We start from the raw sequence: 115343 nt of genomic DNA on the forward strand, positions 1-115343 counted from the left end.
AATATTTTGTGGCCCAAAAGCTGGTTTTGGCGTAACAAAGGGTAACAAAAGGAAAAAAACAGCATTCGAAATGCTGTGGCTCCATGTTTTTCGAATCTAGTGTATGCTTCGCTCTTTGTCTGAAGATGAGACACCGTATGTCTGAAACGCAGCAGGCCCCACTGGTTTTGGTGGATGGCTCTTCCTATTTATATCGCGCATTCCATGCTTTGCCGCCGTTGACCAACTCTAAAGGCCAAGACACTGGTGCGGTTAAAGGCGTAATCAATATGTTACGTCGCCTGCAGAAGGATTATGAGGGCAGTGAAGTCGCTGTCATTTTTGATGCGAAGGGCAAAACCTTTCGCGATGACATTTATCCTGAGTACAAAGCCAACCGTCCGCCTATGCCGGATGAATTGCGTACCCAGATTGAGCCTATCCATAACATTATTCGAGCCATGGGCTTGCCGCTGATCGCTATTGGCGGAGTAGAGGCCGATGATGTTATCGGAACCCTAGCGCAGCAGGCCACCGAGGCGGGTATCGATGTGGTGGTATCTACCGGCGATAAGGATATGGCCCAGCTGGTTAATAAGCATGTCACCTTGGTAAACACCATGACCGAGACGGTGATGGATATCGCTGGTGTAGAGACCAAGTTCGGCTTGCCCCCCGAGCTGATTATCGATTATTTGGCTCTTATGGGTGATAAGGTCGATAATATTCCCGGTGTGCCAGGTGTTGGTGAAAAAACGGCTTTGGCCCTATTGCAGGGCCTCGGTAGCCTCGATGATATATACGGTCGCCTAGATGATATTGCAGAGTTAGGTTTTCGTGGCTCCAAAACCATGAAGCAAAAGCTGATCGACAATAAAGAGCAGGCGTTTTTATCTTACGAGCTGGCCACCATTAAACTAGATGTAGAGATGGATTTTGGCCCAGCAGACCTAAAGCAAACAGCCCCGCAAAGCGAAGAGTTACTTAGCTTGTTCCAAGAGATGGAGTTTAAAGGCTGGGTTGCCGAAATAGATGAGGCTGGAGAAGGTGCCGAGTCAGCGACAGTAGCTGCGCCGCAAATATCTGAAGTGGATTATCAAACAGTTTTATGCGAAGAAGAGCTAGCGCCCTGGTTGGAAGCTTTGCAATCCGCTGAGTTATTTGCCTTCGATACCGAGACCGATAGCCTTGATTATATGCAGGCCCAATTGGTTGGTGTGTCTTTTTCGGTTGAGCCGGGCAAAGCCGCTTATGTCCCTTGTGCCCACGACTATCTAGATGCACCCGATCAAATTAATAGGGAGCGCTTACTTACTTTACTGAAGCCTATTTTAGAGGACCCAAGTAAAGCTAAAGTTGGGCAGAACCTTAAGTATGATAAAAGCGTGCTGGCCAACTATGATGTGGATTTGCAGGGCATCGCCTTCGATACCATGTTGGAATCTTACTGTTTAAACAGTACGGCCAACCGCCATGATATGGATACCTTGGCTAAAACTCACTTAGATGTTGATACTGTTCATTTTGAAGACATCGCCGGCAAAGGCGCCAAGCAGCTAACTTTTAATCAAATCGAACTCGATAAAGCTGGCCACTATGCGGCGGAAGATGCGGATATTACCCTGCGTCTTCATCAGGCAATTTGGCCGCAATTAGAGCAAGATGAAGGACCCCGCTCAGTATTTGAAAAGATAGAGCTCCCATTAGTGCCGCTGCTTTCAAAGATCGAGCGTCAGGGTGCCTATTTGGATTGCAACCGTTTAGGCAAGCAGAGCCTAGAGCTGGCGGAACGCATGGAAGCCTTGGAGAAGGAGGCTTTTGAGCTGGCCGGCGAAGAGTTTAATTTAGGCTCGCCGAAGCAGTTGGGTGCCATTCTTTTTGAAAAGCTCGAGTTGCCCATTATCAAAAAGACCCCTAAAGGCGCCCCATCTACAGCGGAAGAGGTGTTGCAAGAGCTGGCTTTAGATTACCCATTACCGAAGCTATTGATGGAATATCGTGGTCTTTCTAAGCTGAAGTCGACTTATACGGATAAGCTGCCTCAAATGGTACAGCCGAAGACTGGGCGAGTGCATACCTCCTATCATCAGGCGGTTACGGCAACTGGGCGTTTATCCTCATCGGATCCCAATTTACAGAACATCCCAATTCGTACCGAAGAAGGGCGTCGAGTTCGCCAAGCTTTTGTTGCACCAGAAGGCTATAAAATTGTTGCGGCGGATTATTCTCAGATCGAGCTTCGTATCATGGCACACTTATCCCAAGATAAGGGCTTATTGAATGCCTTTGCACAGGGCTTGGACGTTCACCGAGCGACTGCAGCTGAGGTATTTGGTTGTGATATCGAGCAAGTGAGTATTGAACAGCGTCGCAGCGCTAAGGCGATTAACTTTGGTTTGATCTACGGCATGTCGGCCTTCGGTTTGGCCAAGCAGCTTCATATTGGTCGAAATGATGCGCAGCAATATATGGATCTGTATTTTGAGCGCTACCCAGGCGTGCAGGATTATATGAACGACACTCGGGCTTTAGCCGCGCAAAAGGGTTATGTAGAAACGCTATTTGGCCGTCGCTTATATTTGCCTGAGATTAATTCACGCAATGGCATGCGCCGACAAGCCGCCGAGCGCACCGCAATTAACGCGCCGATGCAGGGTACTGCTGCCGATATCATAAAGCTGGCAATGATTGCGGTAGATGAATGGCTAGAGGAAAGTGGCCTAGATGCCCGCATGATCATGCAAGTTCACGACGAATTGGTACTAGAAGTGGCTGAATCAGACCTTGATAAGGTTACTGAGGGCTTGGTTGAGGCAATGTCTACGGCGGCCAATCTTGATGTTCCGTTATTGGTTGAGGCTGGTGTCGGAGATAACTGGGATGAGGCTCATTAATTTCTGAAAGCAGGATGGCAGAAAGATTAAAAAAATTTCATCTTTTTTGGAACTTTGCCTGATGAGGCCAGTCATAGATAACAGTTAATGTGACTCTCCTCTCTATTGATTAACTGAATTTCAGTATTAGCTAGAATTTTAAGCAACCCCGGCCGATTGGTACGGGGTTTTTTATTGCCTGAAGTAACTGGAGTTGGCGTTTAGAGCTGCATGAATGCGATGTAACCAATAATCCAGATCATACCCTGCACCTGCTTACTGATATTCGCCGTCCGGGCGAATAGCCTACGGCCAAGCCCAAATTCCTTCCAAAGGAATTAGTCATGGCGCCCGCAGGATACGAGCCACATGGATGTGGTGAATGTCGATATTGCAGGAGCAAATCTCGACCGGTCATCCAGACCATATCCTGTTCCTGCTTGCTGATATTCGCCGTCCGGGCGAATAGCCTACGGCCAAGCCCAAATTCCTTCCAAAGGAATTAGTCATGGCGCCCGCAGGATACGAGCCACATGGATGTGGTGAATGTCGATATTGCAGGAGCAAATCTCGACCGGTCATCCAGACCATAAAAAACCCGGCGCGGTGGCCGGGTTTTGGGTCCTTCAAGCCTAGGGCTTAGAAGTTGTATTTAGCTGTCATACCGTAAGTACGAGGAGGCTGCTGAATAAACGAGCTCAAGCTGTTAGTTTGGAAGGTAGAAGTGAATGATGCATAAACTTCATCATCAGTCAGGTTCTTGCCCCAAATCTCAAGTGCCCAGCCGCCGTCTTGCTCGCCAATACCGATGGTGGCATTAACAACGCTAACATTCTGCTCACTTAGCGGCTCGTTAGAAGACTGACGGAAAAAATCAGAGCGATAGTTACCACTTAAGCTAGCAGTGAACTCTAGACTTTCCGAGATTGGCTGATTATAAGCGATCAACAAAGAGGCGCTAAAATCAGAAGACTGTACTACTCGCTGGCCTGACAAGTCATTGGTGTTCGCAGCTTGGCCAGCCAATGTTTGTGCAATGGTAATTGGGCCGTCTGGGAATTCGTCATAGTTCACGTCTTGCCATACCGCACCGCCACTAATAAACCAGTTGTCGCTAGGCTTGAAGGCGAAGTCGACTTCTAGACCAGTACCTTCGGTTTTGGCAGCATTTCGAACAACAAAGCCGGTGCTAGTAAAGCTCTGGAACTGATAGTCTTCAAGTTCTTGAACAAATACAGCAGCGTTCAAGCTTAAGCGGTTGTCCATCAAGCGAGACTTGAAGCCCACTTCAAAGGTATCAACCAATTCAGGCTGGAAAACCACAACGCTTGGGTCGCTCACTACTTGGCTGTCAGGCGTGGTGCTCGGGCCAGCACGATCTAAGTTTAAACCACCAGATTTGTAGCCGCGCGCGAAGCGGGCATAACCACTCATGTCTTCATTGAACTGGTAGTTCATACTGATGGTGCCAGAGATATTGTCATCATCGTAATTTGCGGTGAAAGGATCATAAGGCACAACCAATTGAACGCCGCGAGCGCCTGCAGCCAATTGCTGAGCGCCGCCAACTAGTGCCTGTGAACGAGGGTCGCCAGCAGAGGCGCCTGCCTGAATACCGGCTAGAGTGGCATTAACGATGGCAGGATCAGTACCGATTGGGAATACACCGTTCTGAACAGCCAGTGCCGCTAGGTAGGTGTTAAACATTTCCTGTGAATCGATGCGAGACCAAGGGTTGTTGAAGTCCGGAATATAGTCAGCTTGCTTCTCTTCATCAGAGTAGCGAAGACCCAAGGTGAAGCTTAAGTCGTCGTTAACATTCCAAGTGGCTTGACCAAAGAATGCAAAGCTTTCTGCAGAATAGTCATTACCACTGCCACCTTTACCGTCGGCACCGAAGTATAGCGAGCCAATTTGGGTTGGTGAGATATTGCCTAGGGCGGCCTGACCGACTTCTGCCAAGGTAAATAGGTTGGCGGCATTGGATGGGTCGGCATCCAGAGAAGTTAGTGCGTTCACATAAGGACGCAAGTCGGTACCGAAAGGAAGCGGTGAGTTGTACTGGATCTCCTGATCAAATACGTAAGCACCCACAGTCCAATCGATGGTGTTTGAGCCAGTAGAGGCCCAGCGAATTTCTAAGCTCTTCTCATCGTTATCAAAGGTTTGAATACGAGTCAGGATGTCAGCTGAGTTGTGGTCAGCATCTAGCGCCTGGAAGTTTTCAAAGTTACGACTAGAAGCGATAACGGTAAGTGCTGTCTCACCCAAGTCCCAGTTCAGCTCAGCGGAAATACCTTGGTCGTCAATCTTGTCGACATATGGCTGGTTAGAAGCGAACTGGTGATCAAATACGTCACGGATTTGGGCGCCTGGCAAGCCATTGTAGTTAATCGGGTTAGCCGGTAGGCGAGAAAATTGAGAGCCATCTACAAAATCAATAGCACCCTGTGCAGGGCCGTATAAAAGTGGGGTGGCCGCACAGCAGTTCTCATCAGAGTGAGATTTATCAACGATTACACGCAATGTCGCATCGTCACTGACATCCCAAAGCAGCTGACCGCGCAAGCTGTAACGATCACGGTTTTGGGCTTCTTCGCCGGTAAATGGATTATCCATATAGCCGTCGCGCTCATGCCAAGAACCAGAAAGGCGACCGGCTAGCTTGTCTTCAATTAAAGAGCCAGTTGCGGAAGCGCGAACCTGCTTGTAGCCATAATTACCTAGGCTAACTTCCATAGTGCCGCCAGCTTCATGTGAAGGCGCAGCAGTACGAACACTTACCACACCAGCTGAAGTGTTACGACCGAAAAGAGTTCCCTGCGGACCTTTAAGAACCTCGATGCCTTCAATATCAACATAATCTGACATGGCGGAGCCAGGACGACCTCGATATACGCCATCGATAAAGATACCTACCGATTGCTCGAAACCGGCGTTGTTACCGGAGGTGCCCATACCACGGATGTAAATAGAGGTATCTGATGCGCCGGTGGAGTTATCGATGCTGATCGAAGGGGCAACCTGGGTTAAATCATTAATATCGCGAACTTTGGCCTGGTCTAACGAGTCGGCACTATAGCTGGATACGGAAACGGGGACTTCAAGTATGGATTGCTCACGTTTTTGAGCATATACAACGACTTCTTCAAGCTCGGTGCTGTTCTGTGCAAAGGTAGAGCTTGCGCCTACTGCCATAGCAATGGCCGTAGCCAACAGGGTTGGTCGGTGGTGTAGTGTCATGGTGACATCCTCTGTTGCAACTTCATTTTTATGTTTATTAGCGAATTTGACTGGTTTTTAACTACCAGTTTCGAGAATCTTTATGTTTTTTGCGTCCTTATTATGAAATTATTTAGACGCTTGTTTGAGATTACCGGATTTGTTAAGAAATGCAAATAAACAGTGGCTATGATGAGTACTTTTTAGGATGAATACTGTGCCGAAATTTTGTACAGCGGAGCGTTTATTCTTCCGCCGGTTGGCCGCTGAGTTCAGTGGAATCGATTGTTAACCACTTGTTTAGGGTACTTTCTAGCTCTTTTATGCCTGTATTTTTTAGGGAAGAGAATAGCTGAGCACTGACTAAATCATCAGCCTGGGCTTCTTTAAGGTGCTTACGAACTTTTAAAAGGGTGTTTTGAGCAGGGCCTTTTTTGAGTTTATCGGCCTTGGTGAGCAGAATGTGTACCGGCATTTCACCCTCAATCGCCCAATTCAACATCATTGTGTCAAACTCTTGCATTGGGTGGCGAACATCCATCAATAGGATTAAGCCCTTTAAGCACTGTCGCTCAGCTAGGTATTCGGATAAATGCTTTTCCCACTCTTTTTTCATGGCCAGCGGCACTTTTGCAAAGCCATAGCCTGGGAGGTCGACTAAACGCTGTTCTTCAGTAAGCGCAAAAAAGTTGATTAACTGGGTGCGACCAGGGGTTTTACTTGTACGAGCAAGCTTGTGATTCTGGCACAAGGTATTAATGGCGCTGGATTTGCCCGCATTTGAGCGGCCGGCGAATGCCACCTCAGCGCCACTGTCACTGGGACATTGGCGAATACTTGGTGCACTTTGTGTAAAAATAGCGTCGCTGTACTTGATCTGGCCCATATCCGGCTGCAAAACCCTTTATAAATAGTGTGTTATCAATGAGTTGTGTATATAATGTCGCGGCTTTGGCCTCGGTGAGGGTGCGCATTGTAGCCTGTCAGCTGCAGGATACCAAGTTGTCGCTCAGTCGCCACATAACAATGGCAAAGCACCATAGCTAGCTGTGCTTGTAGCAACAGCAGTGATAGCTTAGACAAATTACGCACTGAGCGAGCTTGCCGTCTACAATAGGGTCAAGCCATGCCATTGCAGCAGGTTTATAAGTGATAGTCTCGCCTTAGAGGCGATTCATAACCGGATTACGGATTAGCCAATGAAGAATCTATATAAATACGCCTTAGTATCCATCGCAGCCTTATCTACTGCCAATATCACCGTCGCGGCAGGTGATGCCGCCGCGGGCGAAGCCAAGACTGTTATCTGTGCAGCTTGCCACGGTAAAGATGGCAATAGTGCTGCTCCGAACTTCCCTAAATTGGCTAACCTGGGTGAAAAATACCTAGTTAAGCAGATGCAAGACATCAAATCTGGTGCTCGCCCGGTTTTGGAAATGACTGGCATGTTGGATGCTATGAGCGATCAGGATTTGGCGGATATCGCCGCTTATTTTAGCAGCAAGAGCATGCAGCTAAGTGGCTCCAAAGAGATTGAAGTTCAATTGCAGTCCGGCTTACGCTCAGAAGACCCAATTGCTTTGGGTGCTAAGGTTTACCGTGCGGGCAATGCAGAGTCTGGCACTCCAGCTTGTACTGGCTGTCACTCTCCACGCGGTCAGGGTAATGCCCCAGCGGGTTACCCACGCTTAAGTGGTCAGCACGCTGATTACATCGAAAAGCAGCTAAAGGCTTTCCGCAATGGTGATCGCGTAAACGATGGCGATACCAAAATTATGCGTGGTGTTGCTCAGTATATGACTGACGCAGAAATCAAAGCGGTAGCAAACTATATCGCTGGCTTAAACTAAGTTTTCCAGCGTTCTTGAGAAGGCGGCTATAGGCCGCCTTTTTGCTGCCTGTAAGATTTACGGCCTTCAGTTTTTGTTAAGGCCTTGGAACTAGAATCAAATTAGCGGTCTAATGCTATCTATACAGTTATGGAGAAGAAATATGCGTGCCATTCTGGCTTTTGCTGCGATGCTGTTTTCCCTATCGGCTTTTGCTCAATATGAAGTGGGTAAAGACTATATTGAACTGGCGGTTCCTTTAAAAACCGGCAGTGACAAAATTCAGGTGGATGAGTACTTTTCGTACAGTTGCGGCCACTGTTTTAAATTTGAGCCTGTGATTAGCCAGTGGAAGAAGGGCTTGGCTGATGATGTAGAGTTGGTACAAACCCCAGTTGCTTGGCAATTAGTGAATAAAGGTCAGCGTGGCTATGCGCAAGTGGCTTTGGCTAAAGCCTTTTACACGGCTAAGGCTCTTAAGGTACTAGATAAAGTTCATATGCCAATCTTTGATGGTATCTTTGTTGACCAGAAAAATATGTCTGATGAAGATGAGTTGAAAGCTATATTTGAGCAACATGGCGTAGACCCTAAGAAATTTGAAAAAGTATTTAACTCCTTTGGGGTGAATACTCAGGTTCGTGTCGCCCATTCTCGCTCTCGTGGCGCGAAAATTTCTGGTACACCAGAAATTGTGGTTGATGGTCGTTACGTTGTAAGTGCTCGTAAAGCGGGTGGTCAAGCCAATATGCTTAAGATTACCGATTTCCTCGTCAATAAAATTCGCCAGGAAAAGGCTGCTAAGTAAAATCACTTTATAACGGTTGCTGCCATCCGCTTTTGCGCTGGCAGCAATGATTTTAGCCAAGTTTCATATCTACTGCGCTTTTGGGCTCTTAATTCACAGGGTTAAGTAAGCCACCATCAATTTTTTCCTCAGCTCCGTTGCTCAATCTTTCCTGCTATCAGCCGCTATCTATGCCTATAAGGGCGTCTATACTTTTTAATTGGATCAATAGGCCACGGCAAGCAGATGACAAGCAGCGAGCAAGACTGGAAAGAGAAGTATCTAAATTTAATTGACTCCAATGAGCGTCAAAAGAAGCGCTTTGATGAGCAGCAAGATAGCCTGAAAAAAGCTTTGGGGCGATTGAGTGTGGCCGCTACTGGCCTCGATGAAGAGCTCGATAAGCGTTTGGATGATTTACGTCGCCAGTTAAGAAGCTCTCAACCTAAGCCACTTGGGCCATTACTCAGTCGCTTGGATTCCAGTGTGGTGGCTTATGATGCGCGCCGAGATCAGCGAGCTGGCGTCAGCTTGGAGGCTTTAAAAGGCATCAGTGAACAGTTGCAATCGATTTCGAGGGACAAGTCTGCCGATAAAGGCTTGAAGCGATTTCGTCGTGAGCTGAAATCACGAGTAGAGCAACAGCATCAATATTCCGCCATGCTAACGGAGCTTGCGGACTTGCAAAGCTTGGTGATTGAAAGTGTGGCGCTAGGCCCCGGTAGCTTCTGGGATAAGCTTAAAAACAAACGACAAATTGCACCTGTAGAAGAGGGTGCCCAAGAAGACTCCGAAGCTTTGGATCAGCAGCAGCCTGTAGAGTTGTCGAGTGCCGATGAAGATGCGCTTGATGAGCAGGCATTAGTTGTAGAGCATCAACAGGAAGAACTCGAAGGGCAATTTTTAAGCCGTGTAGAAATCGAGGCTGAGTTAGAGGCAAGTATAGAAAGGCCCAGGCATGAGCCTGCTTTTAGCCGCATCTCCAATCACATCACCCGAGTATTAACAGAGCTATTAGATGGCCTGCAGCCAGAGCCTTGCGTAGCGGCCAAAGCTTTACGTGCTCAGAATCGAATCGCTAGGGGGTTAAACTGGTATGAGCTGGTGCCCACTTTAGAAGATATTCGTGACTTAATTATGCAGGCCTTTTTGGCGGCAGAATTAAACTTCGAAAATTACCTATCGCAATTAAATGAAGAGTTGGCCTTGCTAGGAGAATCCTTGGGGGTGGCGCTTGAGACTCAACAACAGCAAGGTGATGCGCAAAATAGTTTGCAAGAAACGCTAAATAATGAAATTGATACCATCGAGAAAACCGTTCAAAGCGCTGAATCTGTTGATGAATTAAAGGGGATGCTCAACGCCAATATAGCTACGCTTCGCGGCGCACTTAGCCAGCATAGTGAAAGTGATCAGGGTGAAGGATTATTAGGGCAGATGCGCAAGCTTTTGGGGCAGGTTAAAGACTTAGAGGATGAGGCTCAGCAGCATGAGCAAGCCTTGCGTGAAGAGCGTGAGAAGGCCCATAGTGATTCTTTAACCGGGCTACCAAATCGCGAAGCTTATTTGCAGCGGGCGGCCGAAGAGATTGAGCGTTGCCGGCGCTATGGGCATGGCCTAGTGTTGGCGGTGTGTGACATCGACCACTTCAAATCCTTCAATGATAACTATGGGCATCAAGTGGGAGATCGAGTTCTTAAGCTGGTGGCAAGATCCATAAATCAGCGCTTACGACAAGTTGATTTTATGGCTCGTTACGGTGGTGAAGAATTTGTCATCTTATTGCCGGAAACCGACGAAGGTGGCGCCTTAAAGTTGTTGAACGAAATACGAGAGATGATAGCGTCGGCACCCTTGCGCTTTCGGGATGAGCCTGTACGACTCACGGTATCTTTTGGGCTCTCGGCATTTTGTGAGGACGATGATCTCGATAGTGTTTTTGCCCGTGCTGATAAAGCCCTCTATCAAGCTAAAAATGACGGTCGCAATAAATGTTGCGTAATAAGTCAAAGCTAAGCTAAACAGCCCCTTAGGTTTTCGGTATGGTGTGCCTATTAACAATAATAAGTACAGCTTGGAAACCCATATGATCAGTTTTAAATCTCGAGTTGCCGTTATTACTGGCGCTGCATCTGGAATCGGACGTGCCCTGAGCATAGCGCTCGCTAAAGAGGGTGCTAGATTGGCGCTGGCCGATATTAATCAGGAGGATCTCGCTGCTGTTGCAGAGGAGGCGCGTAACGCGGGTGCCGAGGCTGTCGAACATTGGTCGTTGGACGTATCAGATGAGCAAGCTTGGCAGGGTTTTGCTGAAGAAGTTGAGCAGCAGCTGGGCATGGCTGATTTGCTTTTTAATAATGCCGGTATTGCCCGTATGGGGCGCTTTGAGCATACCGATTCTGAGGCCTTTCAAAAAGTTGTTGATGTTAATTTTTGGGGGGTTGTATATGGCACAAGAGCCTTCTTGCCTCAAATTAAATTGCGTCAGGGGGTGTTCGTAAACATCTCCAGCCTGTTTGGGCTTATCGGAATGCCGGGCAATACTCACTATTGTGCAAGTAAGTTTGCTGTACGTGGTTTTAATGAATCCATCCGGCAAGAGTTCTCCGATTTTGGTGTGCATGTAACCAGCGTTCACCCCGGTGGTGTACATACAAATATCGCCAATAGTGCAGAGTTTGATGAGGGCGCCGAGGATCGAGAGGCCTTGTTAAAGCGCAGTAATGAAAAGCATCTGGTAATGCCGCCTGCGAAGGCTGCAGAAATTATTCTTAGCGGCGTACGCAAACGTAAACATAGAGTGTTGGTGGGTAACGACGCTAAGCTGCTATCTTTCTTTCAGCGTTTAATGCCCGCTTCATATCCTAAAATTATCGCTCGTTTTCTAAAAGATGATGATTCTCCAAAACTAGACCCTGGTCCGATTCAAGCTCGTCTGCAAGCTCCTTCATGGCGATCTCGCTTCTTTAGCTGGACGATTCGTAAAAACTTCAAAGCAAAGTTTGCTGACACCAGTAAACCGTGGGAGCCAGAACGCATTCGCGCGGCGGTCGAAAAAACCAGCCGCTCTAAAGCTATGCCCAATGTATTGTGTGAGGATGTCGAGTTGCCCGCCAATGAAGCAGGCGCGCGTGTAAAAGGGCAGTGGCAAAAACCTAAGTCCGCTAGCTGCTCCCATACGGTGCTCTACTTGCATGGTGGTGGCTATGTTTTTTGTTCTATCAAAACCCACGCCAATATGACTCGGGCTTGGGCCGAGCAGGCGGGTGCGCAAGTTTTTAGTGTGGACTATCGTTTGGCCCCTGAGCACCCATATCCTGCGGCTTTAGATGATGCCCTTGCCGCTTATCAATACTTATTGGATGAGGGCATCAAGCCAGAATCAATTGTTATCTCAGGTGATTCAGCCGGGGGCGGTTTAAGCGCCGCGCTGTTATTAAAGATAAAAGAGCTAGGCTTAGCCATGCCTGCGGCCGCTTTGCTGTTATCACCTTGGACGGATTTGGCAGGTACAGGGGCAAGTATGCAGGCGAATAGTGATGCCTGTGCTTTTTTCACTGGCGATATGATTCGAAACGGTGCGGCTCATTATGTTGGTGACGAAGATACGCAGAACCCGATGATCTCTCCTTTATATGGCGATTTAAGTGGCCTACCGCCAATCCGTATTTATGTTGGTAGCACAGAGGTGTTGGAAGATGACTCCTTGCGCTTTTTTGCAAAAGCTCAAGATGCGGGTGTTGAGGCAGAGCTGCGTGTTTGGAATGATCAGCCCCATGTTTGGCCAGTGTTTTACCCATTCTTCCCTGAGGCAAAAATAACCGTCGCAGAAATGGCCGAATTCAGTCAGCAGCAGACAAATAGCTAAATATAAGCTGTAAAAGTAGGAGCTACAGACATGGCAAAGATATTTATCACCGGAGCGTCATCAGGCTTAGGTTGGTATATGGCCTTGGAGTTCGCCAAAAGGGGCCATCAATTGGCCCTTTCAGCCCGTCGCCTAGACAAACTGAATGAATTGGCCGAGCTGATAAAGACGCAGTCTGATGTCTCTGTACACTGCTACGCACTGGATGTTTGTGATGAAGCGGCTCAGCAGGCCATTTTACAGCAGGCGAAAAATGATCTCGCTGGGCTAGATATTATTATTGCCAATGCCGGTATAGGTGAAAGCGCACCTATTGGTAAAGGTAGCTTCGATAGCGTGCGTGCCACTATAGAGGTGAATGTGATTGGTGCCTTTGCAACTCTTCACCATGGGGTGGCGCTGTTAAGAGAAAGTGGGGGTGGTCAATTAGTGGCCATTAGCTCAGTTGCAGGTGAGCGCGGCTTACCTGGTGCGGCGGACTACTGTGCTTCAAAGGCAGCCTTAACGAGCTACACCGAAAGTCTGCGATTGGAATGCTGGAGTGAAAATATTGATGTGACTTTGTTAAAACCAGGCTATATCGATACCCCAATTAACCAAGGGGCAGCAAGTCGCCCGTTTTTGGTCGGCCCTGAAGATGGCGCGAAGGCCTTGGTTGGTGCTATCGAAGGCAAGCGTAAGCGCAGCTTTATACCGAGCTGGCCCTGGTTTATTGTCGCTCGCCTATTACGTTGGCTTCCTGGCAGCTTGCTTGCCAAGTAGGTTGCACAATAACTGTACTATCGACACCGTTTAACCCCTGATTTTACCCGCCCGGAAGGCGTTGCTACTGGCAATGAACTTTCCAACAATTCATTACCTAATAGCTATGGTGTGGAAGCCCTCAAAAGCCGAGTTGGGGAGTCACGCCGAGGATGCATTTAGGGTATACTCTCGCCTTTTGACCAATCGCCCTAAAAATGGCCTATCTAGGCCTCAAAATACACCGCTGTGGGTTTAGTGCCCCTAGTGTAGTAAGAAGCGACAATTACCTATGAAAAAACATGTTTCATTGCTGGCGGCGTCCATTATTGCCCTAAGTGGCTGCGCCCATAATGATGATAAGCAAAGCCCGTTTTTGTTTGATCGTATCCTGCAGTCGGATGACCCTTATGTGGCGGAAGAGGCCCCTAAGGTAGAAGTTCAGGATGAAGTGAAGAAAGAAGCCCAGGCAACGATCTATAAGGGTAATGATCGACAGTTAAGAGCGCCAAAAGCACGCAAAGCAATAAAGCTAGATGGTGAAGCTGTCCACATGAACTTTGAAGGGGCGCCACTTGCTGATGTTGTGCATGCTATTTTGGGTGACACCCTCAAGCTGGACTATGTGATTGAACATCCGATCAAAGGGAAGATCACATTAAGAACCCGCAGTCCTATCCCTAGAGATCAATTATTAGAGATTCTTGAGTCTTTATTGCATGCAAATGGGGTCCTAATGGTTCGGGATCCGAATGATCGATATTTTGTTTCTGCTTCAAAGGCATTGCAAACAATGGTGCCTCAATTTGAGAGCCCTAACAGCAGAGGTGCTGGTTTTACAACAACGATTATCCCGCTGCAAAATATCGGTGCAGCAGAAATGGCAGACATACTAAAGCCTGTGGCCGGCGATAAGGCTTTTGTTCGCATCGATGTAGCTCGTAATATCCTTATTATGGCGGGTACTAGGGTTCAAATGTCCGGGTGGCTGGACATTATTAGTTCTTTTGATATTGATACCTTAAAAGGGATGTCTGTTGGAGTCTTCCCGATTGAATACGCGGACCCAACTGAAATACAAGCAGCTCTAGGTCAAATTATCGAAAGCTCAGGTGACGCAGTTAAGAGTCCAGCTCAATTAGTTAAACTGATTCCTTTGGAAAGGTTGGGCAGCTTATTGGTTATTACCCCTAGGGCTGAATTACTAGAAAAAGTTAAAACTTGGATAAAGCGCTTAGATAAGCTCCCAGATAGTGGAGCGGAGCCCCAGCTCTATGTTTATCCGGTGCAAAATGGAACGGCAAGCCATATATCGGAGTTGTTAGGGCAACTGTTTGGTGGGGGAAGTAATGGTTCTTCTAGGTCCGGTGTTGCACCTGGGCAAGGCCGACAGTCGGTAAGCGACTCTACTGGTGATGGATCTAAAGCCAAAAGTGCTCCCATCAAATCTGGAAATAAAAATCGTGGTGGCAGCTCAAGCGTCTCGATTGCCGGCGACGTGAAGGTTGTGGCGGACGAAGACAATAATGCCCTGTTGATTTATGCGACAAGTAACGAATATCGGAAAATTGAAAAGGCGCTACAAAAGCTAGATGTGTCCCCGGCACAAATTATGGTAGAAGCAAGCATTATTGAAGTGACTTTAAATGACTCTTTAGAGTATGGCTTGGAGTGGTCATTTAGTGGCGGTTTAGGAGGCGGTGATGCTGGTTTAGGTGGTTTGGCCAATACTAAAAACGCGCCAGCGGTGAGCCGTCCTGGTTTTTCCTACTCTTTAGTGAATGCTACTGGGGACATAAAAGCTGTATTAAACGCGCTCGCTACAGATTCACTACTAAATGTTATCTCTACCCCTTCTATTATGGTATTGGATAACAATGAAGCATCAATCAAGGTCGGTAGTCAAACTCCAGTACAAACGGGTAGTTCAACAACATCAAATGGAATTGTAACGAGTAATATTGAATTTAAAGATACTGGCGTTGATTTAACAGTAACTCCTTCGGTAAATGCAGGTGGGATGGTCACTATGGATGTAACCCAAAAAGTTACAGATGTGGGGGCGCAAGATGAAGTGTCTGGGCAGCGTAGTTTCCAAACTCGAGAGTTTCAAACTCGTATAGCAATCCGTTCGGGTGAGTCTGTTGTTTTAGGTGGGCTAATTCGCGAAAATAAAACAAACGGCTCCAGTGGTGTACCTGGCTTACATAGTATTCCTGTAGTTGGAGCTTTGTTTGGGAAGAAGTCTAACACCTCAGTTAAAACAGAGTTGCTTGTTATTTTAACTCCACGGGTACTGTTCAACGAACAAGACATGAGGGATATCAGTCGTGAAATGCGTGCACGCATTAGTGACTTAACCCTATTGGAAGGCAACCCTTCGAAATAAAAGGTAAATTGTGAATATTGTAACTAAAACCAGTCTGTTAGCTTGTGCAATAGCCGTAAGTGCTTGTGCGAACATTAAAAATAAAAATTTAACTCCGGAAGAGTCGGTTATGAAACGAGCGGAGGCTCGTTATGAGGCGTTGATGAAAAAAGATCAGGCCGGTCTGGCTAAAGCTTGGGAGTACACTACCCCTAGCTTTAGAGGTTATACAACTGTAGAGCAGTATGCCCCTAAAGTTGCTGGGAGAATGTTTTGGAGCGCTGTTGAGCCGCGAGGTGCCGAATGTGAAGAGGACGTATGCGAAGTAACTTTTAATCTTACTTATAAACCACCACAACTTAATGTACCTATCACTAGGCCTCTAAAAAACAAATGGCTATTTATAGATGGAGAGTGGTGGATCTACCACAAGTAAGAGAGTTTATGATGAAGCGGATTTTAGCAAGTGTGACAATGTGTTTGGTAACTTCACTGAGTGTCGCTCAGGAAGAGGGGGTGTTCGAGGCGCAAGGTCTTCGTGTAAGTGAAGGTGATGTAGATTATTACATTTCAAGCTTTGTGACCCCAAAGCAGGAAAAGGACTGGCAGTTAACTGTTGAGGACGTTAAGCATATAATTGAACTTTTATATGTTAATAAAGCTCTAGCTGCACAAGCCAAAACTATGAATGGCGTTGATAGTAGAAGAGCTAGATGGCTTGGTGACTTTCAGGTGTCAATGGCCCTGAAAGAGGCTTTGCTCAATATTGAAGCTCAAAATGCCCTAGAAAATGTAGACTTTGAAACAACAGCTAAAGACTTATACACAAAGCAGGCAGATCAATTCAAGACTGACATAGAAGTAAGGGCTGCCCATATTCTAATTAGTACAAGAACTCGGTCCGACGCAAAGGCTATGGAAAAGGCCCAGAAACTACTGTCGAGTCTACGTGATGGTGGGGATTTTACGAAGATAGCTCAGGAACACTCAGAAGACCCTTCTGTATCTAGAAATCAAGGCGATTTAGGTTTCTTTGGAAAAGGCAAAATGGTCCCTAATTTTGAGGCGGCGGCATATTCATTGGAACTCGGAATGATAAGTGAGCCAGTAAAAACACCATTCGGTTACCACCTAATCAAGGTATTAGAAAAGCGCGGCGGGGAGCCTAGGCCATTTGAAAAAGTGAAACCCCTGATTGTATCCGAGCTCAGGAAGCAGTTGGTTTCGAAATATAAGCAGGATCGCGTAAACAGCCTAGCTGAGAGTGTTGTGTTGGATGACTCCACTTTGGAGAATCTTGTTACCCAGTTTAATAGCGCATCAAAAAAGAAAAACTAATATGGAGGAGAGCGACAACTCTCAAAAATCGCTAGTTCTGCAAGTTAACCATGTATTCAAAAAATACATAAGTTACCACAAACCAATCTATCGATTATGGAGTTTTTTTTTCAAGCCTAGGCAAGGTTGGCAAACTGAATTTGTAGCACTTAAAAATATTAGCTTTAGCTTAAAAAAGGGTGAAACAGTTGGAATTGTCGGGCGAAATGGCTCTGGGAAATCAACATTGCTGCAAACAATTGTGGGAACCCTTAGCCCTAGCGAAGGTTCCGTTCAGAGTCGTGGACGTATAGCGGCTTTATTAGAATTAGGTGCAGGCTTCAATCCAGAATTTACTGGTAAAGAAAATGTTTTTTTAAACGCTTCGATTTATGGGTTAACCCATGAGCAAATAGAAGAGCGTTATGAAAGAATCTGTGAGTTCGCTGGTATTGGCGAGTTTATTGATCAGCCAGTAAAGACCTATTCATCAGGGATGTATGTCCGATTGGCTTTCGCGGTGATCGTACACGTTGATGCCGACATTCTGATTATTGATGAGGCGCTCGCTGTTGGTGACGCCTTGTTTTCTCAAAAATGCATGCGTTTTCTTGAAGACTTTAAAGAGCGGGGCTCGATTCTTTTTGTGAGTCATGATGCTGGTGCTGTGACTCGCCTTTGTGACAGGGCCATATGGCTAGAAAAAGGTTCGCTTGTAAAAGAGGGAAGTGCAAAAGAAGTTACAGAAAATTATCTCGAACACCTATATGCACAGCAGCAGGATGTGAGTGGAGCTATCTTACAGCGTGAAGATGAGGATTCTGAGCCACTACCAGCTTTTGAAGAAGGGAAAGACTTCCGGGATAAATTTTTAAATAGTTCGAGCCTTCGCAATGACATAAAACTCCAACCTTTTAATATAAAGAGCAACTCTTTTGGTACGGGCTTGATCAAAATAAATGATGTATGTATACGCGACCAGCAGGGAAGTAAGCTGAGTTATGCTGTTGGTGGCAATAAGGTGGTTGTCGATATATGTTTTAAGGCTTCAGAGTCAATTTCAAGCCCTATCATTGGATTTCTTTTAAAGAATCGCCAAGGGCAAGTTCTATTTGGTGATAATAGCTATCTCGCTTTACTAGACCATAATACCGATTTGGAGGGTGGAAATCGGTATAGTGCTAAATTTGGACTCAGTCTGCCTTATCTGCCTGCAGATGAGTATGTGTTGTCAGTAGGAGTGGCATCTGGAACCCAAGATGAACATGTTCAACACTGCTGGTTACATGATGCACTAGTTATTAATGTCCTTAATGACCACTTGGTTCACGGGATATTTGGTGTTCCTATGGGCTTTTGTCAGCTTGAGAGGCTAAAGGGGTGAGATTTGTCCTCGATTAAACCGAATTCGGTAACAATGGGTTGGCTGGATATTTGGCCTCACCGTACCTTGATAATTAATCTAGCAAAACGGGAGGTGCTATCTCGATATCGCGGATCATGGTTGGGGGTCTTGTGGAGCATAATTAATCCTGTGCTTTTGTTGCTTGTATATATGTTCGTTTTTGGCGTCATATTCCAGGCTCGCTGGCCCCAGTCAACGGGTGTAGATGAGAATTTTGCAGCGCTTCTTTTTAGTGGATTAGTAGTGTACATATACTTTTCAGAGCAGCTTACCTCAGCTCCGAGCCTCATTTTGCGACATGAAAACTTTGTTAAGAAAGTTGTTTTTCCGATTAATACCTTAGCTTGGGTATCTGTTCTATCCTCGCTTTTTCACTTTGTCTTATCACTGATGGTGTTGTTTTTATTTGTTGCTATTTGGGGTAATGGGCTCAGTTTAAGCGTTATTGCTTTAATTCCGTTGTACTTTATTTTTACCGTACAACTTGTTGCTATGGTTTGGTTTGTCTCTGCGCTTGGAGTGTTTATCAGGGATGCAGTTTATATTGCATCTTTCCTTTCTACTGCCTTGTTCTTCTTAAGCCCTATCTTTTACCCTATCGAGGCTGTTCCCGCGTCATTTGCAAAAGTTATGCAAATTAATCCTTTAAGCTTCTATATCGAATCTACAAGAGAAATAGTTGTCCTTGGAAATTGGCCAAGCGGCAATGGAATGTTGATCGCTGGGCTTGTGGCAATACTAAGTTATATTGCTGCCGGTGTGTTTTTTGACCGTGTAAAAAGCGGCTTTGCAGATGTAATGTAGGAGTGGGAATGCTTGATTGTAATGACAATATCTTAGTGGTATCGCAATCAAAAAGGTTCTCTGAAAGTGTAGCAGGAGGTAGCGCGCTACACTATATGGATTATCAATTTAGTCATGAAGTGTCCCCAAATGGTTTAAGTGCTTGGGAGTGTGGCGAGCTTATTAAGGTTAGTGCATCTTGCGAGCCTGTCCCAGGTGTTTTCAGGCAGCAAGCATTAAACCGGCTGTTTGCAAAGAGGATTCTACAGATTAAGCCATCTCAGGTATTTATCGTAGGTGTAAATGGGGCTTCTATTGACCTTATACGTGTCGCCGACCTAATGGGCGTAAAAGCTATCGTTTTAATGGATGCGCCACCGCCAGCACTGAGTGATACCGGCGATAGGTCATGGCTAGAAGCTTGCATAAATAAAGCGTCCAGACGATATACGCTGGATGAAGAGTTGAAAGTAGCTTGGGCAGATTTTGAGTGCTCCATTTGGGAGGAGCAAATGCCTATTTTGAGTCAAAACAGTTGTAAGCTCACTTTCGAGTATGGCATCTATGAGTTCTGTTTGCGAGATCACCCCTTGTTAATGGCTATGCAGGAGAGTGATGTTCAGCATTTTCTGTCTTGCGAGCGAGTGCTTGACTTGGGCTGTGGCGCTGGCTTGTTCCTACAGTTGTTGAAAGAGAGGGGAGTCGGTGCTTATGGTGTGGAGCGAAACGAGTCGGTTGCTTATTATGGGCGTGATACTGGGCTCGATATTGTTTGCCAGGATGCTTTAGAACATCTTCGTACTGCAAAAGATGAAGTTGATGGAATCTATTGTTCGCACTTTGTAGAACATTTACCAATAGAGATAGTAGAGAGTTTGATTGAGTTGATAGCTCATCGGTTGAAGCATGGTGGGATCGCTGTTCTTACTTTTCCGGACCCTGAGTCAATTCGATCTCAACTTCTAGGGTTCTGGCGGGATCCTGAACATGTTCGCTTTTATCATCCTGAGCTTATTATCACTATGGCTTCAGTGTATGGTCTAGACTGTGAGTGGAGTAGCTATCAAGACCAGGCTCATAATATTTATCCATTCCCAGAGGAGCCTGAAACCTTACCAGTCGATGGGTTTTTAAACAAACCAAAACTGAGTAAGCGAAGCTTATGGCAGAAAATACTATTCAAAATGGGTGTGGTGAATAGTTATGATTTTGAGAGCATCAGAGCTTTGGAGGATAAGCTGACATACCAGCAAAGTGTTATTGACAATCTTACGAGGAGAACTGAGCAGCTTTGGAAGGTTAATCAAACCTGGTCGTGGAATGACAATGTTACTTTACGGTTCAAAAAGCGATAATCAGCATGCAAAGCAGATTGCATTACCCTGTCGATATAATTATTCCGGTTTATCGTGGTTTGGAAGAGACGATAACCTGCATTGAAGCTGCAAAACTATCGCTAAGTATTAGCGGTGTTAGACTAATTATAGTAGATGACGCTTCACCGGAAGAGAAGATCCGGGCCTACTGCCGAAAACAATCTAGCATCAAAAATATTGAATTAATTAGCAATAGTTACAACCTCGGTTTTGTTGCCAGCGTTAATAAGGCAATGCAATCTTCCGATAGTGACGTGGTTTTGCTAAATAGTGATACTGAAGTTTGTAATGATTGGCTACGTAGAATTCAAGTATCTTCATATAGAAGTAATGACATAGCAACAGCCACGCCACTCTCAAACAACGCGAGTATATGCTCGGTCCCTCTTATCGAAAACCTTTATGTTCATGGGGCGTTTCCGCTCGAAGAAATAGATAAAATTACTGCCAAGGTCAACGAGTCTGTTTTCGTGGACGTTCCAACGGGAGTGGGCTTCTGCATGTATATCAAGCGGACGGCTTTAGATCTAGTTGGCTATTTTGATGAGGAGAGCTTTGGTAAAGGCTATGGTGAGGAAAATGATTTTTGCATGCGGTGTCTTGATCATGGTCTAAGAAACATAATGGTTCAAGACGTATTTGTTCATCACGAAGGTGAAGTTAGTTTTTCTGTGGAGTCGGTTAAAAGAAAAGAAGCTGCCGAACGAAAATTACTGACCTTGCATCCGCATTACGTAGATGAGATAAAAAAATATCTACAAGATGATCAGTCTCTACAATATAAACTTCGCTTATTGTCGGCTTGCCAATTGAGTAGCTTGCGTATTAATCTTAATGCTGAAAAAACCGTCTTGCATATACTTGGCTTAGATGGAGGAGGGAGCTTTCGGTATGTGGATTCATTGGTAAAGGAGCTTCCGGAAGATATAAAGCACTTTGCATTACTAATATCTGATAAGGGCTGTTACCTGCAGGACATTGAAACAAGTGTCAGTCTAGATTTGAATCAGTGTTTTCCACAAAAAAGAATTCCAGAATTATTGATTAAAGAACTGGGATTCAAAAATATTCACCTTCATCGATTAAACGACGAATCGATTGGTCTACTAAATAGAGCAGCACTTGAAGGAGTAAATCTATATATAACTTATCATGATTTAAGCTTTGTAAGTAAAGATGTATTTGATGATGTCGCGAATAAAGACTTTACTTGTATATCAGAACTTAGGGATGATGAGTGGTTGGAACATTCTATTCAATTTGGAAAACTCGCTAAGGCAATATATTTTCCTAGTGAATATTTAAAGTCTGTATATGAAGGTTTGCTTGGAGAAAGTAATGTGGCGTCTATTTTCTGTCCGGACCCCCCTTTGCAGTTGAAAACTCTTAGTTCCCAAGAAGAGGAAGAGATAGCGCAAAATATAGCGTCAGCCTTTTCAAAGGATAACAAAACAATTGCTATAGTTGGGGCGCTTGGAAACCATAAGGGCTTTGAATACTTTGAGCGCTTAAAGGAGCTGGCTGATAAATCGAGCGGAAGCATAAACTGGCTACATGTGGGGTATTCAGAGAAGGTAACCGGAAAAAATGTTGAGCGGAACTACATTGTGACCGGTGCTTATGAGCCTGACTATCTAGCAGCAATCTTGTCAAATTACAAAGTTGATTTGATTTATTTTCCCCCGGGAATCCCAGAGTCCTATTGCTATGCGCTTTCCGATGTCATGAGTACAGACTTGCCGGTAATCTCACATAAGCGAGGAGCATTAGCAGAGCGTGTTAGCGTGAATTATTGCGCAGCTAATCTTTTAGCTAGTGATGAGCCTGTCGCAAGTACATTGGCTTTTCTCGAGAGAGACGGACACTCTAAAAGAGGGCAAGCAGAATGTACTCTTGAGAGAGAAAAAATTGAAGATTATATTGAGGGCTTGCGAATGAATAGCTTAAGTATGGCGGATGATGAGAAATTCTTTATTTTGCAGGAGCAAATGAAGCATTTTAGTGTTGATCAGCTAGCATATCGTCAAGAGCTCAAAAAGCTGTCTGATATTAAAGAATTTTTGCAGTTTCAGTTGAAAAATTCTCATGAGGAAATAGCTACTCTCGCCGAGCAGGTGAAAGAACATAAAGCTTGGCAAGAGAAGCTGGCGAAAGATATTGAAGCTCAAAATGAAGCAATGGATAAATTAAATGCTGAATGTAGTGAGTTACTGGTTAAACAAGAGGCGCTAAATCAGGAATTAACCGGAAAAACGGCTGAGATAGAAGAGCTGAAATATGAACTTCATATGGCCAGTTTTTCTATTAAAAGAATTAGCCATAACTTATATGGTTACTTTGTTAGATATTTTAAAGAGAGATTGAAATTGTGAGTATTGGGGCGCTGGATATATTTCTGGTTGTTTTTCATCCGAAATTAAGTGATTTAGATGAGATTTTTAGTGCGCTTCTGTCTCAAGGGCAGCATAGCTTCGAAGATATCAATATACATATATGGGATAACTCATTAAATCAAGATCATAAACTTGGTTTGGCTCAGCTTAAAAAAGAATTCGAGGGACGGTTTAATAGCTTTAACTTGATCGTTGGCGAGGAAAACTTAGGTTTTGGTCGGGCGAATAATAGCTTGTCCCAAAGGTCGTCGTCTCCATGGATTTTCTTGCTAAACCAGGATGCTATTCCAGAGCCTGGTATGTTGGCTGAGCTGTCTCGTCAAATCGAAGAGTCAGACGAAAAGGTAGCGGCTTGGGAGTGTCGGCAGATTCCATATGAGCATCCAAAGGTTTACAACCCATCAAGCCTAGAAACAGAATGGAATTCTGGAGCTGCTGTTGTTTATCGCCGTGAAGCATATGAAGAAGTTGGTGGCTTTGATGAAAACTTTTTTATGTATGCCGAAGATGTAGATCTTTCATGGCGTTTGCGTGCTTGTGGATACAAATTAAAATATATTCCAAGGGCGGCCGTTTATCACGATACATATTCTGAAGCAGGTGAGGTTAAGCCAATTCAGGTCATCGAAGGTACCCTAAATAACCTCCTAATGCGGGTGAAGTACGGGAGTTGGACAGACATTCGTGCGGGTGTGTTGGGTGTTTTGAATGAGGCACGGCGGCCACAGTCTTTTCCTGGGCGAAGATTACAGATGGCTTTGTTGGTGCCGAGAATGCTAAAACGCATGCCTAGCATGCGACGTGCAAATAAAGCTTTTCGTAAAAATTTTAAACCTAGCTTTGTTCATTGGGATTATTCCTTACACAGGGATGGAGCTTTCTTTGAGTTTCGGCGTCGCAATGCCAGTGAGTTTCAACCTCTTGTAAGTATTATTGTACGAACGCACAGGAGGCCAGAATTTTTGAGGGAAGCTTTGTTGAGCTTGGTCAATCAGACCTATAACAACTTAGAAATCATAGTTATTGAAGATGGAGAGGATACAGCCAGAGAACTTGTCGAAAAGGAATTTTCCGAGACAAATATTAGTTACCATGCGACGGGTGAAAATGTAGGAAGATCAGAGGCCGGTAATATTGGGCTTGCAATGGCAAGTGGTGAATGGCTTGGCTTTTTAGATGATGATGATCAGTTTTTTTGTGATCATGTAGAGGTGATGGTGCAATCTGCCCAGGAATGCCAGGCAAAAGGTATTTATGGCACGGCTTGGGAAGTGGCTACTGATGTAGAGTCACTTACTCCTCTTGCTTATACAGAATTTAATTCTAGAACCGTATACAAACAAGAGTTTTGTCGCCCTCTTATGTGGCATAGAAATTACTTGCCAATACAGTGTGTATTGTTTCACCGTGAAATTTATGAACGCTGGGGTGGTTTTGAAACAGATATGGACCAGCTTGAAGATTGGAATCTATGGACAAGGTATACTTTCGAGCATGATTTTAAACTTGTAGATAAAACAACGTCAAAGTATCGAGTGCCTAATTGTGAAAAGGTATCTGCTGGCCGGCAGGAGAAGTTAGATGCTGCATACCAGCAAGCGCTTGAGAAGCAAAAACAATTAGAGTTAAGGATCAGAATTGCCGAGTTTTTTGAGCTATATCATTCTATGCCAAAAGAGCAGATTGCGGAAAAACTTCCTTTTTCTATCAAGTTGAAGCACGCATTAAAACAAAACGTTAAGCGTTTTATTTAATTAGAGAGTGCCCCTTGGATTTGAACGTAAATAAAGAGCTGCTTTCGATTGTGGTGAGTTACCAGCCAGATCTGGATCAGCTTAAAAACTTACTTGATTCTCTTGCGAAACAAAGCCATGTTTGTTTAGTCGATAATGGCTCCAGACAAGCTGAAGAGATCGCACAGTTAGCCGAAAGTCGTGTACAGTTTTTTTTCCCTCAATCTTCAAATATTGGTTTGGCTGATGCCCTAAACATAGGGATTCAGTGTGCTGAGGTGGAATCTTACCAGGCAGTATTGTTATTCGATCAGGATAGCACGCCAGTTGGTGATTACGCAGCCAATATGGTTGGTGTTTATGATAGCTTGCAGAGCGAAAGTCGTCACCGCTGTGCTGTAATAGGACCTCGGCTACTTGACCCTGAAACGGGTAGTAGAACAGATTTTAAGCTTTTCTCTGGCTTGGTAGCTAAGGCGGATAAGCAGCTAGACGAGTTGGCTGGTGTTTATGAAAGTAGTTTTGTTATAACTTCCGGTAGTTATATTCCCTTAGATATCATTAGGCGAGTTGGCCCAATGAGAAGCTCATACTTTATTGATAATATTGATTTGGAGTGGTGTTTTCGCGCAACTTCTATGGGGCTTTTAGTGCTGGGTAGTGACAATGTAAGCCTAATTCACTCAATCGGCGAAAAGCAGGAAAATACGCTTTTTAAGCGGCTTGGGTTTAAGCATCACAACCCGAAAAGGTTCTATTACACCACAAGAAATAGAATCGACTTGTATCGACAGAAATACTCCCCTACGGGGTGGAAAGTGAGGGATATCGTTCGCTTTGCTTTAAAAACCTCATTGCTTCTATTGCTGAGTAAAGATCGAAAGCAAATTTGGCACTATACTAAACTTGCTTTTTTGGGCAGGCCACTTGAACAATGACTGTTCTATTATAATTGCATGCCCATTAGCTTACGTAGTTTTTTAATTGTAAAGGTCTCTTTCAACTGGAGCTCTTCTACATTATTTAAGCCGGTTTTATCGCCGCCCCCTATACAAAATTCATTGTCGGCATTTTTAGGGGGAATCGAAAAGTTGTTGCATTGGTCGACCCATAAAAAGTGGGATTCGCTATCTAGCTCTCCAATGTGATCCTGAAAGGACTTATGCCCAGCCGACCTGTGAAATTGGAACCTCGCAATTGTTCTTAAGTTTGGTTTCACTTCTAAAAGAACTGGCAGCTTCATATGGTGTTTTGCAAAAGAAATCTGTCTCTGTTCTAAATCTATAGTAGTGTTTCCGATTAACTGAGGAAAGCTCCAAAATTCTAGTAGGTCATCCCTCCATTTGGGTAACTTCTGAAAGATGTGCCCTTCTTTATGTTGGAATTCCGAAAGAAGGCTCTGCCCCAGTCCTATAGATCCTTTTAAGTTCATGTATTCAATCAGTGTGGGAGCGATATCAAGAGCAGAGCCGAGTTTTTCAATTTTGGCGCCATCTTTGCCTGAATCGAAAATCATTAATAGATTGTTTCTTGGTTTTTTCTCAAGAGTGTCCCATGCTAAATTTTTCATGGCTAAGTGATCTGACGCCAAGACTACTATAGTATTATTTGCCGTGTCAGAATCGAGAATAGATTGAATGAAGTTCGATAGTAACTTGTCGCTACAATGAACCGAGTTAAGCATTGGATTTAGCCCATCTTGATAGCGTAAGCCGGAACAGCTTTTGGAAATGTGACCTTTGGGGTGATGGGTGTCTAAGGTAAGTGTAAAAATACCAAAGGGTTGTTTTTTACCCGCTAGTTGCTTATATCGTTTTTTCACCAGTTCTAAAAGTTGGTCGTCATAAAGGCCCCAGGCAGACAGCTTATTACCCGCTTCTCCTCTTGCTTTGAACTCGCTAAGGCCATCAACCGCTTTGAAACCATGGCTTTTAAAAAATTTACCTTTCCCAGCAAACTCTAGCTTTGCCCCACCTAAAAAGTCCAGTCGATAACCATTATCGGCTAACAAATCCCCGAGGCAGACGGCCCCCGGTAGAAACTCTTGCATTCCCGACATGGAGTTTCCGTGAGAAGGTGTAACTAAGGGGATGCCACATTGGCTTGCAGTAATCCCCGCGATTGTCCAACCGGTTCCATATACCTGTTTGATGTTGGTAAATACTGATGCTTTTTTCTGTAAGTTGTTTAATCCTGGGGTTAATCCAGGAAAGAGGGATTCGTCGAAATAATTTTGCTCTAGACTTTCCGCGTAGATATATACAATATTCTTTGCTTGCTTTTGGGTGGTATTTAGTGTCGGTTGTATATAGTAGTTCGTAAAGTCAGAGTCCTTTGCTGGATTGCTTAGGCCTGATAGTCTGTAAATGTCACTCAGGCTAGGATTGCTCAAGATAGCAGCTGTTACGAGTGCAGCGGTTGCCATACTTGCATATCTTGATGATCTTTTAGGGGATACTATAAAGAAAGTATAAGTAATCAATATTATTAAAAAGATAAGGGCAAGTCCCCCCCAAATGATAATATCTTTATACTCACCAAACCCTGCACCACCCAGGCCATACTTCAAGTGGTAGAGTGTAGCTTCGTCAATTCCGTTTCCTGTAAATGAATCTGCCACTAGATAAGTAGCTATTAGTATTAGCCAGCATCCTGCGCCAATAAAATAGAGTACATTTAGCGCTTTTCTTGATTTGAAGCTAAGGCCAAACAATATTGCGGCAATAAATAAGCAGATGGAGCCAATAAGGGAGAAATCGTACATCAAAGAAAATCCATTTCGCATGGCGGGTTGTTATTCATGAGTTTGTCATTGTAATGCAATCTTTATGTGTTACCAAAGCTTGATTTTTATTTTGCCAGGGCCGCCCGATGTCTTATAATTAAGTATCTTCATTTAAGGACGTTCCAATGCGCTGGAATGACATAGGCAATGAGACCTGCTCAGTATCCCGAGCTCTATCTGTGGTTGGGGATCGCTGGAGTCTATTGATTATTCGCAGCGCCTTCCTAAAAGCTCGCCGCTTTTCTGACTTTCAATCTGATATCGGACTTACTAAGCACCGCCTCTCTGACCGTCTTAACAAGCTCGTTGAAGAGGGGGTATTTGAGAAGGTTTTATACCAAGAAAAGCCACCGCGTTACGAATATTTACTGACCGAAAAGGGCTTGGATCTCTATCCCATTATGCTGTCGTTGGTACAGTGGGGGGATCGCTGGATGGCCGGCGACGCCGGCGCGCCCATTGAGTATGAGCATAAAAGCTGTGGCCAGCGTATCAAGCCCGCTTATTTCTGCCCAGACTGCAAAGAGCCAATACGCCCCCAAGATATGCGCCCTGTAGCTGGACCTGCCCTCAAAGGTTTGGATCTAGATGAGCTCCGCCCTGGAGTGCGTGCTCTGGCGAAATCTAAAAAGTAAGTCTTTATAACTCGACAAGCGATTTCGTTTTCAGCTTGATCTAAGTAAAGGGTTGCAAAATGGAACCCTGTGGTTAATGATGTTTGTCATTCAGCGAATTGCATAGGTGAGATGATGACTGAGAAACAAGAGGTCGCTTTAGTTGTTGGGGCAGGTGATGCGATTGGAAGCGCCATAGCCAGACGCTTTGCACAAGAAGGTTATACGGTTGTCGCGGTGCGACGCAATGGCGATAAACTACAATCGCTGGTATCCGAAATCGAAGCTGCTGGCGGTAATGCTCACGGCTGGTCGGTGGATGCTCGTGATGAAGAGGCCATTACCACTTTATTTGCTCGGATTGAATCTGAGGTCGGGCCATTGGCGGTTACCGTGTTTAATGTAGGCGCCAATGTACCCATGAAGATCTTGGAAACCAGTAGCCGTAAGTTTTCTAAAATATGGGAAATGGCTTGTTTTGGTGGCTTCCTAACTGGTCGTGAAGCGGCCAAAACCATGTTGCCCCATGGCAAGGGCACAATTATCTTCACTGGCGCTACGGCCAGTGTGCGCGGCGCGGCAGGCTTTGCCGCGTTTGCCAGTGCTAAGCATGGTTTGCGAGCCCTAGCGCAAAGCATGGCCAGAGAGCTGGCGCCCCAAAATATTCATGTGGCCCATGTTGTTATCGATGCTGCCGTGGATACCCAGTGGATTCGTGAAAACTTCTTAGTTCATAAACAAGATCGCCCAGAGGACGATATTGTGCAGCCAAGTTCGATTGCTGAGGCCTATGTACAGCTGCATCGCCAGCCTAGAGATGCTTGGACGTTTGAAATGGATCTGCGACCCTGGGTCGAAACCTGGTAGTGCTTTAGCAAAGGCTGCCGCTATTCTTACTTGGCGTTTATAGTCTTGGTGAATATTGACAATTTATGGCTGTTTGATTGCTTGTTCTTTTCTATGAGGCTCAGTAAAGTGAGCCCTCGCGTTCTTCTTTCTTGCCCGATTTAAAAAGCACTAAGACTTTAGCAAGTTGAAGCCTTGATCATGTGGCCCTGAAGGCGTGCCCCATAGTAATGTAAACAGTGAATGTAGCCGATGTACAAATTGAATCAATTGCTAGACACATTAGAAGTCGAGCAACTGGATAAATACCTTTTTCGTGGTACTTCCTTACCGCTAGCCTTGCCCCGTGTATACGGTGGTCAGGTATTGGCACAAGCAATCAATGCCGCTGCGCGCACTATCGAAAGTGATCGCCAGCCACATTCAATGCATGCTTATTTTTTGCGTCCAGGTGACGCCAAGCGCCCAATTATTTTTGATGTCGATCCCATTCGCGATGGTGGCAGTTTTAATACCCGCCGAGTAGTGGCGAAGCAAAATGGTGCAGCTATTTTTAACTGTTCTATATCCTTTCAGAAAGTCGAGAAGGGCTTAGAGCACCAAATGGATCTTCCTGCTGGCACGCCTATGCCAGATGAATTGGAAAGTGATCAGCTTCGCACCGAGCGTATTTATGCTGGGCATGCCGATAAAAGTGCTCCCTTTATTTTTCCGCTAAGCATGGTTGATATCCGCTCCACCCAACCCCAGCACCCGATTGATCCAGAGCCTGCTGAACCAGAGCATGGATTTTGGTTTCGCTTCAACGGTAAGCTAGCGGATAACGATAATATTCACCGTACCCTATTAACTTATATTTCTGATTATAAGTTGATGACTACGGGCTTAAGGCCACATCGTGTGCCGGGTTTGATGGAGAAGATTCAGGGTGCGAGCCTGGATCATTCAATGTGGTTTCATAATGCCGTACGTGTCGATGAGTGGATCTACTACCATTTAGACAGCCCTAAAAGTGGCGGTAGTCGAGCATTTAATCGCGGTAGTTTTTACAGTCACGATGGCTTGCTGCTGGCCTCTACAGCTCAAGAGGGTTTGATTCGAGTACGCGACTAATTGAGCGTTTGACAGTTTTCGTCTCTCGCTTGATAAACTTTGCCATGGTGGCGGTTGCTTTAGTGCCCTTATGATGAAGGTCTAGGCCCTAATAAAAAACTAAATAAGGAGCGCCACCATGAGAGTTTTTACCGAAGAGCAGGCCATGTTTCGCGAGGCCTATCGCAAATTTTTAGAGCAAGAAATTAGCCCTCATATGGAGTGCTGGCGCGAGCAGGAGATTGTTGATCGCGAGGCGTTCCTAAAAGCTGGTGAGCAGGGCTTCTTGATGATTTGGCCAGATGAAGAATATGGCGGTATGGGCGATCGCGATTTTCGTTATGAGCAAATCATTATCGAAGAAAATGCACGTGCTGGCACCGGTGAGTGGTTTGCGACGTTGCATAGCCGTTTAGTGGGCCCATATTTAGATCACTTTGGGAATGAAGAGCAGAAGAAGCGCTTTTTACCTCCTTGTGTTCGAGGTGAAAAAATTCTTGCTATCGCGATGACCGAGCCTGACGCGGGCAGCGATCTAGCGGGCATGCGCAGTACCTTAAAGCCCGATGGGGACGACTTTATTCTTAATGGTTCAAAGACCTATATCTCCAACGGTATTAATGCGGATCTCATTATCGTTGCGGCAAAGAACGACCCTGAAAACAATCCACATGCCATGACTTTAGTGGTTGTTGAACGAGGTATGGAAGGCTTCGAGCGTGGCCGTAATCTCGATAAAATGGGTATGAAGGCACAGGATACCGCTGAGCTGTTTTTTAATAATGTGCGCATTCCCAAAGAAAATGTATTGGGTGAAGCTGGGCATGGCTTCTTCTATTTAATGCAAGGCTTGGCAGAAGAGCGCTTGATTGCCGCTGTAGGGTCAACGGCCAATGCTCGTCGTGCATTTGATTTGACGCGTCAGTTTGTAATGGAGCGAAAGGTTTTTGGTAAGCCACTTTCCCATATGCAAAACACTCAATTTACTATGGCCCAAATGGATGCTGAGATCGATATCATGCAGGCCTATGTGGATACTTGCGTGACTCTGCACAATAAAGGTGAGCTAAGTGTCAATATGGCCGCTAAGGCTAAATTACAGGCCTCCGAAATTGAAGGTCGCATGTTGGATCTAGGAGTGCAGCTTCACGGCGGCGCGGGTTATATGAAGGAATACCCTATTTGCAATATGTTCACTGATGCTCGAATCAATCGCATCTTGGCAGGCAGCTCGGAGATCATGAAGCTGATTATTGGCAGGGATGTCTTCTCTGAGAACTATCAGAGCCTTCTAGATTAAGTCTAAACTTCTTAATAATTGCTCATTTTTGTCTAATTAATTGCTTATAAAGTTAGACAAAAATGAGTTTTTGTCTCAATTTCCTTGAGTTAAGCTGGGCTGTGTACAACTATTTCAGTGTAATCACTGAAATGGAGCATAGCTCGTGGCTTTTTTAGCTGAAACCTCGAATCCACATCAAAAAGCTCCGGCGGCCCCGGTTACGGTTTTGCTATGTAATCTTGGCACCCCTGCCGCAGCAACTAGCTCAGCCTTGAGGCCTTATCTGAAACAGTTTCTAAGTGACCCTAGAGTTGTGGAGGTGCCGCGTAGTATTTGGTGGTTTATCTTGAGGCTATTCATATTACCGTTTCGCCCAAGGGCTTCTGCCAAACTATACCAGCAGGTCTGGACCGATGAAGGCTCCCCCCTGCTTGTCACCTCTAGGAAGCAGCAGAAACTTTTACAAGATAGCCTAAATTCGGCATATGGCCGCGGGCAGTATCATGTAGAGTTGGCGATGAATTATGGTGCGCCCTCCTTCGGGCAGGCAATCGCTAAACTGCGTCAGAGTTTTAGCAATAAGCTGATCGTCTTGCCTTTATATCCCCAGTATTGTGGAGCTACTACGGCCTCAGCTTTTGATGCCTTGAGTATAGAGTTGCAGCGTTCACGTTGGGTGCCCAGCTTAAAGTTTGTGAATAGTTACCATGAACACCCGCTTTACATTCAGGCATTAAAGCAATCTGTGCTTCGTCATATCGACAAGCATGGTCGCCCGGATAAGCTTATTCTTTCCTATCATGGGACTCCTAAAGCTTATCTAGACAAGGGCGATCCTTATCACTGTTTTTGTATGAAAACTTCCCGTTTATTAGCCGAGGCCTTAGAGCTTAAAGATTCGGAGTATGAAACCACCTTTCAATCTCGCTTTGGCAAGCAAGAGTGGTTACAGCCGTATACAGATATTCGTCTACAGCAACTGCCTGCCGAGGGCGTTACTAAAATAGCCGTCATATGCCCAGGCTTTTCTGCTGACTGTTTGGAAACGCTAGAGGAAATTCTAGTAGAAAATAAAGCGATATTTTTTTCTTCTGGTGGTGCAGGCTACGAATATATACCCTGCTTAAACGATCAGGCCGGCCATATCGAAATGATGCGCAGCTTGGTTGAAGAGAATGCATTTGTAAATTACAAAATTTCATCGTCAACAAAACTTAATCAAGTAGCCTAGCGTCGGATAATAATACCGAGGCAGTTATTTAGAACAAAGGAGAATATCATGAAAAACAAAATTCAAATTGGTATTAGCGCTTGTTTGCTTGGTCAAGAGGTTCGATACAATGGCGGTCATTGCCAATCAATGTTATGTCTGAAGACATTGAGTGAATTCTTTGACTACAGAAGTTTCTGTCCAGAAGTTGCGGCTGGCTTTTCGGTGCCGCGCCCGACCATGCGCTTAACGGGTGATCCTGAAAAACCAAAGCTTAGTTATAACGATGATCACAGTGTAGATGTTAGTGATAACTTGATTGCAGCAAGCAAAGAAGCGATGCCGGCCATGAAGGATCTGTATGGTTATATTCTGATGAAAAACTCTCCCAGCTGCGGCATGGAGAGAATTAAGGTTTATCAAGATAATGGCCATCCGCACATGAAGAAGCGCAATGGTTTATTTACAGAACAGTTGCGTAAATCTTATCCCAATATGCCAATCGAGGAAGAAGGGCGTCTAAATGATAAGCCTCTCTACGAAAATTTTGTGTTGCGTGTTTTTTGTTATCACGAATGGAGAGAGCAGGTCTATAAGAAAGCTAGTAAGGCTAAAATTATTAAGTTTCATAGTCGACATAAGTTCATTTTGCAGGCCCATAATTATGAAAAAACTGTGGCGCTTGGCCGAATGTTGGCAAGTATCAACACCATGGACATTCTGTTGGTAGCTCAAGAATATGAACAACGTTTTATGGAGATACTGGCGAAGCCGGCAAGTAAGGCTGGGCACTGCAATGTAATGATGCATATACTTGGATTTCTAAAGAAGAAGGTGGATGGTCAGTCGCGCCAAGATTTGATATCGGTTATCAAGCGTTACAGAAAAGGTGAAATTCCATTAATTACACCCATTACACTATTAAGGCACTATACCCCAAGGTTCGGGGGTGACTATATTAACTCGCAAAGCTATTTTGAGCCTTACCCTGGGTCCCTAGGTTTGAGGAACACTCTTTAGGTATTTGATATGCAACTGGTTTGGCTTCGAAATGATTTAAGATTGGATGATAATCCTGCGCTCTACTTTGCATGCCAGCAGGCGATCGAAAGTAAAGACGCTGTTTCAGTTGTGTATATTGCAAGCCCGAAGCAATGGCAGGCTCATAATGAGTCACCCCGTAAGCTAGGTTTAATCCAAGAGACGCTCAAGTGTTTACGCTTGAAACTGGCCGATCTAGGTATATCGTTTGAACTTTTAGAAGTTAATAGTTTTACCGATATACCGGCTGTTTTAAAAGCCTATTGCATAAAGCATGAGGTAAGCGGGCTTCATTTTAATCGAGAGATTCCTCTGAATGAACAGCGCCGCGATAAAGCCGTTCAGCTAGCTGTTTCAAGGCTCGATATTACAGTGGAGTGCTATGCTGACGATAGAATTATCCATAGCAACATACTCAGCAAGCAAGGGGCGGTTTATAAGGTATTTACCCCCTGGTACAAAAACTGGATTCAAAAACTCTTTGATGCCCTGCCCGAGGTGTTACCGCCACCAAAGGCGGTGTCTTCTCCTTTAACTGCAACACAAGAAATATCCCTAAGTGCTGCGCAAGTGTTTCGAGAAGACATATGGTTAAGTAATGAAACTGAAGTGTTGGCTTTGTTGGATCGATTCTGCAGGCGTAAGGCAGAAGGTTATGAAGCCTCTCGGGACTATCCTGCAATGCCCGGCACCAGTGTAATATCACCCTATTTAGCGATTGGCTCGCTCAGTGCAAGGCGCTGTTTCCATCAATTGATTTTATCTTGTGCCGAGCAAGGGTTGCACCTTGGTGAAGCTATTAATCATGTCTGGACCAGAGAGCTTGCTTGGCGTGATTTCTATCGATATTTAATGCTTAATTTTGAGCATCTAAGTCGTGGGGAGAACTTTAAAACTGAACCCCTTGCCAGGGCTTGGCGCGTTGATACCCAGGCGCAAGCTGCCTGGCAAACAGGTAAAACGGGCTTTCCTATTATTGACGCCGCCATGCGTCAGCTGTTGCAGACAGGTTGGATGCATAATCGCCTTAGAATGCTGGTGGCGAGCTTTTTTTGTAAGCTTTTATGTTTAGATTGGCGAGAAGGCGAGAAATTTTTCATGGAGCATCTTCTGGATGGTGACTTTGCCTCCAATAATGGTGGTTGGCAATGGAGTTCGTCCACAGGATGTGATGCATCGCCATGGTTTAGAATTTTCAACCCTACCACGCAATCTGAGAAATTCGACAAAGACGGTGAGTTTATTAAGCGCTTTGTACCGGAATTGTCTGCACTGGATAGCAAATCAATTCATTGTCCGAGTACAGAGCAACGACTGGCGCTTAACTACCCTGAGCCTATCATCGATTATAAATTTGCACGCCAGCAAGCCTTAGACTTTTTTAAAGTCTAAAAACACTGTTTGGAAATATTTGACACTTCTTAAACGTAGTATACGTCGAGTGAGCAGCCATAGACTTATCTTTGACCGTTGGCTAAGAATAATTTTTAATAATGCGATCAAGTCTCTGGTAAAATTTTTCCAGCTCCTTGCGGCCAGCACCACCACTATTGATAGTGTTATGAAACCCTAGGGTGACGTTGACCCCGAAGAAACTAAGAGTTACTTGATAACCGTCTGAGCCTTTATCTAATTCAACTTGATCAAGGCTGTAACCATTGTCTGTCACTCGTCCGTGGGTTTCTATAAGGCCTGCTGCAAGTAGTAGACGCCTTCGATCTGCTGTTTGAGTCATAACTGTATATTCTCAGCTTCGATTACCTGTTGCAGCATTTTTTCCATGGTATGCCTAGCGTGTGCGGTTTGCAGGTAAATTCTATGATGCAAGATCGCATCTTCGGTATCCCTATTTTCGCATTGCTGGCTATAGCTTTCAAAAGCACAAAGCGACTGGATAAGTTCGGCAATATGCTTTGGGCACTCACAATCGATTGCTGTGCTTACATTGCTGAGTTTATTAAGTTGTGATGGATTAAATAAATGAACGGGGGCCATCCCTGAACTATCGATTCCCTCGTCTTGTTCAATTTCTGGGCTGCTAAGTTGGCTAATGGCCTGGTAGAGCTCGGCGCTATTTAGCGGTGCTCTCCATAGTTTAAAGTCAAAGTTTCGCAGCTCTTCGACTAACTCTCTAAGACCATAATGAAATACCACAAAAACCGATTCAACTTTTTGGCTTTGGTAAAGTTCTCTGAGGTTGTGCAAGGTGCTTGCGTTTATGGTTTCAATTTGCAATACCGCAATATCAAAATGCTCGCTTTCAGTGGCCTCTGAAATTTGGGAAAAGCTGCGTAATCGAGCGGCTAAGTCCAGCTGCTTATTGTCATTGAGCTTAGTTATCAGGGCTGATGGAATGGCTTCACCACACAACATGATCTTGAGGCGGCTGGAGTCTACGCTAGGCCGGCTTTCCGATATGAGGGTGCGGGACTCTTCTTGATTACCTAAGCCTGAAAGCTCTTCTTGACTAAGGGTGGCGAGTTCACTGATTTTGTAGCCATCGTCGATCAAAAGTTTGATAGATCTTAGGCGAAATATATCTGCTTCTGAATATCTCCGGCGTCCGGTTTCGCTGCGGCCTACTAAAAGGCTAGGGTGTCGACGTTCCCAAGCCCTCAAGCGATGAGCGCTGATACCAGTTTGTCGAGATACTGTCGCTATTCCAAATTCTGCCAGATTATCCATGGCCATTTCCTATACATGTCTAGAATATACCTATAGGTATATCAAAATATGTAGCGAAAATCCCTTAAAAATCTATACAGTATTTGTTTTGACTAGATAATGTATAGGTATCGTGACAATCTCATAAGCTTTGTCTAAAAGTCGATAAAAGGCTGTAAAAGATTAGGCACTAGGGATTTGAACTCGAGGGGGGCATCCACTGCGATAAGGCAAGTACAGGCTTCATTGCCGATCGTGATCGGCTGATGCTCTATCTCATGATCCAAATCGGCGACGTCACCAGCTCGAAAACAGCCTAGTTCATCCTGGAAGGCGCCCCGCAACACCATAGTGAGTTCGGATCCTCGATGGCTATGCAGGGGGAGGTTGCGGCCAGGGGCGATACGTAACAATTTTAAGCTGCTTCCTGAAGAGTGAAGATCACTGGAATTAAGGGTAATGCTGTGCATGCCCGGTACGATAAGCCGCCAAGGTAACTTTTGATCACGCCCAGATAAAACCACGGCTACTTCGGCTGGGAGTTGATGCTCACTGCTCCCTGAGGGGGCAAGCGGCTGCGGGGCCGGTTCAGAATTTAAGGTCGCAAAGAAGCTATCCCTTAAAGCTTCGCAGTTGCTTGCCTCTATTGGCGGGGAATGTTCGATGAACTCACCGGCAATCGCCTCCGCCTTGAATATCTTTTCGTGGCATTGCGGGCATTGCTGAAGGTGGCAGTCTATCAAGACTACGAAAGGCTGTGAAAGTGCGCCAGCTGCATAGCTCAGCAACGTTGCTTCGTCAGGGTGATGGTTTATAGGGTTCATGATGGATTTAACTCTATACACAGTTTTTGAAAAGCCAAACGTATGCTTGATTTAATCGTGCCTAAGGGAAGCCCACTCGCTTTGGCTATTTCACTGTGGCTTCGGCCAAGGTAGTAGCTTTGATAAATCATCTGGGATTGCTGGTGTGGCAAGTTAGCAATGGCTTTCTTAATGAGGCCATCGTCCAGGCCAAAGTCGTAACTTTTAACATCATCAATCGCCAGTTTCTCAGCGTGCTTTTGCTCTACTTTTTGACGACGCTTGTGGTCTACAAATAGGTTTCTAGCGATTGTAAACAACCAAGTGGAAGCCTTAGCTTTCTCGGGGTTGAAAGCACTGGCTCTACGCCAAGCCTGTAAAAAAGTCTCTTGGCTCAGCTCTTGTGCCAACTCTTTATCGCCGGACAGCTTTATCAACCAAGATCTCAGGCGAGGGGCGAAGTGATCATAGAAAACCATAAATAGCTTCCTGTCGCCGGTTCCAGCGACAGCGACAAGATAGCTGTCCCAGTCATATTGCTCGAAGTCTTCTAACCTTAATTCGCCCATCAGCTTTTCCGTCTTCTTGGTTTATCTACGTTTGAAGAACTGCATTAGATCTACACTGCTAAATAAATAGGGTTTGATCCAGCTGGGCAAGAGCAAGGTATCAATAACTATATTCATGTTTAAGTAATGTCTAACTTGATGCCTAAAAAATTGCAGTTATTGGCGCAGGTATCACGGGCTTGGCTGTTGTCGGGGCAGCATCAAGTTTGCTTGTATGAGAAGGATGATCGATTGGATGGCCACAGTAATACGATTGAAGTAATTGGCCATCAGCCGTAAGAAAAGTCGCTCCCTTGGCGGTGAAGCTATATTGGGAAGAGTTATGTAAAAATACTCGACATCAGTTCCTTGTAGCGCTCCTAATCTATCCGGCAATTGCCATTATCACAGCGGCTTTTTCCCGTTAGCAAAAGTGAGATGTTATTTCTGTATTTCGCAAAAAACCGATAGATAAGGTTGGCAATGGGTTTCACAATAGGCAAGCGGCTGAAAGCGAAAATATGTGTGACGAATTGCTTCTCTGCCACAGTGCGCCAAGCCTCGTAGCCTACATCTAAACCATAAAGATACTGCCCATCGCCAAGCAAACCATGCAGTATTGTTCGAGCCTCTTTTTTATCAATATGCGGATAAGCTTGAGCGAAGTCTTCGGCTTCAATATCAATAAAGGCCAGTTTACCTTCAGTATTCAGCTTTCGTAAGCTGTCCATTTCCTTGACACATAAAGGGCACTGGCCATCGTAGAAAATACTAAGCTGTGGCACTTTTTCCATTGGCTTATCCTATTCTGGCTTTCTCATTGTGATAGCTCTGGCATAATTAGGCCATCTAACGTGAATAAGGCATATTATGAGTTTAGCGATTTCTTACACTGATATCGAAGCGGCTGCCAAGCGCCTGCACAATGTCAGTGAGTTAACACCATTATTACACAGTCGGGCACTTGATGAAGCTTGCGATGGGCAAGTATTCGTCAAGGCAGAGAGCTTGCAACACATTGGTGCTTTTAAGTTTCGCGGGGCTTATAACCGCATCGTTCAATTGAGTGCCCAAGAGCGGGCCGGTGGTGTGGTTGCTTGGTCTTCTGGTAATCATGCGCAAGGTGTTGCAGCTGCGGCCCAATTGCTAGGTGTTAAGGCGACCATTGTGATGCCCGCGGATGCGCCCAGTATCAAGGTGGAAAAAACCCGTTACTATGGCGCTGATATCCAGTTTTACGATCGTTATAGTGAAGATAGAGAGCAGGTTGCAAGGGCATTGTGTGAGCAACTTTCTGCAACTCTCGTTCCGTCCTACGACGATCCACATATTATTGCAGGGCAAGGAACAGTCGGGCTAGAGATCACCCAGCAGCTTGCAGAGCCTGCCGATGTTTTAATTAGCCCTTGCGGAGGTGGTGGCCTATGCTCAGGTAGTGCCATGGCCGCCAAACAACATTGGCCCGAGGCAGAAGTAATCGGTGTTGAGCCAGAGCTATATAACGATACCTATCTTTCTCTAGAAAATGGAAAGCGAGAATCTGTATCGCAATCGAATACGTCGATATGTGATTCACTGATGGCAGCGGCCCCTGGTGAGCTGACCTTTCCAATCAATCAACAATATCTCAACAGGGTAGCTACCGTCACAGATGAAGAGGTAGAGGCCGCGGTGTATTTTGCTTGGAAGAATTTAAAGCTGGTGGTAGAGCCCGGTGGAGCAGTCGCGCTGGCGGCTTTACTGGCTAAGAAGGTAGATATTAGTGGCAAGCGTTGCGCAATAATATTGAGTGGTGGCAACGTCGATCCAGCTTGGTTTGCCAAGCTACTCACCAAGCATGGCGCATAGCTAGGCTTTCTCACTTTGGATACCACGATGTGCTCTGATGAATTAGCAGCAATGGCGGGCTTTATAAAGCAGCACTCGCGCTTAGTTGTATTAACTGGCGCAGGTTTAAGTGCCGCTTCTGGGATTCCAACCTATCGTGATGCCAGTGGTAAATGGCTAAGGCGAGAGCCAATCCAACATCGTCAATTTATTGAGCTTAATAGCGAACGGCAACGTTATTGGGCACGCAGCCTACTTGGCTGGAAGCTAGTATCTGAAGCGCGGCCCAATAAGGCCCATAAAACTTTGGCCCAATGGGAGCAGCAAGGACGTATTGAATTACTCATTAGTCAAAACGTTGATGGCCTGCATCGTATGGCTGGTTCTAATAATGTGCTAGAGCTGCATGGGCGGCTTGATCGAGTGCAATGTCTCAATTGTTATCGTTTCAGTCATCGTTCGGATATTCAACAACAATTGATCGAATTGAACCCAAAGCTGTGGCAGGCAGTTCAAAGAAGCAGTATTGATGCTGGCCCAGATGGTGATGCAAATGTCGACGATTGGGACATGAGCACAGTGAATTGTCCGACTTGCCCATATTGCAAGCAGCAAAGTCTAAAGCCAGATGTTGTGTTCTTTGGTGGTACCGTACCAAAGGGCCGGGTAGATCACTGTAAATCCGCTATTGCTCGAGCAGACGCTCTATTGGTTATTGGTAGTTCATTGCAGGTATTTTCGGGCTATCGCTTTTGTAAACTGGCCCATGAACAAGGCAAAGCGATTGCGGTCATCAATATCGGTGAGACCAGGGCTGACTCGCTGCTCACTGTAAAACTGTCTTTAGCCGCTAGCCCGGCGCTACAGGCTATTACAGCGGCACTGAAGTAGCCTCCTCAATGCGCCTAAAAGCGCTTCCATGTCATATAAAACCTTCTTTGTCAGTAAAGATCACCCAGTAACTGTCGATAGCTTAATTAAACAGAGGTTGATTAGGCATGCTGAGACAAGAGCTGCTGGCGTTTGCGGCAATAGGCATATTGGGTTCCTTGGCCTTGTTTGCATTGTGGTTTTTCGAGTGGCGCTGGTTGGGGCGCTTTGATGAATCATTAGTGCAGTTTGATGGCGAGCGATTACCCGCTATTGCGGCAGGAAGAGTCACTGTGCAGCAGTTCTTGGACCCTAGCTGCCCATGCAATCGCTATGTTCAGCAACATAGCGAAGAGCTGAGTAGCAATTATGGTGCCCAGGGAGTCGCTTTCCAAACCGTAGAGCCTTCTAAAAATGTAGAGGCCACTATCCCCTCAAGCCCAGCAGTAGCGATTTGGACAGCGGATGGAGACCTTGCCTATTTCGGCCCCTATAGCAATGGCGTTATTTGCAATGCCAAAACAAGTTTGATTGAACCTGTACTGCAGAGCCTGCAGTCAGGTGATAACCCGATGATAAGCAATACCGCTGGCGTAGGATGTTTTTGCCCGTGGCCTGATAATGAAGTTAGTGCATAGTCGCTAAAGGAAGTCTTGTTAAATGAATATCCAATCCCATTACCTTAAAGCCGATAAGCTGATGCTGGGCATTTGCTGTGGCCTATTTATCTATGGCCTCGCGCTAGCGGGGCTGCATGATACTTGGGGTATCGCCATCGTGACTGGTGGCTGCTGTCTTGCGCTTATTGCCTTGCTCAATAAGTTGGTACCGGGCAGTCGTTTATTGCGTTGCAGTGTCGCGGCTGTATTTATGATTTTTAGTGCGATGCATATTCAACAAGGGCATGGCTTAATCGAGTTTCACTTTGGCATCTTTGTATTGCTGGCGTTGCTGCTTTACTACCGCGATTGGGCTCCGCCGATAGTAGCTGCGGGCGTTGCTGCCGTGCACCATGTGTCCTTTTATTATTTACAAAGCCAAGGTAAGCCAGTGTATATGTTGAGCCCAGATAATCAGTCTTGGGGCTTAGTATTTTTGCATGCGGGCTATGTGGTATTTGAAACCGCCGTTGTGGTTTGGATGGCTTTGGATGCCAAGAGAGAGTATGCACAAACCGAAGCTGTGAATAACTGTATAAACAAAGTTATGCAGAATAAAGGTGAAATAGATTTGCGAGCCAGAGCAGATCTAGACACTGGTGTTGTAGCTGTGCTTAATGAATTTTTGGATTCTACTGAGCAGTTAGCCGCCCAGGTAAAATCCACGGCATGCGAATTTGCTGATCAAGGTGCAGAGCTAAATCGCAGTAATAAGGAGATCTCAAAAGAGCTGATATCCCAAGGTGAACAAAGCGATGAAATTGCAAATTCAATGCAGCGTTTGAATGGCGGCGCTGAGCAGGTTTCCGAATCCGTAAAGTTGGCAACGGCGCAATTGGATGAGGCGAATCAGGATTCGCTTAGAGGGTCACAAGCCGGTGATGCTTCCTTGCAGGATATTCAACGCCTCAATCATTTGATCGGAGATGCTTCCACCAAAGTAGGTGAAATGGATAGCCATTGCGAGCAAATTTTCTCTTTGTTAGGAACAATCCAAAGTATCTCAGAGCAGACCAATTTATTGGCACTCAACGCAGCTATTGAGGCAGCGAGAGCAGGTGAGCAGGGCCGGGGCTTTGCCGTTGTAGCTGACGAAGTGAGAGTGTTGGCCCAGAGGACTCAAGCGACCACCAATGAAGTGCAAGAAACCTTGGATGCCTTGCAGCAAAGCTCTAAGCAATCTATGAGCGCTATGGAAAATAGCCAGCAAAACGCTGAGCGTTGTGTCAGCAAAACACAAGATACGGTAGAAGTATTACAAAGAGTTCAGGGCAATTTGTCGACGCTATCAGATATCGTTTCTTCCGTCGAAAGCTCTTCGGTTGAGCAACAAAGCCTAGTGGCGGGAATGGTGGACAATGTTGAGAAGATTCAGGCCTTATCCCAAAACAATAAAACCCATGCGACTCATAGCGATCGCTTGAGTAGTGAGATGCTCGCCAATAGCCAGGGCTTAGTTAAAAAAGTAGAGCAGTTTAAAACTAGTTAGTGCTCACTAAACGAGTTTCAATAACAGCATGAGTTAGGGCGCCAAGTGGCGCCCTTTTTTGTTTTGGCTGCCACCTACTATTCAAATTTTTCTCTTAGTTGGGCTTAAAGCATAGCAACAAGGCCTTAGGCGACAAAATAATGTTTATTAGACCAAAGTAGACTAATTATTGTGTTTTATTTGCCGAAGCCCTAGTTGTAAGAGGAATTACTTTTAGCAATACCATGGCTGGTAGATGCATGCAGCAGTACTTGAACTTTAAGCAGTGCCTAGGTTAGAAGTAATTGAGGTTAAAGCAGTGTTCGTACTATTAGAACTTAACCTTCGGATATGCAGGTGCCCCAATGAAAGCTATCTCAATTAAACAAAAAATTCTATTACTTACGGCTGTACCCATAATATTGGTAGTGCTGGCTGTGATGGCCTATGTCAATCTTCGCCTTAATGATCTTGGTGAATTAGAAGTTAAAGACATACGTGAGTCTATGACGCAATTAAAGCGTGAAAACCTAAAAAATTATGTCGCTATGGCGCAAACGGCGGTGGAGCCAATTCTAAAAAACGAAGCGCTTTTTTCTGATTACCAGTTGAAAGAAAAAGTTGCTGAATCCCTGAGATCTATGCGTTTTGGTGAAAAGAAAGACGGCTATATCTTTGTTTATGATTATGAAGGAATCAATATTGCTACCGCACCTAATCGAAGTCTTGAAGGGCAGAACCTAATCAATCTAAAAGATAAAAACGGCGTAAGATTGATTTACGAGCTAATTTCAAAGGCTAAAAGTGGTGGCGGTTATGTGGATTACCTATGGCTAAAGCCATCAATTGAAACAGAAGCTCCGAAGATGAGTTATGCAGAATCAATCCCAAGTTTGCAGTGGATGATAGGGACGGGCTTCTATGTGGATGATATTGATAGGGCTGTCGAAGCTACACGTGCTAATACCCAAGCAGAAATAAAACATACTATGTTACTGATTGCGGCTATTGGCGCCGTACTAGTAGTAATCTCGATTGGATGTGCCTTCTTGTTAACCTCGAGAGTCGTTAAACCATTGGAAGCAACGGCCCAAGCGCTTGAAGATATCAGTCGAGGAGAAGGTGATTTAACCTTGCGTTTGCCTGTCAAGAGCAAGGATGAAGTAGGAAAAATTTCACAAGGCTTCAATAGCTTTGCAGATAAGATGCAAACTTTAATCACTGAGTTGAAACTAAGCATCGACGATTTAGGTGAGTCTATTGCAAAAACTAATCAAGTTGTAGAAGTCACGCAAAACAGTTCTCTGCAACAAAAAGAAGAGACTACCTTAGCTGCAACCGCTGTGCAGCAATTAGCTTTCGCGGCACAAGAAGTCGCGCGTAATGCGGCTGAGGCGGCGGGATCTGCAAAAAATGCCGATCAAGAATCAGAAACAGGAAAGCAAACGGTTATAAACACTGTAGCGGCAATTAATGATCTCTCTAATGAAATCAACAAAGCTTCAGAGGTGACAACTTCTTTGCAGAGCAATGCCGAGAAGATCAGCGATATTGTGGATGTTATTAATGAAATTGCTGATCAAACTAATTTATTGGCTTTGAATGCGGCCATCGAGGCGGCCAGAGCTGGTGAGCAAGGTAGAGGGTTTTCGGTGGTTGCTGATGAAGTTCGCGTGCTCGCAAATAGAACCCAACAAAGCACCAATGAAATTCATGAAATGATCGAAGGCTTGCAGAACGGAACCAAGGAAGCCGTGCAAGTCATGGCGAATAGCTTATCAAAACGTGAGCATACGGTTCAGCAAATCGAACATGTGAACGAATCTTTGCTCACCATTTCAGATTCTGTTGGTGAAATAAGCAGTATGAATAATCAAATTGCGACAGCGGCTGAAGAGCAAACATCAGTGACAGCCGAGATATCGCATAATGTGGAAAAAGTAACGGCAATAGCTGAAGGCTCTGCGCAAGGAGTCGAGCAGCTTTTAGAAGCTTCTCAAGACTTACAAAACATCGAACATAAACTTGCTGGCATAATCGCCCAGTTTAAAGTTTAAGTTGCGGGCAGTTAGGTTGCGGGCGGTTAGATAGTTATCGTTTATCTAACTGCTTTGTTTGCCAGGTTTTAAGGATGCAAGAAAAGCGCTAATAATAATTCCTGCCGCTGTACCCGCAAGCAAGGCTAAGCCCATTTCAAACCAAAAGATGCCGGCAAAAAGCCCGACGAGAGAACCGATTACGATACCCCAAGGAAGATATTTCGACATGATGGCTCCTAAATTAATGGCCGCATTTCTAGATTAAGCCTGTTAGACATTCATGTTAATGGCTTTTCCCACACAGCAAGGAAATAGCCCACATCCAAATGGCTTTGTTCCAGCAGGCTAGCATACTTGCGGTTCCAATGACCACTTTTGAGATCTTCGGCTAATCTTTTCAAGCCCTTATCGGCATTCTTTATCTTGCTAAATGACGACATATTTTGTCTTATCTTGTCATCAAGATAGGCCTCTGGCCTAGCCCAGTAAGCGGCCGTAAAACCGTCTTGGCAGTTTGCTGGTATGGCCAAGGGATATATCTGAATATTGGGGAAATGGGCCTCTAGCTCATCGATCTTTGGAAAGATACTTCGATCTATGTCGTAGAGCTCTGGAAGATAGTCTTGCAGTAGCCAATAGGGTGTTGCATCGGGGTTCCAGCTCAATGCAATAAAGCGCCGCTCGGTAACGCGTTTAATCTCCTCATAGGCTAGAAAGCGGTTTTGCCAATGGTGTATTGAGAGAACCGTAAGACACTGGTCGAAAGAATTATCCCCAAAGGGCAGGGCTTCAGCATAAGCTTGAATAGCGCGGTGGGCGCTTGGGGCACGTTGTTGGATCATTCTCCAGGATGGCTCCAGAGCAATAAGCTCCTCAAAGCTTGGGCACCTCTGACTAATGGCGTTGGTGCTCAGGCCTTCAGACAAGTTCACAGTTTAGGCGCAGACTCGAAGGCATACTGGCCGTACGTCAAGAGGCTGTAACAACAACTGTGAGCTTGTCTGTAGACCCCGCAGGGCGGAGCCTAAAGCATCCATCTACGTCGTAATGCTTTTTGCTAAGGACTAAGGCCATTAGCAGCAAAGCATGCCTAGTATCTGGGCGCTTTAGACCTCCGCTGAGCACTAACGCCATTAGTCAGAGGTGCCCTAGATTCATACGATCCAGTTCCCGCCCCAATATTTAAGGTGCGGCTATTTATGTCCGCATGGCCTTGAATAAAGCCATCAATGGCTGGGTCACTTATGCGACCTTGTCGGTATTGAGAGCCAATTTGATCGTAGATTTCAGTCATGCTTCCCTCGCCTCTAATGTTTTGAGCGCTTGACAGTCCCTGCTAGAGCCCCATATGATTTGTGAGTTCCAAAAAGATACCAATAGCATTGCGGTCAGCCAATTGAACGTGAGCTTAGAGATGAATAATAACAAAAAGAACCTCGCCGCTATGTGTACACCACAATAAGCGCATCCCTGGGGACAGCTGCGGGTTCAGCCTAAAGGTAAGAGAAGATGAGCAAGCCAGAGCAAGTCAACGAGGAATGGCATAGCACTGCCTGTAACCTATGTTTTGTAAACTGCGGCGTACAATTCAAGCTCGGGGGTGAAGACGGGCGACAAATATTGAAAGTCCGTGGCGATAAAGAACACCCAACATCACAGGGTTATATTTGTAATAAAGCTTCTCGGATCGATTATTACCAAAATAGCACAGCACGAATTAACAGCCCTATGCGGCGTAAAGCCGATGGCAGCTACGAGCCCATTGATTGGGATACCGCCATTAGCGAAATCGCGTCGAAGTTAAGCGCCATTAGAGATGAACATGGTGGCGATAAAATAATGTACTACGGCGGTGGCGGCCAGGGGAATCACTTGGGGGGTGCTTACGCCACCAGCCTGCGCAAGGCTCTGGGAATTCGATATAAGAGCAGTGCTATCTCACAGGAAAAGACTGGCCTGTCATGGGTATTTAGCCGCATGATTGGTGGCTTGGTACATCCCGAAGTGCACCATGCTGAAGTGGCGATGTTTGTTGGCAAAAATCCTTTTATGAGTAATGGCTTAGATCGTGCTCGTTTGTTTTTGAGGGAAATAAAGAAAGACCCTAATCGTACGTTGATTGTAGTTGACCCTCGGCGCAGTGAGACAGCAGACCATGCTGATATTCATCTGGCGGTGAGACCAGGTCGTGATGCTTGGTGTTTATCGGCCATTCTGGCGCACATCATACAAAGTAATCTTCTGCCCATGGACTGGCTGGCAAAACACGCCCATGGCTATGAAAAGGTTATCGCACGTTTTAAAACCATCGATGTCGATAGCTATGCTGAGTTTTCTGGTATTAGTCCTGCTCAAATTAAGTCAACAGCTGAGGTTATCGCCAAGGCGCAATCATTTGCTCTGGAAGAAGATATTGGTGTGCAAATGGCACCACACTCGACTTTGGTAACTTATCTCAACTTTCTATTAATGTTGATGAATGGTAATTATGGGCGCCCAGGCACCATCGGCATGTTTACCCAGTTGGCTGAAATGATCGCAGTCGACTATGGCCCAGTGGATGAAAACGGGTATGAGACAGAGCGCCGCACCCTTCCGGTAACTGGGGCTCCGATTGTCAGTGGATTGTTCCCTGCTAACTATCTTACTGAGGAAGTTTTGAATGATGATCCTAAACGCCCGCGAGCACTGATAGTAGAAAGTTCAAATCCAGTGCACTCCCTATCGGATGCCGGCCGAATGAGAAAGGCCTTGCGCCATTTGGATTTTAGTCTGGCTATCGATGTGGTAATGAGCGAAACAGCACTGGAGTGTGACTATGTGCTGCCGGCATCGAGCCAATATGAAAAGTGGGAAGCGACGTTTTTTCCAAGAAACTTCCCAGCCAATATTTTCCATCTTCGTCAGCCGTTAATTGAGCCAATGCCCAATACTTTGGCTGAACCTGAAATGCACGCTCGCCTAATTGAGGCGCTCGAAGTATTCGAAAGTGATGAGCTCGATAGCTTAAAGCTTGCTGCACAAGATGGCTTTACCGCCTACCAAGCTGAGCTGTTTAATCAAATGGGCAGCAATAGGAAGATAGCCTCTTACTTGCCTTATGTTTTATATCGCAGCTTGGGGCCCTCACTGCCTGATGGGCAGGCTTCAACAGCCGCAATTTGGGGGCTGTGCCAGATGTATGTCTTAAAGCACAGTGCTGAAGCTGCACGGGCAGGCTTTAGCGGCCCAAGTGCGGGTACAGATTTGTATCAGGCTTTGGTTGATAGTCCAACGGCCGTAGAAATCGGCATCTCTACCTATGAAGAAAGCTGGTCTAGAATTCCCCATGCCGATAATAAACTGCAAATGTTAATTGGCGAGCTTTTGGATGAAGTGGACGAGCTAGATAAGCTGCAGCCATTACATAAGACTTCCGAGGAGTTCCCTTTTGCCTTAGTTGCCGGAGTTCGCAGAGCTTACACAGCAAACTGCAATATTCGAGATCCAAAGTGGGCGAAAGGCAAGGCTGTTATGGCACTTACTATGCATCCAGATGATGCTGCACAACATGGCTTTGAAGAAGGCATTAGGGTAAAGCTAGAAACCCAAACCGGACAGGCGGAAGTAGAGCTTGCCTTCGATGAGCGCATGCACCTAGGGACTATCTCGGTTCCCAATGGCCAGGGGATGCGCTTTGTAAATGAGAACAATGAGTTGGAAGATACTGGTGTCTATGTCAATGAGCTAACCAGTGTGCTCCATCGCGACAAATTTATTGGCACTCCGCTACATAAGTTTGTACCGGCAAAAGTAAGTATTTGTTAATTTAAAGGCGGTCGGAAAATATTTTAAACCGTTTCGATTTATCTCTCGTCTAAGTTTTCATAAACCAGATGAGGGATAAATCGTGAAGAAAATTCTAGCCATAGCAATAGCTTTTAGTTCTGTCAGTTTGGCCGCCTGTGCCAACACATCCACTAAGTCATCTCCATCATCTTTAAGTGGAATAGATTTTAATTATTCCAATGTGATTCGTATGTCTTACGGCCAAGACTTAGAGAATAAACAGTGGAGCTCAGGCAAAGAGGATTGTAGCGCTCGATTGATAAAAGAGTCCATCTTGTCCAATTACGAAGTTCATCAGTACGACAAGCATAGTTTTATCATTCGCCAAAACAAATGTAGCAATTTTGAAGCACCAATAATGTATTTGATGCTAGGTAAAAATAAAAACCTATTATTGGATACGGGTGCTGATGAGCCTACGAAAGGTCAAGAGTTAGCAGAGCTGGTACAAGAGCTGTTGTCAAAATATGGAAATAGCTCAGAGCTGCTGGTTATTCACTCCCATCATCATAGTGATCATACCGCGGGTGATTCGGCCTTTTCTAAGCTTGCAAATGTTGAACTTGTGGCAGCAAATAAAGATTCCTTTGAGGACTTTTATAGCAAGCAAGAAGTTAAAATCGATTTGGGCGATCGTGAATTGAGTCTACTAAAAACTCCAGGGCACCAAGAAGAAGCGATTACAGTTTATGATAGCCATACCAATTGGCTGCTAACTGGCGACAGTTTCTACCCAGGAATGTTGTATGTAAAAAACTGGACTGACTATAAACAGAGTATCGCTAAGATTTATGAGTTCGCCAAAACTAAACCAGTCTCTTATGTGTTGGGGTCGCATGTTGAAATGGGCCAGCAGGCAGGCCAGGTGTATAAAATTGGCAGCCTCTATCAGCCAGATGAAGCTTCGATGGCCATGAGCCTTGAGGATTTACAAGGCCTACATCAACAACTGCAAGCCAATGAGGAAGGTCAGTTGACGGCTGAAAACTACATTGTTCAGCCGCTAAACGGTGTACAAAAATCTTTGAGTAATCTGGTGCGCTGGGCAAAGAACTAGCGATTGAAAGTTCGCTGCCAGTAAGCCTTAACACTAACTTACTTGTGCCTTGCCAAGCCAGATCTTACAGTGCTCTTTTAAAAATCTGCACTGTAAGATCATTAAAATGTTAAGAAAGCTTCTACAGCCATTAAAATACCTATTTGTTTTCAGCACCATTGCTATCACTACTATTTTTATTGCGGCTTGTAGCTCTTTTGGAAAGCTGCCCGATCTTAATGACGAGGCTGTAGCTGGACCCATCAAGGCCTCCCCTCAATGGGACGGCACACATTTCAAAAATAAACTCGCACAACAACCGGTTGACGGCTGGAAGGCCCTGAAATCGATGTTCTTGAATCAAAATCCAGATGTAGAGCCTAATCCACGCTTGGAAATAGCAGCCACTAATACCGATATATTCTCTAAAGAGCCCGAATCTGGTTTGCGGGTAACTTGGCTTGGTCATTCAATTTTGCTGCTGGAGGTGGATGGCCAAAATGTTCTCATCGATCCTGTATGGTCGGAGCGAGCCTCACCCTTTAGCTTTTTGGGGGCTAAACGTTTCTACCCTTCGCCTTTAGCCTTAGAGGATTTACCAGATATTGATGCCGTTTTGATATCGCATGATCACTACGATCACCTGGATATGGCAACGGTAAAGCAGCTAAAAGAAAAAGGTCTACAGTGGTATGTACCATTGGGAGTAGGTTCTCACCTTCGTTATTGGGGGGTTGCGCCAGAAGATATCCATGAGATGGATTGGTGGGATAATCAGCAAGTAGGTGATTTAAAAATTACCTCCATTCCGAGCCGCCACAGCTCTGGGCGTACGGCATCGCGCAGCAATCATAAGTTAACCTTGTGGTCTGGTTGGGCGATTGCTGGGCCGAAAAGCTCAGTAGTTTATAGTGGTGATACGGCTATGCATGAGGGCTTTCTTGAGGTGGGTAAGCGCCTTGGGCCTTTTGATTTATCGATTGTTGAAATCGGCGCTTACAACCCTTTGTGGCGAGACAATCATTTGGGGCCAGAGCAGGGTTTGATAGCGCATCAAATGCTAAATGCTAAAACCATGCTTCCTGTGCATTGGGCTGGCTTTAATCTATCAAGGCATAGTTGGGTAGAGCCGATAGAGCGTCTGTTGCAGGCGGCCAAGAACAAAGGCCTCTCTCAAGAGATCATCATTCCAATACCTGGGCAACCGTTTGAACCTGCAACACCTATTCAAGAACGCTGGTGGCCCAAGGTGCCTTGGCAAGGTGCAGATAGTTACACAGTCTGGTCGACAAAGGTTGATGAACTGCTGAAACCGTATCGCTAAGGGTGAAAATCACTAATCTAGCAAGGCTAATTGCCATGTAGTCCTTTCCTTGTTAAATTGCTTGTTGCTCTGGCCGCTCGTTTTATAGGGGCCATCGAATCAAGGCAAGGATGAATTTAGGCATGAGCGAGTCGTATAACGTAGTATTTCGCGGCCAGGTAATAGAAGGTTTTACATCTCAGCAGGTACAGCATCGTTTGCAGCAATCAATGAGGCTCAATGATGCTCAGCTTCGAAAGCTATTTTCTGGAAACCCCGTTCCCCTTAAAAAGGGAATAACACTGGAGCAAGCACAGGATCTGCAGCTAAAACTGGCAAAGATTGGTGCGCAAAGCCGGGTTGTCTCCAGTGATAGTAAAGTCCAAACCAGTCCCCCTAAGCCCCAAGTTGAGCCGGCAACTAAGCAAACAGCAGTGCCTGCATTTAGTATGGCTCTCGTGGATAAGGAAGAGCCCAAAGCAGCGATGCAGACCAGCGCAACAGTAGCCGATGCGTTCGAGCACAAGCCGACTGAACGAGTCGAAGAAAAAGAGCTTCACAGTTTCCAAAAGCGAGTCAGTTTTAGTGCTATGAAGCGTAGTCTCAGTGGCATCAGCTATTCATTGATTGGTGCAAGTCTTTTGTTTGTATTTCCTCCCTTTGACGAATCCCTCCTGCGTCGAGGAACCGCTATAGGCTTAGTGATTTTTATACTGGGTGTTTATCGACTAATGACATGGAATCGTGAATGATGGCAGCTTCAATGAAAACTCTATTCGCTATTGCGCTGCTTTCTATAGTAAGTAGCGCAGTTGATGCTCAGATTTATAAATGGAAAGATAAAAATGGTGTAGTGCATTACGGCGATAAGTCGAAAATGGCACAAGCAGATCAACAGTCGGAAGTCATCAATATTAAAGATAAATATGCGGTGCCTGTTGCCGAGCAGTTAACCCCCATTTCATATTCGGGTAAAGCCACAACACGCGGTGTTGTGTTGAGCGATTTCACTCTGGATCTGCCAAAGTCAGAAAGTGAAGACGTGCTTATTGGGCGAGTTGTTTGCGGGGCTCCTGTTGATTTGTATTGGGTAAAAGGTTATGTCCGCTTAGATAAGGACTATGTCGGCCCGAAAATTAACAAGGTCTTTGAATCTCATGGCTACCTTGCCCGTACTGGAGTGCCAGTCCGAGAGGCGGGGGATTTGGATTTGACCGCTAGGATCAAAAAAGTCTTCATTAATACCTGTGTCAAAAGTAAGGCGAGAAAATCTTCAAAAGACAGCACTTATATTAAGATTGAATGGACTTTACGAGATCCACTGCTTGACGAAACGGTTTTGGTTTTTGAAACCAAAGGGTCTCATCATGGAATATCTGAAGTTGCTCGCTCCGAAGGTCGTTCTAAGAGTTTTAATGCCGCACTGAAAATGGCTACCGAAAATATGCTTGCCGACGAGAGCTTCGTAGACGCGATTAGTGAGGCAGTGGATAAAAACAAGGTTGCCAAGCTAGATGCTGAATCGATTGATGTAAAGGTTAACTACAAGAATGAGTTTAAATCTTTTGAAGATGCTGCAAAGTCACTGAAGTATCGCACGGCGATCATTAAAATGTCTTCGGGCCATGGTAGTGGTGTTTATATCGGTGAAGATGGCTATGTGTTAACAAATGCTCATGTTGTGGGTGATGAAAAAGAGTGTAGGGTCATTTCGGGTAAGGATGATTTCAAAGCGAAAGTAATTCAAAAGAATGCCATTCGTGATGTTGCCTTGCTAAAAGTTGAATCACCTTATGTTCCAAATCCAGTGCCTATTAGCAAAAAAGGTGTTGATATAGGGGCTTCTTTGTTTGTCATTGGAACGCCATTGGATATGAAATTTAGTCACACTATTACACGTGGTATTGTGTCGGCTAAGCGTGAAATGCGAGGCATGTCTTATATCCAAACGGATGCAGCGATTAACTTTGGTAATTCAGGTGGCCCTGTATTTAATAAAAATGGTGAGCTTGTCGCCATTAGTGTGTCTGGAGTTATGACCCGTGAAGGTACATCGTTAAATATCAACTACTTGATACCTATCGAAGATGCGCTTGATAAGCTGAATATTAAAGCCAGCCAGATGGATTTTACCAGCCGTGCGAAGCAGCAGGTTAGTGATTTGCAGGCGAAAATAATTGCAGGTGCAGGTCTTGATCCAGTAGAGGCCGATAGCGCCGGGTCTGGCCTCTTGTATTATATTTACGATTGGTTGAATCAGCCTTTAATAGACTAATTAAAAAGCCCCTTTTAAAGGGGCTTTTTTATAAGCGCTCTACATTTGAATGTAGATTAAAAACGTGCACGCTATAGTTTTTTATACTCTATGGCTTTGCAAGATCCATAGCTTCAAATAAAACCTCTTCTTCACCAATATGGTTTGAGAGTAAGAGAATCAGTTTGGCGTTCATCATTTGAACTTCTTCTTCGCTTAAGTCTCGTTGCATATCAATAAGGTGATTGTAGAAGTTGTCGGGTTTTGTAATATTGGATTGAAGTTGTAATCTCATATTCCCTCCCATTAATGCTGGCAGCAAGCTTTTGCGATTGCTGCTTTAATTTTAGCCTCATCAAACTTACGCCATCTGGCGGCAACGTGTTGGTCGGGGCGTATTAGATACACCGCACCCTGATCGCCGTCGTAGCGTTGACTGACTAAACCTTCAGGGTCTTCGAAGTCGGCACCTAGTTTTAGTGTGTCTGCTTTAACTCCGCCTTGTTCTACGCTGTGAGCAGCATCTTCATTGATGATTAGTAGTTTAAATTGGCCACCTAAATGATTCAGTAGCCAGCTACTATGTCCTGAGATGGTAATGGGGGCATCAGCGCAATTCGTTCCAGGTGCCATGCAGTTTGAAAACGAATCTTCGTCTTCGGTATTTAAGCTGGACTGTAAATAGGGGGTTGGAGTTGAAAGTCGACCACTATTGACTAAGGGGCGGGCGAACTCGTGTTTTTCTGCCAGTTGTAAAACTGCATCGCGAAAAACACGGCTGCTCTTACTTTTGGGAGTGATAAAATCCGTCGAGCGAGTAGAGTTCATTAAATTGTCATCGGCAGCAAAGACACGTTCTTCGCTATAGCTATCTAATAATTCAATGGGCGCCTTGCCTTGGAGATTGAGCTTTAGCTTCCAGCCAAGATTATCGATATCTTGTACACCTGTGTTGGCACCACGAGCGCCAAATGGCGAAACTTGGTGGGCAGAGTCACCGGCGAACAATACTCTTCCATAGCGGAATTTGTCCATTCGACGGCAAGCGAACTGATAGACCGAAACCCATTCAAGTTCAAACTCGCAGTCATCGCCCAGCATTTGCTTTAGCAAAGGAATAACATTTTCAGGCTTTTTAGCCTCCTCTGGGTCTGCATCCCAACCTAGTTGAAAATCGATCCGCCAAACATCATCGGATTGTTTGTGCAAAAGTGCTGATTGGTTTTTATGAAAGACAGGATCAAACCAAAACCAACGCTCGGTTGGAAAGTCGTTTTTCATGACCACATCTGCAATCAGAAATCGGTCTTGAAAGAATTGACCAGAGAAGTCTCCGTCTAACATTTTTCGGGTATCGCTGTTGGCCCCATCACAGGCAATTACCCACTGAGCTTCCATATTAAAGACACCGTCTGGGGTCTCGATAACTAAGGTGGCGATATCGTCATTTTGGGAAATGCTTAATAGCTTATGCTTCCAGCGTAAATCGATAAGTTCTTGGCGTTCGCACTCATTGACCATGTACTCTTCAAGATAGTACTGCTGCAGGTTTATCATGGCGGGCATTTTGTGACCTTGCTCTGGCAGCAGGTCAAATTGATAGGCCAGCTTCTCTTTGAAAAAAACCTTGCCGACTTGCCAGCTAATGCCTTTTTCAACCATTGGGCTAGCAACACCTAGGCGATCCCAAATTTCGAGCGGGCGCTTGGCGTAGCAAACGGCACGAGAGCCAATGCTGACGGTATTGTTGTCATCAAGCACCACGGTAGGAATGCCCTGGGCGGCGCACTCCAAAGCGGCAGTAAGACCAATTGGGCCAGCCCCAATAATCACCACAGGGTGTCTTTTAAGCTCACCGGATTGCTGCTCTGCTGATTGCTGGTAGTCGAACTCAGGATAATCATAAGTATTTAGCATCTGTTTACCCTCTTAGTCTTCTGAGAATTCATCGCTGTGCAGCCAAGCGGCTTGCTTTACCGTGGTTTTCTTTTGACTCCACTCTTCAAGCATCTCTGGGGCGATACGGTTTAGTTCTTCGATTTGTCCGGCCTTGTCTGTTCGCACTGTCAGCTCTAGACGGTGCCCATTAGGATCGAAAAAGTAGATCGACTTAATGATTTCGTGGTTTGTCGGGCCGACAACTTCAAGACCCTTGCCTTCTAGTTCGGCTTTGGCTGCAAGTAGTTCTTCTTCGCTTTCGAGCTCAAAGGCAATGTGTTGCACCCAGTCAGGGGTGTTAGGGTCGCGGCCCATTGGAGGGGAGTTTGGGATCTCAAAGAAAGCCAAGATATTGCCATTGCCGGCATCCATAAACAGATGCATATAGGGATCGGGCTCCTTGGTAGAGGGCACCCTGTCCTCTGAGATTGCTAAGATAAAGTCCATATTGAGAACGCCACGGTAAAACTCCACGGTCTCCTTGGCATCTTTACAGCGATAAGCGACATGGTGGATTTGCTTAATATTGATCATGGTTATTCCTGTCAATCGTCTTATTTGAAACCAATAGTATTCTCAAATGAAACTAATGTGAAGGGGTTTTTGAATGGTTTTGGCTGTTTATCGTACTGCTTGGCCAGCCGAGAAGGCAGTGGAAGGGCTTTGATAGGGGTTTTATGTAGATTTCTGTGCGTTAATTCATTTCAAATGAGAATTTATTTTGTTGAGTGTTATTTCGGTAAGCGGTTTAAGTTCTTATTGGTCTTAAAGGGTCTTGGTACGGCTTGGATAGCTCAAGCTAAGTACACTAATATTTTGAGTACAAGATTCGTAAAAGTAGAAAGAGGAAACAACTAGATAGATGTAAAAACTTCAGTGGAGAGCTGCTATGGGTATACGAGTTGCGATAAACGGTTTTGGGCGTATAGGCCGAAATATATTTAGAGCTATTTTCACCTCAGAGGATTACGGCGAAATTGAATTGGTGGCCATAAATGACTTGGCACCTCCAGAGACCAATCTGCACCTTGCTCGATTTGATTCAGTCCACGGGCGATTCCCGGCTAGCATCGAAATTCAGGGTAAAAACTTGCTAGTTGAAAAGCAGTTGGTTCAACTTTGCTCGGAGGCTGATCCCGAAAAACTCCCCTGGGCTGATTTATCCATTGATATAGTCTTAGAGTGCACCGGCTTATTTACCAGTCGGGAAAAGTCCGCAGCACATATTCAAGCGGGGGCCAAAAAAGTGATCATCTCTGCACCGGCTAAAAATGTTGATGCCACGGTAGTGTATGGGGTGAATCATCATTGCCTAGATGCTGCTTGTGAAATTATTTCGAACGCCTCTTGCACCACAAATTGTCTTGCCCCGCTGGCGATGGTTTTGAATCAATCCCTAGGCATAGAACGCGGTATCATGACAACTATTCACGCCTATACCAGCGATCAGCAACTACAGGATGTGTATCACAAAGACATCTATCGCTCACGAGCAGCAGCCCTTTCGATGATACCCACTGAAACGGGCGCGGCCCAGGCCGTTGCTTTAGTTTTGCCTGAGTTGGCAGGAAGATTAGATGGAATGGCGGTTAGAGTGCCCACGGCCAATGTTTCCTTAGTTGATTTCAGTTTTATCGCTTCGAAGGCGACTACTGTCGATGAAGTAAACAAAATTATTCGCAAGGCTTCGGAAAATCTACCGCGGGTATTGGCCTATAATGACTTGCCCTTAGTTTCGGCAGATTTTAATCATCAGTTGGCTTCGTCGAATTTCGATGCAACGCAAACTAAGGCAAGCGAAAATCTCGTTAAAGTTATGGCTTGGTACGATAATGAATGGGCCTTTGCCAATCGCATGTTGGATAACTGTTCTGCGCTTATGGCTGTGGCTTAGTTGATTCTTGTATTGTGAGTTCGTGAATTGAATACAGCTAGTACAAACGCCAATATAGAGAGGCCACTAATAATGATGGCAATGTTCAAAATAGATGCGTGTAGCCAGTAGCTACTGAACTGCCCAATTAGAGAGCTAAGCAATAACTGAATAGCTGCAAATACCGCATTGCTACTGGCGATATTGTGCTGACAGGATTTTACGGCAGTGGCCTGAGCGTTGGGCTGGCTTAAACCACGCCCAATTGTAAATACAGCCATAGGAATAAAAAACAGCCAGTAGCTCGCTTGCTGCATAAAAAGATACAGCAAGAAAAGCATAGTGAAAGCCGCAAAAACTGAGAGGCTGTAGCCGAAAACTAATAGCCGCCTTGCGCCTAGTTTAATTGCACTTCTGCCGGCAATAAAGCTGCCTAACCAAAAGCCACCGGCAACCCAAAGAAACCAATTACCAAAATCTGTAGCGCTACCATTTAACTCTTGTTCCACAACAAATGGCATATTATTTATAAAAACAATATAGCTTGAGGTAATGAGAGCGTTACTCAGTGCAAAAGTTAAAAATACTCGGTTTCGAAGTACAGCCCAGTAGTTTTTGGCGGCATTACCTAAGAGCTTACTATTTTGTTGCGGCTGTGAGGATCTTTGTTCTTTAGATAAGAAGCGAATTGCAAAAAGTAAGATAACAACGGCTATTACAAAAGAAAGCAATATTGCACTGCGCCAGCCAAACCATTCGGCAAGATAAGCCCCCAGTGTTGGCGCCAAAGCTTGCGAGCTGGCGATGCCGAGCGTGATATAAGCCAGCAGGGCTCCACTCTTATCTAAGTTGTTATTTTGTAACACCAAACTTCTGGCCAGTAGCATGCCAGTACAGCCGCCGGCTGCCTGCAGGCAGCGGCCTATGAGTAATACAGCGATACCCTGGCTGCCTATTACTAATAGGCAGCCCACTATGTGAATCAGAAAGCCGTATATCAAAACTGGCCTCGCTCCCCATCTGTCCGCGAGGGGGCCTGCAATCAATTGCCCAACGGCTAAGGAAAGGAGATACAAGGTAAAGCCAAGCTGGACGCTTGCATTTGAAACGCTAAATTGATCCGCCAACATAGGCATAAGTGGTGCGTATATATTCAGCGCGATAGGGCTCGCTATGGCCATTAATGCCAATAGGAATGGGGGCGGTGAATCAAATGCTTTATTGGTAGACATTTATTGGCTAGATTAAACAATAAAAGGTAATCGAGGCTGTATTAAAATACAGTGGCCAAAAGCAATTATACCGATTTACTCGTTAAAGAAGAAAAACAAAAGGCCTGTAATAATGCGATCTGAAAACTACCAGCATATAAATGTCGAAATAGACGGTGAAATGGCGCTTGTGCAGCTTAATACTGGGCACAAAGGAAATGCCTTCTGTTTAGAGACAATCTCAGAGCTCATAAATGTAGCTGATGAGCTAAGTGAGGATATGTCTGTTCACGCCATCATTTTGCGCGGGCAAGAGCGTCTGTTCAGTGTCGGTATGAACTTAAATGATCCATTGGTATTAAACCCCAGCCAATTTGATTTGCAGACCTTACGCCGTGCATCGGCGCTAGGCGCAAAAATGTGCCGAGCTTGGGAAAACATCGAAGCGTTGACAGTCTCTGCTATTGAAGGCCCTTGCCTAGGTGGGGGAGTCGCCCTATCTTTGGCTTGTGATCTAAGAGTCTGTTCAAGTGAGAGCTTACTCTATGTTCCTGAAATAGAGCGCGGAATGAATATGAGTTGGCAAAGTGTTCCGCGCAGTGTCAATTTAATTGGGCCAGCAAAAACCAAGCGCATGTTTATGCTGGCCGAGCAGGTATCCGCGCAGCAAGCCTTTGATTGGGGGTGGGCGGACTATATCACCAGGCCTGGTGAGAGTGTAAAGCAGGCAAGGGAGTTAGCTCAAAAAGCGGTATCGATGCCACCTATGTCTAGCCGTATGTGTAAGCAGGCTATTAATGTTGCTGCAAATGCCTTAAACCATGCGGTCAGTTATATGGATGCAGATCAGCTAGTATTAACTCAATACAGTGAGGATTTTAAAGAAGGTATTGATTCGTTTCTGCAAAAGCGGCCGCCAAAATATAAGGGGAAATAACTGTGATTGGCAGCTCAGCTGATTTTTCCGTTACCAAGTAATTTATCTTTTTCGTACCAGCGTTGGTTCAGCCAATTCTGCATGTTGTCAATTTCATCGAGATCGAAATGGTGAATGTGAATAATAATATTATTGGGTACACCATATAAACATGACCAAAGACTGGCATTTTTAGATCTGTAATCAATAGTTATATCGATTAGGGGCGTTCCAGGCTCGGCATGTTCTTGAATAACTTTTAAACCACCACTTCTCGGTTTTAAGAGTTGCTGGTATGGCGATTGTTGATCTTCTCTTTTTGCTTCTGTAAAACGTGTGCCTTCTGGGAAGATCAATAGGGCACCGGAGTGGCTGTTTCGCTCAATGCCATGTTGCTGGGTGGCTGCTTTTACCGTGGCATAGTCTTTTTCACGGTCGTGGCTTTTTTTGTTTCTGTTTAGCCTAGGGAAATCAAGCAGAAAGCAAACCCAGCCAAAAATAGGAAGCCAGATAATTTCCTTCTTGATCAAAAATTTCAGCAGTGGTCCACGCCCTGAAATGACATCCTGCAATATGGCCACATCAAAACCACAGTGATGATTAGAGATAACTACGGGCGCAGGATGTTCGCTAGGGGTTCCCTTAATTTCAAACTTGATACCCAGAATATTATCAATCCAAAAGCTATCTACTCTTACGGCAAGTTGATATAAAGCTTCAATTAAATAATCACAGTTTTTTTGAATCGCCTTGATGGGGAGTAGCATTTTCACAATAGCAATTGCGAGCAATAGAGAAAGCGCAATAATTAAATTGCCACAGACCCAGAGCAAAGAGACAAACGCCAGCAAATGCCGACCGACTAGCCGCATAGGGCTTACATTGTTGTGAATAGACGCTGCCCGAGACATTATTGTGGTACCTGCCTGAGTTTACTCATGTCGTATCCAAGCTGTTCTGAAAAGTCTGTTAGCTCCTTCATTTTCTCTGAGCTAATGCTGGATTCTCTGGACATTATCCAAAGATAATCGCGTTTATTTCGGGCGATTATGGTGTGCTGGTAATCAGAATCTACATAAGCCACACGATAGTCAGCTTTTATCGGCCAAAAAAACTGCATGCCCCAAACACTGTAATTGCGGCTGGCATCTGGGAAGCCGGTGGCTGTCATGGTTTGTTGTTCCGTATCGCCGACCTCGGTGAATGTAAATACCGTATCAACGCTGCCGTCTTCATTCAAACGGTAACTTTCAATGGCCTTACTCGCATTGCGCTCTGGCCAAGTTGGAATATGGGCAATGACATACCAGTCGCCCATAAAACGTTGTAGATCTAAGTTTTCTACAGTCTTAATAGGCGGCTGGCTCTGGCAGGCGCCGAGTATTGTAATACTTAACATTATGATTATATGTCTTAGGGCCATTGGGCTAAGTTCCTTCAACGTTCGCGCTACGATAATTTAAGGTACGCCCGTTTTCTAACTTAGCTATTAGCGCTTTCCAAAGATCTAGACCTGTTGCTTGATTAGTTTGGTAGTGCAATTCTATATCCACATCTTTGCCAGAAAGCTTGATAATTCGTAACTCGCCGTTTAACTCTTCAGACTGTTCAAGCTCTTGCAGTTCACCGGTCTGGCTATTTAAAAGCGCCTTACTAAAAAGCAGGTCTGGCTCCCAGTAAACAAAGCTTCGCGTGCATTCGCTTGTTGTAAACGTTTCGTCCTGCGTTGTTATTTGCAGGCTTTCATTAACTAAGGTGGAGCTGATCGAGTACTTATCGCCATTTGAATTGGTGCTGCTTTGAATAGACTTAAGGCAGTTATCCTGCCAAAGCTCTTTGCTTTGATGCTGATAGTTGAAGAAGGTAATGCCTAAGATTTTAACCTTATAACTGGCCTCTGAATTAAGCTCGTAGCCATTGTCTATGGCTGAGAAAATAAAGTTATGTTTACCAATTTTCTTATCATCGAGAAAAACATCGAAGTACAGGTTTTGTGGTATTGAAGGGGATATTGCGTCGGTATTCGCATCGATATGATTGGCAATAGTTCCCGCGCTCAGTGGTAATAGGAGCATCGCTGAGCAGCATATCTTTGGTAGTGGCATCATGTCGACAAGACAAATCTCAGTTTTTGGTTAGAGGCTATACCTTATACGATGCGAATGCTTTTTTGGATTACAGCGGCTATCAGAGCCTCTGCCTATGCTAGGGGCTCATTGAGTTTAAGTGTATTAGTGTTTTTGAATGTAATTACTTAATAGATGCCGTTTAGTCTCTAATGCGAGTTTGCAGGTTGCGGTGCAATAAAGGCCCAAGATGGATTGGCCTTTTATGGGAGATTTATTAAGACGAAAGGCTAGTCTCTTTTGGGTGGCAAACTTACAAGTAATAGCTATTATAGAGGTGCATTTCGCAAAGGAGTTAATTCGAAGTACCTTGCGATAACTTTCGTGCAACGACTTATTGATCAGCGCTTTAGAACTAAGAGAATCAAGTTTATGGCAATCCCCATTCCTCGCCGCCCCAGTGGCTTTCTACTCGGCAATGCCCATGCCTTAGTCACTATTGATGTATTTCTTGATATCCAGTGCCCGCATTCCCGTGCAGCCTGGCCAAGCTTGATGGCGCTAATGGAGTCTTATAAAGATAAGTCGCTTAGCCTACGGGTACACCTGCTAACTTTGAGTAATCATCGCCAAGCTTGGGATGTAAGCCTGGGTATTTTTGCCTTGGCAGAGGGTGATGCTGAGAAGTTCAGGGGTTTTGTTAGCTTCTTATTTGATCGGCAAGAGCAATTCAATAATGCTGCTTTCTCCAATAAAACCCATGTGGATTTGCAGCAATTGGTGGCTGATCTAGCCCAAGAGCATGGCGCGGTCGATCGTGATGCTTTTTTTGAGCGAATGCAGAGCCATGAGATCTACGTTGATGCACGTACGCCGATTCGCTATGCAGCCACTAAGTCAGTTTGGGCCACGCCTACCTTCTTTGTGAATAATGGGGATAATGTGCCTGTTGATCATAAATCGAGCATGGAGGAATGGCGTGCTTTGATTGAACCCTTGCTCGTGTAGTTTTTGCCACAGGGCTGCGTGCTGGTGGCGGCATTCGACAAATCGCCAGTGCTGCAGCTTCAATTAGCTTTCAAAATGTCAGGTGGTCAATCTGAGTCTTCAAATTAGTTTCTTGCTGCATATCGTCGATATTTAGTGTTCAGTGGATGTATGCCCACGTTGTGTGAACTAAGCGAGCTTGGCGATAAAAACTGAAAAAACTTCGAGAAATTACCCTTCGCAAGATTTTTGTCTATATATCCGAAAATTTTCCTCCATTCTTATGCGGTGGCACTAGTGCAAAATAGGCGCCAGTACAAAGGCATATGGTAACTGCATTCAAACTATGGCTATGAGTGTCAAATCGTGCAGTCGTATTGCTAAAAATAGACCCCCGTTTATGGCACCAGCGAGTCGTTGTGCCTAGGCTTTTGTTTACAGTGAATGTGAGTATGAAACAATAATAAGTAAATGTGGAAAGTTGCTCGCTTAGATTAAATAAACGCGCCGTAAAAGGCTCGCTAGCTCGAATAAGCTCAATCCGAGAAAAGCTAGGCTTAAGTATTTTAGATTCAAAGTTTCCTACTGATGTGTCTTTAATGTCTAGTAGCATGGGTGCATCGATGATGGAACTAAGGCGCCACTTGAAAGGCGTATTGTAGAGTTTCTGAAATCAACAGTAGATGAATAGCGTATTAACACAGCTACAATTTTCGATTTTGTTTTGGCTCATATCCAGCGTTGATGAAGTTTAGTAATCCCTTATTCAAACGGGCTCAGAAATTCTTTGTTCTGTCTTTATGTCAATGTTTGAGAGTTTGATATCCAGTTTTCAATAAGAAAAAATGTTATTTCTTTGTGAGTATTTCACGGCAAATCTATGCTGTGTGGAAGCTTTTGCGCAGCAGGTCACATTCTATCAATAAACCGTGGTGACGTGATCATCAGCACTCTTTTACACACTACTTAACTCTATAATCGCCGTCGTTTTGAGGGTATATAACAATATTAGTTTTATTGTTAAAAAGACCCGAAATAAACTTACTCTTTTCTTGCTAAATGAATAGTGGTTATAACATTGGCGAATAAAATATCTGTTGCGATGGGCCCGCTTCCTGAGCTGCTGAACCGAATCAATCCTTTGATGAGGTATCGTAGGCGTCAGCAGTCCATATTGGCCGCCAAACTCGTCAAGTTGTGCCAGGCTGCTCTATTTGAAAACACGAATTCATTTAATGTTGCACAAGATCAACTTGGAGTTGCCGTTGTTTTAGAAAAGCTGCCCAGAGTTTTACTTCCGCCTGGCTATGGCCGAAGTTGCCGATTTCCAAAAGCCTTTCAGTTATCGGGCCTGCAAGATTTAGTTAAAGCTCAGGGTTATTCTTTAGATGACTCGATAGCAGAAGAAATATTGGGTCTGTTGAAAGATAACCAGTCACTGCTTTCTTATGCCAAAAAAGCAGGTAGCGACTATAGAGCAGCGAGAGCGACGCCGATTCATGCAACTGAGCAGTTTGGTCAATTTTATGAGTCGTACCATGAATTGTGCCAGCGTTGGATGCAGTGCTTTACTCGTCTCAGTATGATTAACGCCCAGCTTCGATGCCTGTGCGATCCGAAATTTGACGGAGATTTAGACGCGGTCAAACCCTCTATTCGTCACTTTGAGTTTGATAAAAGTGTGCTTTACCATAACTTCTTACCTGACAGGTTACTCGGCGAGTAGTTGTTTCGAATTATAGCTGGCCAGACAAATGGCCCTTAATCTAGCTCTCGCAATACAGTATTAATAGCTAAGCCCTTTCCTGCTGACATAAGGCTTCTGATATTGGTGTTTCTTGTGCGTACTTATATTAATACTCTTGATGAACCTCCCTCGATATGTGCGACAAGTCAGTAATATAAGCTTGGGCATTTTCCCCATAACAAAGGCAAGTCGAATTCTCGACTTAATAATGAAGCCTTTGCATTAACCGCTGATAATAAGGTGAGCTGTTGATAAATACCGCTCACCTTATTTTGTATTTTGATTTTAAAACTGAAACTTTTAAGTATCACAAGCCCATGTTGCGGCATTTAATGACAGTACCAACACTAAAGGTCCGACCTGCAGGCACATTAATTGCGTCATACTGCGCGGTATTGGCCGCTTCAATACAAATGAAGCTCGACAGTTGATTGGGGGCAATGTCACGCAGCACCGACTCTTTGCCAGGATTCCAAATCACCGTAGATTTGCTATTGCCTTTGCTAATTGAAATGGTTCGCGCGAGGCCTTGATCGATAAGTTGGCAATTTCCTGAGTGCTGATAAATACGATCCATGGCCAGATTCCAGCGTGATTCTGGTTCGCGGCGAAAACGTTGCTCGAGTTTGTCGTAAAAGACTTCCTCTTCAAGACCTGTAACACATAGATTCGCTGTATCGGATAGTTGAAAATAGCTGTGTAGCGCCTGGGTCATCGTAAAGGCTTGATCACGATCATTTTGAGTGCTTAGTTGAATATCGAGCTTCTGTTGGCTGGCACGAACAATTAGTCTCAAGGTGACTCCTTCCAGTAAGTGGGGAGCTTCTAGCACCCAATGGCTGAAGTTATCGAGGTGCTGCTCCTCACAAAGATCCCAAATTGCAGTTCGGGCTAGGCCATGATTTGGCTGCTTAGCTCCAGTAGGGTGTGCACCAAACCAAGGCCAACACAGAGGGATCCCCCCCCTAATTGCCTCTCCGGGTCCTGCACTTTGATCGCTTAGCCACAAAGCAGGTGCGTGGCCGCTTGGTCGATAATGCAAGATTTGAGCTCCTTGCTCTGCAATGGCAAGTTCGCCCCATGCTTGTTTAAACAACATTACCTTGTAACCCCTCCAAACCACTGTGCTTCTATTGGCATACATGGTGTCAAAGTAAGCATTGAGGGGGTGATAAATCGCGCTCATCGAAAATGTCTCATTAATCAAATTATGTAGTGTTATTTAATTTAATTACATTTTTAGCTCAAAAGGAAGACAGTGGAAGCATTTAAATTAGTTTAATTACTTGTTTTGAGGAAAATATTCTGTATGATTTAACTTAGTTACACGGATATCTCGTGTGGCTATCAGCTTTTATGGATTTGGTCCCGCTTCTTACTTACGGTCCATAGCCCCCTTCGCTGGGGGCTCTTTTTCGCCAAGAACCCGAGTAAGCCGAATAAAAGTTTAGGACTCCCAGAGAAGAAGTCACCTATTATTACCAAGGTAATATGAATTTATGCTCCATTCGACCGTTGCAGCCGTTACCCAAAGAATTCGGGAGCGCAGCCAGGACAGCCGAGCCAGCTATTTAAATAAAGTGAGTGAAGCTCGCCAAGGTGGTGTGTATCGCAGTGGTTTATCCTGCGGTAATCTGGCCCATGGTTTTGCGGCCTGTGGCAAGGACGATAAATCCGTACTGGCGGTGGATCGCAGTGCGAATATCGGTATCGTGTCGTCCTATAACGACATGTTGTCAGCCCACCAACCTTTTAAAGACTACCCCGACATCATAAAGGAAGCCGTACGTGAGCACGGCGCTGTAGCACAAGTCGCTGGTATGGTTCCTGCTATGTGCGATGGCGTTACTCAGGGGCAGGACGGCATGGAGCTTTCGCTGTTTTCTCGTGATCTGATTGCCATGTCGACGGCAATCTCTCTATCGCACAATATGTTTGATGGTGTTATATGTTTAGGGGTTTGCGACAAAATTGTGCCGGGTCTTTTGATAGGTGCCTTGTCGTTTGGTCATTTGCCAGTAGTGTTTGTGCCCGCTGGCCCTATGCGAACGGGTTTGTCGAACTCGGAAAAACATCGAATCCGTCAGTTGTATGCGGCAGGTAAAGTTGGCCGCAAGGAATTACTTGAATCTGAAAGTCAGTCGTATCACAGCGCGGGCACTTGTACCTTTTATGGCACAGCCAATAGTAATCAATTGCTCATGGAGTTTATGGGGCTGCAATTACCCGGCAGTTCTTTTGTAAACCCCGATACAGATTTACGCAATGCTTTAACGCGCGAAGCCAGTGAAATTATTCTACAGCAAACGGCGTTGCTAGAAGGTTATCGCCCGCTAGCAGAAATTATCGATGAGCGCGCAGTTGTCAATGGTATTGTGGGATTGTTAGCCAGTGGAGGCTCAACTAATCACGCGATTCATTTAGTGGCTATTGCGCGAGCTGCGGGCATCATTATTGACTGGCAGGATATGTCTGAGTTGTCTGCGGTCGTGCCGCTACTTTGTCGTATTTATCCAAACGGAAAAGCGGATATCAATCACTTCCAGGCAGCTGGCGGAACCGCTTTATTGATTCGTGAGCTATTAAAAGGCGCTTACCTCCACGGTGATGTAAGTACCATTGCTGGGGAAGGGTTAGAAAACTACTGTCAAGAACCGTTTCTGGAAGATGGAAGAGTGGCCTGGAGAGCAGGCATCGAAAAGAGCCTAGATGCGGATGTCATCAGTAGCGTAGAGCAGCCCTTTAGTGATGAGGGTGGCTTGAAGTTATTGAGCGGAAATCTTGGACGTTCAGTGATTAAAATCTCGGCGGTTAATGAAGCCCATCGAAAAGTTTGTGCCCCGGCAATTGTGTTTGAACATCAAGATGAATTGCAAACAATGTTTGATGCTGGTGAACTGGAGAAAGATTTTGTGGCTGTTGTTCGCTTCCAAGGTCCTAAGGCAAATGGCATGCCGGAGTTGCATAAGCTAACGCCAATTTTGGGGTTATTACAGGATCGCGGTTTTAAAGTAGCGCTGGTAACGGACGGTAGGATGTCTGGGGCTTCTGGAAAAGTGCCTGCAGCAATTCATTTGCAACCAGAAGCTTTTGAAGGTGGCATGATCGCTAAACTTAAAACCGGTGACATGATAGAGCTGGATGCTAATCAAGGTAGTTTGAAGGTACTGGATGAACAGGTATTACAACGGCCGGTGAAACCTTACGAGCTTGACCGAGCCACCACGGGTATGGGGCGTGAGCTGTTTCAAGGCTTTCGCTCTCTTGTGGGCAATGCGGAGCAGGGCGCCAGTGTATTTACAAAATAAAAATCATCGACAGCTGACGGAGGCTTAATATGTCAAATAAAACCGATATCGTCATCTTTGGAGGCACCGGTGATTTATCTGAACGCAAATTGATTCCGGCATTATTTCGGGCTCATCAGGAGGGTAGTCTTGATGAAGACTCCCGCATTATCATTACCACTAGACAGCCTGTGGCTCTTGAAAATTATTTTGAAGAGCTCAATAGCAAACTTGAAAACTATCTAGCTGGTGAAGATGTGTTCAGTCGATCAGGGTGGGAGAGCTTTAAAACTCGAATCTTGCCAATACTTCTGGATGTTTCCTGTGATGGTGATCAGTGGCAGGAACTTGCTAATATATTAAATGCTCAGGCGGAGCACCACCGGGTTTATTATCTGGCCATTCCCCCTGATATGTTTTCCGTATGCTGTCGATTGCTATCCGAACATGGATTATGTAATGGCAATAGTCGTGTCGTGGTTGAAAAGCCTCTAGGTTATGATGAGGCTTCAGCTGAAGCTATTAATGAAGATATTTCTCGTTTTTTTCCGGAAAACAATATTTATCGAATAGATCACTACCTTGGTAAAGAAACTGTTCAAAATTTACTAGCCCTGCGTTTTGCCAACCAGATTTTTGCCCAATTGTGGGATGGCCGGGCGATAGATCATGTACAGATCAGTATTTCTGAAACCGTAGGGTTAGAGGGGCGCGTAAGTTTTTATGATGAAGTTGGCGCGCTTCGTGATATGGTGCAAAACCACTTACTTCAATTGCTTTGCCTCGTGGCCATGGAGCCACCCAATAAGCTGGACGCTAATAGCATTCGTACCGAAAAAATTAAGGTTTTGGAGGCGCTTCGCCCAATAAAAACCGAGGATATGGGCCAGCGGACTGTGCGTGGTCAATATGTTGCCGGCCAGCAAAACAATGAGATGGTACCGGGCTATCTTGAAGAACTTGAAAACGGCAGTGACACCGAAACCTTCGTGGCTTTAAAGTGTTTTATTGATAATTGGCGCTGGTCCGAAGTGCCATTTTATCTTCGCACTGGCAAGCGATTAAAACAACGTTGTGCTGAAATTGTTATTCAGTTCAAAACGACTCCCCATCGGGTGTATGCCGAATCGGCCGGAAACATCGATCCAAACCGTTTGGTAATTCGTTTGCAAGAGGAAGAGCTTATCGAGCTCTCTATTACTTCTAAGAATATGCAGTCTATTGGAGTTGAGCTTGAACCGGTTAAGCTGAATCTGAACTACAATAAGCCCCACGGTGACGCCTATATGCGATTACTGATCGATGTTATTGCGAATGATCCTGCGTTATTTATTCATCGCGACGAAATCCGCGCGGCTTGGCGCTGGATCGATCCCATTATTAACGGCTGGTCGAGAAACAAACAAAGCCCTCATTTGTATCGAGCTGGAAGTTGGGGGCCAGAGGCGGCAAACGAGTTAATCCAGCGTGATGGACGTGATTGGTTTAATGCCGGTGAAAACCAGTAGGGGATCGGGGTGTTAATCGAATTATTTTTTAAATCCAGAGAAGAAATGCAGGCAGCTGTTCAAACCCTGGTCATGCTATCTATCAATACAGCTCAGCAAGAAAGAGGAGCCGCTTTATTGGCACTTTCTGGTGGCAGTAGCCCCCAGGTTTTGTATGAGTCGCTGGCACAACAGAATTTGGATTGGAAGAATATTCACATTGCTCTTGTCGATGAGCGTTGGGTAGATCCAGCGCATAGTGCAAGCAATGAAGGTTTTCTCAAACGTTGTTTTGCACACCTTAACTGCGCCGATGTAGACATTGTAGGTTTGAAAAATCAGGCCGATTCCGTTGTAGAAGGTTTGGCAGAGTCTGAAGAAAGATACCGTAGTTTCGAAAGCGCTTTTGACTTTGCATTACTGGGCATGGGGATAGACGGTCATACAGCGTCTTGGTTCCCCCACGCCGAGGGCTTGACCGATGCCCTGAGTGACGACGCTGACAGTCAAAACCTTCTCTGTGCAGTACAGGCTAAACAAAGTGATGTGACAGGGCCGTATACCGAGCGTATTACACTTACCAAGCGCGCTGTACTCAACGCGAAAACCGTTGTATTGATGATTAGTGGACAGGAAAAGTTTGATGTCTACCAAAAAGCAAAAAAAGCTTCACCGAAGGATCATCCAGTTGCTGCCTTACTGCAACAAAGAGACAAAGATATCCGCATATTTTACGCGCCTTGATTGAAAAATCAGAACAAATATTCAGGACCAATAATGAGTAGAATTGAAGAAATAATGACATGCAGCCCAGTCATACCGGTGATTGTGATTGATGATCTGGATGATGCGGTACCTATGGCGAAGGCTTTAGTGGCAGGTGGCTTGAAAGTCTTAGAAGTGACTCTGCGCACCGAACACGGCTTGGCCGCTATTAGTAAAATCAAACAGGCACTGCCAGATGCTATCGTGGGCGCGGGTACCGTGATTACGGCTCAAGATGTTGAAAATTCTGTTGCTGCGGGCGCTGAATTTCTGGTGAGCCCCGGTCATACAGATGCTTTGCTTAATAGGGCTTTAGAATTAAAGGTGCCGATCTTGCCAGGTGTTGCTACTCCTAGTGAAGCGATGAACATGTTAGCTAAGGGGATTCGTCATTTGAAATTTTTTCCCGCAGAAGCTGTTGGTGGCTTAAAAGTACTCAAGGCGATTGGGGGCCCTCTACCACAGTTACGTTTTTGCCCTACCGGTGGCATTAACCCGGAAAAAGCTGTTGATTACTTAGCTCAGAAAAACATTCTTTGTGTAGGTGGCAGTTGGATGCTGGAAAAATCAGATATCGCCGACAAAAATTGGGGTGCTATTGAGCGCAAGGCCCGGGAAGCGGCCAGCCTTGCAGAATAACATTGCTATTGGGTTATATTACAGTGCTAAAAGGCTTTGGTATCATCTAGGCTGCTCTTGATTTCACGCAGGCGGCCATCCATATTATCTCCCAGAGCTAAGGCCAGCCCCGTTGCGAGAATATCGATGATAGTGAGAACAACAATTCTCACTGTCATCGGTACGTAAATGGTGGTGTCTTCCAGGTCATTTCCGGAAGGAATCACTAGGTCGACCTCATTGGCCAGTGGTGAGCCAGGGCTGGTAATGGCAATCAAGCTGGCGTCTTTAGCGGCGGCAATCTGAGCGACTTCTACCATGGCTTTGGTACGCCCAGTGAACGAAAACATCAGTATTGCTGAATCTTTATCTGCTCCGGCCGCGGACATTCTTTGCATTAAATGATCTTCATGTGCGACGCAGGGAATACCCAGGCGAAAGAGTTTGTGCTGAGCGTCTTTGGCGATGGCGGCTGCACCACCCATACCAAAGATTTCAATTCGTTTGGATTTTTTTAAAGTTGCGATACATTTTTCGATCAACTGGGGATCCAGTTCTTCGCGAATAAATGCTAATGCCAACTGGTTGGCACTGACGCGTTTTTCGATGAGATCTCTTGCGGTGTCACCCGGGCTGACCGCTTTGCTGATAAAAGAATTTTCACTGGCCAAACTCTTGGCGAGCTTCACTTTAAAGTCCGGAAAACTGACACAACCAACCGATTTACAAAAACGGGAAATCATCGGATCACTCACCTCGGCCAAGCGTGCAAGCTGAGCTGTGGTGTAGTTGGTGGCGGCTTCGGGCTGGGCCAAAATCACCTTGGCAATGCGCGCTTCCGATTTACTCAAAATGGCGAGTTCTTTTTGTAACTGAATTAAAAGATTCATTTTATTCCGCTGGATATCCCTTAAGTTATTGATTATGCCCTAAAAGTTAAGCAAATCAGAGCTTGTAAAGCATGTAATTCTATCAAGTATAATTAATTTAATTACATAAAGGTGTTGGTTTGTGTAAATAATTCAATTATTATTTTATTAAGTTACAAAAAGATAGCGTTTTCCTCGCCATCATTATCATTAAGAGGTTACTCATGACAATTCGAATTGCCATCAACGGCTTTGGTCGCATAGGCCGGAACATATTTCGGGCCCTTTTCGAAGGTAAGCAACATAGTGGTATCGAGCTGGTTGCTATTAACGATTTGGCTCCGGCGGATTTTAATGCTCATCTGGCTCAGTTTGATTCCGTACATGGGCGTTTCGGCGGCCAGGTGGAACATAAAGGGAATACCTTGTTGGTAAACGGTCACGAGATCCGTCTGTGTTCGCAAAGAAACCCTAAGGATCTACCTTGGGCCGAAATGGCCGTTGACGTGGTGCTCGAATGCACGGGCTTTTTTACCGATCGAGAAGCCGCCCATGCACACATCGTTGCAGGTGCACATAAGGTTATTGTTTCAGCACCGGCAAAAGATGTAGATGCGACCGTGGTGTATGGCGTTAATCATCACGTACTGAGCGCTGATAGTCAGATTATTTCCAATGCGTCTTGCACAACTAACTGCCTGGCTCCTTTAGCCATGGTGTTGAATCAGGATCTTGGAATTGAGCGCGGCATCATGACCACAATCCATGCCTATACCAATGATCAGCAGGTACACGATGCCTTCCACAGCGATATCTATCGTGCGCGTGCCGCGGCACAATCAATGATCCCTACCAAAACCGGCGCCGCCCAAGCGGTGGCTTTAGTATTGCCCGAGCTGGCAGGTAAGCTCGATGGTATGGCCGTTCGAGTGCCGACCGCGAATGTGTCATTGGTCGATTTCAGCTTTGTCGCTCAACGCGATACCAGCACGGAAGAAGTTAACGAATTACTGCGCAAAGCTTCCGAAGATATGCCAGGGGTTTTGGCCTATAACCAGTTGCCTTTGGTTTCCGTCGATTTTAATCACCAGATCGCATCTTCAAATTTTGACGCAACACAGACCAAAGTGAACGGCAACCTTGTGAAGGTAATGTCCTGGTATGACAACGAATGGGCATTTGCCAATCGAATGCTCGACAATACCTCTGCCTTGATTGCGGCCAGCCGCGTCAGTGAGGCTGTGGCATGATCCGTCGTACAAAAATTGTTACCACGCTTGGACCTGCCACAGACAGAGACGATGAATTGGAGCGTCTGATTTTAGCGGGGGCCAATGTAGTCCGATTGAATTTTTCCCATGGTGAAGCTGATGACCATCGTCAACGTATTCAAAAGGTACGACAGTTGGCAAGCAAGCTAAAGCGTAGTGTGGCGGTATTAGGCGACTTGCAAGGGCCCAAGATACGAATCGCGCGCTTTAGAGAGGGTGCTGTTCACTTGGAAAAGGGCCAGTGTTTCACTCTGGATAATACTATGTCGCCTCTAGAAGGTGATGTCGAGCGGGTTGGTTTGGACTACGAAGGCCTGCCAAACGAGGTCAGCAGGGGTGATCGTTTGTTATTGGATGATGGTCGCTTGATATTGCAGGTTGAAGCGGTTGTTGATCAAAAAATTGAGACACAAGTTGTTGTGGGCGGCCGCTTGTCCAACAACAAAGGTATCAACAAAGAAGGTGGCGGCCTTTCGGCCCCCGCTCTTACCGAAAAAGATTTTTGTGATATTAAGCTTGCCGCTGAAATTGGTGTTGATTTCCTGGCGGTTTCTTTTGTCCGCAGTGTCGATGATATTGAGCGTGCGAGAGAGGCGTTGAGAAAATCGGGCAGCGATGCCCATATCGTTGCTAAAATCGAACGCGCAGAAGCGGTTGCTGATTACGAATTGTTAGATGATATTATTCTGGCTTCAGATGCAATCATGGTGGCGCGCGGAGATCTTGGTGTAGAGATTGGTGATGCGGCTCTCGTAGCAGTTCAAAAGTACATGATTCAAAAATCACGAGAACTGAATCGCACTGTTATTACTGCTACCCAAATGATGGAATCGATGGTTGAAAATTGTTTGCCTACTCGAGCCGAAGTCTTCGATGTGGCTAACGCTGTGTTAGATGGAACGGATGCAGTGATGCTATCGGCAGAAACGGCCGCCGGAAAGTATCCGGTTGAGGCGGTCGAAGCAATGGATCGGATTATAGCTGGCGCCGAAAGTCACCCTTCTGCATCTAGCTCCGAGCATCGCTTACATCAAGATTTTAAAGCGGTAGATGAATCCATCGCCATGGCGGTAATGTATACCGCCAATCACCTACTAGGGGTAAAGGCGATTATTTCCATGACAGAAACCGGTAATACCCCTTTACTCACTAGTCGTATCAACTCTAAACTTCCAATTTTCGCATTCACGCGCCATGAAAAAACAGAGAATCGAGTTGCCTTATATCGGGGTGTTATGCCTATAACTTTCGATATCAACAGCTACCCAAAAGAAGAGCGTCTAACTATGGCAATCAATAATCTGCGTGAAAGACAATTGGTCAACGCAGGTGACCTAGTGATTGTCACAGTAGGCGACTGTGATAATGTGCACGGAAGTACGAACACCATGAAAGTTCTAAGCGTTTGATATGCATGGTGGTGAGTGGTTTCCTTAATAATATGAATGTGGTTGGGCGATTGGATCAAATTTTGAAAGACTCTGGAAAGCCTACTCTAGTTGCAGATATTGGTGGCACTAATGCGCGCTTCGCAATTATTCAATCTGGTAGCGAGCAATTGTCAAACTTGAGTAAGCTCCTTTCACAGTCAAGTTGTTATGTCTCTCATTAGGGGGTTGAGCTGATTCTAGGAAGGCTGTTTCCAGTCTTCCTAAAGCCAGATAAATATTCCCCTAGGGGCCATTAGAGATTTAAGTGGTAGTTTTTGAAAATGGCAGTGTATTAAGCCAACATGACCAGGGTGGTATTGAGCTTAGCTAATTTTGGATGTTATCTTGGGCATTAAAGTTGAAAGTAATTAGAGTCCGATTTCAATTTTACTGATAAAGCCTCTAGGTCTTTCGTTGCTGACTTGTTGGCCGCCTGAGAATCGATTGAATTACCAGACATAATTTCGATCTCTTCTACCGAAGATGCTATCTCGCTCATTCCTGAGACTTGCTGGCTGATTGCTTGGGTTACCATTTGTATCTGGCTTAAGGAATCGGCCGCTTCCCGCTCAATATTTTCTAGTAGACTCGATGCCTGGATTGTGAGTGTTTTCCCATTTTCAACTTTGGGTTGAGTTTCTAGCATAGCATTGACTGAAACCGACGTTTGCTCTTGAATTTGTGTGATCATTTCACCAATCTCACCGGTGGCTTCGCTAGTTCTTTGTGCGAGCTGTCTGATTTCATCGGCCACGACAGCAAAGCCACGACCAGACTCTCCGGCTCGAGCGGCTTCAATGGCTGCATTCAATGCAAGTAAATTAGTCTGCTCTGAAATCCCGTTAATAACATTTGCTATGCCGCTAATTTGTCCGGTGAACTCTTCGAGCTGTCGAATTTGAATTACTGTATTGTTGACCGTCTCAGAGATTTCAGTCATCTCCTTAGCGCTAGATTTTACGGCGTCTCGTCCTTGTTCGGCAAAGTCTACGGTAGACTCAGAATTCTGTTCGGTAAGGTTGGCAGTTTCGAGCATATGATCGAAACTGCTCTTCATAGAATCTAGCAGACTTGCTGTTCTTGAAGTTAGGTTTTTTTGCTTTTCTGCGGCAGCCAGTGCCTGGCCCGATCCAGAAGAAACAATTTCTGTTTTATCGTTAAGCTTAACCGACGCCTCTACAATACTTTTTACAATCTCTTTTAGTGTTGACTGCATTACCTCAATAGATTCAAGAACACTTCCTGCAGGGGCGTTGCCCAGATTATTGGATAAGTTGCCAGTTGTTATCTCTCGTATGGTATTGGCCACTTCATTGGGCTCGCCCCCTAGTGAGTGGTAGAAGCTTCTTTGAATAAAGACCCCAACAATTATGCTGACAGCGATAGCCAGAAGACTCATAAACAACATTAAGCCTTGAAAACCACCAGCGACTTCCCTGGCCTTAGGGGTGGCTGCTCTATTATTTGCTTCTTGATAGTCAATAAATTGATTTATGGCGACTAGCCATGAAGTAAATGCTGGCCCAATCTCGTCCAGCACTATGTCGTTTATAATTTGTAGATTGCCGTCTTTTTTAAGCGTTAGGACTTTCTCTACCAGCGGCAAGGTGGAGGATTGTATTTCACTAATCTTGTTTAGAATCTGATTTTCTTGCTCGCTGAATTGCTCAGGCATGCTGGACTTCATGGCTGCCATTTTGCTTTCGGAGTCGCGATAGAAATCTTCAAGGTGCTTGATCTGATCTTGATATTTACTAAGCTCAGATGAAGTTCTTGAGTTCGCTACGTCTCTAATGGCGATTGCTCTATCGTGCACGCTACCGCGATAGTTGATGGCATATCTCTGTTTTACAGAGTTTACATCAACGATATCTGACAATGCTTCATCGATGTAATTCACCTTACCGATCCCCATCACGGTAAGTGTCATCATCAAAGAAAGAATGAGGCCGAACCCAACGGACAACCTATATTTAACCGACATACTATTAAAGAAATTCATTTTGCCTCTCTCGTTAGCAATCTAGGATTGCATTTAGCTTCGATCGGCCCTTCTTCATACCCAACTACGAAGTTCTTTAGAAGATATATCCTTCACGTGGTATCGGCATTGAGAGGCGATGCTTTAGTTTTACTTTTAAAGACACTCGCCCTTTCACATGAAAAACCCATAATCAGATTTTGTCTAGGCTATTTTAGCTTTTCACCTGGGAGCAGGTTTTTGTGTGAGAGGTGTGATTGCTTACTTAGTGTTGGTTTGCGTCCTATCGGGCAATGCTAAGGGGTTATTTGTTGTGTGAGTTGTACAGTCGAAAGACAGTTGATGAATAACAATTTAATAACAATTTTAAACGTCTTGGGTTTTACATGAATTTCTATGCAATTATTTTATGCGAGCGCCGAGTGAGTTACCGAATCGTATCTAGAAAAATTCAACTAAATATATTTGGTAATTATTGAGGGCTGGGGTGAAGCAATATTCTGTGCTCTAAATACTGAAATTTTTAAAAGGCATATTAATATGAATCTAGCAAGATTTTTTAAGTTTAGCGCTGTAACGCTGATAACTTGTGCGCATGCAGCTTACGCGATAGAACCTGGTGTGTATGATGGCGCAACATCAAATGATGATTTTCAGTTTGTTGTGGCGCAAGACGGCAGCTATTCCAGCAACTCAAAATACCTTGCGTCAAAAGGGTTGGCAAATGGTAAGGTGACACAGCTTAATGGAAATTTTGTTGAGTTGAGTGATGAAGAAGATGAAATTGAATTCCTAGATATCGGCTTCGCTGAGTCAATAGGAAATGACATTCACTTGATAAACGTTTCTAGTCGATCGAGGCGTCCTGTTGCCTTAAGATTGAGCTTGACTGATGAGGTCGCACCAGAGTCAATCTTGCCAGCTTCTCAAATTGTGCTAGGTACTTGGAGTGTATCTATCAACCAACCCGGGCGCTTTAGGTTTGGTCGTCCAACAGTTAAGCAGGGGTTTATCACATTCAATGATGATGGCAGCTACGATACAGATTTGCAGTTGTTTCAAGGTGTTGCTCAATCATATTCTTTGGTTGGTGACAAGCTAGTTCTGGAGCGTAGCTTTACTGTATCGAAATCCGGTTCTCGTGTTGGTACTCGTACAAACCGATATACCTTAAACTTAGGTGTCGTCAGTGATGCTGAATTTGAGGTGCTATCAACTTCAGGAGGTGTTTTTGGCCGGCGCCCCAGCACTCGATTTAGCGCAAGCTTTAGTCGATAGAAGCCATGCAGAATACAGATTGTATTATGATTAAAACTGGCTGACCGATTTGGATTTTGCTTGTATGAAAATCCCTGGGTCGTGACTAAATATCCCAGGGGTTTTATTGGCAAAATTAAGCGCTACACATTGAGGGTTACTTTGTTAGCGTCGCGAAAATGGCCCACCCTAGAGGATTCGAACCTCTGGCCTTCGCCTCCGGAGGGCGACGCTCTATCCAGCTGAGCTAAGGGTGGGTAATAGGATGTGCTGGCCTGATCTGCATCATAAATAGGCCTGCCAAGGAGGGCGAATGATACCTTGCCTCTAGGCTCTCGTCCATGCTTGTCATACACTATAAGCCTCTGATTTCCATAGTATATGAGGCGGCTTTGGCGCTTAAACCGAAACACTTAATCTTGAACATGCTGCTTGAGGCTAATTTACCTATTAGTTCTCAGGTGTTTATCCGTATCTGTCAGTTATTCGATATTACTGAAAACAGTGCTCGGGTGACTCTGGCGCGTTTAAATTCTGAGGGTATGGTAGAGGCCCCAGAGCGTGGTTTATATCAGCTGGGCCCCAAAGCAAGAAACCTAGCCGCTGATTTAGCCAGCTGGCGAGAGCTTGAAAGTAAGTTAGGTGACTGGGATGGTAGCTGGATTGGTGTTTATCAGGCCATGTTAGGGCGCAGTGATCGCACGGCTTTGCGTCGGCGTGAACGCTTGCTGCAGTTGGCGGGTTTTAGTGCGCTTGAGCAGGGCTTGGCGGTAAGGCCGAATAATCTAGTCGGCGGCGTGCAGGCGTTGCGCAAACGCTTGCAGTCTATTGGTCTGGAGGAAGAGGCTATCATCTTTCGTATCGATGAGCTCGATGTGGATTCTCACAAACGGGCCATGTCGCTTTGGGATAAAAAAGACTTAGAGCAGCACTACCGTGATGCTCAAAAGATTATGGCGGAATGGATGGCTAGAGCCGAGCAGTTAGATTCTGAGGCAGCTGCCAAAGAATCATTTTTGATTGGTGATGAGTATATTCGCTGTATTGCTTACGATCCAATGTTGCCGGAAGAAATGGTTGATACTCAGTTGCGTCGAGAGTATCTGCAAACACTGATTGCTTTTGACCAGATGGGCAAATCTATTTGGCAGCAGCTCTACCAAGAATTTGCCCGAGTGGGTTAATTACTCTTCTTCCATGTATCGAGCAAAGGCTTCGCTATAGTCTGGATGCCAGCGTGACAGAGCTGGGCGATTTAAGCTGATATCTGTCGCGCCCCATAAAACGCGTTTGTTATCCATCTCTCGAGTCGTCTCGTTATCTGGGCAGATAATATAGAAGTCACCAGCTTCTAGGCGCTGCATCATATAGTCGATCGTTTGCTCCGGGCTCCATGCAAAGGCCGGTTTTTCAGGAATAAATCGTTTTATCATGCCGGTATACACAAAGCCTGGTACCAATAAATGTGCGCTAACTTCATTGGGCGCCTCGTTGCCTTCGGCATTGCGTAGTTCATGCTGTAAGGATTCGGTTAAAGCCTTTACTGCCGCTTTGCTGACGTTATAGGCAGGGCTACCAGGAGGGCAGGTGATCCCTTGTTTGGAGCCTGTGTTTATGATGATTGCAGGCTCGTTTTGCGCAAGCATGGATTTGCAAAACGCTTGCTGGCCGTTAATAACTCCCCACAAATTGATGTTCACAATTTCCTGCCAATTATCGTAGTTATCCCAGCTGCTGCTGCGCTTAGCGATGCCGGCATTGTTCATCAGTACATTGACGCGGCCAAATTGAGCAAAGGCCTGTTCTTGTAGTTTTTCTAGTGAGGCTAATTGGCTGACATCTGCCGTGCTAGTTATCAAATCAGCATTGGGGTATTGCTCATGCAGCTCATTGACGGCCGTTTGCAAGGCACTTTCGTCTATATCACTGAGCAGTACTTTCATGCCGAGTGACAAAAATTTATTCGCTGCGGCAAGTCCAAGCCCGCTGGCGCCGCCAGTAATAACAGCCACTTTATTTGCCTGTAGGGCAGGGTGTTGCATGCTCATGGCAATTCCTCAACTTATTGGATGATTATCAAATATGTTACACTGGCTCTGGTAAATATGTAAACAATGCATAAAAATAAGCCTCTGCAACAGCTAGAGCCCTAGAGCCGAAAGTATGAACGACAATAGAAAGAGCCAAGCTGAGCGCAAGGCCGAATCCGAGCAAAAGCTATTTGATGCGCTTGTTGATATCGTAAACAGTGAAGGGGTAACGGCCGCGACCTGCGACAGAATTGGTAAACAAGCAGGCTATAGCCGTGGCTTAACCACCACTCGCCTTGGCAAGCGCGATACTATGTATGCCCGCCTAATGGATCGCCTATATCAAGAACAGGTAATTCGTCTTGAAGAATTCAATGTGGATGAGCTAAGTGGTTTAGATGCATTGAAAAAATACACAGATATTCATTTCGACGATATTCAACACAAGGCCAGCTATCAGGCCTATTTTGTGTTGGTAGCGGCGAGTTTAACTGAGTTACCCAGCATTCGAGATCGTGTCTTGATGCAGCACCAAATGGTACAAACTTTATTGGCCTCTTTTTTTGAGCGGGCAGTGAAGGAAGGGAGTATAAATAAAAAAACGGATTGTGATCAGCGTGCGACGATACTGGGCAGTTATTTGTTTGGTGTGGCCATGCAGAATCGCTTGAGTGGGAAGTCGGGGGTTGAGGCTTTAAAAGCTGGGGCTTATGAGTTAATTGTGGCTGTTTAATGGTTTAGATAAGTGGCTTCGATATTGGGGTCAGAACCCAAGGGTTCCGACCCCGGGTTTTGGTGGTGGTAGAGGCAGAACCCATGGGTTCTGCCCCCGAGTTTGGGCACGATATTTATTGGCTGATTTTATTGCCAGCTTTTGCGTATCTCGCTTTGGTTTCTTCACTCCACTGATCTACTTCACCCTCAGGTGCACCGTAGGCTAGGCCGCGCTCGAATGCTGGGCGTGAGCGTAAGCGTTTTAGCCAGGCTAAAATATTGGGTTTATCGCTCATATCAACCTTGCTCCACTTCCAGCCGCGTACCCAAGGGTAGATAACAATATCGGCGATACTTAGCGATTCGCCGCAGATGAAATCCTGCTGGCTAAGTTGTTCTTCAATGATCCCCGCTAGGCGCTGAGCTTCTTTACTAAAACGATTGAGTGGATGGACTTTTTGTTCCTCGGGTACATCACTCATATAGCGCGTGTAGCTGAGTTTATTACCAAAGGCGGGGCCGACATTGGCTGCTTGCCAATATACCCAAGGTAGAATTTGCCATTTTTTCTCCTCGGGTAATAAATCGCTGGGGTATTTTTCAGCGAGATATTGAATGATGGCGCAGCTTTCCATGAGGTTAAGGTCGCCATCAATAAACAGAGGGATTTTTTGATTGGGATTTCGGCGACTGAACTCTTCTTCGAACTGCTCGCCGGCCATTAGATCAATTGTGCGAACACTCAAGCCTTCTAATGCATGGCCGGCTTCTCGCAGCTCTTCGATCATTAGGCTGACTTTCCAGCCGTTAGGGGTGGCGGCGGTCCACAGTTGTAAATCACTCATGCTTTAACTCGTTTTTTATTGTTTGGTGCTTGTTTTTTGAAGTTGGTTGTTCAATGCTAGCTTTATTGCTTCATTTCTTTACGCATAGAAGACGCTTGCCATTCGCTACTTAACCAATCTTGCCCTTGCTCGCTCTTGCTTGGGTCTTTGTTGGCAAGATAAAGCTCGATATAACGATAATCATCTTGGCCAAAAAACAATTCCCCATCAATCACGATGGTAGGTACACCGAAAACACCCTGATTAATGGCTTCTTCGGTATTAATTTTCAGTTTCTCGCTGGCACTTTTGCTTAGGCCCTGTTTTATCAACGTTGATGAATCCAGGCCAGCTTTATCAAGTGCATCAATAACATCTTGCTCTTCACTGATATGCTTTTGCTGCTGCCAAACTGCGCTCATTAGGGCATCGATAATTTTCTCTCGCACAGATAAATCCTGCTCTTCGGCAGCGATTCTCAAGCCTAGCAAAGGATTAAAAGGGTGAAACTGAGGTGCTTTGATGGTAATGCCCATTTCTTCACATTTTCGAGCAATGTTCTTTTGCATCCATTTTTGCTTAGCTGGATGCTCAGCTGGACCAATCTGACCATAAGCTCTTAATAACCCTGCGAATAAGACAGGAACGGGTTCGATTTCTAAACCGGTGTTTTGGCGCAGTTGATCGAGTTTTTGCCAGCCGATAAATGCATAAGGAGAAATATAATCGAAGTAAAATCGTGCCTTCATTGCATGCCCTGAAATATCTATTACGGTGAACAAACGGTTAAAAGGGCGATGTCAATCACTCCGCCCATTTAATGTTAAAGCCGAGCTTATAACTTGAATACGCGCTCGGCATTGCCAGACAGGAATAGCGCACGGCTCTCTTCATCCATACCTAGACTATCGAGGTCGCGTAAACATTTCTCAGGGGTGATCATTGGATAGTTGGTGCCAAACATGACTTTTTTGCGGCCATTGCTCTTCATAAACTGAATCAGCTCTGGTGGGAAGCGATTGGCTGAGTAGGCCGAGGTATCAATAAAGACGTTCTCATGCTTGGTGGCAACTGCGATCATTTCGGTTGTCCATGGGTAGCCCACATGGCCCCCGACAATTTGTAGCTCAGGGAAGTCCAATGCGATCTGGTCGATATAAGGAATAGGGCGGCCAGTCTCTGAAGGGCGAAGCGGCCCAGTGTGACCTACTTGCAAACAAATCGGTACACCTAGGTTTACGCACTCAGCATACAATGGGTAGTACAAAGGATCGGTAGGCGGCAGATTCCAAACCCACTGCACGATACGCAGAGCTTTAAAACCGTATTCACTCACCCACTTGCGAAGCTCGCGTACGGCTTCCATTGGCTTGGCAAGATTAGCACCCGCTACGCCAACAAAACGATCAGGTGCTTTTTGTACGATGTCCGCTACTTCTTCGTTGGAAATCAAATAACCATTAGGGCTAGACCAGGCACAGGCTAGAGATTTATCAACACCCGCTTGATCCATGGCGGCTAAGGTCCAATCTAGAGGGATGGCTTCGGTTAAGATATCGGTTTTATTCCAGCGACGTAACGACGCAAACATCTCATGATTAGAGAATTCCAAATTTGGATGCTGCATCCAAACATCAATAATTTTTTCGCTCATAGTAATACCTGTTTTTCGCTTATAGCGATACCTAGTTGAAGGCGGTTTCTAAATTTTTTGCGGCTACTTTAAGCAGCCTTTAAATCTTTCGAGGACACGAGTTTGAGTACATACCAGTAGCCTGGAGGTTTAGGCACTGCATTTTTCTCGCGTAATAATTTGTGCAGTTTAGGTAACTGCCAATAGGGAATAGAAGCCAAAGCATGATGCTCGATGTGATAGTTCACACGGAATGGCGCAAATAAGGCGCGCGCAATTGGGCCGGCTTTGGTGCTGCGGGTATTCTTCAGCATATCGGGGCACTGCTCTGTCATGGCGTGCTCGGCTAGGGCTCGAATGCGAGTGAATAAAAGATAAGGGCTAAGATAGGCCACAAACCAAGCCAGATAGAGCTCTGGGTGATCAATAGCCCACAGCAAAATAAATAGAATCACATTGGCGACTAAGCTGGGCCAAGCTTCTCTTAAAAAGTTAATAAAATAGTCGAGATGGCTGCGGCCATTGCGTGGCAGTTTTTCGATGTCACTGGCAACGGTCCACTTTACATAGCCGGCGTTCATCAAATACACACCGATAAGATTTTTAAAGCCGGTAATACCAAAAAAATCTCGTGATAGCTTGCGAACTAGTGAGGCTCGGCTAGTAGGAAAACCACGTATCAAGGAATAATCAATATCGTCACTGGTGCCGGTTTTTGCGTGGTGTACAAAGTGATGCTTACGGTATTTTTCGACATCTAAGAAGATGATGTGTCCGCACAGCCAGTTTGAGAGATTGTCGTTGAGCCAAACATTTTCAAAGAGTGCGCGATGGGAAGCTTCGTGCATTAAAATGGCCAAGCCTAATTGGCGGCCACCTAAGATAGCTAAGGCCACAATAATTGTTGCTACAGCAAGCCACGGTACTTGAGTTTGCGCCCAGACAATCATACCAAAGGCAATCGCAATGGCGCCCCAGCAAGAGGCAATCGACCAAAGACCCATCCAATTAGAGCGACGGTGCAAATCTTTAATGGTTTGCTCGCCTAGCAGCTCGGTGAGCTTGCGCCTTGCGCTTTGTCGCTGCAGGCCCTCAGCGAAAAGATCTTGTTCAGACATAATCAACTCGTATTGTTTTTATGTACCAATTTAATTTAGCAATAGAATATTACCTGAAATGGCCATTTACAATAACAAATGTAATGATGGTCAAAAAATCATCATTTTGTTGATTCTGGGCTGTTAGTCTCCTCTCAGCCACTTCGAATGAGCACGCTTAGGCAAAGAGCCAAAACTTGAGGATCACAAATAGCAACATGCTTAGTACGGTGCTCAGCAAGGTGTTTTTGCTTAGCAGCATGATTAAAACAGCGGCGATGGCGCCCAGTAGATAGGGGTTTTGCCAATCAGTGACGAGCTCTCCCTGATGGCTTAATACCATCGGCGCAATTACGGCCGAAAGAACGGCCGGCGTGGCATAGCTCATAAGGCGGCGTAGCTTTGGCCCGAGCTCAATAGGCAATCTAGGTTCTAAAAACAGATAGCGACTGGCAAATACCAATAGCGCCATGGCCGCTAGCGTTAAGGCAATCACTGTAGATACTCCTGCGCCTGCTCAAATATAAAGCCTGCAAACATGCCGCTTAAAATGGCCAGCAGTAGCCCTGCCTGCCAGTCCATAACCGCAGCCAAAACAGCCACTGTGCTGGCCGTGGCGCAGCAGCAAGCAATGGCAAGAGAGCGGATCATGGGTACCAGCATGGCCGTGAAAGTTGCCACGACGGCGAACTCTAGGCCCAGCTCGGTAAGGTTTGGAATGGCACTGCCCGCTAAAATACCCAGAAGTGTCGCTAGGTTCCAGGCGATGTAAAAGCTTAAACCAGCACCTAGTGCATACCATTTATTGAGTGGCTTGCCGTCATTGCTAGGGGTGTGGACGAATAATTCATCGGTTAGTAGAAAGCCCAAACCATAGCGCCAGCGGGCAGGCAGAGGGCTGATCTTATCGCGCAGAGCCATGCTATAGAGTAGGTGGCGGCTGGTAATTAGGGCGGTGGTTAACATAATCGCCACGAAGCCGGCCTGAGCTTGCAGTAAACCCAGTGCCACCAGTTGCGAGGTGCCAGCAAAGACAAACAGTGATAGCGATTGGGCTTCTAGCGGGCTTAAGCCAACCTCCAAAGCATAAGCACCCACCAAAAAACCCCAAGGGGCTACCGCAATACTAAGCGGAGTCATGGCAATGGTACCCAGCCAAAGTTCTTTGCTTGGCGGCTTGCTGTTAGAATCGACGGTGTGGGACATAAAACTACTCGCTGAGCGGCGGGGCTTAAAATATAAGGCCTGATCAATAATTCAAAACAGCTTAATGAGAGCGCATTGTGCTGTTTTGTAGATTGTTGCGTATTTGTTTGGCAAAGCGACCGGGCGTCACTCCCATGGCGGCTTTAAAGTGCCGATGAAAGTGGCTTTGATCATGAAACCCTGCACCATGGGCGGCATTAGATAGACTGTGGCCATGGCGAATCAACTGCTTAGCTTTACGCAAGCGGGCTTGGATTTGATAAGCGTGTGGGGAGAGCTCAAAGTGCTTTTGAAATTGGCGGATAAAGTGGTACTGGCTAATCCCGGCCAACTTGGCCAGCTCTTCTAAACTGATATCCGACTCGGGTATATCATCAAGTAACTGCTTGGCCCTTAATAATTGCGGTTTGGCATCGCGGCTGATAAGTGCTGTGCCCCTAGCCATGCTGTGGCGTTGCACTAACTGTTGTAGGCAACTAAGTAGTAGGCTTTCGCGCAGCAGGCGATTATTGGAGTGCTCTAGAACACTGAAGCTGTGCCTAAGCATACCGGCCATCTGTGGGTCTTCCACTACGGCATTGGGAAAATAAGGCGCGCCATCAGGGCAAATGCCTGTATCGCTATCTCCATTCTTACCCCTATTAAAAAACTGTTCGGGAGTAGGGTAGATAGCTCGATAAGACCAGCCGCCTTGGCTGGCAGCGCAGCCGGTGTGAACCTGGTCGGCATTCACCAGAATAATGCTGTATTGGGGGGCAATATGATTATCACCGGTGCGATAAAATTGCTGGGCGCCGCTTTCAATGACCCCGACTGTATAGCCTTCGTGGGTGTGCTTACTAAAGTTCTGCTGTTGATAGCTGGCTTTTAATAGCTCTAACCCGCCCAGCTCCTGGGCGTGGTGATAGGTGGCCTGTTCAAGGGCTTTGTCTTTAGTTGCACGGCTCATCTGGCCAGTCTAACACAGCGGATTAGGCGGTTTTTGTACATTATTGCGCTATCCTTATGATTCCTAAGGCCTTCTTAGTTTCAACTTAGGGGCCAAGGCGCTATAATGCCGACGCTTTGTAGGCTGTCAGTGGATAGCCGTATAGATTTGGCCGAGAAGGTCGAACAGCTGCAATAGCCGTAGCCAATGGATTGTGCCCGCCTGATAGCAAATGTGCACAGTCAAGCTGCCCGGTAAATCCGGAGCAACCAAAGAGGACAAAACCGTGAGTCACGCGAAAAAAGTAATTAGCCTGTTTTCCATGGCGGCCGCTGCCGCTGTAGTTTCTGCTGCGGTCTTCGCTGCAGATGATTCTGTTAAAGCGCGTATTGCGCCAATCGGCGACGTTTGTATGTCCGGTGAAGCATGTGCCGCCGCTCCTGCTGCCCCGGTAGCTGCAGGTCCTCGTTCTGGCGCTGATGTATACAACGCAAGCTGCATGGCCTGTCATACCACTGGCGCATCAGGTGCTCCTAAGTTGGGTGATGCTGCAGCTTGGGCGCCGCGTATTTCTAAAGGTATGGATGTGCTGTACGGTAGCGCAATCAACGGCCTAAACGGCATCATGCCACCAAAGGGTATGTGCATGGATTGCTCTGACGACGAGCTAAAAGCCGCCGTTGACCACATGCTAGAAAATAGTAAGTAACTACTATTTTCGCCCCTTGTTTTACTGAGGGGATAAGGGAGTTTTAAAAAGTTCCCTTATATAAAAGCCAAAAAAGCCGCTCTTATGCGGCTTTTTTTATGTTTAACAAGTGCTTAGCTTTAAAAACTATTTTTCACTTTAAGTGTAAAGATTAGGCGCCATGTAAACTGATTCTTTCTTATTCTTAATACTAAAGTTCTTAGGCCAAAACGGTTGTTAAATCGATGCCATTTGTCGCGGAAAATCATGCAAAGCCATTAAGAAATGAGTATGCTTATTCTCAGACCTTGGGCTCCACTAGAGGTGACAAAGAGAAGAACAAAACCAAACAGCGCACGGTGACTCAAGGCCGAGCAGGGTATGTCCCAAGCCAACAGTTGCGCTATCGTTTAGATTCTAGGTTGTTTGCTTTTGTAACTCTTACACCGTGGGGCTCAGGGCCACCAAATTCTTTTTGGCTTTGCTGCCAAACTAAAAAAGGCCTCAATTGATGAGGCCTTTTTTATTGCGAGTCCGTTATTTTATCAAATTACTCGGCAGCTTTTACTGTTAGCACATCCCCTGTGGCTGAAATGCTAACAATAATACTCTTATTATTTTCTGGGTTATCGACTTTGACTTGATGCTTGCCGGAATCACTTGGTAAAACAGTGATGTTCTCGCTGCTAATTGTACGCCAGCTCGCATCGAGCTTTCCGACATTGTAACCCAAATCTTTTAAGCTCAACTTTTTGGTCATGCTTAGTGCAATGGCTTGTGCTTGGCCGGCATTGATAAAACCGTGATCGGCGTGTGCCGCTAACCATTGGCTGTTAAAACTTAAGATGGTTAATAACATGGCCGTCATTATTTTTTTCATGGTCGTTCCTTTTGTAGGTTTAGTTTGTTAGATATTTGTCTCTAAAATGAAAATTAGTGTGTTGGGCTTAGGGTTTGTTAGCAAGACTGTATTGGCCTTTAAGTTGTAACAATATTTCTATGTCATCAGAGCTGCTGTTTTTAAAATACCAACCATGTGTTCCTGTGAATGGTGCAGTAAAGCTGCCTTTCATTTCAGCTAAAGTGGCGATGGCGTAGCTTTCAAAATATCCCGAGGTATCTCCTTCTGGCTCACCGTGTAAATCGAAGTAAAGCGCATCGCCTACGCTCAACCATTCGTACTCGACTTTTTGGAATTGATTCATAAATAATTTGTATTCAATACCTTTACCTGCGGGCACTATGATTTCAATGGTGTCCTCGCGAAGCTCGCCATTGCTTACGCTGTATTGCACTTCGTTTTCTTCTTCAGCTTCGGCGATAGCGGTTAGGCCGAGAGCCTTTCCTATACCAGTTGGGTCTGAGTTAAATTCAGCTGGCATGACGGTAGTAACGAAGACGATAGCGGCCAGAAGCAATGCAATCAGAGTTGCTTTGATGAGTGCTGGCCCGGATAAATTTTGTTCCATGGTAAATTCCTACTTTAAGACTGGAAGTACAAACTGAGTTGCAAGGCCATTAGTAAAAAGCCGGAACCCATCAATAAGGTGTTACTTACGGTTGCGAAGCGCATAAAGCTGCTATGGCGACGCCAAGCACTAATCGCAATTAGAATCATCGCTAATGCGGCAAACTGACCCAGCTCTACACCCACATTAAAAGCAATTAAATTGCTGAGTAGCCCATCTTGGGGTAATTGAAACTCCTGCAGCTTGGTGGCTAGGCCAAAGCCGTGAAATAAACCAAATATAAATACCACCAGTTTGCTATTGGGGCTTTTGCCTAAAAGTTTTCGAAAACCACCGAGGTTATCAAAGCCTTTATAGACGATGGATAAGGCGATGACAGCATCGATAAGATAGGCATTTAGCTGCACTTCCATTAGCACGCCTAACAGTAGTGTCGTGCTATGCCCTAAGGTAAATAAGCTGACGTAGATTAAAATATCTCGGGTGCGGAATAAAAAGAATATGACCCCACATAAAAACAGCAAATGATCATAGCCAGTGATCATGTGCTTGGCGCCAATATACATAAAGGGTATGAAGTTAGCACCCGTGTTGCTTTGCAGAAACAAACGGGTTTGCTCGTCCACTCCGTGAGCAATGGCAAGGCCGCTGAATAATATTGTCATGGCTAAAAACAATATTCTGCCAAAAAGCCGATCGTTAATCGGTTTTTTTCTTGTTGTGAATTGTTCTTTGTCTATCACATGATTACCTGTTTGGCTGGGGTGAATTTATAAAACGAAAAACAGGGCGCTTTCGCTTAGATGATGCACGCTATCGATAGAGAGTATCATCATGATGGCGATAGCCAGCATCGGAAACAACAGGACGTTAAGCCATCGAGATGTTTTTCTTTCCGTGCTTAGGGCTTCTACTCTTGCTTTGATAAAACTATCACTAAAAGCACAAGTTGCAATTGCTTTAGCGTTTGCTTGGCTTTGTAATTGCTGCAAGCGAGCGACTTTGATTAACGTGCTGGCAATATCGAAGCGATTACAGCCTGCAGATTGGCTGGCTAAATCAGCTCGCTCTTCCATGGCGAGTAAATAGAGCCTGAGTAAATTTTGGCGAAAGGGGTAGAAGTAAAGTTGAATAAGCGCTTTAAAAGCAAACAGCTTTGCTGGGTCTCGAAACTGACAGTGTGCTTGCTCGTGGCTTGTTACAATGTGAAGCTCTTCTTTTGAAAGTAATTGCTTTAGTTTGGGGCTTATATAATAACTGTCTTTAGCCAATCCAAAGCTAAAAGCGAGAGGCTGGGGCGAGGCCGTATGAGTCGTTTCCAATTGAGGGCTATGCTCATTCCTCTCATTGTATTCATCCTTCTTACACAACAGTGCAAATTGTTTTTGAGCTTTTTGCCAGCGTCGTAATTTGATAACAATAAAAGCAATCAATAAAACCCCAAACAGGAATCCGCTAATACTGTGCCCGCTAAATTGCTCTGGGACATGATGCCAGTGCAGATAGCGGTTAGATAACTGGGGCTTATTGGCCAAGACCCAAACCGCAGCCGTGCTAAGAGCGGCAATAAGTAATGGTGTGCTAGCAAGCAGCCCTAGGAATTTTAAGCGCAATTTAGCCTGACATTGATTAAAGGCTTTTTGCACAAGCTCTAATGATAGAAGGCTGGCGAGAACATTAAATACAATAAGACTTGCTAGCAAGGCTAGTAAAAACACACCGCTAAAGTGAGACAAGCTTAATAGTGTGTTCGCCATAGTATTTTAACGCCCTTCTAATGCCTGGCGGCGTTCTTGAATCATAGCTTCAAGCTCATCCAGTTGTTTTGCATCTAATTCTTCAGACATAGATGCAAAGGCCGCAATAAGGCCGCTTTGCTGATGCTCGGCAAATTCCTCGGTAGCCTGATTGATCATTTTAGCGATCATCTGACGGCGCTCGATGCGCGGCGAGTAATACCAAGCATGCCCCTCTTTTGTACGGCTTAGCAGCTCTTTTTTAAACAGGCGATCCAAGGTGCTCTGAATAGTATTGAGCGAACCGTCCCGGCTTTTGCTCAGAATGGCATACACCTCTTTGGCCGAGGCGGGCGCCTGTTGCCAGAGTGTATGTAAAACTTGTTTTTCTAAATCGCCTAGTTGCATCTTCAATTGCTATAACTTGAATGGTGAGGCGATTCTGGCAGATTAAAAACCGATAGGCAATCGGTTTTTAATTTCGCTAAGATAAAGTGACAGGGTTAGATAATGAAATTATAGGTCGGCAAGTAGGCTATCGAGGGTCATGCGGCCTTTTTGTTCGTTGCGAACCGGGCAATGATCGCCAAAGCCTTCTGTTTCAATCTCTTCTTCAGGTAGCTCTTCAAGAAAGCGTGAGTTACTGGTATCGATGATTTCACCATACTGCTTGCGCTTGGCAGCCATGGTGATGCTGAGGGTTTTTTGGGCGCGGGTAATGCCCACATAGCAAAGTCGGCGCTCTTCCTCGACATTGTCTTCTTCAATACTGGTGCGGTGTGGCAAAATGTCCTCTTCAAAGCCCAGCATAAAGACATGGGGGAACTCTAGGCCTTTAGAGGCGTGCAGGGTCATCATCTGCACCTGGTCCATCTCTTCCTCCTCCTCGTTGCGCTCTAGCATATCGCGCAAAATCAATTTATTGAGCGCGGCTTCCAGGCCGATGTCCTGCTCATTGAGATCGTCTTCGGTTTGCTGGCGTTCCAGTAAATTGCGAATGGAATCGATCAGATACCAAACATTCTCCATGCGCTTTTCGGCAACTTTGGGGCTACTGGCGTTTTGAACGAGCCAGCCTTCATAGTCGATATCATTGACCATTTCCCTGAGGGCGTTAATCGGGTTAGCGTTCTCACATTGCTCAGAGATATGTAAAACCCATTCGCGAAAACGAAGTAATCTTGCCAGGGTCTGCTTAGGGATTTCACGGGCTAGGCCCATTTCATCAACCGCGGCGAATAAGCTGATATGGCGTTCGCTGGCATAACGCCCCAAAGCCTCTAGGGTGCTTGTGCCTATCTGTCGGCGAGGGGTGTTCACAATACGCAAGAAGGCATTGTCGTCATCCGGATTCACGATCAACTTCAAATAGGCCATGATGTCTTTAATTTCGGTGCGTGAGAAAAAAGAGGTGCCGCCCGACATGGAATAGGGTATTTGGTGCTGCTGCAGTTTGATTTCCATTAGGCGAGCCTGATGGTTACCACGATAGAGTATGGCAAAATCTTTGTATTGAATCTGCCGCTGCAAGCGCTGGGTAATAATTTCATTGGCGACCCGCTCGCACTCAAGGTCTTCATTACCACAGCGGATAATTCGAATGGGCTCGCCATAGGATTTATCGCTCCACAAAGCCTTATCGAAATCATGGGGGTTGTGGGCAATTAGATGGTTCGCAGTTTTTAGAATGCGTTGAGTAGAGCGATAGTTTTGCTCCAACTTAATTAAGTGCAAATTAGGATAATCTTTTTGCAGCATGCTCATGTTTTCTGGGCGCGCACCACGCCAGGCATAAATCGACTGGTCGTCATCACCTACTACTGTGAGCTTGCCGCGATCGCCGACTAATTGTTTTACCAATAGGTACTGGCTGGAGTTGGTATCTTGATATTCATCCACCAATAAGTAGCGTATTTTCTTTTGCCAGCGTTGCAGTATGTCGGGCTCATTGTGAAACAACTGCACCGGGATCAGAATTAGATCATCAAAATCCAGCGCGTTATAGGCTTTCAATGCTTGGGTGTAGCGCTCATAAACATAGGCGATAAATTCTTCGCCTTTGCTTTGGGCTTTGCTCTTGGCGTGAGCAGGGATAACTAAATCGTTCTTCCAGTTAGAAATCTGGTTTTGCACCATATCCAAATGGTCGCTATCAATATCGCCCTCTTTGAGCATTAGGTCCTTTAGCAGGGTGCGGGAATCTTCAGCATCAAAAATAGAAAAGCCCGGCTTATAACCCAAGGTTTTGCATTCTTGGCGAATAATATTCAGGCCTAGGTTATGGAAGGTCGATACGGTTAGGCCCCGGCCAGCTCCTTTGGGCAGCAAGCTGCTCACCCGCTCTTTCATCTCCCGGGCCGCCTTATTGGTAAAGGTCAGGGCCGCAATATTGCGGGCCGCCAGGCCACATTCCTCAACCAAATAGGCAATCTTGCGGGTAATTACACTGGTTTTACCACTGCCGGCGCCGGCCAGTACCAAGGTGGGGCCATCGATATAGAGCACCGCCTCTTTCTGGCGTGGATTAAGGTGTTGAATAAGATGGGACACGAGTGAATCAAGCTGTTGTGTATGGCCGCCTATTGTAGCGATGAGATGGGCAATTGTCAGAGGAATTTACTGACTATCTCGATCGAGGCCTCGATAGCTCAAAGCTTCACTTATATGGTTGGCCTCCAATGTTTGGGCATCACTCAAATCGGCAATGCTCAAGGCCAGTTTTAAGATACGGTGGTAAGCTCGCGCCGAAAACTTCAGTTGGCTCATGGCTTTTGCGAGTAATTCAAGGCTTGCGGCGCTGGCGACTAGCTTGTTGGCCAAAATTTCATCCAGCTCGGTATTGCTTAGGTTGGCGTTGAGTTTTTGCTGTCTGAGTAGCTGCCTCTTTTGGGCGGCTATTACCCGCTCGCGGATTAACTGGCTACTGTCGCCAATCGGCGCGTTTTGCAGTTCATCACTATTAATAGTCTGCATGGGGATGTGTAGGTCGATGCGATCCAATAGTGGGCCAGAGAGTCGCAAACGATAGCGCTGCACTTGTTCTGGGCTGCAGCGACAGGCGCGTTGGCGACTGCCGAAGTAACCGCAGGGGCATGGGTTCATGGCTGAGATCAATTGACTAAATTCAAGTAAAGTATGAATAACATATCGAAATAATTTGTAAACTATATTTATATCTACATGTAGTACTTGGGCTGGTTAAATTGCCCTATATATAGATTTTCTTGAGTTTGTTCTGTTTGAATTTTGAACAGTTTTTTGTGTTAATTTGTGGCTAATTGAGACTTGGTTTGATTATTCTGATTGTTGGTCGATAGTTAATTGAGTTAAAGTGTCTAAAAAAGTGTCTAGTAAAATGTCTAAATTGCAAGGTGAGTCAAATGTCAGGGAGATTTGAGACGGCTCCGTTAGTGTATGTAACTGCTAAGCTGTCTTTGAGTCCGTTAAATTTAACCCAAGATCAATTAGCGCAAATACAACAGGGCCTGCTTGGGTTGGAATTAGTCCACTTTGAAAAAAGTGTAGCAACGCAAATAGATATCAATGGAGAGACGGGCATTGTTGAAGCTGAGGTGAAGAAGAGCTCGTATGTTCGTCACGCCTTTATGAGTAGAGATAAGTCTCGAGCATTGATATTGGATCAAAATAGCTTTGAGTATAGGGTAACTAAGTACACCAAATATCGCGAATTTATTGAGGAATTCCTGAGGTGTATTGAAGTGGTTAGTAAGCTCGTTGAGATTAGCGGCATGAGGTCGCTGAAGGAGTGTCAGCTCAGCTATGTCGATGTTGTGGTTCCTATTGGTGATAGGTCTCTTAAAGATTATTTTAAGTCTCCAGATGCCATATTGCCTTTGGCGCACGTTGAAAATAGCTCAGATGAGCTTCAGTTTGGCCAGAATCAAGCCATAAGGTTGGTCGATCTACAAACAAGGGTTAATATCATGGTGGAGCAGCTACCTGCTAATCATGGTGTCAATAAATTTATGCCTGAGCAGATGGGCGAAGATGATGACGCATTTGTTATGCCTCTCACTATTTTGCCTCATGTTAGGGAGTATAAATCTGAACGCGGCCATTATGCGCTATTGCTAACACAGGCGGCAGCTTTGTTGAGTGGCGAGCTTGTTGGTGATCACGATATTAAAGAGTGTTTCCGTAAGTTGCATGTTCATGTGAAGGATAGCTTTGAAGCGGCTATAAATAGGGATGTTTGCGATGAAGATTGGAGGTATGTAGCGGAGTGAGTACCGTACTTAAAAGAACTACAGCTAACGGTTGGGGCCCTTTTATGGGGGCAATACCAGGCCATGATGCGGGCTTATATAATGCTCGGGCGCTTGCCTCGGGTGATGGGGCGCCAGTCCCAAGTACTCGGGCGCCCACCCCAAAAACTTGGGGGGGCACCTTTTCTGATGATGATTCGGTGGATTCTTTTCTCAGAGAGTTTGAAGCGGTAGTAAAGTCTTTTTCTGGTGTACTTAAGGTTTCGGTTTCGCAGGATGAGCTTGAGTATAGCCTTCCTAAAAAGCGCCACAGTGTGGTCGAGGTAAAAGAGCAGCAGTTGGTTGATGTTGCGGAGATGGTTGAGGTGGTAAGGCGAGTTTTTGGTCTTACTGCGGCCCAAGTAGCTAAGCTGGTTGGAGTATCTAGGCCTACGCTTTATAACCACATGTCTAATAGCTGTGACCTATCCGAGAAGGTGGGGCATTATAAGGATTTATATGAAATGGCGCTGGCCGTTGAGCGTCACTGCGCAGGTCCTATTTCTGCTGGACTGAAGAATGTTTTAGTGGATGGGCAGACGTTATTGTCGTTTTTGAAAGCAGGTGGTTACACAGAGAAAGAGCTTCTCGAGTTTGTTTCTTTTGTTGATAAAAGGCTCAGGGAGAGGGGGAATGGTGGTTCGGTACCATCTGTGTATCAGCAAAAGGAAAAATTGCTGGGGGGGCCTGCATAGCTCGTTAGCTGGCAGATTAAGGTAGATGTCGTCTGAGTTGTTGAGTAATGGAGTATCTCAAGGGGCTATTTTGACTTTAAAGGATCAAAATTGCTCTATAAAAGAAAGCATTCGGGAGAATAGGGCGGACCCTAGTAAAAGGGCTAAGCCGTTTAAGCCTACAGACAAACTAGTCATATTAAGTCAAGATTGTGATATTAACGGTCAGGAATCCACGGTAGAGGTTGCGGTTTTATCTATACCGAAAGGAGGGGATAGAACTAGTAGCCGCATTTCAAAAGTTAGAGACGTAAAAAAGCTAAGAATCAAGCATGGGGATGATCATTATGTATTGCATGTCTCATTAATTGGGGTTCTCTCGAAAGTTGAGCTATTAGAGTGTCTAGACAAGTTTCATATTGAGCATCTAGATGAAGAGAATCTTTCAATACTTAAAAAGTGGCGTGTAAATAGGTACAGCAGGGCGGCGCTGCCTCATAAGTTTAATACCGACTTTATCCAAGCAAGGCTAGCCCCTGAAGATTCAGGGTTGCGACAAACACTAGAGGCGAATCATAAGCACGTTTTGGGTTTGTATGCGTACGTGTTCCCGTTAGATGAAGATGCTCCTAGATACTATGTTTCGGTCTCTATAGTTTTGTCTCTTAAGGCTAAGGAGGAAACTGGTGTTTCGGCATTTCATGATGCTTTGATGGGGGTTTTAAAGCAGGTGCACAAGGAAAGTGATCATTTGCATATGCTGCAGGTTGAAGATGTTGAATTTGGTCAGTCTAGGTTGCCTACTAGAGATTTGGTCGTTCCCCCTGAGGATTTTACCGCTGAGGATCAAATTCTCATGTCAGAGTTGACGCTTGACTACATGTGTTGGCCAGATGCTGATTGAAGCCTAACTAAGAGTTCACGCCGGACTTTCGGTCTTTCCTGCTTTGCTTGCGAAGTAGTTTTCTTTTTTTGATGTGTATATTTTCTTAACGAGTCGATTTCCACTCTGGAAATAATAGGACTGGCAGTCCGTTTTTTACTACTGAGGCATAGCACAACACTATTTTAGAGTAATTCCGATTGCGTCAATGGTGTTCATTTTTGTTTTTAGTGAGTGCACATAGTCTTAGTCATAATTCTTGCTATTCGTGAATGCTTTAGGTGTTTGTATGGGTTAGCCTTATATGGAAAGAGATAATAGTGGATAAGCAAATATGATAACACTGTTGTTGATTTTCTATGGCGCTGCCCCCAGAAGCAGCCGGCTAATAATATTAGTGTAAACCATAGGATAATGGACTCTATGTCTAACTAGGGCCAGATTTTTAGCGGAGAGTACAAAAAAAGTGAATATTCTGACAAATGAAAACCCAACTTGGTAAGTTCGAATTGGCATGCTGATAAATATTTAATTGTATGGTATTGCTCTAAACTCGTCAGGTTGTATGGTGTCAGTTGAATTTGAAAAATGTTGTTTTAAGCAGAGTACATCGGAGGCGTTATGAAAGCTGAAAAGTTTAATCTGGCTACGCCTGCAATTTATTCGATATTAGAGAAAAGCGTAAAAAACATTTAAGGTGTAAAAAATTCACTTAATGTGCGGGGCTTAGCGCCATCAGGAGTCTCCGTATTGTGGAAAATTTTGTCGTTATAGTCATTGCATTGCGTGGCGAGAAGATTGACATTGAAGAGTGTTAGATGTCTTATGATTGACCTAGTCTTTTTATACAGTTAAAAAGGATGGTCAAATGAAATTTATATTATCGGTTATTTTCATGCTTACCTTGGTGGCGTGTAGTCATGCCCCTACAAAAGAGTCAAAGTCATCTCCTAGGACAATAGCCTTGTTGTCAGATCAATGTTTAATGACGCGGAATTTGGCTAAACAGCAGGCTGGCTTAGGTGTGGCCTCTGTAGTGCTCCCCTATATTCTTGACTATGGGATCTCATATGTGGCGAAGAAGTTAAGCGAGGTAAAGAAGGTGGAGAGTGCATCGGAATTCTATGCTCCACTATACGCCTCTAATGAAGGCGGTTATCCAGAATTTGATCCGAGATTCAAGTGTGTAACAGTTGTTACAGCGAATACTGACTTTAGCCCTGATGGATACTTTTCGCTACCAAAGAACCAAAAGGTTACTGTTGCTAGAAGCCCGGCACAAATAAGAAATAATGTTGACACCAGAGAGTTGGCGCATAAGATTTTGATTGATGCCAAAATTATTAAGTCTGAAAGAGATTTTTACTCTGTGTATGAGTTTGAGTTGGTGAATGCTCAGGATGATAGCGCATTTAGAGTTAAAGATCGATATTTGCTTGTGGATAAGCTTTTAACTGGAAAAAATAAATCAAATGTAGTCTATACGCTCACAGTAAGTGGGCCGGGAGTTTCAGAGAACGGAGTTACTTTGTCAAGTCTTGTGCTTAATTTGGGGGGGGTTGAAAAAGGTACTAGAAAGGAATACGAGGATATCTCAACTAACTTGTCCGGTTTGTACAAAACTATTGGTATTAGCCCTGAGTCGTGGATGTATTACATTCAAAATATAGCTGGTAAGAATCATACCGGATATACTGGCCTAATGGATTCTAGGGTGGCGATTAGCATGGTTCAAATAAATAAGCCTAGTGAAGCGGCAAAATTTGTGGCTAATTTTCTAGAAAATAATAAATCAAAAATATCAAAAGCGATAACTGCTAAGGCATTTCCTGAGGATAATACAACTAAAATTTTAGAGTCAACGATTGCAGCGCAAAGCGCAAAAATTGAGTTTGATTCTGCAAATAAGGGCACGACTCAGTGCCGATTGGCCAAAAATAAAATTGACTTAGCTTGTTCATCTTTAACGACGTTAGGTGGTGACAAGGATGTGAATATCTGCATGAATAGAAGTTCTTTGAGTTGTGAGTGATGAAAAAATTTATTCTATTTTTGTTGATTGTTTTATGTCGAGGGTGTCGTGGAGAGGTCGGTCACATTGTCGAAGATTCGAGGAAAATATACGGAATAAAAGGTGAGAATCATGAGGGTTACAAGTTTATTTTCTCAAATAAATCCTCTGAGTCAATAAAGGGTTTTTTTCGTGATAAATGGCTAAGAAGGCAAATAGAGCCAATTAGTGTGTGTTTTATGGAGAAAGGAAACAACTCGTTAAAAAACTTTATTCGAAAAGTAGCTAGGCTTTGGGAAATAGAAGGCACATCAATTAATTTCACTTTTAAAGGTAATGATTTCATCTGCTCGAAGAAAATAAGTGAGTTAGATGATATTAGGATTTCATTTTCAAAAAACGAATTGTACTCGAAGATAGGTCTGGATTCAGAAAACTCTAGCCCTATTGATGAAACGATGATTCTTGGTCGCCTAGTCGGCCGGAATCTAGATTCCGAAACTCGGCGCTGGATTTTACATGAATTTGGTCACGCGCTTGGGTTTTATCATGAACACCAGTCTCCAGGGTTAAACTGTGAAAAACAATTAGAGATGGAAAAATTGTCAGTATATGTGAGGAAAAAGTATGGCTGGGATGATGAGGACTTAAAAAAGGAAGTGTCAGTGTTAAGTGGTAGTCTATTGGGAATGAAAGTGGTAAATAAAAACATAGATAGTGTGATGTCTTATACTTTTCCAAAGAGGTTTTACAAAGTCCCTTTAGGTGATTGCTATGCTGATGTTGCTTATGATCTAACAGAGAGCGATGTTAACACGGCAAAACTTCTCTTTGCCTTGCCGGTGGTAGATAGTTTTGAAATCAAGAAACAAGTAGAAGTTGGCGCTGGCGCGCGGAAGAGTCAAAGGGGTGAATTGATGCGAGAGCTTGATAAGTTGGGGGTAGACGAAAATGTCAAGGCCCAAGTTTTAAGTATAGCTGGATACTAATTGGAAGTGTTGTAAAATCTAATAGCATAATTTATGACGACATATGAGTCCTAATAAATAATAGCCTGTAAGTAAATTTCTGTAGCTAGAATATCTGAATTGTGAGGAGTTATTGGGCTAGGACGAAAATTGACTGTTCGCTGCCCCAATTTCCAGATTGATTTAGTTCATTTTGTCGAAACCTCGGGTTGGCCGTGTAAACCAATTGATAAAAGATTCATTGACAATAAAGAGCCTGTGTGCTCGCCAATTTACGGACTGTGGTGCTAAAGATTGCGGAGGGTTGGTTTTCTAGAACGCAATAGGAGCGGTCTGGTAGTTGATCTGATGGTTAATTAGTCTCATAGAGTGGGCGCCTTCCAGAGGAATTTACTGACTATCTCGATCGAGGCCTCGATAGCTCAAGGCTTCACTTATATGGTTGGCCTCCAATGTTTGGGCATCACTCAAATCGGCAATGCTCAAGGCCAGTTTTAAGATACGGTGGTAAGCTCGCGCCGAAAACTTCAGCTGGCTCATGGCTTTTGCGAGTAATTCAAGGCTTGCGGCGCTGGCGACTAGCTTGTTAGCCAAAATTTCATCCAGCTCGGTATTGCTTAGGTTGGCGTTGAGTTTTTGCTGTCTGAGTAGCTGCCTCTTTTGGGCGGCTATTACCCGCTCGCGGATTAACTGGCTACTGTCGCCAATCGGCGCGTTTTGCAGTTCATCACTATTAATAGTCTGCATAGGGATGTGCAGGTCGATGCGATCTAATAGTGGGCCAGAGAGCCGCAAACGATAGCGCTGCACTTGTTCTGGGCTGCAGCGACAGGCACGTTGGCGGCTGCCGAAGTAACCGCAGGGGCAGGGGTTCATGGCCGATATTAATTGAAATCTAGCTGGAAAAGTCGCCTGGGCCCTTGCTCTAGAGATGCAGATTTCGCCATTTTCTAGAGGTTCCCTTAAAACCTCCAGCACTGAACGGGGAAACTCGGGCAGTTCATCTAAAAACAGCACACCACCATGGGCTAGGCTGATCTCGCCCGGTTTCGGGTTCGCGCCGCCACCGACCAAAGCCGTGCTCGAGGCCGAGTGGTGAGGGTTGCGAAATGGGCGTTGACGCCACTTAGCAATATCAAAAGGTTTATGTATTGAATGAATAGCCGCAACTTGAATGGCTTCTTGTTCGGATAGTTCGGGCAAAATATCGCCCAGCCTTTGGGCGAGCATGGTTTTACCAGTGCCGGGCTCCCCAAAAAATAAGATGTTGTGACCACCGGCGGCGGCTATTTCCAAAGCTCTTTTGGCTTGGGCTTGGCCCCTAACATCTTGCATATCCAAGCCGCTGAGCTGCTGTCGCTCGCTCATCACGGCTGCAGGCTCAGGATCAAGTGGCTGATTACCGTTTAGGTGGGCGCAAACCTGTAGCAGGTTGTCGGCTGCTAGCACTTCAGTATTGGCGCTCAGCGCGGCCTCGGCTGCATTGGCCCTAGGCACGATGAGCTTACGTTGCTGTCCGCTGGCCGCCAGTGAGGCACTAAGGCTAGCGGGGACTGGCCTAAGCTCTCCAGATAAAGCAAGTTCACCAAGTAGCTCGCAATGTTGTAACTCGCCTTGGGGTATCTGCTTGGAGGCTGCCAATATCCCCAGTGCGATGGCTAAATCAAAGCGGCCACCATCTTTGGGCAGGTCGGCGGGCGCTAAATTCACGGTTATGCGGCGGGCGGGAAATTCGAAATGACTATTAAGAATGGCGCTACGTACACGATCTTTGCTTTCTTTCACCGCTGTTTCGGCTAATCCAACAATCGCGAGTTTGGGCAAACCACCGGAAATGTGGGTCTCTACCGTAACTAATGGCGCATCAATGCCCAGTCTGGCACGGCTATATACAACAGCTAATGACATATTTTGCTAATCCCTATTAAGCCCTTTCAAGTCCTAGGCCTCAGCAAGCCGGTGGCGGCTAAGTGCACATATTCTGTGGGGTAATGGGATTAGGCTAACAGCCGCTATAACTATGCAGTATCGGGCAAAAGCCGGAATAGGCCTTGTTGCGAATGGTGGTTATGAGTTGGTAGAGGACTTTTGAAGTTCTTCTAGTTGCTGCTGCATCTGAGCTAATTGTTGCTCTAGGGCATCAATTTTTTCTCGGCTGCGCTGTAGCACGATACTTTGTGCATCGAATTCATCACGCCCAACTAAGTTCAAGCGTTTTACCGCAGAGCTAATTATTTGCTGTAACTGGCTGTGAGGCGTAGGGCCGTTTTCCACAGCTTGGTGAATATCATTGGCGAGTTTTTGTGCGAAGTCTTGCAGCATGGAAGGGCAGTCCCGATAAAAAGTAGGGCGCTAGTGTAAACCATGTTGCAGGAAGATACATAAAAGCCTGTTTTGCACCAAGAGAGGGCTAAAAGCGGCGCACCAAGAGCGAGCGAAGCTCGATGCACTAAAAGAATTGCACCAGGGCTGTGCAAAATAAGCCCATTAATTCCCCGAAACGATTTTAATCCCCCGAAAAATCAATACATAGGAGAAAAATTAAAAGTTGGCCCGCGATGTGCAATAAGCAATTTAGTTGATTCAATCACGAGTGTCGTTAGGCAGAAGTTTTAGAGTGCCGGCGGCGGAATAAACACCATGTGCTATAGCTTAAAGAATGGCCGAGGCCGTTCCTAAGCGCTAAGAGCGGTGCCAATACTTATAAACAAACTTACAAGCACTTAAATCTTGGAGAATAATTATGAAGAGAGTCATTAACTGTGTTTCAGCTGCTGCTTTGAGTCTGGCGGCATTTTCAAGCCAGGCTGCAGAAATCAGTGCAAACGTTGCGCTAACCAGCGATTACAAATTCCGAGGCATTTCACAGACCGATACCAGCCCAGCTATTCAAGGCGGTTTCGATGTGAATTTTGAAAACGGCGTTTACGTTGGCACTTGGGGTTCCAATGTCGATTTTGCCAACAGCTTAGAGCTGGATTATTACATCGGCTACAGCACCGACTTAAATGAAGATGTTTCTATTGATGTCGGTTACCTTTATTACGATTACCCTGGTACTCCTGATGTAGATGATTACGCTGAGGTTTACGGCAGTGTGTCTTTTAAAGATTTCACGTTGGGGGTGAACTACTCCGATGACTACTACCTGGAAACTGGAAAGCTGATCTACATTTATGGCGGCTACGAGTTTGCTTTACCGGAAGATTTCAGTGTTGCCATTCACTATGGCTTTAGTGATTTGGATCGCAGCACTCAAAATGCCGCTCCTGGCGAAAATGCCTTCTTAACTGGCGGCGCAGATTCATATGCTGATTACAACATCACTTTAAACAAAAGTTATGGCGGCGTTGATTTCAGCTTGGGCTATTACGATACCGATTTGAATAAAGCCGAGTGCTTTGACAATGACAGTCTCTGTGATGGATCGTTTATTTTTACTATTGCTAAATCGCTATAAACAAAGCAGCGCATTTCGGAGCCAGCTGCGGCTGGCTCCAATTCGGGGGAATTATGAAATTAGTAACTGCAATTGTTAAACCATTCAAACTCGACTCCGTGCGAGAAGCCTTATCTGAAGCTGGCGTGCAAGGTATTACGGTAACGGAAGTTAAAGGCTATGGCCGACAAAAAGGCCACACTGAGCTATATCGCGGTGCCGAATATGTTGTCGACTTTTTACCAAAAACTAAAATCGAAGCTGCAGTGGCAGATTCAGATGTTGACGTTGTTGTTGAAGCTATTTCAAAAGCAGCACACAGCGGAAAAATTGGCGACGGAAAAATATTTGTCAGCGCCTTAGAGCAGCTTATTAGAATCCGCACCGGTGAAACCGGCGAAGATGCTATCTAGCATGGCGATCTGATTTAATCTCGCAATAAACTCAAAAACCTTATTTTTTGCGGCTTTTTTAGCTGCGACAGGATTCTTTTGTCTGGAGAAAACTGATGGAAACCCAAGTTAACGAGTTGGCTTATGCCCTCGACACCTTTTATTTCTTAGTCTGTGGTGCCCTGGTAATGTGGATGGCCGCTGGCTTTGCCATGTTGGAAGCTGGCTTAGTGCGCGCTAAAAACACCACAGAAATCCTTACCAAAAACGTCGCCTTGTTCGCTATCGCTTGTACCATGTACATGATTTGTGGCTACACCATCATGTACGGGTCAGCCGATTGGCTGTTGTCCGGCATTACGGGGGACGGAATTGCCGGAGCCGCTGAGCCTGCGAGCTATGCTCCTTCAGCGGACTTTTTCTTCCAGGTTGTGTTTGTAGCAACCGCCATGTCGATTGTTTCAGGTGCTGTCGCTGAGCGCATGAAACTGTGGGCATTCTTAGCCTTTGCTGTGGTGATGACAGGCTTCATCTATCCACTTGAAGGTTCTTGGACTTGGGGCAGTAAAGATGTCTTCGGTTTGTACAATCTAGGAGATCTTGGTTTCTCTGATTTTGCGGGCTCGGGCATTGTGCATATGGCAGGTGCCGCAGCGGCCTTGGCTGGTGTATTGATTCTTGGCCCACGTAAAGGCAAGTATGGCCCAGGTAATGTCATCACTCCGATTCCGGGTTGTAACTTACCATTGGCTACCTTGGGTACCTTTATTCTTTGGTTGGGTTGGTTCGGCTTTAACGGTGGCTCGGTATTAGCAACAGCCAGTGTTGAAAGTGCAAACAGTGTAGCGGTCGTCTTTATGAATACCAATGCAGCAGCAGCTGGTGGCTTAATCGGTGCGCTAGCAATTGCCCGCTTTAAGTTTGGTAAGGCTGATCTCACAATGGCGTTGAACGGTGCTCTAGCTGGCTTGGTAGCGATTACAGCAGAACCATCAACACCTACTCCATTACAAGCCACATTGTTCGGTATGCTTGGTGGTGTCATCGTTGTATTCAGCATCCTGACTTTGGATAAGCTAAAAATCGATGATCCAGTAGGTGCAATCTCTGTTCACGGTGTTGTGGGTCTATTGGGCTTACTGCTAGTGCCAGTAACTAACCCTTTAACGGCCGATGGCGGCTCTAGCTTCACTGGCCAGTTAATTGGTGCTGCTACTATTTTCGGCTGGGTGTTCCTAGCAAGCTTAGTGGTGTGGTTGATCATCGATAAGATCTTCGGCGTACGCGTAAGCGAAGAGGAAGAGTACGATGGTGTTGATCTGGCTGAGTGTGGTATGGATGCCTATCCAGAGTTCACCACTAAGTAACTGAACATAGCGTTTGTGTTACATCATAAAAGCCCCGGTTTTCGGGGCTTTTGTGGCTAAAGAAGGCTTGTTTGGGTGATTTTTAGGGCTTTTCCGTGTATGGTGCCCCCTCTAAAAAAAGCCATGAAAAGCCTTAGCAATTCAAGTTCAAACAGGAATTCGGTATGAAGTTAATCACAGCGGTTATCAAACCATTTAAATTGGACGACGTACGTGCAGCCTTATCGGAAGTCGGCGTGCAAGGTATGACAGTTACTGAAGTCAAAGGTTTTGGTCGTCAAAAGGGCCACACAGAGCTTTATCGAGGCGCTGAGTATGTGGTGGACTTTTTGCCCAAAGTTAAACTGGAGCTGGCTCTTGATGACGCCATGGTTGAGCAGGCCGTAGAAGCCATTAGCAAATCGGCTCAAACGGGTAAGATTGGCGATGGTAAAATATTTATTTCACCATTGGATGAAATTATCCGCATTCGCACTGGCGAAACTGGCCCCGAGGCCGTATAAAAACCTCGCAGCTATCATGGTTTTTGATGGCTGCGCGCTCTTTATTTTCTTCCTATCTTTCCTACTTCCACTTTTTCTTTTCTTATTTTATTTTCGCAGCGGTTTAATTTGCTTTTTTACTTCAGTGTCTAAGCACTTATCAAGTATCACAGCCCTAACGGCTGGATTACTTTAGTTCTAAATTAGCTTATCGCAAATCAGCTCTGATTGAAGGCCTGCCTTTGTTAAGTCATTGAGATGTCGCTGCTGCACAAATATTTGATTGAGCACATAAATATTTTTGCACCGTTTATGGGCAATTCTCAATTTCTCTTTTGTTGCCTTATCAATAAGTCTAGGCGCTGTTTACACTGTTCGTGGCTCTGCAATAACCACAACTAAAACACAGATTTCAATTCAAAACTAAAGAACTAACTGTCTAAGCTGTCATTTTGGAAAAAATGGAATTTTTTCAGTAATAATGATGAAAAAAAGTGATAAAAAAGTTCCGACGATTGGTTGCCTACTCTGATCAATAGGCTATACCTAAATACGAAGGGTGTATTCTTAGGGTACTTAATAAAATGACAATACTTAAACAGCATAAAAAAGAAAAAGCTGTTAAGCAGCTTAATGTGAGTGACAAGCCGGTTGGATTAGATTCGCTTGCTAAATTAGATAAAGAGCAATCCTTTACCCCGGGCTGTCGAGCCGATCTTAGGTCCGAGTTAGATCGTCAAGTGCAGGAATTTCTAAGCCAAGGCGGAGAGATCCAGGATGTTGCACCGAACGTGATGGCCGATCCGCCTAAAAAGCCTCAGAATAATTATGGGTCTAGGCCTATCTAAATAGTTTTACGGTTTCATCTGCAAGTTGGCCTGCAGTCGTTCTACGGCTGCAGGTATTTTATTGAGTTGGTCGACTTCCAGGCTAGCTTTGTAATCAGCTTCTTTCCAGGGGTTACTCTTAGGGTTATACCAAATAGTGTATAACCCTGCTTGCCGTGCCCCCAAAACATCGTCACTCGGGTTGTCCCCTATATGTAGTGCTTCTTCAGCCTTAACATTAAAGTGCTTTAAGGTATGCACAAAAGGCTCTGGTTCTGGCTTGCCGATACCAAGATCTTCTGCACTGATATGCAGTGTGAAGTATTTATCGAGCCCCAAGCGTTTGCTGCAGGCATTGCCATTGGTGATGGCTGCGAGTTGATACTGTTCGCTCAATTGCGCCAATGTTTCCTCTGCATGTTCAAAATAAATGGGCTTGTGCCGCCAGTGCATAAAGCATTGAAAGATTTCATCGCTGAGTTGATCAGCACCGCTTTGGCTAAAATTATGATCTTGCAAAACTAAACTGAGAGATTGGCGACGCAGCTGACTTATTTGGTATTTCAGTTGTGGGTGGCTGGCAGTAAGCTGTTTCCACTTTTTTACGCGAGCTTGAAACAAGCTCATCATGTCATAGTGTTCAGCTATTACCGTGGCGTTTTGACTTAATAGGGTAAAGGCTTGTTTTTCAGCTTCCATCATCACTTGTTTGGTAGACCAAAGCGTATCATCAAGATCGAAACAAATCAGTTTAATATCTGGCATAGAGCAGTTTCTTAATCGTCTTTTTTCTGCGCCCTTGGGTGGGCATTATCATAGACTTTCGCGAGATGTTGAAAATCCAAATGTGTGTATACCTGTGTGGTGGAAATATTGGCATGTCCTAAAAGTTCTTGCACGGCTCTTAAATCACCGCTGGACTCCAGCATATGACTGGCAAAAGAATGGCGCAGCATATGGGGGTTAACCGGGTGGCCTTTAGCTAGGCTTTGGCGATTAAAACGCGCTTGAATGCTACGTGGTTTTAGGCGCTGACCTTTTTTACTGATAAACACGGCGGGCTCGTCTTGTTCGGCGAACAACTTACGCTGAGCTAACCATTGTTTTATGGCATTAATGGCAAGCTTGCCTAAGGGTAGTAATCTTTGTTTGTTGCCTTTGCCTCGTGCCAGCACGGTGCCCGCTGAAAAGTCGATGTCGATTATATTCAGACTGGTCAGCTCGGCTAAACGAAGTCCAGATGAGTACATGGTTTCTAAGATTGCGCTATCACGTGCGCCATAAAAATCATCTTCGTGATCAACCGACATAAAGTCTGCCGTTTGATCCACATCCATCGTTTTGGGTAAGGGTTTGGGCGATTTAGGCGCACTGATGCCTGTGCTTGGGTCTTGTTTTATCCACTGTTCCTTTATGGCAAAACGAAACCAAGAGCGTAAGGCTGAGAGCAACCGCTGTATACTTCGGCCGCTTAAGCCTTGGCGATGCAGCTGTGCAATGCACTGGCGAATATGGTGTGCGTTTACGGCACTAATATTATCGAGGTTTTGGGAATCGCAATAATGTATAAATTTATCCAAATCGCGTCGATAATTGGCGAGGGTATGTGGGGAAACTTGCCGCACTTGCTGCAGATAATCGCAGAAGCTTTGACTTTGTTGCAGCAAGTTTTCCATGCTTAGCCTGGCAAATGTTTTGGCACAATGCGATTTAGCATATCGGCAATATAGGAAAGAAACAGGGTGCCCATGCTGGATCGATAGTAATCTGGATCACGATTGCCGATGGCTAGCAGGCCAAAGCAGTTGCCGTGAATTAGAGGCGCAATGGCGGCCGAGCCTACCTTGGCGGCATTGTCTTCAAATAAGTAATGAATAGTGTTGCCGTCGAAATGTCCGCAACATGCTTTACCCGACTTAATATGTGCGCCAAGCGGCTCTCGGGCTTCATTCAAAGTAACAATGCGGGCCGGGCCGGCGTCAATATTATCGTCTTTACTGAATAGCAGCAGGGTAGTGTAGTGAATTTTAAATTCACTATTAAAACTGTAGAACAGAGCATCAATAATATCGCCCAAATCTTGGGCTTCCATCAAGGCCAGTACTAGGCGCTTGGTTTTATCGAACAACTTATCGTTATCGCGAGCATTTTCTAACAGGCTGCTAAGGCGATGACGCATTTCCATATTGCGCTCACGTAAAACACTAACTTGACGTTCAATCAGTGAAATTGCATTACCGCTGGCGTGGGGTAATTGAATATCGCTGATTAAATTAGGATGGCGTAGAAAGAATTCTTGATCGTTTTTTAAAAATTCAACGATATCCTGTTCGTCTATAGCACTTTCTGTGTTGCTCATATTTTTATTTGTCCGTGATAAACCGTCGTTGCGGGTCCTGTCATGATAACGGGCTGGTCGCGCCCTGGCCAATCGATCTGCAAGCTACCACCTGGCAGATTTACTTTCACCTTCTCATCCAATAAGCCCTGTAGACGGCCGCTAACGACTGCTGCGCAGGCGCCGGTGCCGCAGGCCAGTGTTTCACCTACTCCGCGCTCAAAAACCCGTAGGTTAACTTCCTGTCGAGATAGTAGCTCCATAAAGCCGGCGTTTACCTTCTGTGGAAAGCGGGCATGAGCTTCTATCTGTGGTCCCCATTGTTCAATCGGGCCTTTCTTACAGTTATCGATCACAGTAACGGCATGGGGGTTGCCCATCGATACTGCACCGATCTCAATCTCGCCGTGATCTAGCGTTAAGCGATATTTGCTTTGTTCTTCAGCATTATCAAAGGGGATTTGTGCTGGGCTAAGCTCGGGCTTGCCCATATCCACACTGACATCTCCATTGTCTTGCACTTTTAGTAGCAATACCCCGGCTTTGGTTTCTACTTTAATTTCTTTCTTGCCGGTTAATTTGCGCTCGCGCACAAACTTAGCAAAGCAACGAGCGCCATTACCGCAATTTTCAACCTCACTGCCATCACAGTTAAAAATGCGATATTTAAAATCAACATCGGGACGGCTGGGAATCTCAACGATCAATAGTTGATCACAGCCGATGCCAAAGCGTCGATCAGCAATCTTGCGAACCTTCTCGGCACTGAGTCGGATGCGTTGGCTAACTGCGTCAATCATGACGAAGTCATTACCTAAGCCGTGCATCTTGGTGAATCTCAGTCTCACTCTATCTTCCTTATATCTAACTTTCTGGTGCTTACAATAGCTGCTCGTGGGCAAATAACTCGGCAATAGATTCGCGTCTGCGGATCAACTGAGCCTTATCGCCGTCAACCAGAATTTCAGCGGCTCTGGGGCGGCTATTGTAGTTAGAGCTCATGGTGAAGCCATAAGCGCCAGTCGACATAACAGCTAATATATCACCTTCTGCCAAAGCAAGTTGACGCTGCTTGGCCATAAAATCACCAGTTTCACAAACAGGGCCGACCAAGTCCCACTCTTTGCCTTCTTCGGAACGCTCTTGGACTGGCAAAACTTGTTGCCAAGCTTGGTACAGCGATGGGCGAATATTATCGTTCATGGCGGCATCGATGATGGCAAAGTTCTTATGTTCGGTGGGCTTTAGGTAGTCCACACGGGTGAGCAGGGCACCGGCATTGGCGACAATAGAGCGCCCAGGCTCAAAGATGAGCTCTAATTGGCGATCACCAAGCTTGGCTCGTACGGCTTCGACTAACTCGCTGATGGCTGGTGGCTTTTCGCCCTGATAGTCGACACCTAGGCCGCCGCCTAGATCCATATGCTTTAGGGTAATGCCTAAGCCGGCAAGGGTGTCTATAAGCTGCAAAATACGATCTAGGGCATCAATAAAAGGCGCGAGCTCAGTCAGTTGTGAGCCGATATGGCAATCAACGCCCACAACCTCAAGAGACTCTAGGCTTGCGGCGCGTTGGTATACCTCGGGTGCGCGCTTGATATCGATACCAAACTTGTTTTCTTTCAAGCCGGTGGAGATATAAGGGTGGGTCTTCGCATCGACATCGGGGTTTACGCGCAGCGAAACGGCGGCGGTCTTGCCCATGTCTTTGGCAACTGAGGCGAGTAGCTCGAGCTCGGCTTCAGATTCCACATTAAAACAGTGAATCCCCACCTCTAGTGCGCGGCGCATCTCGCCGGGCTTTTTGCCGACGCCGGAAAAGACGATCTTTGCGGGTTCCCCACCAGCGGCGAGCACACGTTCAAGCTCACCTTCAGAGACAATATCAAAGCCTGCGCCTAACTTGGCTAGCTGCTGCAAAATCGCGATATTGGAGTTGGCTTTCACCGCATAGCAGGCCATGCCACTATCGCCAAGGGCGTTGGCATAGGCTAGATATTGGCGTTGTATATGGGCCAGGCTGTAGACGTAGCAAGGGGTGCCGTACTGTTCGGCAATATCTTGCAGCAGGCATTGCTCGGCCATGAGTTGTTGTTCGTTATAGTAAAAATCTTGCATGGTGCTATTGCTGTATTTAATTCTATGATTTTAGTTGGATGGGGTGGCTTATTATTCCACCGCTTCTTTAGTTGGCGCTTTCGTTACCGCTGATGGCTCTTCATTACCCGCTGATGGCTCTTTTGTTGCCGCTGATGGCTCTTGCACAACAGGCTCAGCGGCAGGTAAGACCAATGGGCCTTTTTGGCCGCATGCGCCTAGAGCGGCCACAAGGGTAAGGCCAAATAGGATTGCGAATGCTTTTTTCATAATGCGTCTCTATAAAGGCTATAAGCAGGCCGCAGTATACGGTAAAGGCGGCGGTGGATATAGCTTTGGCAGCATTGACCCTGTGTCAGATCGTTGATGTGGGGCATGCTACAATCCTTGGTTTGAATTGTTTGATAGATGATACTGAATCTAAGAGAGAATCGACCATGAATGAAGCTGAATTTTTAGCCCAAGCCGAAGACACCCTAATGGCCCTAGAAGACGCCATCGATGAGTGTGATGCCGCTTTAGACTTTGAATCCAGCAGCGGAGTATTGACCATCGACTGTGAAGATAGCAATACCCAAGTGATTGTCTCTCGCCAACTGGCGATGAAGCAAATCTGGGTGGCGGCCAAGTCTGGTGGTTTTCATTGTGATTGGGAAAGTAGCCAGTGGACTTGTACCACAACGGGCGAAAGCTTGGATGAGTTGCTTAACCGTGTGTTGAGCGAGCAATCCAGTCAGCCGGTAGTGCTATAGCCCTTGTAATAGCTCTTGTGGCCGTACCAGTGGGCGGTCTTACAAATGAAAAAGAGCTTAGAAAACATAGAGAGCTTAGAGAACTTATATGAGTGATTTGATCGAATATAGCGAAGCTGAACATGCGGTAACCCTTCGCCTCAATAACGGTAAGGTAAATGCCCTGTCCCCTGCGGTGTTGGCGGCCATCAACGAAGGTTTAGATCGCGCAGAGGCTGTGGCTAAGCCGGTGATCATTACCGGTCGCGAAGGTATGTTTAGCGGTGGTTACGATTTAACCGTAATGCAAGAGGGGATCGATGCCGCCAGAGCTATGGTCGATGCGGGCTCGCGCTTAACACGTCGCATGCTGGCACATCCACAGCCCATCATTGCGGCATGTAATGGCCATGCCATCGCTAAAGGCGCATTTTTATTGCTGGCCTCAGATTATCGAATTGGCGTAGAGGGTAACTTTAAGATAAGCCTTAACGAAGTAGCGATCGGCATGACCATGCATCATGTGGGTATCGAGTTATGTCGAGGGCGTCTCGCGCCAGTCTATTTCAATCGTGCTATTATCAATGCAGAAATGTTTGATCCGCAGGCAGCGCTTACAGCTGGTTTTTTAGACAGCACCGTTGCCGATGAAAATGAACTGCAGCAAGCAGCTGCAGCGCTAGCGCAGCAAATGGCAAGCCTCAACCGTGATGCTTTCAAAGCAACAAAAGTAAAAGCCCGCAAACAGCAATTGGACGCTTTAGATTGGGCCATTGAGGAAGATAATAAAATGTAAAGCCATTGCTTTGCGCTGTTGTAATTACAGGAGACAAGGCATGTTTAGATTACATTTTCAAAAAACTTTCTCACGAGGGCTGACCATGCTGATGGTTGGCCTTCTACTATCTTGCGGTGCTCCGCAACATAGCGCCACTGACCAAGCTGCAAGTATTGAGCAGTTGCAGGATTTTTTAGACACTTACCCCGCACTTGATGTTCAAGCCGAATTAGAAAAGTTTCTGTTCATGAGTGATGATATGAAAGCTTTTTCTAGTTTTTACGTTAGGCCTAAGGGGACAGCCAGTCGGCGTATTCAAGATATACATAACGCCATTAATGATCCTTCAAGAACAATAGAATACAAAGCGGATGCTCATTACACGGCGGATGAGGCCTTCGATAAGGCACAGGCAAACTGTCTTTCTTATTCGGCATTGTTTATAGCTATGGGGCGGCACGTCAATCTAAATCTATCGTTTCAAGAGGTGGATTTACCTCCCAGTTGGAGCTTAGGAGAAAAAGATTTACTGCTTAGGTTTCGCCATGTGAATGTTATTGGTAAAACAGGTGCTGGGCGAAATAAAATAATCGACTTTCGCATGGACCGCTTTAGCCACTTCTACCCCAGCAGAACGATATCTGACTTGGAAGCTTTATCACTTCAGTTTAATAATCTTGCCGTCGATGCGATGTTTGAGGACGATTGGCCAACAGTATTTAAATATTTGCATTCTGCTATCAAGGCAGACCCTAAAAAAGTAGTAGCTTGGGGTAATTTAGGCCTAGCACTAAGACGAATTAACCGTCTAGCGCTTGCAGAAAGAGCTTACTTAAAGGCCTTGTCGGTTGAGCGAAGAGATTACAGCGTTATGACGAATCTTGCCAACCTGTATAGAATTACTGGGCGTTTAGAAGAGGCCAAAGCTCTCGCGGAACGATCTTCTTCCCATCGAAAAAGAAATCCCTATTATCATTTTGCAAATGCCCAGAGAGACTTTCGTAAAAAAAATTATACTGGAGCGCTTGAACATTTAATTTTGGCAAAAAAAATCAATGATCGGGAAGGCAACTTTGCTCAACTGGAAGCTATCATTTATTGGGAGCAAGGCTTGAGAGAGCAAGCTATTGCTACCATGGAATTGGCCTATAAATGGGAAGAGGGAGCTAGAACCAGCGAGCTCATTGATAAGCGCCTAAAAGACTGGCGTCGAGCCTTAGCAGCGGGCGAGCCCGCAAAAGATTTGAAAGACCTATAACTTATGATCAGTACAGAAGCCGAATTTTATCCCAATGGCAATTGGCTAACAGAGAAACAACTAGAAAAGCTCCGCAAAGGTTTGCCAGCTTTCTCCTTAAGCGAAGCTAGCGAGCTAGAAGAAAATCTGGCCATACTAAAACAGCAGTATCTTAGTTTTTATAATATCGATTTTTCTGTTGAGTTTCCGGACTTAGAGTTAAAGCATTCGATGGGAAAAATCGAAAGTGGAGAATTTGAGTTACTGTGCCAGGCCTGGCAGCCAACTAAACCTAAAGCTTGGGTGCTGTTAGTGCATGGTTATTATGACCATATGGGTATCTACCAACATATCATTCGCCACCTTCTTAGCGCAGGCTATGCTGTTTTAGGTTTTGATTTGCCCGGGCATGGTATGAGTACAGGTGAGCGTGCCTCGATTGAAAATTTTGACCATTATGCCGAGGCCTTAAAGAAAGTTAGGTCTTTGCTGGGCGACAGTGAGCTGCCGGTTCATGTTATTGGTCAAAGCACGGGTTGCGCTGCGATTATGAATTATTTGATTAATAATGATGAGCCCGCTTTTGATAAGGTGCTGCTGTTAGCTCCACTGGTAAAACCCTTTGCCTGGGATAGTGGTCAGTGGTTGTTTAAATTGTTAAATAATCGCATCAATAGCATGCCGCGACGTTTTGCTATTAACTCCCATAATATTCCTTTTATGAAGTTTCTCGCGGAGCAAGACGTCTTGCAGCCAAAGCAGTTATCTGTGCCATGGGTGGCTGCCATGAAAGATTGGCTAGAGCGAGTGGATGCTATCGAAGAACCCTGCACTAAGCCTATTGTCGTTATCCAAGGCACCGATGATAAGACGGTGGATTGGGAATATAACTTGCCCCAAATAGAAAAAGCCTTTGCCAGTGTGAAGGTAGAGCTTATCGAGGATGGCCGCCATCAATTGGTAAACGAGGCGAGACGCTATCGTGATCAAGTCTTTGCTCTTATCGATCATCACCTAGAGGCCCACTAGCCTGGCTCTATAAATACCCTTAAGTGGTTAATCCTGCCAGTTAAGCGACAGTAATCCCCCTGTTGCCAGGCTTTTACTCCGGCTGATAATAGGGCGCAGCGTGGTACGGCTATAAATTTGAATTAAAAACAACGCTTAAAATAACAATAACTCGGAGGCCCTATGATTCAGTGGAGCGAAACGCACCAGAGTGTGCGCGATATGGTGCGGGATTTTGTCGAGAAGGAAATCGTCCCTCATTTGGATGAATTAGAATATGGTGGCTTACCGCCTTACGATATTCTGCGCAAATTTGTAAAAACCTTTGGCCTGGATGAAATGGCTAAGGCTTCTTTTGAGCGACGTATCGCCGCTGAATCAAATCCTGAGAAAAAGTCAGATGGCGATTCGACGAGGGATGCCGCTTTAAGCTTGATACCTACTATTGAGATTAGTCGTCATGCCCAGGGCTTGGTGACAGCTATGGGGGTGTCTATGGGCTTAACCGGTGGCGCCATTATGTCTAAGGGCACGCTAGAGCAAAAGCAACGCTGGGCTTTGCCTTTGCTCACACTAGAAAAAGTGGGCGCTTGGGCGATAACGGAACCTAATTCTGGCAGTGATGCCTTTGGGCAGATGAAATCTAGCGCCAAAAAAGTCGATGGCGGTTTTTTACTTAATGGCAACAAAACCTTCATTACTAATGGCCCTTATGCTGACACTATTGTCTTTATTTGTAAGCTTGAAGAAGACGGTGTGCCCGCCGAGCAACGTAAAATTGTTTCTTTTGTTTTAGATTCCGGTATGGAAGGTTTAGAGCAATCGAAGCCCTTCCATAAAATGGGTATCGGTTCTTCTCCAACTGGCGAGCTCTTTTTGCAAGATGTTTTTGTTGAGGAAGATCGTCTTTTAGGTGGTAATATTAACAGCTATGGTCGCGGTGGTGCGAAGGCGACATTCGCACAAGAGCGTGCCGGCATTGCGGCAATGGCCCTAGGCATTATTGAGCGTGCGCTTGAGCTATGTGTGGAATACGCTAAAGAGCGCCAGCAGTTTGGTCAGGCCATTGGGCAGTTTCAGTTAATTCAGTTGAAGCTTGCCAATATGGAAGTGGCTCGGGTTAATGTTCAAAATATGGTGTTCCGTTATATTGAGATGAGTCAGCAAGGTATTGCGATGAGTATGGCTGAGGCTTCTTCGATGAAGCTTTATGCTGCGCAAGCGGCCATGGAGGTTACGACTCAGGCGGTGCAGATTTTTGGTGGCAATGGTTATATGCGCGAATACCGGGTAGAGCAGCTTATGCGTGATGCCAAGATTTTACAGATTTATGGTGGCACGGATGAGATGCAGGTATTGGCGATAGCGAAGGATTTATTGCGGGACTAATTTTTCTAGCATTGAGCTTGATAAGAATCATTATTGGTTTTTTGCCGCCCTTAGAGGGTGAAAACGCTCGCCCGCAACGCGCTCAAGCCATGGATTCGCACCGTCCAGGTGCTCAGCCTTCGGCCAAGCCCAAAATCCCTCCAAGGGATTTGGTCGAGGGCGCTCGGGTCGTGTCATCCGTGACACTTTACGGTTGCTGGCAAGCGTCTTCACCCTCTAAGGGCTACTGTGAATAAGTCCGGGTAATCTTCCGCACTAGATCGAGAGAAATCTGGTTGTTGGCTGGTATAATAAGTAAACAATAAATTTAATTAGGCATAAAATCTGTCAGACCTCGGCATTTATGTGTAGAGCTTCTGATAGGGTCAGTACGTACAGAGCCTCTTTGCTATATAATCCACTGCAAATTAAACAAAAACCATAGCAAAGAGAAAACCATGTCTACATTCGAAAACGTAAGCGTTGTCAAAGCGGCTAACATCTACTTTGATGGTAAGGTGGTAAGCCGTACCGTTCTATTTCCAGATGGCAGTAAGAAAACCCTTGGCTTAATGTTACCTGGAGATTACACCTTCGATACCGAAGCGGCTGAATTGATGGAAGTGCTGGCGGGTAAGGCTGAGATACTATTGCCGGGCGACAGTGAGTGGAAGAGCTATGCCGCAGGTGATGACTTCAATGTGCCGGCGAACAGTTCTTTCTCGTTGAAAGTATCAGAGCCTCTAGATTACTGCTGTTCTTACCTGTAAATAAAAAGCACAGGTAGGGAAAGCCTGGCCTGTGCTTTTTCTATCCCGATTTTTCACTCAAATCTGTATTTCTTTTGATGTCCCATTTTGTTCCTCAGTGCTTTGCGTTTCTAGTTCAGCAATAAACAGTTTTAACAATTCCCGGCTTACCTTCGCAAAGTCTGAAAACACCTCAGTTCTGATATTGGCATTGATCGCCATCGAAAGTTTATAGCGTGGCACTACTAATAAGAAGCTTTGTGCTCCGGCGGCGACTCCGCCGTGATGCATATACATAAGTGGCTCGAAATCTTCGCCGAGTTTTAGCTCGTGAACTCGCCACCCCAGGCCATAATGTTGCGGATTAAATTCACCGTTATTGAGTTTTTGTGGGGTCCAAAACTGCTCCCGGATATTTGTGGGTAAAAAGTCTTCATCCATAAAGCCCTGACCTAAGCGAGCAAGATCCATCGAGGTGGATAGCCAGCCACCACCTGCCAGGCGATGGCTAAGATTGAGTGAGTACCATGGCTTTAAGCGGCTAGTTTGATTTGGGTCTTGCCAGTAGAACTGGGCGGTAGGCGCCTTGTTTTTTTTGCCCTCTTGCGAAAGCTTACTGCGGGTTGAGCTCATATTGAGTGGTGTTAAAACGGCTTCCCCCATAAAGCTCTGGTAGGGCTGCTCGGCTTTTATCTGAATTAGGGCGCTAAGTAATACAGTGCCCCAGCTGGAATAGCTAAATTCATCGCCGGGCTCAAAGAGTAAATCGCTGGCATCAAACAGCTTTACAGCATCTAACACATTATCGTATTCACCCTGGGCGCTTAAGCTGGCCAGCATGCCATAACGATCTGCATT

General features: G+C 45.4%; 108 protein-coding genes and 1 tRNA gene (1 of these 109 running past the window's edge). 63 read left to right on the plus strand and 46 right to left on the minus strand.

The features are described from left to right. The first annotated feature begins 137 nt into the window (after positions 1-137). Complete coding sequence (polA, locus tag Q1A41_RS14145) at positions 138-2873, plus strand: DNA polymerase I (RefSeq protein WP_299980311.1); 2736 nt, start codon at positions 138-140, stop codon at positions 2871-2873. 618 nt (positions 2874-3491) lie between these two features. On the opposite strand, the gene Q1A41_RS14150 is transcribed toward polA, so the two are convergent. After that, on the minus strand, positions 3492-6095 hold the full coding sequence (locus Q1A41_RS14150) for a TonB-dependent receptor (protein ID WP_299980312.1): 2604 nt from the start codon (positions 6093-6095) through the stop codon (positions 3492-3494). Positions 6096-6318: 223 nt separating this feature from the next. After that, positions 6319-6960: a ribosome biogenesis GTP-binding protein YihA/YsxC gene (gene yihA / locus Q1A41_RS14155; RefSeq protein ID WP_299980314.1), complete on the minus strand. Its 642-nt coding sequence runs from the start codon at positions 6958-6960 to the stop codon at positions 6319-6321. Positions 6961-7273: 313 nt separating this feature from the next. On the opposite strand from yihA, the gene Q1A41_RS14160 reads away from it, so the two are divergent. From Q1A41_RS14160 to Q1A41_RS14225, 14 genes are all read left to right on the plus strand, one after another. Beyond that, positions 7274-7924, plus strand: coding sequence for a c-type cytochrome (locus Q1A41_RS14160; RefSeq protein ID WP_299980316.1), 651 nt, complete (start codon positions 7274-7276; stop codon positions 7922-7924). Between the two features lie 142 nt (positions 7925-8066). Further along, positions 8067-8711 (plus strand): thiol:disulfide interchange protein DsbA/DsbL, encoded by a 645-nt coding sequence (locus Q1A41_RS14165; protein WP_299980318.1) that lies wholly within the window; start codon positions 8067-8069, stop codon positions 8709-8711. Between the two features lie 225 nt (positions 8712-8936). Continuing rightward, the gene (locus tag Q1A41_RS14170) at positions 8937-10706 is read left to right on the plus strand and encodes a GGDEF domain-containing protein (protein WP_299980320.1); all 1770 of its coding nucleotides are present in this window, start codon (positions 8937-8939) and stop codon (positions 10704-10706) included. Positions 10707-10776: 70 nt separating this feature from the next. Continuing rightward, positions 10777-12558, plus strand: coding sequence for an SDR family oxidoreductase (locus Q1A41_RS14175; RefSeq protein WP_299980322.1), 1782 nt, complete (start codon positions 10777-10779; stop codon positions 12556-12558). 30 nt (positions 12559-12588) lie between these two features. Next, on the plus strand, positions 12589-13320 hold the full coding sequence (locus tag Q1A41_RS14180) for an SDR family oxidoreductase (RefSeq protein WP_299980324.1): 732 nt from the start codon (positions 12589-12591) through the stop codon (positions 13318-13320). Positions 13321-13591: 271 nt separating this feature from the next. Then, positions 13592-15688, plus strand: a complete 2097-nt coding sequence (gene gspD / locus Q1A41_RS14185; protein WP_299980326.1) for a type II secretion system secretin GspD — start codon at positions 13592-13594, stop codon at positions 15686-15688. 109 nt (positions 15689-15797) lie between these two features. Further along, positions 15798-16103, plus strand: coding sequence for a hypothetical protein (locus Q1A41_RS14190; RefSeq protein WP_299980328.1), 306 nt, complete (start codon positions 15798-15800; stop codon positions 16101-16103). Between the two features lie 8 nt (positions 16104-16111). Beyond that, positions 16112-17005 carry a peptidylprolyl isomerase gene (locus Q1A41_RS14195; RefSeq protein ID WP_299980330.1) on the plus strand — a complete coding sequence of 298 codons (894 nt, stop codon included), beginning with the start codon at positions 16112-16114 and terminating at the stop codon, positions 17003-17005. Between the two features lies 1 nt (position 17006). Then, positions 17007-18368 (plus strand): ABC transporter ATP-binding protein, encoded by a 1362-nt coding sequence (locus tag Q1A41_RS14200; RefSeq protein WP_299980332.1) that lies wholly within the window; start codon positions 17007-17009, stop codon positions 18366-18368. Positions 18369-18371: 3 nt separating this feature from the next. After that, complete coding sequence (locus Q1A41_RS14205; RefSeq protein ID WP_299980334.1) at positions 18372-19193, plus strand: ABC transporter permease; 822 nt, start codon at positions 18372-18374, stop codon at positions 19191-19193. An 8-nt stretch (positions 19194-19201) separates the two neighbouring features. After that, positions 19202-20527, plus strand: a complete 1326-nt coding sequence (locus tag Q1A41_RS14210; protein ID WP_299980336.1) for a class I SAM-dependent methyltransferase — start codon at positions 19202-19204, stop codon at positions 20525-20527. Positions 20528-20532: 5 nt separating this feature from the next. Then, positions 20533-22920, plus strand: a complete 2388-nt coding sequence (locus tag Q1A41_RS14215) for a glycosyltransferase (protein ID WP_299980338.1) — start codon at positions 20533-20535, stop codon at positions 22918-22920. Further along, entirely contained in the window at positions 22917-24695 is a 1779-nt protein-coding gene (locus Q1A41_RS14220) for a glycosyltransferase family 2 protein (RefSeq protein ID WP_299980340.1), read from the plus strand. The genes Q1A41_RS14215 and Q1A41_RS14220 overlap by 4 nt, the downstream gene beginning before the upstream one ends. A 14-nt stretch (positions 24696-24709) precedes the next feature. Continuing rightward, complete coding sequence (locus Q1A41_RS14225; protein ID WP_299980342.1) at positions 24710-25612, plus strand: glycosyltransferase family 2 protein; 903 nt, start codon at positions 24710-24712, stop codon at positions 25610-25612. 8 nt (positions 25613-25620) lie between these two features. Here the strand turns inward: Q1A41_RS14225 and Q1A41_RS14230 are convergent, their stop codons facing one another. Further along, a complete protein-coding gene (locus tag Q1A41_RS14230; RefSeq protein WP_299980344.1) occupies positions 25621-27438 on the minus strand; it encodes a sulfatase-like hydrolase/transferase in 1818 nt (605 codons plus the stop codon). A 146-nt stretch (positions 27439-27584) separates the two neighbouring features. On the opposite strand from Q1A41_RS14230, the gene Q1A41_RS14235 reads away from it, so the two are divergent. From Q1A41_RS14235 to phrB, 7 genes are all read left to right on the plus strand, one after another. Then, positions 27585-28094, plus strand: coding sequence for a helix-turn-helix domain-containing protein (locus Q1A41_RS14235; RefSeq protein ID WP_299980346.1), 510 nt, complete (start codon positions 27585-27587; stop codon positions 28092-28094). 114 nt (positions 28095-28208) lie between these two features. Further along, positions 28209-28940, plus strand: coding sequence for an SDR family NAD(P)-dependent oxidoreductase (locus Q1A41_RS14240; RefSeq protein ID WP_299980348.1), 732 nt, complete (start codon positions 28209-28211; stop codon positions 28938-28940). A 231-nt stretch (positions 28941-29171) separates the two neighbouring features. Further along, positions 29172-30032: an acyl-CoA thioesterase II gene (locus tag Q1A41_RS14245; RefSeq protein ID WP_299980350.1), complete on the plus strand. Its 861-nt coding sequence runs from the start codon at positions 29172-29174 to the stop codon at positions 30030-30032. A gap of 118 nt (positions 30033-30150) precedes the next feature. Next, entirely contained in the window at positions 30151-31311 is a 1161-nt protein-coding gene (locus tag Q1A41_RS14250; RefSeq protein WP_299980352.1) for an acyl-CoA dehydrogenase family protein, read from the plus strand. Positions 31312-31456: 145 nt separating this feature from the next. Next, entirely contained in the window at positions 31457-32524 is a 1068-nt protein-coding gene (hemH, locus tag Q1A41_RS14255) for a ferrochelatase (RefSeq protein ID WP_299980354.1), read from the plus strand. 48 nt (positions 32525-32572) lie between these two features. Beyond that, positions 32573-33523, plus strand: a complete 951-nt coding sequence (locus Q1A41_RS14260; RefSeq protein ID WP_299980356.1) for a DUF523 and DUF1722 domain-containing protein — start codon at positions 32573-32575, stop codon at positions 33521-33523. A gap of 9 nt (positions 33524-33532) precedes the next feature. Continuing rightward, positions 33533-34936, plus strand: coding sequence for a deoxyribodipyrimidine photo-lyase (gene phrB, locus Q1A41_RS14265; protein WP_299980358.1), 1404 nt, complete (start codon positions 33533-33535; stop codon positions 34934-34936). An 82-nt stretch (positions 34937-35018) separates the two neighbouring features. Here the strand turns inward: phrB and Q1A41_RS14270 are convergent, their stop codons facing one another. From Q1A41_RS14270 to Q1A41_RS14285, 4 genes are all read right to left on the minus strand, one after another. After that, entirely contained in the window at positions 35019-35279 is a 261-nt protein-coding gene (locus Q1A41_RS14270) for a DUF3081 family protein (RefSeq protein ID WP_299980360.1), read from the minus strand. After that, positions 35276-36229: a MerR family transcriptional regulator gene (locus Q1A41_RS14275; RefSeq protein ID WP_299980362.1), complete on the minus strand. Its 954-nt coding sequence runs from the start codon at positions 36227-36229 to the stop codon at positions 35276-35278. Before Q1A41_RS14275 ends, Q1A41_RS14270 begins: the two co-directional genes overlap by 4 nt. Before the next feature lie 134 nt (positions 36230-36363). Next, positions 36364-37032: a ChrR family anti-sigma-E factor gene (locus Q1A41_RS14280; RefSeq protein ID WP_299980364.1), complete on the minus strand. Its 669-nt coding sequence runs from the start codon at positions 37030-37032 to the stop codon at positions 36364-36366. Then, complete coding sequence (locus tag Q1A41_RS14285) at positions 37029-37580, minus strand: sigma-70 family RNA polymerase sigma factor (protein WP_299980366.1); 552 nt, start codon at positions 37578-37580, stop codon at positions 37029-37031. Before Q1A41_RS14285 ends, Q1A41_RS14280 begins: the two co-directional genes overlap by 4 nt. 126 nt (positions 37581-37706) lie before the next feature. Between Q1A41_RS14285 and Q1A41_RS14290 the strand changes: the two genes are divergently transcribed. Beyond that, positions 37707-37859 carry a hypothetical protein gene (locus tag Q1A41_RS14290; RefSeq protein ID WP_299980368.1) on the plus strand — a complete coding sequence of 51 codons (153 nt, stop codon included), beginning with the start codon at positions 37707-37709 and terminating at the stop codon, positions 37857-37859. A gap of 80 nt (positions 37860-37939) precedes the next feature. Here the strand turns inward: Q1A41_RS14290 and Q1A41_RS14295 are convergent, their stop codons facing one another. Beyond that, positions 37940-38353 (minus strand): DUF393 domain-containing protein, encoded by a 414-nt coding sequence (locus Q1A41_RS14295; protein ID WP_299980370.1) that lies wholly within the window; start codon positions 38351-38353, stop codon positions 37940-37942. Between the two features lie 76 nt (positions 38354-38429). Here Q1A41_RS14295 and Q1A41_RS14300 point away from each other — a divergent pair, with 76 nt between their 5' ends. The 5 genes from Q1A41_RS14300 to Q1A41_RS14320 all read left to right on the plus strand — a co-directional run bounded on the left by Q1A41_RS14300 (position 38430) and on the right by Q1A41_RS14320 (position 44440). Next, positions 38430-39407, plus strand: coding sequence for a threonine/serine dehydratase (locus Q1A41_RS14300; RefSeq protein WP_299980372.1), 978 nt, complete (start codon positions 38430-38432; stop codon positions 39405-39407). Between the two features lie 27 nt (positions 39408-39434). Further along, positions 39435-40277: an NAD-dependent protein deacetylase gene (locus Q1A41_RS14305; RefSeq protein WP_299980374.1), complete on the plus strand. Its 843-nt coding sequence runs from the start codon at positions 39435-39437 to the stop codon at positions 40275-40277. A gap of 107 nt (positions 40278-40384) precedes the next feature. Then, positions 40385-40894, plus strand: coding sequence for a DUF6436 domain-containing protein (locus Q1A41_RS14310; protein ID WP_299980375.1), 510 nt, complete (start codon positions 40385-40387; stop codon positions 40892-40894). Positions 40895-40916: 22 nt separating this feature from the next. Continuing rightward, positions 40917-42404: a methyl-accepting chemotaxis protein gene (locus Q1A41_RS14315; protein WP_299980377.1), complete on the plus strand. Its 1488-nt coding sequence runs from the start codon at positions 40917-40919 to the stop codon at positions 42402-42404. Between the two features lie 344 nt (positions 42405-42748). Beyond that, complete coding sequence (locus Q1A41_RS14320) at positions 42749-44440, plus strand: methyl-accepting chemotaxis protein (protein WP_299980379.1); 1692 nt, start codon at positions 42749-42751, stop codon at positions 44438-44440. A 45-nt stretch (positions 44441-44485) separates the two neighbouring features. On the opposite strand, the gene Q1A41_RS14325 is transcribed toward Q1A41_RS14320, so the two are convergent. The 3 genes from Q1A41_RS14325 to Q1A41_RS14335 all read right to left on the minus strand — a co-directional run bounded on the left by Q1A41_RS14325 (position 44486) and on the right by Q1A41_RS14335 (position 45716). Then, entirely contained in the window at positions 44486-44650 is a 165-nt protein-coding gene (locus Q1A41_RS14325; RefSeq protein ID WP_299980381.1) for a hypothetical protein, read from the minus strand. 50 nt (positions 44651-44700) lie between these two features. Then, positions 44701-45354, minus strand: coding sequence for a methyltransferase domain-containing protein (locus Q1A41_RS14330; RefSeq protein WP_299980383.1), 654 nt, complete (start codon positions 45352-45354; stop codon positions 44701-44703). Between the two features lie 158 nt (positions 45355-45512). Beyond that, entirely contained in the window at positions 45513-45716 is a 204-nt protein-coding gene (locus Q1A41_RS14335) for a hypothetical protein (protein WP_299980385.1), read from the minus strand. 215 nt (positions 45717-45931) lie between these two features. On the opposite strand from Q1A41_RS14335, the gene Q1A41_RS14340 reads away from it, so the two are divergent. The 5 genes from Q1A41_RS14340 to Q1A41_RS14360 all read left to right on the plus strand — a co-directional run bounded on the left by Q1A41_RS14340 (position 45932) and on the right by Q1A41_RS14360 (position 52864). After that, the gene (locus Q1A41_RS14340; RefSeq protein WP_299980387.1) at positions 45932-48229 is read left to right on the plus strand and encodes a molybdopterin-dependent oxidoreductase; all 2298 of its coding nucleotides are present in this window, start codon (positions 45932-45934) and stop codon (positions 48227-48229) included. 82 nt (positions 48230-48311) lie between these two features. Next, complete coding sequence (locus tag Q1A41_RS14345) at positions 48312-49307, plus strand: MBL fold metallo-hydrolase (RefSeq protein ID WP_299980389.1); 996 nt, start codon at positions 48312-48314, stop codon at positions 49305-49307. A 106-nt stretch (positions 49308-49413) separates the two neighbouring features. Next, on the plus strand, positions 49414-50610 hold the full coding sequence (locus tag Q1A41_RS14350; RefSeq protein WP_299980391.1) for an MBL fold metallo-hydrolase: 1197 nt from the start codon (positions 49414-49416) through the stop codon (positions 50608-50610). Positions 50611-50732: 122 nt separating this feature from the next. Next, entirely contained in the window at positions 50733-51341 is a 609-nt protein-coding gene (locus Q1A41_RS14355; protein WP_299980393.1) for a hypothetical protein, read from the plus strand. Then, positions 51338-52864 carry a trypsin-like peptidase domain-containing protein gene (locus tag Q1A41_RS14360; protein ID WP_299980395.1) on the plus strand — a complete coding sequence of 509 codons (1527 nt, stop codon included), beginning with the start codon at positions 51338-51340 and terminating at the stop codon, positions 52862-52864. Before Q1A41_RS14355 ends, Q1A41_RS14360 begins: the two co-directional genes overlap by 4 nt. A gap of 88 nt (positions 52865-52952) precedes the next feature. On the opposite strand, the gene Q1A41_RS14365 is transcribed toward Q1A41_RS14360, so the two are convergent. Genes Q1A41_RS14365 through Q1A41_RS14375 form a run of 3 tightly spaced genes read right to left on the minus strand, consistent with a single transcriptional unit; the run spans position 52953 to position 55315 of the window. Next, positions 52953-53138 (minus strand): DUF2783 domain-containing protein, encoded by a 186-nt coding sequence (locus Q1A41_RS14365; protein ID WP_299980397.1) that lies wholly within the window; start codon positions 53136-53138, stop codon positions 52953-52955. Positions 53139-53149: 11 nt separating this feature from the next. Next, positions 53150-54760: an FAD-dependent oxidoreductase gene (locus Q1A41_RS14370; protein WP_299980399.1), complete on the minus strand. Its 1611-nt coding sequence runs from the start codon at positions 54758-54760 to the stop codon at positions 53150-53152. A gap of 12 nt (positions 54761-54772) precedes the next feature. Continuing rightward, complete coding sequence (locus tag Q1A41_RS14375) at positions 54773-55315, minus strand: VOC family protein (protein WP_299980401.1); 543 nt, start codon at positions 55313-55315, stop codon at positions 54773-54775. A gap of 355 nt (positions 55316-55670) precedes the next feature. On the opposite strand from Q1A41_RS14375, the gene gap (Q1A41_RS14380) reads away from it, so the two are divergent. After that, positions 55671-56675, plus strand: a complete 1005-nt coding sequence (gene gap, locus Q1A41_RS14380) for a type I glyceraldehyde-3-phosphate dehydrogenase (protein WP_299980403.1) — start codon at positions 55671-55673, stop codon at positions 56673-56675. On the opposite strand, the gene Q1A41_RS14385 is transcribed toward gap (Q1A41_RS14380), so the two are convergent. Then, positions 56672-57886: a multidrug effflux MFS transporter gene (locus Q1A41_RS14385; protein WP_299980404.1), complete on the minus strand. Its 1215-nt coding sequence runs from the start codon at positions 57884-57886 to the stop codon at positions 56672-56674. The genes gap (Q1A41_RS14380) and Q1A41_RS14385 overlap by 4 nt on opposite strands. Positions 57887-57998: 112 nt before the next feature. On the opposite strand from Q1A41_RS14385, the gene Q1A41_RS14390 reads away from it, so the two are divergent. After that, complete coding sequence (locus Q1A41_RS14390; protein ID WP_299980406.1) at positions 57999-58802, plus strand: enoyl-CoA hydratase/isomerase family protein; 804 nt, start codon at positions 57999-58001, stop codon at positions 58800-58802. Between the two features lie 14 nt (positions 58803-58816). Here Q1A41_RS14390 and Q1A41_RS14395 read toward each other — a convergent pair whose 3' ends face one another. The 3 genes from Q1A41_RS14395 to Q1A41_RS14405 are packed head-to-tail and all read right to left on the minus strand — an operon-like array spanning position 58817 to position 60856. Then, entirely contained in the window at positions 58817-59692 is an 876-nt protein-coding gene (locus Q1A41_RS14395) for a 1-acyl-sn-glycerol-3-phosphate acyltransferase (RefSeq protein WP_299980408.1), read from the minus strand. Next, positions 59692-60180, minus strand: a complete 489-nt coding sequence (locus Q1A41_RS14400) for a lipocalin family protein (RefSeq protein WP_299980410.1) — start codon at positions 60178-60180, stop codon at positions 59692-59694. Before Q1A41_RS14400 ends, Q1A41_RS14395 begins: the two co-directional genes overlap by 1 nt. A 28-nt stretch (positions 60181-60208) precedes the next feature. Further along, positions 60209-60856 carry a DUF6134 family protein gene (locus tag Q1A41_RS14405; protein WP_299980412.1) on the minus strand — a complete coding sequence of 216 codons (648 nt, stop codon included), beginning with the start codon at positions 60854-60856 and terminating at the stop codon, positions 60209-60211. 423 nt (positions 60857-61279) lie between these two features. Between Q1A41_RS14405 and Q1A41_RS14410 the strand changes: the two genes are divergently transcribed. Both Q1A41_RS14410 and Q1A41_RS14415 read left to right on the plus strand, forming a co-directional pair. Next, on the plus strand, positions 61280-61855 hold the full coding sequence (locus tag Q1A41_RS14410) for a thioredoxin domain-containing protein (protein ID WP_299980414.1): 576 nt from the start codon (positions 61280-61282) through the stop codon (positions 61853-61855). Positions 61856-63008: 1153 nt separating this feature from the next. After that, a complete protein-coding gene (locus tag Q1A41_RS14415) occupies positions 63009-63560 on the plus strand; it encodes a hypothetical protein (protein WP_299980416.1) in 552 nt (183 codons plus the stop codon). A 328-nt stretch (positions 63561-63888) separates the two neighbouring features. On the opposite strand, the gene Q1A41_RS14420 is transcribed toward Q1A41_RS14415, so the two are convergent. Then, a complete protein-coding gene (locus Q1A41_RS14420; protein ID WP_299980418.1) occupies positions 63889-64767 on the minus strand; it encodes a D-hexose-6-phosphate mutarotase in 879 nt (292 codons plus the stop codon). 313 nt (positions 64768-65080) lie between these two features. Between Q1A41_RS14420 and edd the strand changes: the two genes are divergently transcribed. Genes edd through Q1A41_RS14440 form a run of 4 tightly spaced genes read left to right on the plus strand, consistent with a single transcriptional unit; the run spans position 65081 to position 69759 of the window. Next, the gene (gene edd, locus Q1A41_RS14425) at positions 65081-66889 is read left to right on the plus strand and encodes a phosphogluconate dehydratase (RefSeq protein ID WP_299980420.1); all 1809 of its coding nucleotides are present in this window, start codon (positions 65081-65083) and stop codon (positions 66887-66889) included. Between the two features lie 29 nt (positions 66890-66918). Then, complete coding sequence (gene zwf / locus Q1A41_RS14430; protein WP_299980422.1) at positions 66919-68376, plus strand: glucose-6-phosphate dehydrogenase; 1458 nt, start codon at positions 66919-66921, stop codon at positions 68374-68376. Between the two features lie 9 nt (positions 68377-68385). Next, the gene (gene pgl / locus Q1A41_RS14435; protein ID WP_299980424.1) at positions 68386-69099 is read left to right on the plus strand and encodes a 6-phosphogluconolactonase; all 714 of its coding nucleotides are present in this window, start codon (positions 68386-68388) and stop codon (positions 69097-69099) included. A 33-nt stretch (positions 69100-69132) separates the two neighbouring features. Next, on the plus strand, positions 69133-69759 hold the full coding sequence (locus tag Q1A41_RS14440) for a bifunctional 4-hydroxy-2-oxoglutarate aldolase/2-dehydro-3-deoxy-phosphogluconate aldolase (RefSeq protein WP_299980426.1): 627 nt from the start codon (positions 69133-69135) through the stop codon (positions 69757-69759). A 26-nt stretch (positions 69760-69785) separates the two neighbouring features. Here Q1A41_RS14440 and Q1A41_RS14445 read toward each other — a convergent pair whose 3' ends face one another. Then, positions 69786-70628 carry an SIS domain-containing protein gene (locus Q1A41_RS14445; protein ID WP_299980428.1) on the minus strand — a complete coding sequence of 281 codons (843 nt, stop codon included), beginning with the start codon at positions 70626-70628 and terminating at the stop codon, positions 69786-69788. A 203-nt stretch (positions 70629-70831) separates the two neighbouring features. On the opposite strand from Q1A41_RS14445, the gene gap (Q1A41_RS14450) reads away from it, so the two are divergent. Then, positions 70832-71857: a type I glyceraldehyde-3-phosphate dehydrogenase gene (gene gap / locus Q1A41_RS14450; RefSeq protein WP_299980429.1), complete on the plus strand. Its 1026-nt coding sequence runs from the start codon at positions 70832-70834 to the stop codon at positions 71855-71857. After that, positions 71854-73287 carry a pyruvate kinase gene (pyk, locus tag Q1A41_RS14455; protein WP_299980431.1) on the plus strand — a complete coding sequence of 478 codons (1434 nt, stop codon included), beginning with the start codon at positions 71854-71856 and terminating at the stop codon, positions 73285-73287. The genes gap (Q1A41_RS14450) and pyk overlap by 4 nt, the downstream gene beginning before the upstream one ends. A 373-nt stretch (positions 73288-73660) precedes the next feature. Here pyk and Q1A41_RS14460 read toward each other — a convergent pair whose 3' ends face one another. Beyond that, positions 73661-75310 (minus strand): methyl-accepting chemotaxis protein, encoded by a 1650-nt coding sequence (locus tag Q1A41_RS14460; RefSeq protein WP_299980433.1) that lies wholly within the window; start codon positions 75308-75310, stop codon positions 73661-73663. A 519-nt stretch (positions 75311-75829) separates the two neighbouring features. Here Q1A41_RS14460 and Q1A41_RS14465 point away from each other — a divergent pair. Further along, positions 75830-76567, plus strand: coding sequence for a hypothetical protein (locus Q1A41_RS14465; protein WP_299980435.1), 738 nt, complete (start codon positions 75830-75832; stop codon positions 76565-76567). Between the two features lie 159 nt (positions 76568-76726). Here Q1A41_RS14465 and Q1A41_RS14470 read toward each other — a convergent pair. Continuing rightward, positions 76727-76803: transfer RNA gene (locus Q1A41_RS14470), tRNA-Arg, on the minus strand. Positions 76804-76887: 84 nt separating this feature from the next. Here Q1A41_RS14470 and Q1A41_RS14475 point away from each other — a divergent pair. After that, on the plus strand, positions 76888-77730 hold the full coding sequence (locus Q1A41_RS14475; RefSeq protein WP_299980437.1) for a PaaX family transcriptional regulator C-terminal domain-containing protein: 843 nt from the start codon (positions 76888-76890) through the stop codon (positions 77728-77730). On the opposite strand, the gene Q1A41_RS14480 is transcribed toward Q1A41_RS14475, so the two are convergent. Then, positions 77731-78594, minus strand: coding sequence for an SDR family NAD(P)-dependent oxidoreductase (locus Q1A41_RS14480; RefSeq protein WP_299980438.1), 864 nt, complete (start codon positions 78592-78594; stop codon positions 77731-77733). A 115-nt stretch (positions 78595-78709) separates the two neighbouring features. Here Q1A41_RS14480 and Q1A41_RS14485 point away from each other — a divergent pair, with 115 nt between their 5' ends. Then, positions 78710-79309: a hypothetical protein gene (locus Q1A41_RS14485; RefSeq protein WP_299980439.1), complete on the plus strand. Its 600-nt coding sequence runs from the start codon at positions 78710-78712 to the stop codon at positions 79307-79309. A 115-nt stretch (positions 79310-79424) separates the two neighbouring features. On the opposite strand, the gene Q1A41_RS14490 is transcribed toward Q1A41_RS14485, so the two are convergent. The 7 genes from Q1A41_RS14490 to Q1A41_RS14520 all read right to left on the minus strand — a co-directional run bounded on the left by Q1A41_RS14490 (position 79425) and on the right by Q1A41_RS14520 (position 84999). Then, a complete protein-coding gene (locus Q1A41_RS14490) occupies positions 79425-80135 on the minus strand; it encodes a glutathione binding-like protein (RefSeq protein ID WP_299980440.1) in 711 nt (236 codons plus the stop codon). Between the two features lie 62 nt (positions 80136-80197). Next, positions 80198-80863, minus strand: a complete 666-nt coding sequence (locus Q1A41_RS14495) for a 2-hydroxychromene-2-carboxylate isomerase (protein WP_299980442.1) — start codon at positions 80861-80863, stop codon at positions 80198-80200. Between the two features lie 86 nt (positions 80864-80949). Beyond that, entirely contained in the window at positions 80950-81768 is an 819-nt protein-coding gene (locus Q1A41_RS14500; RefSeq protein WP_299980444.1) for an amidohydrolase family protein, read from the minus strand. 68 nt (positions 81769-81836) lie between these two features. Beyond that, positions 81837-82865: a fatty acid desaturase family protein gene (locus tag Q1A41_RS14505; RefSeq protein WP_299980446.1), complete on the minus strand. Its 1029-nt coding sequence runs from the start codon at positions 82863-82865 to the stop codon at positions 81837-81839. A gap of 157 nt (positions 82866-83022) precedes the next feature. Then, a complete protein-coding gene (locus Q1A41_RS14510; protein ID WP_299980448.1) occupies positions 83023-83340 on the minus strand; it encodes an AzlD domain-containing protein in 318 nt (105 codons plus the stop codon). Further along, positions 83337-84050, minus strand: coding sequence for an AzlC family ABC transporter permease (locus Q1A41_RS14515; RefSeq protein ID WP_299980450.1), 714 nt, complete (start codon positions 84048-84050; stop codon positions 83337-83339). The genes Q1A41_RS14510 and Q1A41_RS14515 overlap by 4 nt, the downstream gene beginning before the upstream one ends. 61 nt (positions 84051-84111) lie before the next feature. After that, positions 84112-84999, minus strand: coding sequence for an AraC family transcriptional regulator (locus tag Q1A41_RS14520; protein ID WP_299980453.1), 888 nt, complete (start codon positions 84997-84999; stop codon positions 84112-84114). A 301-nt stretch (positions 85000-85300) separates the two neighbouring features. On the opposite strand from Q1A41_RS14520, the gene Q1A41_RS14525 reads away from it, so the two are divergent. Continuing rightward, a complete protein-coding gene (locus tag Q1A41_RS14525) occupies positions 85301-85687 on the plus strand; it encodes a c-type cytochrome (RefSeq protein ID WP_299771114.1) in 387 nt (128 codons plus the stop codon). Between the two features lie 529 nt (positions 85688-86216). Here Q1A41_RS14525 and Q1A41_RS14530 read toward each other — a convergent pair. The 7 genes from Q1A41_RS14530 to Q1A41_RS14560 all read right to left on the minus strand — a co-directional run bounded on the left by Q1A41_RS14530 (position 86217) and on the right by Q1A41_RS14560 (position 91985). Continuing rightward, positions 86217-86546: a DUF6488 family protein gene (locus Q1A41_RS14530; RefSeq protein WP_299980455.1), complete on the minus strand. Its 330-nt coding sequence runs from the start codon at positions 86544-86546 to the stop codon at positions 86217-86219. Between the two features lie 67 nt (positions 86547-86613). Continuing rightward, the gene (locus Q1A41_RS14535; RefSeq protein WP_299980457.1) at positions 86614-87135 is read right to left on the minus strand and encodes a hypothetical protein; all 522 of its coding nucleotides are present in this window, start codon (positions 87133-87135) and stop codon (positions 86614-86616) included. Between the two features lie 14 nt (positions 87136-87149). Beyond that, positions 87150-87800 carry a HupE/UreJ family protein gene (locus Q1A41_RS14540; protein WP_299980459.1) on the minus strand — a complete coding sequence of 217 codons (651 nt, stop codon included), beginning with the start codon at positions 87798-87800 and terminating at the stop codon, positions 87150-87152. Between the two features lie 105 nt (positions 87801-87905). After that, positions 87906-88892, minus strand: a complete 987-nt coding sequence (locus tag Q1A41_RS14545; protein ID WP_299980461.1) for a M56 family metallopeptidase — start codon at positions 88890-88892, stop codon at positions 87906-87908. 6 nt (positions 88893-88898) lie between these two features. After that, entirely contained in the window at positions 88899-89279 is a 381-nt protein-coding gene (locus Q1A41_RS14550; protein WP_299980463.1) for a BlaI/MecI/CopY family transcriptional regulator, read from the minus strand. 108 nt (positions 89280-89387) lie between these two features. Then, positions 89388-91409 carry a DNA helicase Rep gene (gene rep, locus Q1A41_RS14555; protein WP_299980696.1) on the minus strand — a complete coding sequence of 674 codons (2022 nt, stop codon included), beginning with the start codon at positions 91407-91409 and terminating at the stop codon, positions 89388-89390. Between the two features lie 78 nt (positions 91410-91487). Then, positions 91488-91985 (minus strand): ATP-binding protein, encoded by a 498-nt coding sequence (locus Q1A41_RS14560; protein ID WP_299980465.1) that lies wholly within the window; start codon positions 91983-91985, stop codon positions 91488-91490. Between the two features lie 266 nt (positions 91986-92251). Between Q1A41_RS14560 and Q1A41_RS14565 the strand changes: the two genes are divergently transcribed. The 5 genes from Q1A41_RS14565 to Q1A41_RS14585 all read left to right on the plus strand — a co-directional run bounded on the left by Q1A41_RS14565 (position 92252) and on the right by Q1A41_RS14585 (position 97693). Continuing rightward, positions 92252-93118 carry a TIGR04255 family protein gene (locus Q1A41_RS14565; protein WP_299980468.1) on the plus strand — a complete coding sequence of 289 codons (867 nt, stop codon included), beginning with the start codon at positions 92252-92254 and terminating at the stop codon, positions 93116-93118. Positions 93119-93162: 44 nt separating this feature from the next. Continuing rightward, positions 93163-93831 (plus strand): TetR/AcrR family transcriptional regulator, encoded by a 669-nt coding sequence (locus Q1A41_RS14570; protein WP_299980470.1) that lies wholly within the window; start codon positions 93163-93165, stop codon positions 93829-93831. Positions 93832-93901: 70 nt separating this feature from the next. Beyond that, the gene (locus Q1A41_RS14575; protein WP_299980472.1) at positions 93902-94714 is read left to right on the plus strand and encodes a hypothetical protein; all 813 of its coding nucleotides are present in this window, start codon (positions 93902-93904) and stop codon (positions 94712-94714) included. Between the two features lie 847 nt (positions 94715-95561). Beyond that, positions 95562-96725, plus strand: a complete 1164-nt coding sequence (locus tag Q1A41_RS14580) for a hypothetical protein (protein WP_299980474.1) — start codon at positions 95562-95564, stop codon at positions 96723-96725. Continuing rightward, on the plus strand, positions 96725-97693 hold the full coding sequence (locus Q1A41_RS14585) for a hypothetical protein (protein ID WP_299980476.1): 969 nt from the start codon (positions 96725-96727) through the stop codon (positions 97691-97693). Before Q1A41_RS14580 ends, Q1A41_RS14585 begins: the two co-directional genes overlap by 1 nt. 369 nt (positions 97694-98062) lie before the next feature. Here the strand turns inward: Q1A41_RS14585 and Q1A41_RS14590 are convergent, their stop codons facing one another. Both Q1A41_RS14590 and Q1A41_RS14595 read right to left on the minus strand, forming a co-directional pair. Beyond that, complete coding sequence (locus tag Q1A41_RS14590) at positions 98063-99580, minus strand: YifB family Mg chelatase-like AAA ATPase (protein WP_299980478.1); 1518 nt, start codon at positions 99578-99580, stop codon at positions 98063-98065. 159 nt (positions 99581-99739) lie between these two features. Beyond that, positions 99740-99994 (minus strand): accessory factor UbiK family protein, encoded by a 255-nt coding sequence (locus Q1A41_RS14595; RefSeq protein WP_299980479.1) that lies wholly within the window; start codon positions 99992-99994, stop codon positions 99740-99742. A gap of 421 nt (positions 99995-100415) precedes the next feature. On the opposite strand from Q1A41_RS14595, the gene Q1A41_RS14600 reads away from it, so the two are divergent. The 5 genes from Q1A41_RS14600 to Q1A41_RS14620 all read left to right on the plus strand — a co-directional run bounded on the left by Q1A41_RS14600 (position 100416) and on the right by Q1A41_RS14620 (position 104200). After that, positions 100416-101132: a TorF family putative porin gene (locus Q1A41_RS14600; RefSeq protein WP_299980481.1), complete on the plus strand. Its 717-nt coding sequence runs from the start codon at positions 100416-100418 to the stop codon at positions 101130-101132. Positions 101133-101185: 53 nt separating this feature from the next. Next, entirely contained in the window at positions 101186-101524 is a 339-nt protein-coding gene (locus Q1A41_RS14605; RefSeq protein WP_299980483.1) for a P-II family nitrogen regulator, read from the plus strand. A 95-nt stretch (positions 101525-101619) separates the two neighbouring features. After that, entirely contained in the window at positions 101620-102870 is a 1251-nt protein-coding gene (locus tag Q1A41_RS14610; RefSeq protein ID WP_299980485.1) for an ammonium transporter, read from the plus strand. Between the two features lie 164 nt (positions 102871-103034). Continuing rightward, complete coding sequence (locus Q1A41_RS14615) at positions 103035-103373, plus strand: P-II family nitrogen regulator (protein ID WP_166852649.1); 339 nt, start codon at positions 103035-103037, stop codon at positions 103371-103373. Positions 103374-103936: 563 nt separating this feature from the next. Continuing rightward, positions 103937-104200: a hypothetical protein gene (locus Q1A41_RS14620; protein ID WP_299980487.1), complete on the plus strand. Its 264-nt coding sequence runs from the start codon at positions 103937-103939 to the stop codon at positions 104198-104200. 6 nt (positions 104201-104206) lie between these two features. On the opposite strand, the gene Q1A41_RS14625 is transcribed toward Q1A41_RS14620, so the two are convergent. From Q1A41_RS14625 to Q1A41_RS14650, 6 genes are read right to left on the minus strand one after another with little or no spacing between them, the layout of a single operon-like run. Beyond that, positions 104207-104944, minus strand: coding sequence for an HAD family hydrolase (locus Q1A41_RS14625; RefSeq protein ID WP_299980489.1), 738 nt, complete (start codon positions 104942-104944; stop codon positions 104207-104209). Positions 104945-104955: 11 nt separating this feature from the next. Further along, complete coding sequence (gene xerC, locus Q1A41_RS14630; RefSeq protein WP_299980698.1) at positions 104956-105846, minus strand: tyrosine recombinase XerC; 891 nt, start codon at positions 105844-105846, stop codon at positions 104956-104958. A gap of 11 nt (positions 105847-105857) precedes the next feature. Beyond that, positions 105858-106538: a DUF484 family protein gene (locus tag Q1A41_RS14635; RefSeq protein ID WP_299980491.1), complete on the minus strand. Its 681-nt coding sequence runs from the start codon at positions 106536-106538 to the stop codon at positions 105858-105860. Further along, a complete protein-coding gene (gene dapF, locus Q1A41_RS14640) occupies positions 106535-107365 on the minus strand; it encodes a diaminopimelate epimerase (RefSeq protein WP_299980493.1) in 831 nt (276 codons plus the stop codon). The genes Q1A41_RS14635 and dapF overlap by 4 nt, the downstream gene beginning before the upstream one ends. Positions 107366-107396: 31 nt before the next feature. Further along, positions 107397-108635 carry a diaminopimelate decarboxylase gene (gene lysA / locus Q1A41_RS14645; RefSeq protein ID WP_299980495.1) on the minus strand — a complete coding sequence of 413 codons (1239 nt, stop codon included), beginning with the start codon at positions 108633-108635 and terminating at the stop codon, positions 107397-107399. Between the two features lie 51 nt (positions 108636-108686). Then, the gene (locus tag Q1A41_RS14650; RefSeq protein ID WP_299980497.1) at positions 108687-108884 is read right to left on the minus strand and encodes a lipoprotein; all 198 of its coding nucleotides are present in this window, start codon (positions 108882-108884) and stop codon (positions 108687-108689) included. A 65-nt stretch (positions 108885-108949) separates the two neighbouring features. Between Q1A41_RS14650 and cyaY the strand changes: the two genes are divergently transcribed. The 6 genes from cyaY to Q1A41_RS14680 all read left to right on the plus strand — a co-directional run bounded on the left by cyaY (position 108950) and on the right by Q1A41_RS14680 (position 114506). Continuing rightward, positions 108950-109366 (plus strand): iron donor protein CyaY, encoded by a 417-nt coding sequence (gene cyaY / locus Q1A41_RS14655; RefSeq protein ID WP_299980499.1) that lies wholly within the window; start codon positions 108950-108952, stop codon positions 109364-109366. Positions 109367-109454: 88 nt separating this feature from the next. Continuing rightward, entirely contained in the window at positions 109455-110141 is a 687-nt protein-coding gene (locus tag Q1A41_RS14660) for a crotonase/enoyl-CoA hydratase family protein (RefSeq protein ID WP_299980501.1), read from the plus strand. A 40-nt stretch (positions 110142-110181) separates the two neighbouring features. Next, a complete protein-coding gene (locus Q1A41_RS14665) occupies positions 110182-111381 on the plus strand; it encodes a hypothetical protein (RefSeq protein ID WP_299980503.1) in 1200 nt (399 codons plus the stop codon). A 3-nt stretch (positions 111382-111384) separates the two neighbouring features. Further along, positions 111385-112389 carry an alpha/beta hydrolase gene (locus tag Q1A41_RS14670; RefSeq protein ID WP_299980505.1) on the plus strand — a complete coding sequence of 335 codons (1005 nt, stop codon included), beginning with the start codon at positions 111385-111387 and terminating at the stop codon, positions 112387-112389. Between the two features lie 162 nt (positions 112390-112551). Then, on the plus strand, positions 112552-113757 hold the full coding sequence (locus Q1A41_RS14675) for an acyl-CoA dehydrogenase family protein (RefSeq protein WP_299980507.1): 1206 nt from the start codon (positions 112552-112554) through the stop codon (positions 113755-113757). A 437-nt stretch (positions 113758-114194) separates the two neighbouring features. After that, positions 114195-114506 carry a pyrimidine/purine nucleoside phosphorylase gene (locus Q1A41_RS14680; protein ID WP_299980509.1) on the plus strand — a complete coding sequence of 104 codons (312 nt, stop codon included), beginning with the start codon at positions 114195-114197 and terminating at the stop codon, positions 114504-114506. A 57-nt stretch (positions 114507-114563) separates the two neighbouring features. On the opposite strand, the gene Q1A41_RS14685 is transcribed toward Q1A41_RS14680, so the two are convergent. Then, positions 114564-115343: the 3' portion of a serine hydrolase domain-containing protein gene (locus Q1A41_RS14685; protein WP_299980511.1), read on the minus strand. It continues 525 nt past the right edge of the window; only the last 780 of its 1305 coding nucleotides appear in the window; its start codon lies off the right edge, out of view — the gene reads right to left on this strand; the stop codon is at positions 114564-114566.

It is taken from the genome of uncultured Pseudoteredinibacter sp., from assembly GCF_947502065.1.
Lineage (GTDB): Bacteria > Pseudomonadota > Gammaproteobacteria > Pseudomonadales > Cellvibrionaceae > Pseudoteredinibacter.

Coding starts and splice junctions, on each gene's coding strand:
- polA (WP_299980311.1), top strand. CDS start 138: ATGTCTGAAACGCAGCAGGCCCCACTGGTTTTGGTGGATGGCTCTTCC.
- Q1A41_RS14150 (WP_299980312.1), bottom strand. CDS start 6,095: ATGACACTACACCACCGACCAACCCTGTTGGCTACGGCCATTGCTATG.
- yihA (WP_299980314.1), bottom strand. CDS start 6,960: ATGGGCCAGATCAAGTACAGCGACGCTATTTTTACACAAAGTGCACCA.
- Q1A41_RS14160 (WP_299980316.1), top strand. CDS start 7,274: ATGAAGAATCTATATAAATACGCCTTAGTATCCATCGCAGCCTTATCT.
- Q1A41_RS14165 (WP_299980318.1), top strand. CDS start 8,067: ATGCGTGCCATTCTGGCTTTTGCTGCGATGCTGTTTTCCCTATCGGCT.
- Q1A41_RS14170 (WP_299980320.1), top strand. CDS start 8,937: ATGACAAGCAGCGAGCAAGACTGGAAAGAGAAGTATCTAAATTTAATT.
- Q1A41_RS14175 (WP_299980322.1), top strand. CDS start 10,777: ATGATCAGTTTTAAATCTCGAGTTGCCGTTATTACTGGCGCTGCATCT.
- Q1A41_RS14180 (WP_299980324.1), top strand. CDS start 12,589: ATGGCAAAGATATTTATCACCGGAGCGTCATCAGGCTTAGGTTGGTAT.
- gspD (WP_299980326.1), top strand. CDS start 13,592: ATGAAAAAACATGTTTCATTGCTGGCGGCGTCCATTATTGCCCTAAGT.
- Q1A41_RS14190 (WP_299980328.1), top strand. CDS start 15,798: ATGAAACGAGCGGAGGCTCGTTATGAGGCGTTGATGAAAAAAGATCAG.
- Q1A41_RS14195 (WP_299980330.1), top strand. CDS start 16,112: ATGATGAAGCGGATTTTAGCAAGTGTGACAATGTGTTTGGTAACTTCA.
- Q1A41_RS14200 (WP_299980332.1), top strand. CDS start 17,007: ATGGAGGAGAGCGACAACTCTCAAAAATCGCTAGTTCTGCAAGTTAAC.
- Q1A41_RS14210 (WP_299980336.1), top strand. CDS start 19,202: ATGCTTGATTGTAATGACAATATCTTAGTGGTATCGCAATCAAAAAGG.
- Q1A41_RS14215 (WP_299980338.1), top strand. CDS start 20,533: ATGCAAAGCAGATTGCATTACCCTGTCGATATAATTATTCCGGTTTAT.
- Q1A41_RS14230 (WP_299980344.1), bottom strand. CDS start 27,438: ATGTACGATTTCTCCCTTATTGGCTCCATCTGCTTATTTATTGCCGCA.
- Q1A41_RS14235 (WP_299980346.1), top strand. CDS start 27,585: ATGCGCTGGAATGACATAGGCAATGAGACCTGCTCAGTATCCCGAGCT.
- Q1A41_RS14240 (WP_299980348.1), top strand. CDS start 28,209: ATGACTGAGAAACAAGAGGTCGCTTTAGTTGTTGGGGCAGGTGATGCG.
- Q1A41_RS14245 (WP_299980350.1), top strand. CDS start 29,172: ATGTACAAATTGAATCAATTGCTAGACACATTAGAAGTCGAGCAACTG.
- Q1A41_RS14250 (WP_299980352.1), top strand. CDS start 30,151: ATGAGAGTTTTTACCGAAGAGCAGGCCATGTTTCGCGAGGCCTATCGC.
- Q1A41_RS14260 (WP_299980356.1), top strand. CDS start 32,573: ATGAAAAACAAAATTCAAATTGGTATTAGCGCTTGTTTGCTTGGTCAA.
- phrB (WP_299980358.1), top strand. CDS start 33,533: ATGCAACTGGTTTGGCTTCGAAATGATTTAAGATTGGATGATAATCCT.
- Q1A41_RS14270 (WP_299980360.1), bottom strand. CDS start 35,279: ATGACTCAAACAGCAGATCGAAGGCGTCTACTACTTGCAGCAGGCCTT.
- Q1A41_RS14275 (WP_299980362.1), bottom strand. CDS start 36,229: ATGGATAATCTGGCAGAATTTGGAATAGCGACAGTATCTCGACAAACT.
- Q1A41_RS14280 (WP_299980364.1), bottom strand. CDS start 37,032: ATGAACCCTATAAACCATCACCCTGACGAAGCAACGTTGCTGAGCTAT.
- Q1A41_RS14285 (WP_299980366.1), bottom strand. CDS start 37,580: ATGGGCGAATTAAGGTTAGAAGACTTCGAGCAATATGACTGGGACAGC.
- Q1A41_RS14290 (WP_299980368.1), top strand. CDS start 37,707: ATGTCTAACTTGATGCCTAAAAAATTGCAGTTATTGGCGCAGGTATCA.
- Q1A41_RS14295 (WP_299980370.1), bottom strand. CDS start 38,353: ATGGAAAAAGTGCCACAGCTTAGTATTTTCTACGATGGCCAGTGCCCT.
- Q1A41_RS14300 (WP_299980372.1), top strand. CDS start 38,430: ATGAGTTTAGCGATTTCTTACACTGATATCGAAGCGGCTGCCAAGCGC.
- Q1A41_RS14305 (WP_299980374.1), top strand. CDS start 39,435: ATGTGCTCTGATGAATTAGCAGCAATGGCGGGCTTTATAAAGCAGCAC.
- Q1A41_RS14310 (WP_299980375.1), top strand. CDS start 40,385: ATGCTGAGACAAGAGCTGCTGGCGTTTGCGGCAATAGGCATATTGGGT.
- Q1A41_RS14315 (WP_299980377.1), top strand. CDS start 40,917: ATGAATATCCAATCCCATTACCTTAAAGCCGATAAGCTGATGCTGGGC.
- Q1A41_RS14320 (WP_299980379.1), top strand. CDS start 42,749: ATGAAAGCTATCTCAATTAAACAAAAAATTCTATTACTTACGGCTGTA.
- Q1A41_RS14325 (WP_299980381.1), bottom strand. CDS start 44,650: ATGTCGAAATATCTTCCTTGGGGTATCGTAATCGGTTCTCTCGTCGGG.
- Q1A41_RS14335 (WP_299980385.1), bottom strand. CDS start 45,716: ATGACTGAAATCTACGATCAAATTGGCTCTCAATACCGACAAGGTCGC.
- Q1A41_RS14340 (WP_299980387.1), top strand. CDS start 45,932: ATGAGCAAGCCAGAGCAAGTCAACGAGGAATGGCATAGCACTGCCTGT.
- Q1A41_RS14350 (WP_299980391.1), top strand. CDS start 49,414: ATGTTAAGAAAGCTTCTACAGCCATTAAAATACCTATTTGTTTTCAGC.
- Q1A41_RS14355 (WP_299980393.1), top strand. CDS start 50,733: ATGAGCGAGTCGTATAACGTAGTATTTCGCGGCCAGGTAATAGAAGGT.
- Q1A41_RS14360 (WP_299980395.1), top strand. CDS start 51,338: ATGATGGCAGCTTCAATGAAAACTCTATTCGCTATTGCGCTGCTTTCT.
- Q1A41_RS14365 (WP_299980397.1), bottom strand. CDS start 53,138: ATGAGATTACAACTTCAATCCAATATTACAAAACCCGACAACTTCTAC.
- Q1A41_RS14370 (WP_299980399.1), bottom strand. CDS start 54,760: ATGCTAAATACTTATGATTATCCTGAGTTCGACTACCAGCAATCAGCA.
- Q1A41_RS14375 (WP_299980401.1), bottom strand. CDS start 55,315: ATGATCAATATTAAGCAAATCCACCATGTCGCTTATCGCTGTAAAGAT.
- gap (WP_299980403.1), top strand. CDS start 55,671: ATGGGTATACGAGTTGCGATAAACGGTTTTGGGCGTATAGGCCGAAAT.
- Q1A41_RS14385 (WP_299980404.1), bottom strand. CDS start 57,886: ATGTCTACCAATAAAGCATTTGATTCACCGCCCCCATTCCTATTGGCA.
- Q1A41_RS14390 (WP_299980406.1), top strand. CDS start 57,999: ATGCGATCTGAAAACTACCAGCATATAAATGTCGAAATAGACGGTGAA.
- Q1A41_RS14395 (WP_299980408.1), bottom strand. CDS start 59,692: ATGTCTCGGGCAGCGTCTATTCACAACAATGTAAGCCCTATGCGGCTA.
- Q1A41_RS14400 (WP_299980410.1), bottom strand. CDS start 60,180: ATGTTAAGTATTACAATACTCGGCGCCTGCCAGAGCCAGCCGCCTATT.
- Q1A41_RS14405 (WP_299980412.1), bottom strand. CDS start 60,856: ATGCTCCTATTACCACTGAGCGCGGGAACTATTGCCAATCATATCGAT.
- Q1A41_RS14410 (WP_299980414.1), top strand. CDS start 61,280: ATGGCAATCCCCATTCCTCGCCGCCCCAGTGGCTTTCTACTCGGCAAT.
- Q1A41_RS14420 (WP_299980418.1), bottom strand. CDS start 64,767: ATGAGCGCGATTTATCACCCCCTCAATGCTTACTTTGACACCATGTAT.
- edd (WP_299980420.1), top strand. CDS start 65,081: ATGCTCCATTCGACCGTTGCAGCCGTTACCCAAAGAATTCGGGAGCGC.
- zwf (WP_299980422.1), top strand. CDS start 66,919: ATGTCAAATAAAACCGATATCGTCATCTTTGGAGGCACCGGTGATTTA.
- Q1A41_RS14440 (WP_299980426.1), top strand. CDS start 69,133: ATGAGTAGAATTGAAGAAATAATGACATGCAGCCCAGTCATACCGGTG.
- Q1A41_RS14445 (WP_299980428.1), bottom strand. CDS start 70,628: ATGAATCTTTTAATTCAGTTACAAAAAGAACTCGCCATTTTGAGTAAA.
- gap (WP_299980429.1), top strand. CDS start 70,832: ATGACAATTCGAATTGCCATCAACGGCTTTGGTCGCATAGGCCGGAAC.
- pyk (WP_299980431.1), top strand. CDS start 71,854: ATGATCCGTCGTACAAAAATTGTTACCACGCTTGGACCTGCCACAGAC.
- Q1A41_RS14460 (WP_299980433.1), bottom strand. CDS start 75,310: ATGAATTTCTTTAATAGTATGTCGGTTAAATATAGGTTGTCCGTTGGG.
- Q1A41_RS14465 (WP_299980435.1), top strand. CDS start 75,830: ATGAATCTAGCAAGATTTTTTAAGTTTAGCGCTGTAACGCTGATAACT.
- Q1A41_RS14475 (WP_299980437.1), top strand. CDS start 76,888: ATGCTTGTCATACACTATAAGCCTCTGATTTCCATAGTATATGAGGCG.
- Q1A41_RS14480 (WP_299980438.1), bottom strand. CDS start 78,594: ATGAGCATGCAACACCCTGCCCTACAGGCAAATAAAGTGGCTGTTATT.
- Q1A41_RS14485 (WP_299980439.1), top strand. CDS start 78,710: ATGAACGACAATAGAAAGAGCCAAGCTGAGCGCAAGGCCGAATCCGAG.
- Q1A41_RS14490 (WP_299980440.1), bottom strand. CDS start 80,135: ATGAGTGATTTACAACTGTGGACCGCCGCCACCCCTAACGGCTGGAAA.
- Q1A41_RS14495 (WP_299980442.1), bottom strand. CDS start 80,863: ATGAAGGCACGATTTTACTTCGATTATATTTCTCCTTATGCATTTATC.
- Q1A41_RS14500 (WP_299980444.1), bottom strand. CDS start 81,768: ATGAGCGAAAAAATTATTGATGTTTGGATGCAGCATCCAAATTTGGAA.
- Q1A41_RS14505 (WP_299980446.1), bottom strand. CDS start 82,865: ATGTCTGAACAAGATCTTTTCGCTGAGGGCCTGCAGCGACAAAGCGCA.
- Q1A41_RS14515 (WP_299980450.1), bottom strand. CDS start 84,050: ATGTCCCACACCGTCGATTCTAACAGCAAGCCGCCAAGCAAAGAACTT.
- Q1A41_RS14520 (WP_299980453.1), bottom strand. CDS start 84,999: ATGAGCCGTGCAACTAAAGACAAAGCCCTTGAACAGGCCACCTATCAC.
- Q1A41_RS14525 (WP_299771114.1), top strand. CDS start 85,301: ATGGCGGCCGCTGCCGCTGTAGTTTCTGCTGCGGTCTTCGCTGCAGAT.
- Q1A41_RS14530 (WP_299980455.1), bottom strand. CDS start 86,546: ATGAAAAAAATAATGACGGCCATGTTATTAACCATCTTAAGTTTTAAC.
- Q1A41_RS14535 (WP_299980457.1), bottom strand. CDS start 87,135: ATGGAACAAAATTTATCCGGGCCAGCACTCATCAAAGCAACTCTGATT.
- Q1A41_RS14540 (WP_299980459.1), bottom strand. CDS start 87,800: ATGACAATATTATTCAGCGGCCTTGCCATTGCTCACGGAGTGGACGAG.
- Q1A41_RS14545 (WP_299980461.1), bottom strand. CDS start 88,892: ATGGCGAACACACTATTAAGCTTGTCTCACTTTAGCGGTGTGTTTTTA.
- Q1A41_RS14550 (WP_299980463.1), bottom strand. CDS start 89,279: ATGCAACTAGGCGATTTAGAAAAACAAGTTTTACATACACTCTGGCAA.
- Q1A41_RS14565 (WP_299980468.1), top strand. CDS start 92,252: ATGTCAGGGAGATTTGAGACGGCTCCGTTAGTGTATGTAACTGCTAAG.
- Q1A41_RS14570 (WP_299980470.1), top strand. CDS start 93,163: ATGGGGGCAATACCAGGCCATGATGCGGGCTTATATAATGCTCGGGCG.
- Q1A41_RS14580 (WP_299980474.1), top strand. CDS start 95,562: ATGAAATTTATATTATCGGTTATTTTCATGCTTACCTTGGTGGCGTGT.
- Q1A41_RS14585 (WP_299980476.1), top strand. CDS start 96,725: ATGAAAAAATTTATTCTATTTTTGTTGATTGTTTTATGTCGAGGGTGT.
- Q1A41_RS14590 (WP_299980478.1), bottom strand. CDS start 99,580: ATGTCATTAGCTGTTGTATATAGCCGTGCCAGACTGGGCATTGATGCG.
- Q1A41_RS14595 (WP_299980479.1), bottom strand. CDS start 99,994: ATGCTGCAAGACTTCGCACAAAAACTCGCCAATGATATTCACCAAGCT.
- Q1A41_RS14600 (WP_299980481.1), top strand. CDS start 100,416: ATGAAGAGAGTCATTAACTGTGTTTCAGCTGCTGCTTTGAGTCTGGCG.
- Q1A41_RS14605 (WP_299980483.1), top strand. CDS start 101,186: ATGAAATTAGTAACTGCAATTGTTAAACCATTCAAACTCGACTCCGTG.
- Q1A41_RS14610 (WP_299980485.1), top strand. CDS start 101,620: ATGGAAACCCAAGTTAACGAGTTGGCTTATGCCCTCGACACCTTTTAT.
- Q1A41_RS14615 (WP_166852649.1), top strand. CDS start 103,035: ATGAAGTTAATCACAGCGGTTATCAAACCATTTAAATTGGACGACGTA.
- Q1A41_RS14620 (WP_299980487.1), top strand. CDS start 103,937: ATGACAATACTTAAACAGCATAAAAAAGAAAAAGCTGTTAAGCAGCTT.
- Q1A41_RS14625 (WP_299980489.1), bottom strand. CDS start 104,944: ATGCCAGATATTAAACTGATTTGTTTCGATCTTGATGATACGCTTTGG.
- Q1A41_RS14635 (WP_299980491.1), bottom strand. CDS start 106,538: ATGAGCAACACAGAAAGTGCTATAGACGAACAGGATATCGTTGAATTT.
- lysA (WP_299980495.1), bottom strand. CDS start 108,635: ATGCAAGATTTTTACTATAACGAACAACAACTCATGGCCGAGCAATGC.
- Q1A41_RS14650 (WP_299980497.1), bottom strand. CDS start 108,884: ATGAAAAAAGCATTCGCAATCCTATTTGGCCTTACCCTTGTGGCCGCT.
- Q1A41_RS14660 (WP_299980501.1), top strand. CDS start 109,455: ATGAGTGATTTGATCGAATATAGCGAAGCTGAACATGCGGTAACCCTT.
- Q1A41_RS14665 (WP_299980503.1), top strand. CDS start 110,182: ATGTTTAGATTACATTTTCAAAAAACTTTCTCACGAGGGCTGACCATG.
- Q1A41_RS14670 (WP_299980505.1), top strand. CDS start 111,385: ATGATCAGTACAGAAGCCGAATTTTATCCCAATGGCAATTGGCTAACA.
- Q1A41_RS14675 (WP_299980507.1), top strand. CDS start 112,552: ATGATTCAGTGGAGCGAAACGCACCAGAGTGTGCGCGATATGGTGCGG.
- Q1A41_RS14680 (WP_299980509.1), top strand. CDS start 114,195: ATGTCTACATTCGAAAACGTAAGCGTTGTCAAAGCGGCTAACATCTAC.